This is a genomic window from Haemophilus influenzae (genome assembly GCF_001457655.1).
In the GTDB taxonomy this organism is placed as follows: Bacteria; Pseudomonadota; Gammaproteobacteria; order Enterobacterales; family Pasteurellaceae; genus Haemophilus; species Haemophilus influenzae.
Genome location: NZ_LN831035.1, coordinates 922,747 through 1,038,089 on the forward strand (window position 1 = coordinate 922,747; position 115,343 = coordinate 1,038,089).

Consider the following 115,343-nt stretch of genomic DNA (forward strand, 5'->3'; position numbering starts at 1 on the left):
ATTTCCTCAATTAAAACCAGAAGTGATGGCAGGCCATAGCTTGGGTGAGTATTCTGCCTTGGTTTGTGCTGGGGTGTTGGATTTCCAAGATGCGATTAAATTAGTGGAATTGCGCGGAAAATTAATGCAACAAGCTGTGCCTGAAGGCACTGGCGCAATGTATGCAATCATTGGTTTAGATAATGAAGCAATTATTAATGCTTGCAAACAAGCAGAGGAAGGCGAAGTCGTATCTGCGGTGAACTTTAACTCACCGGGTCAAGTAGTTATTGCGGGTGCGAAAGCTGCAGTTGAGCGTGCGGCTGCATTATGTAAAGAAGCAGGGGCGAAACGTGCATTGCCGTTAGCTGTGAGCGTACCTTCTCACTGTGCATTAATGAAACCTGCAGCCGAGCAATTAGCGGTAACACTTGAGAATATTCAAATTAATACACCAACAATATCGGTATTAAATAACGTTGATGTGAAAGCTGAAACTGAAGGCACCGAAATTCGTACCGCACTTGTTCGTCAGTTATATAGTCCAGTTCGTTGGACTGAAACAGTTGAAAAAATGGCGCAAGATGGTGTTTTAGCGCTTGTTGAAGTGGGGCCAGGTAAAGTATTAAATGGTTTAACCAAACGCATTGTGGGTGATTTACAAGCAATATCTGTAAATGATGTTGCATCATTCAATGCGGTAGAAGAATTTTTAGCGTAAGTAAAAGGAAGAAAAAATGCAAGGTAAAATTGCTTTAGTGACAGGGGCTAGCCGTGGTATCGGTCGTGCGATTGCAGAAGAACTTAGTTCAAAAGGTGCATTTGTAATTGGTACCGCAACCTCTGAAAAGGGTGCAGAGGCGATCTCGGCTTATTTAGGGGATAAAGGTAAAGGTTTAGTTTTAAACGTAACGGATAAAGAATCTATCGAAACTTTACTTGAGCAAATTAAAAATGATTTTGGCGATATTGATATTCTCGTGAATAACGCAGGTATTACTCGCGATAATTTATTGATGCGTATGAAAGATGAGGAATGGTTTGATATTATGCAAACTAACTTAACTTCTGTGTATCATCTTTCTAAAGCCATGTTACGTTCAATGATGAAAAAACGTTTTGGTCGTATCATCAATATTGGTTCAGTGGTTGGTTCAACGGGTAATCCAGGACAAACTAACTATTGTGCGGCAAAAGCGGGTGTGGTTGGTTTTTCTAAATCTTTAGCGAAAGAAGTAGCTGCACGTGGTGTTACTGTAAATGTGGTTGCACCAGGTTTTATTGCAACAGATATGACAGAAGTGCTTACGGATGAACAAAAAGCGGGGATCTTATCTAATGTTCCAGCTGGACGTTTAGGCGAAGCAAAAGACATAGCTAAAGCCGTTGCTTTCTTAGCTTCTGATGATGCAGGTTATATCACGGGTACAACGTTACACGTGAATGGTGGCTTATACTTAAGCTAAACTTTGACATTGATTTATGGGGGGGGTTCTAAGCAATAAAATCATAGCCAAAGATTTTAGATAATGCTAAAATCCCGCTCGCAATGTAACTTGGTTACGCCTTGAGCGTATGCAAAGGTACGTAACTATATTTGATGTGTGTGTTCACATTGCCTATTTTGTGGTGCGACCAGACCATAAAATAGTTGCAAGTTACTAAAAAATACATACACTAACAGCTCTTTTATGAGTTAAAACTAACAAATAGGAAAAACAAATGAGTATTGAAGAACGCGTGAAAAAAATCATCGTTGAACAATTAGGTGTTAAAGAAGAAGATGTTAAACCTGAAGCTTCTTTTGTTGAAGATTTAGGTGCAGATTCATTAGACACAGTTGAATTAGTAATGGCTTTAGAAGAAGAATTTGATATTGAAATTCCTGATGAAGAAGCTGAAAAAATTACCACTGTTCAATCTGCGATTGATTACGTGCAAAACAATCAATAATTTTAAGTTGGGCGACGTTTTAAGTCGCCTAATTTTTTTCTAATAATCCTCTTTAAAATTACCGCACTTTTTATTTTTCCCTTTCATAAACATTGATCTAAATTATCTTTTACTTAAAATCTTGGTTTAAATTTTAAAAAATTATTTAGTTATATGCCTAAAAAGAAGTATTATTTGCATAGTTTTTCATTTTTGAGGTGTTTATGCTTTACTTAGAATTTTTATTTTTACTATTAATGCTTTATATCGGTAGCCGTTACGGCGGTATCGGATTAGGTGTTGTTTCTGGTATCGGTCTTGCTATCGAGGTTTTCGTATTTCGTATGCCAGTGGGGAAAGCACCGATTGATGTTATGCTTATCATTCTTGCGGTGGTGACTTGCGCATCCGTACTTGAAGCAGCTGGCGGTTTGAAATTTATGTTACAAATTGCTGAACGCATTCTCCGTAAAAATCCAAAACGTGTCACTTTACTCGGCCCATTAGTCGTCTATTTATTAACCTTTATGCTTGGTACTGGTCACTCTGTTTACACAATTATGCCAATCATCGGCGATGTTGCATTGAAAAACAAAATTCGTCCAGAACGTCCTATGGCGGCGTCTTCTGTAGCATCACAATTAGCCATCACGTCTAGCCCACTTTCTGCAGCTGTTGTCTTCTATCTAGGTAAAATTACAGCAATGCCTGCTTTTGAGCATATTAGTTTATTAGATATTATTTGTGTAACCGTTCCTGCAACCTTAGCGGGTACGATTGCACTTTCTTTATACAGTATGCGTCGTGGTAAAGAGTTGGAACAAGATCCTGAATATCAATGTCGTTTACAAGATCCCGTATGGCGTGAACGTATTTTAAATACCACAAGCACAACATTGAATGAAACCCTTCCGCAAGGGGCAAAAAAATCTGTTTACCTATTTTTACTTGCTTTAGTTGTGATTGTTGCGATTGCGATGATTCCTGAAATTCGTACTATCGGTAGTGGAAAAGCAATTTCAATGTCACTTATCATTCAAATGATGATGCTTTGCTTTGGTGGTGTGATTTTACTCGCAACGAAAACAAATCCTCAAATCGTGCCAAATGGTGTGGTATTTAAGTCAGGTATGGTGGCAGCAATTGCGATTTATGGTATTGCGTGGATGAGCGACACTTACTTCAAATATGCAATGCCAGAATTTAAAGCTGCGATTACTGATATGGTGCAAACTTATCCTTGGACATTTGCATTGGCGTTATTTGCAGTCTCAGTTGTAATTAATAGCCAAGCCGCCACTGCTGTAATGTTATTACCTGTGGGTATAAGTTTAGGTATTCCTGCGCCAATTTTAGTTGGTTTAATGCCTGCAACTTATGCGTATTTCTTCATTCCAAATTATCCGTCAGACATTGCAACAGTAAACTTTGACGTAACGGGTACAACAAAAATTGGTAAATATTATTTTAACCACAGTTTCATGGTGCCAGGTTTAATTGGGGTTGTTGTTGCTTGCTTAGTCGGTGTTTCTGTGGCGGAATTAGTGATTCGCTAATTTACACACAAACTAAATCCTTTTAATATAAAAGCACCTTTGAATGGTGCTTTTATTTTTATGACAACCTACATCGCCTACGGCAATATAAATCAACCTTTTTCTTTGGAATCCTTACCTGATGAACTGATTCCAGAAAATCTATATCAAATTGAAACGGATAGCTCGCGTGTTTTTCAGCGTCATCAGTGCCGTCGGCTTGCTCACTTATTACTTTTCCAACTTCTAAAAATAGCAGGAAAATCCACCGCACTTTTATCTCAAATTCATCGTACCAAAAGTGGTAGACCTTATTTTCTTGATGAGCGAATAGATTTTAATATTAGCCATTCTGGTGATTGGGTGGCGGTAATATTAGATATTAGAAATGAAGAAAAAAGTGCGGTGGGAATTGATATTGAATTTCCTAAAATAAGAAATTTTTCGGCGTTGATGGAACATATTGCACCAAAAGAAGAAATTGATTGGTTTTATCATCAGCAGTCTTCTTTGAAGACTTTTTATCGTTGTTGGTGTTTACGAGAGGCTGTATTGAAATCTCAAGGATTTGGGATCGTAAAATTATCCAATGTTCGCCATTTTCCTGAACAACAACAAATTTTTTCAGATTATTGTCCGCAGGGGCAGTTGTGGTTTACTGATGAACTCTCTATTTATTTAGCCGCTTTTGTCAATCATCAAGAAAAATTACCGCACTTTTATGAATGGAGTGGGGAAAGTTTACAGATAAAAGAACTTGAAAAATATGTTCTTTATGAAGTGAATTAATTAAGAAAATCCTTGTGTAAAATCAAGGATTTTTTATTGCCTAAAAAGTCTTGTATTTTCATAGACGAGCCCCATTTATTTAGCTAAACTCTTAACAATTTTTTGACAAATGGAGAATGAAATGTCACAGAACGGTTCAGATCGCGATCCTTGGAGTAAACCAGGGCAAAGCAACGACCAGCAGACGGGAAATTCATCCAACAATAATGGATGGAATAATAACCAAAATCGTGGGAATCAAGAACAATCTCCGCCAGATATTGAGGAGATTTTTAATAATCTGCTTAAAAAATTAGGTGGTGGAAATAAAAAGAGCGGTCAAAATAATGGCAGTTCTCAAGGCAATACGCCATTTCATTTTGGCAAAGTTATTCCACTTGCTGTAGCGATTGGTGCGATTATTTGGGGCGTAAGCGGTTTTTATACTATTAAAGAGGCTGAACGCGGTGTGGTGCTTCGTTTTGGCGAGTTACATTCTATTGTTCAACCCGGTTTGAATTGGAAACCAACATTTGTAGATAAAGTATTGCCAGTAAATGTGGAGCAAGTAAAAGAGTTGCGTACACAAGGTGCAATGCTGACTCAAGATGAAAATATGGTAAAAGTGGAAATGACCGTGCAATATCGCGTGCAAGATCCTGCAAAATATCTTTTTAGCGTAACAAATGCAGATGATAGTTTGAATCAAGCGACAGATAGTGCATTACGTTATGTTATTGGGCATATGTCTATGAATGATATTTTAACCACAGGTCGCTCTGTCGTGCGTGAAAATACTTGGAAAGCTTTGAATGAAATTATCAAATCCTATGATATGGGACTTGAGGTTATTGATGTGAACTTCCAATCTGCTCGTCCACCTGAAGAAGTAAAAGATGCGTTTGATGATGCAATTAAAGCGCAGGAAGATGAACAACGTTTTATTCGTGAAGCGGAAGCCTATGCGCGTGAGAAAGAACCGATTGCACGCGGTGATGCACAACGTATTCTTGAAGAAGCAACAGCTTATAAAGATCGTATCGTGTTAGATGCAAAAGGTGAAGTGGAACGTTTGCAACGCTTGTTGCCAGAATTTAAGGCTGCACCAGATTTACTGCGTGAGCGTTTATATATTCAGACGATGGAAAAAGTGATGGCAAATACCCCAAAAGTAATGCTTGATGGCAATAATGGTAATAATTTAACTGTGTTACCGCTAGAGCAAATTATGGGCAAAAAATCGGTAACAAGTGCGCCAAGTGCGGTCAATTCTTCGCCTGCTTTTACTGCACCAGAACGTCAAAATTCTTATCAGCCTCAGCCGACTACCGTTGCGCCGATTCGTCAAGGGAGATTTAACTAATGCGTAGATTTTTATTACCTGTTATTTTCGTGATTGCGGCAGTCGTTTATTCTAGTATCGTCGTTGTAACGGAAGGTACCCGTGGCATTATGTTACGATTTAACAAAGTACAGCGTGATGCTGATAACAAAGTGGTTGTATATGAACCAGGCTTGCATTTTAAAGTGCCTTTAATTGATAGCATCAAAGTTTTAGATGCGCGTATTCGTACTTTAGATGGCTCTGCAACACGTTTTGTTACTGTTGAGAAAAAAGATTTGCTAGTGGATTCTTATGTGAAATGGAAAATCAGTGATTTTGGTCGATTCTACACATCTACTGGCGGTGGCGATTATGCTCAAGCTGCAAATTTATTAAGTCGTAAAGTAAACGACCGTTTACGTTCTGAAATTGGTTCACGCACGATTAAAGATATTGTTTCTGGTACACGTGGAGAATTAATGGAAGGGGCAAAAAAAGCTTTAAGTTCAGGACAAGACAGTACGGCAGAATTAGGTATTGAAGTGATCGATGTGCGTGTAAAACAAATTAATTTACCAGATGAAGTCTCTTCTTCGATTTACCAACGTATGCGTGCAGAACGTGATGCAGTGGCGCGTGAACATCGTTCTCAAGGGAAAGAAAAAGCAGCATTTATTCAAGCTGATGTAGATCGCAAAGTGACGTTAATTCTTGCTAATGCAAATAAAACTGCACAAGAATTACGAGGTTCAGGCGATGCAGCTGCAGCAAAATTATATTCAGATGCTTTTGCTCAAGAACCACAATTCTTTACTTTTGTGCGTAGCTTAAAAGCCTATGAAGCGAGTTTTGCAAATTCTGACAATATAATGATTTTAAAACCAGATAGTGATTTCTTCCGCTTTATGCAGGCACCGAAAAAATAGAGTTTAATTTGATAAAAACACCTTCCTCGTGAAGGTGTTTTTTATAGCCAACGTCTTACTTTTTGTTTGTAACGACGATATTCATCGCCAAATTTATTTTCCAAATAGGCTTCTTCTCGGGCTATTTGACAGTGGTTCATAACTAGTATAAAGACAATTACGCCTAACCAAGCTAAACTATTACCTAACCAAAGCGTCCAAGCAAGCAAAATTAACAGCAAACTTAAATACATTGGGTTACGGCTAAATCGAAATATGCCTGTGGAAACTAATTTTGTTGTGCCTTTAAAGTCACGAGGATTAATGGAGGTTTTACATATAAAGAATTGCATAACGCTGCTTAAAGCAATCAAAAATGAAAGGGAAATAACAAAAACAATCACTGAAAAATGGACAGAATAACTAGCAATCTTTGGCAAAAAATACATTGCTATGGCAATGAATAAACAGAGTAGTGGTGGTGGAATAAATAACATCGCTAAATCTTATTAATAAAAATGCCAGCTCTTTATAGCGCATTTAAAGTGCGGTCAAAATTTGTCTTAATTTTGCTTTAATTACTTTTATTTTGCATAAAGCGGCGATAAATTTCGCCGCTTTTGATTATTATAAATTTTATGCACTATTCTGTGATAAATTATTTGATGGTTAATTTTTTACCGTCATAGCTTATTGCTTTGACGCTAGTTAAAGCCTTACCTCCATCAGTTTCACCGCCAATCAGTAAAACTTTATTGTTGTAAGATACAGAAAAACCATAACCAATATTCATTGGTAATTCCCCAACGATGCGCCATTTACCATTATTCAACGTATAAACTTCGTTATGCCAAGCTTTGCTTAAACCTTTATGTGCGTGAAGTTTTCCTTCTTTGAATTGTTTGATTGAACCTGGAAAATTTGCGCCACCAGTGACTAAATAATGACCGTTACTATAGCCTGCAAGCGCACCAGCTAAACCATCTTGTGATTTGCCTTTTGGTGCAGGTAAGTCAGGTAAGTTTTTCCATTGCACACCTTTAGCAGTGAATTTACCTTGATGGGTTTCAGCGGTGCGAAGTCCAGGTTTAATTTCGCCATTGACAACCACGAGATCATTACCTTGAATTGTAAAGGCTGCACCAGCACGACCAGAGAATGGAATGCGTCCTTCATTGCGCCATTTATTGGTTGAGGGTTCATAGCTCAATAATTCTGTTGTAAAGAAATAATCTTCTGGACGTTGATCGAAGTAAGCTGCTGCGATTTCATCTTTTTTCGCTTGATCTTCTCCTGCCGCAACGTTGTCTTGGAAGAAGCCATTAAATATAGAGAGATTAGAGCCGCCTAAAATATAAACTTTATCTCCGTGAGATGCGCCACTTGATCCTACTAAACCACGGGGAGAACGAGTAGGAAGTTTCATCCAAGTATTATCGCTTGGGTTATAGCGATAAGCGTCATTAACGAGTTGAAGTTCGCCTTTTTCATTTTTTTGTAAACCACCGAATACATAAAGTTTTCCATCCACTGCGGCTGCAACAGGTTGATTGCGTTCGCCACCTGGAAATGTAGCAATTTCTTTCCATTGTGCTGAAGGATCTTTTAGGTCTAAGGTATAGAATTTATCGCCACCAGAACCTAATCCCACATAAACTGTGTCGCCAATTAATGCACCTGTTCCTCCTTTGATCCCCACTGGCAAATCAGGATAAGTTTGTGCGTTCGCTGAAAAAGTAAAGGTAGCAAAAAGTGCGGTACATAATGCTGTTTTAGTTAGTTTCATAATAAACCCCATTTTGAGTTGTGTTTACAGTTTTTTATTCATTAAACGGCATTGAATAGGCGTTGATAAAGTGCAGTTATTGCACCCTTTTGTATTGTAAGGTACAGCAGATGTAACTTACGAAAACGATGAAAGTGCGGTTAAAAAATTTAATCTTTTTCAACCGCACTTTTTATTATGGTATCAATAGATTTGGCACAAATGTGATGATTTGTGGGAAAATCGTGATTAATACTAATGTGACGAAAACGGGAATCAAGAACGGTAATACGCCTTTGGTTACCGTGGAAACTGACATATTACCTACACGAGCAACAACAAAGAGAGCCATTCCCATTGGTGGGGTAAGAATACCAATCATCATATTTAATGTGGTCATTACACCAAAGAAGATTAAGTCAATATTGAATTGCATTGCGATAGGAATAAGCATTGGTAATACTAAAAATTGTAATGCTAGGGCATCAATGAACATTCCAAGAAAAAGTAACAGTGCGTTAATCATTACCAATACGGTTAAAGGCGAATCGGCAACGGCAACAAACACATTAGCAACACGCATTGCGACTTGTTCACGGGCAATCATATCGCCAAAGAAAGTCACGGTCATAATCATTAAGGCGACTACGCCCGTAATTGCCATTGCTTCTATGCAACTATTAAATAAGCTTTTTAAGGTTAATTCTTTATACACAAATTTACCAATAATTACAGAGTATGCGGCTGCAACAATGGCAGATTCTGTTGGACTGAATAATCCTGAAAAAATACCACCGATAATTAATAACGGCGTTAAGATTGCCCAAAAAGATTGTTTAAAGCTGCTGCAAAGTTGTTCTCTCGTAGCTTTTGGTGTTCGTGGATAACCTCGTTTTTTGGCAATGCGATAATTCATTGCCATTAAAGCTAAAGTAATTAATACACCTGGAATAAAACCTGCAATAAAGAGTTTTGCGATAGATTCATTGGCAATTACACCGTAAATAATCATTGCAATACTTGGCGGAACTAATGGCCCAATAATACAAGAAGCAGCAGTAATTCCTCCGCAAATATCATCGTCATAACCAGCATCACGCATTGATTTGATTTCTAATTGACCTAAGCCCCCAGCATCAGCAAGTGCTGAACCTGACATACCAGAGAACAATAAACTTGCACCGATATTAACGTGTCCCATTCCTCCTGTGTAATGACCGAGTAAGGCTTTAGCGAAATTAAAAATACGTTCGGTAATCCCACCTGTATTCATTAGAATGCCCGTTAAAATATAAAACGGCACGGCAAGTAATGGGAAGCTGTCTAGGCTATAGACTAATTTTTCAGTTGCGGCATTTACGACATTCCAACGTGTCATAGAAAAATAAAGTAGAGTAGCAATAAATAAGGACCAACCTACAGGGACACCGATAAACATAATGATGAGCCAAACGAGTAAGGCGACATAGACTGAACTTGAACCGAGTTTTATATAATTGCTAATACGCAATACTTTGAACCAATCTGGCGCGAAAAATAAAATCGCAAATAAAATGACCGCACTTATGATAAAGAAAGTCGCAGGTAAATAGCTTTTCCCTGTCTTAAAGTTTAGGGTTTGCGCTTGGATAAAGCGAAACATCATTAATATTGCGATAACAGGCAGTGCTGCGAAAATCCATTTTTCAGAAATGCCTCCTAAGGCATCAATAGGGAATGATGCGCCGTTAAAAGTACGAATACCGAAATGAATAAATAAGAAAATACATACAAAGACTAATAATTGTACAAACGTATTTGTAAATTTTCTGATTTTTTCGGGCATTAGATTAGTTAAAAAATCAATAAATACGTGTTCTTGTTTTCTCACAGCAACGCTGATACCCAACATACCCACGTAAACAAATAAGAGCTTGGCGAGTTCTTCACTCCAAATTAACGGAGAATGAAAAACTTGGCGTGAAAGAATTTGAGCGATAAGAATACCGAAAATGGCAATAAATAATGTGCCACCCAGCCATTCTTCAAGCTTATTAATATATTTCATACTTCACTCCGTTTAATGAAGAATAAGGGAATGTAGTGTGCCATTACAGCACACTAAAGAGGGATTATGGATTGATTGCTTCAATTTGTTTTAAAGCTGCTTCACCTTTTTGACCAGTTTGTTTTACAAACTCAGCATAATACGGCTTCATTGATGCTTTAAATGGGACAAGATCAGGATGTGTAATTTTCACGCCTTGTTTTTCAAAGAATGTGACTAAATCTTTTTCTCCATCTACGAATAATTTAGTGTGATATTTTGCTGCATTTTCGGCAGCATCTTTTACGACTTTTTGAAGATCTTCAGGGAGTTCTTTATAAGTCTCGTTGCTTACTAAATAAAGTTGGTCATTCAAAATGTGATTAGTCATTGCTAAGAACTTTTGCACTTCATAGAATTTTTGTGCTTGCACCGCTGCTAACGGGTTTTCTTGACCATCGACGGCATTGGTTTGTAACGCAAGATAAACTTCAGAAAATGCCATTGGTGTTGGTGATGCGCCAACATATTTAGCATAGGCTAAGTTTGTTGCTGCATTTGGTACACGAAGTTTTAAGCCTTTCATATCTGCAATACTGTTGATTGCACGATTTGAAGTCGTTTGGCGAGTTCCGTTATAAGCTTGGGAAAGTAAAGTCACGCCAAGATCTTTATCCATTTTTTTAATTAAATCTTTACCAAATTCTGTATCGAATAAGGCTTTTTGTGCAACATTATAGTTGCTAATAACATAAGGTAAGGCAAATACTGCCGCTTCAGGGTAAAACAGTTGGAAGCGAGCAGATTCTGCAAAGGTGAAGTCGAGAGAACCGTCTTTTAATTGTTTTAACATTGCGCGGTCATCACCTAATTGTGAACTTGGATAAAGTGAAATTTCAATTTTACCCTGTGATTTTTCTTTGACTTCTTTGGCAAACATTTCTGCCGCTTTATATTCATTTGATGAAGTTCCAGCATTCATACCGAATTTCAAGTCATAATCAGCGGCAAGAACAGCAGAAGATACGCCTAAAGAAATGGCTGTAGCAAGGAAAAGTTTTGTCAATTTCATCATATTCGCTCCTGTGTGAACTTATGTTGGAAAGGGGAATATATTAACCCCGTAATATGAGAATCAATTTAGGCAAAAAATGTATGTTTTCTCCCCAAAAATAGGATTCGAGAGCAATTCTAAGAGTAAAAAAACAAATTTAAAATAGTTTTACGAGTTTTATTTCAAAAATGAGAAGTTGATCACATTTATGAAAAAACACTTCAAAAATATTCTTTAAAATGGCATTTCTTTTTCATATAATAAGGTTAAATGATGAAAATATAAGCATATTACAACTTATAAAAGATTGTTTTGTGTGGATTAAATTAATTTTAAAGTGATTTATTCAGATTTAAATGAGGGGTGTTATATGTCTAAATTATCTTATCAAGAAGTACTTTCTCAAATTCAATATGGTCTTATTTCTTCTTGCCAACCTGTCGATGATGGCCCAATGGATAAACCTGAAATCGTTTCTGCGATGGCTCAGGCTTCAGTTATGGGCGGAGCTTCTGGCTTACGTATTGAGGGGGTTGATAACCTTAAAGCAACCCGTCCTTTTGTGAATGTTCCGATTATCGGAATTGTAAAACGTGATTTGCCTGATAGTCCCGTGCGTATTACGCCGTTTTTACAAGATATTGAAGATCTAGCCAATGCTGGCGCGGATATTATTGCAGTAGATGGCACTAAACGCCCACGTCCTGTGGATATTGAAAGTGCGGTGAAAAAAATCCACGAAATGGGCTGTTTGGCAATGGCAGATTGTTCTAATTTAGAAGAAGGCTTGTATTGTAAAGCGCTTGGTTTTGATATTGTCGGCAGTACGATGTCGGGTTATACAGGAGGCTCAGTGCCAGAAGAACCAGATTATCAATTAGTGAAAGATTTAAAATCAGCGGGTTGTTTTGTGATGGCTGAGGGGCGTTATAACACACCAGAATTGGCAAAAGTGGCAATTGAAATTGGTGCAGATTGCGTGACTGTAGGTTCAGCCTTAACTCGTCTTGAACATATTGTGAGTTGGTTTGCTAATTCAGTGAAATCTGCAAGATAGTCGTAAGACGTGTGAGAAAAGACTTTACACTATAAGGATAAGTTATGCGTTGTTTAGCACTAGATATTGGTGGGACAAAAATTGCTGCGGCGATTGTAAAAAATGGCGAAATTGAGCAACGTCAGCAAATTCATACACCACGTGAAAATGTCGTGGAGGGAATGCACCAAGCGTTAGGCAAATTGCTTGCTGATTATGAAGGGCAGTTTGATTATGTAGCGGTAGCATCTACGGGGATTATCAATAATGGCATTTTAAGTGCATTAAATCCGAAAAACTTAGGTGGCTTGGCGGAATTTCCACTTAAAGCGAGTATTGCAAAACATACGGATAAACCGATTGGTTTATTAAATGATGCACAAGCTGCGACTTATGCGGAATATCAATTGCAAAATTCTGAACAGGTATCAAATTTTGTTTTTATTACCGTTTCAACAGGAGTTGGCGGAGGGATTGTGCTGAACCAAATTTTGCAGACAGGTTCTCGTGGTATTGCTGGGCATATTGGTCATACATTAGCTGATCCAAATGGTGCGATCTGTGGTTGTGGGCGTCGAGGTTGTGTCGAAGCGATTGCTTCAGGGCGAGCAATTGAAGCAGTTTCTTCCCAATGGGAAGATCCGTGCGATCCAAAAGAAGTGTTTGAGCGTTTTAGAAAAAATGATGAAAAAGCGACCGCACTTGTCGAGCGTTCTGCGAAAGCCATTGCTAATTTAATTGCTGATTTAGTGATTAGTTTAGATATTCAAAAAATCGCGATTGGTGGCAGTGTGGGATTAGCTGAGGGATATTTATCTTTGGTTGAAAAATATTTACAAGATTTTCCTTCGATATATTGTTGTGAAATTGAAACCGCTAAATTTGGACAAGATGCAGGTTTAATTGGCGCAGCTTATTGGGTAAAAGATGTTTTACTGGATAAGCCTGAAGGAACAATTTATGGCTAAATCGGGAAATGTGTTAAACAAAATTGGCTCACTTTACCAAAGTTTAACTAAATCAGAGAAAAAAATTGCCGATACGATTTTGCGTTCGCCTGATTTAGTCTCTCAATGCTCCCTTTCAGAAATCGCTAAACATTTGCAAGTTGGAGAAGCTACGCTCGTCCGTTTTTGTCGAACCATTGGTTTTAAAGGTTTCAGCGAGTTCAAACTAGAGCTTTCTATTGAACTTGCGACGAAAGATAATCAAGATGAAAGCATACTTGAAACAGAAATTATGCCAAGTGATGATTCGCTCACTATTGCACAAAAATTGCAAACGGCGGTTGCTAATGTAATGGAAGAAACGATTAATTTACTTGATTTAAAACAGCTTGAAGAAGTCGTTAAAGTACTTAAAAAAGCACGCCGTATTTTTTTATTTGGTGTGGGTTCATCTGGCGTAACGGCTGAAGATGCTAAAAATAAGCTAATGCGTATTGGTTTTCAAGTGGATGCTTCAGGTAATAATCATTTTATGTATATGCAGGCGGCGTTACTTACCTCTTCTGATGTGGCAATTGGTTTAAGCCATTCTGGTTATTCTGCTGAAACGGCACATACCATCAAAATCGCAAAACAAAATGGTGCAACAACAGTGGCATTGACGCATAGTTTGCGTTCCCCCGTGACAGAATATGCTGATTATGTTTTGGTAAATGGTAATAAACAAGGCAAGTTACAAGGCGATTCTATTGGCACCAAAATTGCACAGCTTTTTGTATTAGATTTAATTTATGCTTTGTTAGTGCAGGGCGAAGAAGAAATTGCCGCTCAAACTAAACAAAAAACTCTCAATGTAATTCTTGAACAACGTATAAAATAGGAGAAAACTTATGCGTGATTTAAAAGGTATTTTCAGTGCATTATTAGTGTCATTTAATGAAGATGGCACCATTAATGAAAAAGGTTTACGCCAAATTATCCGCCATAATATCGACAAAATGAAAGTTGATGGCTTATATGTGGGCGGTTCAACAGGCGAAAACTTTATGCTTTCAACGGAAGAGAAAAAAGAAATCTTCCGCATTGCAAAAGATGAAGCAAAAGATCAAATCGCACTAATTGCTCAAGTGGGCAGCGTAAACTTAAAAGAAGCGGTGGAATTAGGTAAATATGCAACAGAATTAGGCTACGACTGCTTATCTGCAGTGACGCCATTCTATTACAAATTTAGCTTCCCTGAAATTAAACATTATTACGACACCATCATTGCAGAAACGGGCAACAATATGATTGTGTACTCAATCCCGTTCTTAACTGGCGTGAATATGGGTATTGAACAATTCGGTGAACTTTACAAAAACCCGAAAGTATTAGGGGTAAAATTCACAGCAGGTGATTTCTACTTATTAGAACGTTTGAAAAAAGCTTATCCAAACCACTTAATTTGGGCAGGTTTCGATGAAATGATGCTACCGGCAGCCTCACTTGGGGTAGATGGTGCAATTGGTTCAACCTTTAACGTAAACGGCGTTCGTGCTCGTCAAATTTTTGAATTAACCAAAGCGGGTAAATTAGCCGAAGCGTTAGAAATCCAACACGTAACCAACGATTTAATTGAAGGCATTTTAGCGAACGGTTTATATTTAACCATCAAAGAATTGCTTAAATTAGAAGGGGTGGATGCAGGTTATTGCCGTGAACCAATGACATCAAAAGCAACAGAAGAACAGGTTGCAAAAGCAAAAGACTTGAAAGCGAAATTTTTGTCATAAATATTTAAATTAGAAAAAACTTACCTCCCCCTGTTTTATTCCGTTACAAACAGAATAACAAGCCAGCAAGCACTTGCCTTCCTCTGTTTATTCCGTTACAAACAGAACAACAAGTCAGCAAGCACTTGCCTTCCCCTGTTTACGGGGGAAGGTGCCCGAAGGGCGGAAGGGGGCAACTTCTATTGCTCTGTCGTAAATTATTGGAGCAAAAGAATTTCTTTTTAAAAACAAGATAGAAAATTACCGCACTTATAATGATCCTTTGGTATAGGTGGGCTAACGTCCAGCCTACGATATGAATAGGATCATCACGGTCAATAATAAAGGAAGGCTAATATGCGTTTTATTCCGTTACAAACAGAACAACAAGTCAGTTGTTGGGCTGCACAACATATCATCAATCGTATCAACGATTTTAAACCTACCGCCGAGCGTCCCTTTGTATTGGGGTTACCTACTGGTGGTACACCACTAAAAACTTATCAAGAACTGATTCGACTTCATCAAGCAGGCAAAGTGAGTTTCAAACACGTAGTGACTTTCAATATGGATGAATATGTGGCTTTACCAGAGGAACACCCTGAAAGTTACCACAGCTTTATGTATAACAATTTTTTCAATCATATCGATATTTTACCTGAAAATATCAATATTCTTAACGGCAATACCGATGACCATAATGCAGAATGCCATCGTTATGAAGAAAAAATTAAATCTTACGGCAAAATTCATCTGTTTATGGGGGGGGTTGGCGTAGATGGACATATCGCATTTAATGAACCTGCTTCTTCATTAAGTTCTCGCACCCGTATTAAAACGCTAACGCAAGATACATTAATTGCAAATTCACGCTTCTTTAATAATGATGTTACTCAAGTGCCGAAATATGCTTTAACCATTGGTGTCGGTACATTATTAGATGCAGAAGAAGTGATGATTTTAGCAACAGGACATCAAAAAGCACTGGCAGTGCAAGCTGCAGTTGAAGGCAGTATTAACCACTTATGGACAGTCAGTGCATTACAAATGCACCGTCATTTCTTGCTTGTTTGTGATGAAGCTGCTCAACAAGAGTTAAAAGTGAAAACCGTGAAATATTTTACTGAATTAGAAGGCTCGGTTGCTGGTACGGATTATCAGGATAAATAGAGATCTATTCTTCATCTTTATGTAGGGGCGAATTACATTCGCCCTATAATCACAAACAATCATAGGGCAAATTGTCCTTACGTTTAAGAGCAATATAGTTGCTATGTTAAACTGATGTTGATATTAGGAACAGAATATGAAATACGCATTAATTAATTGTGTAATTTACACAAAATATGATGTTTTACGTGATTTTGCTGTAATTATTAACGGTGAAATTATTGAAGCAGTGATCCCCCAAGCTGAATTAGAAACAGGTATCAAAACCATTGATTTACAAGGTAATAATTTAACTGCTGGTTTTATTGATCTGCAATTAAATGGCTGTGGTGGCGTGATGTTTAACGACCAAACTAGCGTTGAAACCTTGGAAATTATGCAGGAAACTAACTTAAAATCAGGTTGTACAAGTTTCCTTCCCACTTTTATTACCGCGCCCGATGAAAATATAAAAAGTGCGGTAAAAATTATGCGTGAATATTTAAACAAGCATAAAAACCAAGCACTTGGTTTACATATTGAAGGGCCTTATCTCAGCATTGAGAAAAAAGGTGTACACCGCCCCGAATATATTCGTGAAATTACGCCTGAAATGAAAGATTTCCTCTGCCAAAATGGTGATGTGATTACAAAAATGACCATTGCCGCAGAAAACCCAACCATTAACTATACGCCTGATTTTGTGAAAGCGGGCATTATTGTCTCTGTAGGCCATTCTAATGCCACTTATGAAGTGGCTAAAGCCGCATTCCACAAAGGCGCAACTTTTGCGACTCACTTACATAATGCAATGTCGCCAATTAGTTCTGGACGTGAAATGGGCGTAGTGGGTGCAGTATTAGATTCTGATGTTTACACTGGCATTATCGTCGATGGTGTGCATATCAATTACGGCAATGTTCGCATTGATAAAAAAATCAAAGGCGACAAACTTTGTATTGTGACTGACTCTATTGCAGCGGCAGGCGCACCGCCAGAACTAGAAAGTTTTACCTTTGAGGGAAAAACAATTTATATCAAAGAAGGGCGTTGCTATGATGTGAATGGCACAATTGCTGGGGCATCAATCACAATGATGGAATCTATTAAAAATGCGGTAGAATATGTTGAAATTCCTCTTGCGGAAGCCATTAGAATGAGTAACCTTTATCCTGCACGAGCAATTGGTATAGATGATCTTTTAGGTTCGGTAGAAAAAGGTAAGATAGCAAACTTAGCCGTGTTTACGCCAAATTACCAAGTAATCGGCACAGTAGTAAACGGAAAGTGGAAAGAGAATGAATAGTAAACAGAAAGTGGAAAGAGAATTAAGAGTAAACACTTAAATAGCTAATTGATTTAAAAATCTGTGATATATGTCACAGATTTTTTATTAATATTTTGTTACTTATAAAATAGCCTAAATATTTATACACTTTTAACTTAATCATTTTTTAACTTGATTTTAAGCAAAAAAAGCGAATCTTTCGATTCGCCTTGCTTTTAATAATGTATTTCTAACAAATGATTAGAAGTAAACGCGTAAACCTACACCCACTGATTTTTCTTTTTCAGTTTTTACGCCTTTACTTTTCTCAGCTGTTCTAGTTCTAGCGTAAGCACCTTCAATATAGGTTAATACTTGTTTGTGAAGTTTATGATCTACACCGAATAATACTGCTTGTTCACGTGCTTTTTTACCTTGATCTACAGAATTGCGTTCATATTTGAAGTTTCCATAGACATTAGTATCTTCCATTAATTCATATTGGAAACCTGGAGATACGAAATAGCGTTTTTCGTGTTTATCTTTATAGTTTTTAGTTTTTGCATAGCCACTATCTAGAGATACTAATAAGCCTAAATCACTAAAATGATAGCCTAAAGTTGAAAGAGCACCGTTTACTTGTTGTTTTTTACCTGAGTCATCCCCTGCTCCTATTTTAATATCTTCTCTATAATTTGTACGACCATAAGCAATACCTGCAATAATGTTGTTTGCATCATATTTTGCACCAACCTGAACACCATTGCTGATTTTTTGTGGAGAAACTTCTCCTGGCTTATTACCATTACTACTATAAGCCACACGCTCTTGTGCTAATAAATAATTAGCGCCCAATACTAAACCATCGATACCTTTAAAAGTGTAGCCAACGCTATTACCATCCTTAGGAATATATTCTTTATTCTCGAGAACACCATATTCTTTATCTTCTGCACTTGTTATGCCATCAGAAATAGTTTTCGCACGACCAAGTTTTACTTCACCGAATCCTTTATTTCCTAAAGTAACATAAGCATATTTGGTTATAATATTACCGAAGTTATCTGAACGGCTTTCATAATCTGAAACTAAACGAGTTTCTAAATAACCTTGTGCATAGAAACCATCACCGAAGTTATGAGTTGCTTTAATGTGGAAACGTGAACCTGCATTGCGTAATTCACCGTGTTGCTGTTTTTGATCTTTCCGTGTGCTATTGCTTTGTTCAGCGATAACGCTTAAACGACCACCTAATTCTACGTTAGTCCCTTCGTTGTTATAAACAACAGCTGCGTTTGCTGCTGAAGCTGCGAATGCACCAACGATTAATGCTGCAAGTGTTTTTTTCATAATTTGTATTCCTTATGGTTGTTACTATCTATGATTGAACTTTTTTCCAATAGAATTGTCTAATCACCAAACAAAATAATAGGCGAGCGACGAGCTACATCTTCGCAAAAAAAAATTTTTATGTCAATACTCCAAAATTTTAATTTTCTTGAAATCTCATCAAGATCACACTTTTTTAAATGAATTTGATTGTTTTTTGTTCTTTTTTAGGTTTAAGTATTAAATATTTTTAGGTATCGAAAAATATGATGTTATATCAGTTGTATTATTCTTCTATGTACCCCATATCTTCCAATGTCGGATTTTCTGCTCCTTTTTTTGCTAATTCATCGCAAATTTCATTTTCTCTGTGTCCTGCATGACCTTTTACCCATTGCCAATTAATTTTATGACGTTGGATGGATTCATCTAAGGCTATCCATAAATCTTGGTTTTTTACAGGCTTTCCAGAACTTGCTTTCCAATTATTTTTTTTCCAGTTAAAGATCCATTTTGTTATGCCATTTTTCATATATTGGCTATCACTATAAAGCGTGATTAAACAAGGTTCTTTTAATGTATTTAATGCTTCAATGACAGCGCGTAATTCCATTCGATTATTGGTGGTTTTGAAATAGCCTTTGGAGAGCATTTTTTCATGTTGTTTATAACGCAATACGGCACCAATTCCACCCGCCCCTGGATTACCTAAGCAAGATCCATCAGTAAAAATTTCAATCTGTTTTTGCATAACAAAAAGGTTGTTGTGTAGAATGGCAAGTATTTTAATGGAAAGAGAGAGGTTGAACAAATGATTAATCCCAATCGCCAAATTGTATTAGATACTGAAACTACAGGTATGAATCAGCTTGGCGCGCATTATGAAGGACACTGCATTATTGAAATTGGTGCAGTTGAATTAATAAATCGTCGTTACACAGGTAATAATTTCCATATTTATATTAAGCCAGATCGCCCTGTTGATCCTGATGCGATTAAAGTTCATGGTATTACTGATGAAATGTTAGCGGATAAACCAGAATTCAAAGACGTAGCCCAAGATTTTTTGGATTATATTAATGGTGCGGAATTGCTTATTCACAATGCCCCCTTTGACGTTGGATTTATGGATTATGAATTTCGTAAACTTAACCTTAATGTGAAAACTGACGATATTTGTTTGGTGACAGATACGCTACAAATGGCGCGTCAGATGTATCTTGGAAAACGCAATAATTTGGATGCACTTTGTGAGCGTTTAGGTATTGATAATAGCAAACGTACTTTGCACGGTGCGTTACTGGATGCCGAGATCTTGGCGGATGTTTATTTGATGATGACGGGAGGGCAAACAAATTTATTCGATGAAGAATCTGTTGAGTCTGAAGTTATCCATGTTATGCAAGAAAAAACGGCGGAAGAAATAAAAAGTGCGGTAGATTTTTCGCACAATTTGAAATTACTTCAACCTACTAATGATGAGTTACAAGCACATTTAGAATTCTTAAAGATGATGAATAAAAAAAGTGGAAATAATTGCCTTTGGGATAAACGCTTTGGCAATAATAATGTGCATTAATCGTGTGGAATTTAAGCAGGTAAGTAAAATTTAATAAAAAAAGATTGACGAGATTTGTGTTCATCATTAAGATACGCACCACTTAGCGGAGTGGTAGTTCAGCTGGTTAGAATACCTGCCTGTCACGCAGGGGGTCGCGGGTTCGAGTCCCGTCCATTCCGCCAATTTAAAATTAATATCTTATCTCGGAGTGGTAGTTCAGCTGGTTAGAATACCTGCCTGTCACGCAGGGGGTCGCGGGTTCGAGTCCCGTCCATTCCGCCAATTAAGATAAATAAAGATAGCACCTAAGGGTGCTTTTTTTGTATCTGAAATTTATTCATCCTTGACAAAAATAAAGTAAACTTTTAATATTTGAAGAACTAGGGAGCGGCTACTCCCTAGTATGTCGTGTTATTAGTAAGCGGTCTGGCTCACTAATAATAGTAGTACGACAAGGATAATGAGTTTAATCATTTTCTTATCCTCTTCAAACGTTGCGAAAAAGCGCAACACTCGCTTTCAAGCTGGATTCTTGAAAGCGAGATTATTATAACGTTAAGTTGTAGATAAATAAACAGTATTTAGAAAGCCATAGGATTGTATCCTGTGGCTTTTTCTTTTCTTTATGAAATGATTTTTTACCAATCCTTTAACTTCCGATATAATAGCCGCCATTTTTGACAAAATAAGAGATTTTTTATGGCAACTCCAGTCGTCGCCCTTGTTGGTCGCCCGAATGTGGGAAAATCCACATTATTTAATCGCCTTACTCGTACGAGAGATGCGTTAGTCGCTGATTTTCCAGGTTTAACTCGTGATAGAAAATATGGTCACGCACATATTGCTGGCTATGATTTTATTGTTATTGATACTGGCGGTATTGATGGAACGGAAGAGGGGGTAGAAGAAAAAATGGCGGAGCAATCTTTGCTTGCTATTGATGAAGCGGATATTGTTCTTTTCCTTGTGGATGCTAGAGCTGGTTTAACGGCAGCAGATATTGGTATTGCTAATTATTTACGCCAACGTCAAAACAAAATTACTGTGGTGGTGGCAAATAAAACCGATGGTATTGATGCGGATTCTCATTGTGCTGAATTTTATCAGTTAGGTTTAGGAGAAATTGAGCAAATTGCAGCCTCACAAGGTCGTGGTGTTACTCAATTAATGGAACAAGTACTTGCGCCTTTTGCGGAAAAAATGGAAAACGCCGATGAAAATGACCGCACTTCTGAGGAAGAACAAGACGAATGGGAACAAGAATTCGATTTTGATTCAGAAGAAGATACGGCATTAATTGATGATGCGTTAGACGAAGAACTTGAAGAAGAACAAGATAAAAATATCAAAATAGCCATTGTAGGTCGTCCAAATGTGGGTAAATCTACTTTAACCAATCGTATTTTAGGCGAAGATCGTGTAGTGGTTTTTGATATGCCAGGTACGACACGTGACAGTATTTATATTCCAATGGAGCGTGATGGACAGCAATATACCTTGATTGATACGGCTGGTGTGCGTAAGCGTGGTAAAGTGCATTTGGCAGTGGAAAAATTCTCTGTGATTAAAACCTTGCAAGCGATTCAAGATGCTAATGTTGTATTGCTGACTATTGACGCGAGAGAGAATATTTCTGATCAGGATTTATCTTTGCTCGGCTTTATTTTAAATGCAGGGCGTTCTTTGGTGATCGTCGTGAATAAATGGGATGGTTTAGATCAAGATGTGAAAGATCGTGTGAAATCTGAGCTTGATCGTCGTTTAGATTTTATTGATTTTGCTCGGGTGCATTTTATTTCAGCCTTGCACGGAAGTGGTGTAGGTAATCTTTTTGATTCGATTAAAGAAGCCTATGCTTGTGCCACTCAAAAAATGACGACTTCGCTTTTAACTCGTATTTTGCAAATGGCAACGGATGAGCACCAACCGCCGATGATTGGCGGTCGTCGCATTAAATTAAAATATGCTCACCCAGGTGGTTATAATCCGCCGATTATAGTAGTTCACGGTAACCAAATGGATAAACTACCAGATTCTTATAAACGTTATTTATCTAATTATTATCGTAAGAGCTTAAAAATTATTGGTTCACCGATTCGTCTGCTTTTCCAAGAAGGCTCAAACCCATTTGCAGGACGCAAAAATAAACTCACTCCGAATCAATTGCGTAAACGTAAACGTTTGATGAAGTTTATTAAGAAAGCAAAACGTTAAACGCAAGATAAATAAAACTTAGACAGATTTAACCGCACTTTTAAAACTCTTTTTGGAGAACTAAAGTGCGGTTATTTTTTTATTGTTTTGCAGAAGAAAGGTATGGCGATATTTTAAGTGCGTTGTAATAAAAATGATGAAACCGATTAAACCTAATGCTGCGCCTGTATAACCAATTTCATTTAATCCTAAATAGGTTGTCGCAAGGTTTCCAAATAATGCGCCTGCGCCAATTCCTGCATTGAAAATGCCCGAGTAAATAGCTGTGGCAACATCGGTTGCATCTGGCGCAAGTTTTAGTACGCGCATTTGTAGAGATAGTCCGATACAAGAAATGCCAATCCCCCAAATAAACACAAGGCTGAACATTGCTATTATTGCTTCAGTTGAAAATAACAGGAGCAATAGAGAGAACATCAATAAACTCATCGAAACAACAATAAATTTTGTGGGAGCAAATCGGTATAATCTGTTAAATAATAGGCTTGCTGCAATGCCTGAGAAACCAAAAACTAATAATACAGCCGTGGCAAAATTTGGATCTAAATGCCCTACATCAATCATAAATGGTTCGATATAGGTATAAGCAGTAAAGTGTGCTGAAATGACGATTGCCGTTGTTACATAAAGCCAAAGTAATAATGGGCGTTTCGCAAGCAAGGGTAAACTTGCAATAGAGCCAGCATTTTTACTGGGTAAATTTGGCAATAATCGAATAATTAAAAACATGATGGATAATGCCAGTACCGCAATAATGCCAAAAGTGACTCGCCAACCGACGAGCTGTCCGACGATTCTCCCAATCGGTAAGCCTAAGATGGTGGCAAGTGCGGTGCCAATAGCGAGCATTCCTAATGCTTGAGTTTTCTTGTGTTTAGGTGCGATGCGCATTACAAGTGAGGCGGTAATTGACCAAAACACTGAATGGGCTAATGCAATGCACATTCGAGCGAGAAGTAATATCCAGAAATTCCATGCAATGACCGATAAAATATGCCCAACAATAAATATAATGAAAAGTTTAATAAGCAGACTTTTACGTTCCATATTGCCAGTGGCAAGCATGGCTGGTAAAGACATAATTAGCACTGTCCACGCATAAACTGTCATCATTAAACCAGTATCAGCGGTTTGCATATTAAAACTTTGTGCAATATCGCTTAACATTGCAACGGGTACAAATTCTGTAGTATTAAAAATAAATCCTGCGCAAGCCATAATAAGCACGCGCCATGATTGGATTTTTGCAGCTTTTAAATATAACGACATTAACGTAACTTTTCTTTAATCGCATCAATTAATTGATGGCGGAATTTCTTCGTAAAATTAATTTTGTATTGTGGAGAATTGCAGTTACCAAAAAAATTGATTGGTAGTGTCAAATTTTGATAGCGTTGATCCGTAGAATTTAAATTAATATCCACATTGCATTCCATTCGATTTAAATCAATGATGCCTTTTCCTTGCCCCAAAAGTGCGGGCGTTTTTAATTCGATTTTTTCAGCAATGAGTTGATTTTGTTGGAGAAATAATTGTAAGTAAAATTGTTCAAAGCGAGTGTTTAATTCTTTGTTTTGTAACAAATCATTGTTGTAATTAATCGGGAAATGTTGCGCTACCATATCCAATAGATTCACACCAAGAATTTCGCCATTTTGCGCTAAAAAATTTAATTTTCCTTGAATAAGCGCGGAAGATGAAAAGCTGAAATCAAGATCAAAATCGGCGTGTCCACTTAACATTTCTGGCAAATTTAATAGTGCGAATAAGCGTTGAACAGGGAAATATTTACCCGAAAAATTTACCGCACTTTGATTGTCTATTTGTTGATATTTCAATACGGCTAAACAATCGTTATCGCATTGTGGTTTTATATAAGTCACTATTTGTTGGTGGGCTGTGTGAGTTTCAATATAACCGATAGGCTGATTATTTAGGTTTGCATCTACAAATTGAAGTGGGGCTGATTCTGATGTTGAGAAGTCTAAATTCGCTTTATGGAAAGAAAAATGGAAAGTTTTTGTTTTTCCATAAATAGGCTTATTAAATTCAATGCGAATATGGTTTTCGCCATTTAATATTACTTTTTTTGATAAAAGCTGTTTTAACGAAAAAGGCGAAACCTCTATCGATACATTGGCAGGATTTTGTGTGTTTTGAGTTAATTTGAGCTGTTGAATATTCAGTGAATGAAGTGCTGCGTTTCCATACAAAAGAGGCAAAAAACTAAATTTAGCTTCAATTTTTTGAGCTGAAAATTGCGTAGTTTTTAGATTTTCAAGGGAAAGTGCGGGAGAAAATAATGATAAATTGATTGACTGAACGGCAATGTTTTGTTGTGCCAGTTGTTCATTAATAGCACTTTGCACGCGGTAAAGTTGAATATATAAAAAAGAAAAGATCGCCAAGAAGACGATCCCTATGATAAGTGCGAACTTTTTCATCGATTATTCCTTGTCTTCGTCAATACGACTGGCTACTGCACTTTGTTGATTTTTATATTTTGCATCTTTGCGGCTGCTGTATGGTCGTTTTGCTTCGCCACTTAATACTTCAAAACTTAACGCACCAATTACCATATTTGGGCGTAATGCTAATGGTAATTTCCCTGAATTATAAAATTCCAGCACGATTTTTCCTTCCCAACCTGGATCAATACGGTGTGCGGTGACATGTACCATTAAGCCTAAACGGGCTAAAGAAGAACGGCCATCTAACCAACCGATAATATTGGCTGGCAATTTCACGGATTCAAGCGTGGTTGCTAAGGCTAAAGTACCAGGATGTAAGAAAAATGCTTCCCCCTCTGGAATAAGAATTTCATCGCTCATTACTGATTCAAGCTGGGCGGATACTTCTTCTTTCGGGCCACTTAAATCAATGAAAGGTGCAGAGTGTTCACGAAATACACGGAAAGAATTACCTAAGCGAACATCAATTGTCGCACCATTGATTTTGTCATTATTTGGACGTGGTGTTAAAGAAATAATGCCATCATCGAGATAGCGTTCAATATCAGTATCGCAAAGACGCATAAGATTTCCTATTTTTGATTCAATAAATGAAGGATTTGAGCTTTTAACATATTGATTGCAATACGGTTTTTACCACCACGAGGAATGACAATATCCGCATATTGTTTAGATGGCTCAATAAATTGTAAGAACATTGGACGCACGGTTGCACGATATTGATCAATCACTGATTGTAGAGAGCGACCACGTTCTTCCATATCACGTTGTAAACGGCGGATGAAACAAATATCAAGTGGTGTGTCTACGAATACAGAAATATCGGCTAATTGGCGTACTCTTTCGTCTGTGAGCAATAAAATCCCTTCTAAAATTACGATTCGTTTTGGTGTGAAATGCGTTGTTTCGTTGGTGCGAGTATGTTCTACATAGCTATAAACAGGCACATCTACTGCACTGCCATTTTTTAGATTTTTTAAATGTTGGATAAGTAAATCGCGATCCATAGAGTTTGGATGATCGTAATTCGTTTTTACCCGCTCAGTCATTTCTAAATGACTTTGATCTTTATAGTAACTGTCTTCAGTAATGATACCAATTTCTTGGCAGCCTAGTTCATTACAGAGCTCTTTGTGAACAGTGGAAGCGATAGAACTTTTGCCTGATGCAGATGCACCTGTGATGGCGATGATGATACAAGAGGGATTTGACATAATCGTGTTTCGATGTAAGGAAAATTCACGCAATTATAAAGAAAAGTGCGGTGAATTTCACGTTTATTTTTTCACTTGAATTTTAAAAACTGTGAACTTCATCACGGTATTTTCTTATTGAAGAAAGAGTAGTACTGCGTATAAAAAAAGTGCGGTAAAATTTCACCGCACTTTTGTGATTAAAATTAAGGGGAAGGATTTTCCCTTTTCTTATTTCTGTTACTAAATCGCCCAACCGCCTGCATAGAATGCAACAAGTACGATTGCAATAATCACAGTACCTACATTTAAGCGTTTAATATCGCCACTCACGATTCTTCCAATTACTAATGCCGCAAAACCTAACATAATACCTGTTACGATGTTAGCGGTAAGTACGATAAACACTGCGCAGATTAATCCGCTCATCGCACCAACGAAATCATCGAAATCTAATTTGCTTACATTGCTTAACATTAATAAACCAACATACATTAATGCTGGAGCAGTTGCGTAGCCTGGCACTAAGAAAGCTAATGGTTGGAAGAAAAGCATTAATAGGAATAACACACCAACAACGATAGCAGTAATACCTGTTTTACCGCCTGCTGCTGTCCCTGCTGCTGACTCAATATAAACGGCAGCTGGTGCTGTACCGAATAAGCCTGAGAATAAGCTACTGATTGAGTCTGAAGTTAAGGCTTTACCGCCATTGATAATTTGACCATCTTTATCAAGCAAGTCTGCTTGACCTGCAACTGCGCGAATAGTGCCCGTTGCATCAAATACGGCAGTCATCACCAAAGCAAATACCACAGGCAAGATTGCGGGTTGTAGTGCGCCCATAAAGTCTAATTGTAAGAAGAGAGAATTTTCACCAAAGGTTGGCATTTTGAAAATCTCTCCGCCAAATTTTACATTTGGATCAAAAATTAAACCTACGATAGTAATAGCGATAATTACCCATAAAATGCCGCCTTTAATTTTCATTTTTTCAAGACCAATAATTAACGCTAAGCCAATCAAGGACATCATGACTGGGAATGAAGTGAAATCGCCTAATTTTACTGGTAAGCCAGCTTGGTTGCTGACGACTAAACCAACACCGTTTGCGGCAATTAAAAGTAAAAAGAGTCCGATACCAATGCCTGCTCCGTGAGCGATATTGGATGGTAAATTACGCAAGATCCATGCACGGATACCTGTGGTAGAAATTAAGGTAAACACAACCCCCATTAAGAATACTGCGCCTAGCGCAACGGGAATGGCGACCTTTTGACCAATCACTAAGCTAAATGCTGTAAAAGCAGTAAGAGAAATTGCACAACCAATTGCCATTGGTGCATTTGCCCATAAGCCGATTAAGATAGAGCCTAATCCTGCAACTAAACAGGTGGCAATAAAGACAGATTCCGCAGGAAAACCTGCAGCACCCAGCATATTGGGTACCACGATGACAGAATAAACCATTGCTAAGAACGTGGTTAAACCCGCGATAATTTCTTGACGAACAGTTGAACCACGTTGTTTGAGTTCAAATGTTTTTTCTAAAGTTGGCATAGTGTTCCTTGAAGTTAAGTAAAAAATTGGAAGTAATAAGGTGCGCTATTTTACATCATAAAAATGAGAAGTAAACGTTTGCGTGAGTTTTATTTAGGATAAAGTGCGGTCAAAATTATGAATAGTTATGAAATAATCTATTTGCTGATTTTCTCTACAAATGAGACTGCGAGTCAGCAGAAAAACTGCTATACTTGTCACGTTTTTTAACTTGATAAAATGAAGGAAACAAAATGGCTGATTTTAATCAAATTTTAACGCCAGGCGATGTAGATGCTGGCATTATCAATGTAGTAAATGAAATTCCAGAAGGTAGCTGCCATAAAATCGAATGGAACCGTAAAGTTGCGGCATTCCAGTTAGATCGTGTTGAGCCAGCAATTTTTGCAAAACCAACTAACTATGGTTTCATTCCACAAACTTTAGATGAAGATGGCGATGAGTTAGATGTGTTATTAATCACTCGCCAACCATTAGCAACAGGTGTATTCCTTGAGGCTAAAGTAATTGGTGTCATGAAATTTGTTGATGATGGCGAAGTGGATGATAAAATCGTTTGTGTTCCTGCAGATGATCGTGATACAGGAAATGCCTACAATTCATTAGCAGATTTACCGGCAAACTTAATTAAACAAATTGAGTTCCATTTCAATAACTATAAAGCGCTTAAGAAACCTGGCTCAACGAAAGTGACCCATTGGGGCGATGTAGAAGAAGCGAAAGAAGTGATTCGTGAGTCTATTAAACGTTGGAATGAGCGTTAATTAAAGACGTTTGATTGTAAAAGTCCCTGATTCTTTGAGTCGGGGATTTTTTATATGAGTTTCAGAGATTTAGATAATAAAAAAACACCTTTCGGTGCTTACTTTATTTTTAAAGTGGTGGGTCGTGAAGGATTCGAACCTTCGACCAACGGATTAAAAGTCCGCTGCTCTACCGACTGAGCTAACGACCCAATTAGATGATTTTAAAATAAATTTTCAAATCTTTTGATTGGTGTTTAAATGGTGCCCGAAGCCAGACTTGAACTGGCACGCCTCGAAAGGCGAGGGATTTTAAATCCCTTGTGTCTACCGATTCCACCACTCGGGCAAATTGGAGCGGGAAACGAGGCTCGAACTCGCGACCCCGACCTTGGCAAGGTCGTGCTCTACCAACTGAGCTATTCCCGCATTTATCACTAATCAGCACTGCTACGTGACAACGGGGCGTATTTTACGGATTTATATATTGCTGTCAAACGAAAAAAATAAAAAATATTTTATTTGATTAAAAATAACTCAAATATAGATGGTTATCATAAAAAATAACTGTGTTTTATTTAAATTTATAATTGAATATTATCTAGCAAGCTTCCTTTTGCTACTTGTAAATATTGGATCATTGACCATATAGTTAAAATAGCGGCGATATAAAGTAAGATAATTGCTGCTATTTCCATATAGTTGTTATAACGCCATAATAATCCGCCTAGTGCTAACATTTGCGCTGTGGTTTTCCATTTTCCCCACCAAGAGACTGCGACTTTGCTACGTTCCCCAAGCTCTGCCATCCATTCACGTAATGCGGAGATGATAATTTCACGAGAAATCATAATAATGGCAGGAATGGTTATCCAAAATGTATGTTGATGTTCGACAATTAAAACTAGTGCAGCCACTACCATTACTTTATCAGCAACAGGATCAAGAAATGCACCAAAGCGCGTGGTCTGTTTCCATTTACGAGCTAGATAGCCATCTAGCCAGTCAGTGACACCTGCAATAAAAAAAATCAGTGTTGTGATGAAAGGAGATGATTCAATGGGTAAATAAAATGCAATCACGAAAAAAGGAATCAAAATGACTCGAAAGATCGTTAGGAAAATTGGGATATTGAATTTCATAGAAATGAACCGCTCTTGGTGTTAGAGATATGCCTATTCTAAAGTATCTAAGAATATAAAAAAAGCCACATTATGTGGCTTTCTTGTAAATAATTACGGATTAAAGTTTATCAGCGTTTTGTTTTAAGTATTTTGCAACACCTTCAGGGTTATCTTTCATCCCTTCTTTACCTTTTTCCCATTGAGCAGGGCAAACTTCACCGTGATCTTCATGGAATTGTAATGCATCAACCATACGTAACATTTCATCGATATTACGACCTAATGGAAGATCGTTTACTACTTGGTGACGAACAACGCCATTTTTGTCGATTAAGAATGAAGCGCGTAATGCAACGCCTGCTTCTGGATGTTCAATACCGTATGCTTGAGCAATTTCGTGTTTTACGTCTGCCGCTAATGCATATTTAACTTGACCGATACCACCATTTTCAGTTGGGGTGTTACGCCATGCATTGTGAGTGAATTGAGAGTCGATAGAAACACCAACTACTTCTACGCCACGTTTTTTGAATTCTTCATAACGGTGGTCAAATGCGATTAACTCAGAAGGGCAAACAAAGGTAAAGTCTAATGGGTAGAAAAAGATTACTGCAGCTTTTCCAGCAATGTGTTTTTTAAAGTTGAAGTTATCAACGATTTCGCCATTGCTTAATACAGCAGATGAAGTAAAATCTGGTGCTTGACGGGTTACTAATACCATAGTCATAATTCCTATATAAAGTTAAGTTAAAGTTTTGCCACACAAAATAGCGGTGCGATTCTATTTGAAACGCCGACATTTTATACTCGATTTTATCTATTAAAGCAATTAATCTTATCTAAAATAAGGTGGAAATATGCAACAACACAATCTCTCAACAACATTTGTCCATGCAGGGCGTCAAAAACGTTTTTCACAAGGATCGGTAAACCCTGTTTTACAGCGAGCTTCTTCATTACTATTTGACAGTATTGAAGATAAAAAACACGCTACTCAACGTAGAGCAAAAGGCGAATTATTTTATGGCAGAAGAGGGACGCTAACACATTTTGCTTTACAAGATTTAATGTGCGAAATGGAGGGGGGGGCAGGTTGTTATCTTTATCCTTGTGGTACAGCAGCAGTAACTAATTCGATTCTTTCTTTTGTTAAAACTGGCGACCATGTGTTAATGAGTGGTGCAGCTTACGAGCCAACCCAATATTTCTGTAATATTGTGCTGAAAAAAATGCAGATCGATATAACTTATTACGATCCTCTTATTGGTGCGGATATTGCAACGCTTATTCAACCGAATACAAAAGTACTTTTCTTAGAAGCACCGAGTTCTATTACAATGGAAATTCCCGATATTCCGACTATTGTGAAGGCTGCAAGAAAGGTGAACCCTAATATTGTGATTATGATTGATAATACTTGGTCGGCAGGTGTTCTATTTAAAGCGTTAGAGCATGATATTGATATTTCTATTCAGGCGGGTACGAAATATTTAGTGGGTCATTCAGATATTATGATTGGTACTGCCGTTGCGAATGCGCGAACTTGGGATCAACTTAGAGAACATTCCTATTTAATGGGGCAAATGGTTGATGCAGATTCTGCTTATACGACTGCTCGTGGTATCCGTACATTGGGGGTACGATTAAAACAACATCAGGAAAGCAGTATTAAAGTGGCAAAATGGTTGAGTGAGCAACCAGAAGTAAAAACTGTGTACCATCCAGCTTTACCAAGTTGCCCTGGTCATGAATTCTTTTTACGTGATTTTAGTGGAAGCAGTGGTTTATTTTCTTTTGAATTAACCCAGCGATTAACTTCAGAGCAAGTATCAAAATTTATGGATCATTTTCAACTGTTCGCTATGGCTTATTCATGGGGAGGATTTGAGTCTCTAATTCTTTGTAATCAACCAGAAGAAATTGCACATATTCGTCCAAATATTAAACGTAATCTTACAGGTTCATTAATTCGTGTGCATATTGGTTTTGAAAATGTGGATGAACTAATTGCAGATTTGAAAGCTGGTTTTGAGCGAATTGCTTAAAAGTGCGGATAAAAAAATGCCTGTTTTACACAGGCATTTTTTATAGGATTATTTTTGTTCTGAAACTAAACCAATTTGGGTACCGTCAGCAAAATGAATTGAAGTCCCAATAATATCGACTTGAATACTTTTTCCAAATTGTAATGCAGGAAGATTTGCTACATAGAACGGCTGATTATTTTCTTTGTAAATAGTGAGCTATTGTGCTTCTGAAATTGTTTTATCGCTTAAATTTCATTGTTTATTCCTATTGAAGTGGTTAAATAATAGTTCAGTGGCGTTAATTATAGATCATATAGTTTGGTATGATGGTCTTTTCTTTTGAAAGTTCATAGAAGTTGTTTTATCATATTTTTCGTTTTCCTTAATCAACAGAGAAATACAATGAAACATATTCATATCTTAGGTATTTGTGGCACATTTATGGGCGGTGTGGCGATGATTGCTAAACAAATGGGCTATCACGTAACGGGTTCCGATACTAATGTTTACCCTCCAATGAACACTTTTTTAGAAGAGCAAGGTATCGAGATTATTCCAAATTATGATGTTGCACAATTACAACCTGCGCCTGATATGGTAATTGTTGGTAATGCGATGAAACGTGGTAATCCTTGCGTAGAATATGTGTTGGAAAATAATTTGAAATATACATCTGGCCCTCAATGGTTACATGATCATTTATTGCGAGATCGTTGGGTATTGGCGATTTCAGGTACGCATGGAAAAACAACCACAACAGGTATGCTAACGTGGATCTTAGAACAAAATGGCTTAAAACCAGGTTTTTTAATCGGAGGAATTGCGGGTAATTTTGGCATTTCAGCTCGTTTAGGAGATAGCCCTTATTTTGTTATTGAAGCTGATGAATATGATACAGCTTTCTTTGATAAACGTTCGAAATTTGTCCATTACAATCCTCGTACACTTATCGTAAATAACATTAGTTTTGACCATGCAGATATTTTTGATGATCTCAAAGCGATCCAACGCCAATTTCATCATATGATTCGAACTATCCCAGCCAGTGGCTTGGTATTAAGTTCGGCGAGTGAACAAAGTGCAAAAGAAACTTTGGCATTGGGATGTTGGTCTCAACAGCAATTTTTAGGCAAAGATAACGAGTGGTTTGCTGAACGTATTACAAATGATGCTTCACATTTTGCTGTCTTCCATCATGGAGAAAAAGTGGCAGAAGTAAAATGGAATGTAGTGGGACAACATAATATGCATAATGCGTTAATGGCGATCGCTGCGGCTCATCATACTGGCGTTGCTATTGAAGATGCGTGCAAAGCGTTGGGATCTTTTGTGAATGCTAAACGTCGTTTAGAAGTGAAAGGTGAAGTTAATGGCATTACGGTTTATGATGATTTTGCTCATCATCCAGAAGCTATTCTTGCTACGCTAACCGCTTTACGAGATAAAGTTGGTGGTGGTGTTCGTATTCTTGCAGTGCTTGAACCTCGTTCTAACACAATGAAAATGGGTGTTCACAAAGATGACATCGCGCCTGCACTTGGTCGAGCTGATGCCGTGTTTATGCTTCAACCTGAACAACTTTCTTGGGAAGTGGCAGATATTGCAAACCAATGTGTACAACCTGCTTATTGGAATGCAAATTTAGATCGATTAGTGGATATGATTGTTGCAGAGGCTCAACCTACGGATCATATTTTAGTGATGTCTAACGGCAGTTTTGGTGGCATTCATCAAAAAATTCTTGATAAGCTAAAACTGAAATAATAAAAGTGCGGTTAATTTAGAACCTGTTTCTAAATTGACTGTACTTTTTATTTCTGACTTTTAGGCTATATTTATTTTTAATTTGTAATTCATAAAAAGGAACATTTATACAATGGCTGATCCACATATTAAATCACCGATGGATTTTTTAGATTATCTGACTGTTATTATTTACCGAACTGGTTTTGTGATAGCGGCGTTGGCTGTTCTTACAGTGAGTTGGTATCCAGATTTATCACTCACATTTATATTAATTGCGGCAACCTGTTGTGCCTCTTCGTTACACATTTACTTAAAATCTTTTCGATTGCTTTTTCAATTTGCTACTTGGATAGGATTACTTTTTTATATTAATCATTATCCTGCGTTGGCTCTTGGCGGTGCGTTACTTACTTTAGGTGGCTTGTGTTTTAAAGAATATTTTTGTTTCCGCGTGCCTTTGCTAAATTTACAGCCGATATTTGTGGCTTGCTTGTGGTTTTCGTGGGTGTTAAATAATCTTATTGCACTACGCATTTTTTCTATTATTTCTGGCGTATTACTTTTAGTTTTAGCGATACAAAAATGGCGAATGCCTTTGCATTTTGATATTGGAGATAAAACTAAATATCAAATTTAGCAAAGAAAATGACCGCACTTTTATGTGCGGTCATTGTTTTTAGAAAGATTTATTTAGCTAAACATTCCATGTAGCTATCTGCAGTAGATTGCAAGAATGTTGCATAAGAATTTTTACCTAAAGTAACTTTATCGCCAATTGGGTCGAGTTGTCCTACATTGACTTTAGTATTTTTCGCTAAAGACTCAATCACTTTTGGCGTAAATTGAGGCTCTGCGAATAAGCAATTTACTTTATGTTCATCAATTTCTTCTTTAATGTGCGCTAAAGTTTTTGCACCCGGTGCCACTAATGGATTGATGGTAAAGTAACCCGTTTGTTTTAAACCATAAGCATCGTTGAAATAACCATAAGCATCGTGGAAAACGTAGAAACCTTTATCTTTAACATTTGCAAGTTGTGCCGTAATTTTTTCACTTTGTTCTGCCAAAGTGCGGTTAAAATCTGAAAGATTTTGTGCAATTAACGCTTTTTTATCTGGGAATTGTGCAGTTAATTTATCCGCTACTTTTTGTGCAACAATTTTGCTGATAGCTGGAGAATACCAAACGTGCCAGTTTGTTGTTAAACCCTCGTGATGATCGTGATCATGATGTTCGTGATCGTGTTTATGCTCGTGTTTATGATCATGGTCGTGGTCGTGTTTATGATCATGTTTGTGTTCGTGCTTATGGTCATGATCGCCATCTTCATGGAAATGCTCGTGGTGAGCTTTACTTAATAAAGGTTTTACATCCGCAAGATCGGCAATGGTAATCACTTTTTTACGTTCAATTTGGCTAATTGGTTTGTCTAAGAATGAATCAATGTCTTCACCAATCCATACAACTAAATCTGCAGATTTTACTTTTTGAATATCAGATAATTTCAAATTGTAATCATGCGGAGAGGCGCCTGCAGGAACAAGGACTTGTGTACCAGTTACGCCATCTGCAATAGATGAAACAATAAAGCCTAAAGGTTTTACTGATGCTAATACATCGGCATTCGCCATCATTGGCGCACTTAAAAGTGCGGCAGAAACGGCACTAATTTTTAAAAGTTTTTTCATATTTATGTTTCCTTACTTGTTGGTAGTAATTCTCAAAGGGAAAAAAGAGTACGCCTTTTTATATAAATTGCAACGATTTTATAGTAAAAAGAGGGAAAATTTTTCATTTTCAAAGTCAATAGGTTTCATTCAATAAAAAATGCACATTTATGGTCAATGTGCATTTTCAAGAGGTGATTAAGATTTTTTCTTTAGTAATTTATCTATTACACGAGAAACGGCAAAAAAACCAAAGGTTGCCGTAATCATCGTGGCTGCACCAAATCCGTTTGCGCAATTCATTGTGGCAGAAGTAGAACAGCCTTCAGTCATTTGTGGGAATATTAAAGGTTGTGTTGAAAATACCGCATCGATACTAAATTTGCGCTTTGGATTTTGGCTAAAATTGTAATCCTTGCGTAAAACTGACCGCACTTTGGCGAGCAGCGGATCCTGAATAGTTTTACTGAGATCGGCAATTTGAATTTGGGTTGGATCAGTTTGACCGCCAGCACCGCCAATAGTAATCACATTAATTTTGTTACGTTTACAATAAGCAATCAGCGACGCTTTAGTTTTCACATTGTCAATGGCATCAATGACGTAGTCATAGCCTCGGTTGAGATAATCCGATTGATTCTCTGGCGAGATAAAATCATCAATAATATTGACGGTACATTCTGGGTTAATTAATTTTACTCGCTCTGACATGACTTCAGTTTTTAATTTGCCGATTGTGCCGCTCATCGCAGGAAGTTGGCGATTGATATTTGTGACGCAAATATCATCCATATCAATTAATGTGAGTTCGCAAATACCTGAACGTGCTAAGGCCTCCACGACCCAAGAACCCACGCCACCAATGCCTATTACGCAAATATGCGCTTGGCGTAAGCGCGCTAAGCCATCAGGCGTATAAAGTCGCCCAATGCCACCAAAGCGTTGTTCGTAATTATCTATTCTAGCCATTACCGTAATACCCATACTCTACCGTAGTGTTTTGAAAGCCCTGCAATATGTCCTGCTCTAGCACCGATACCACGATATAAGTCAAAGTGATGACCTTTCACTGCACCGCCTACATCAAGTGCAACCATTAAGTGTAATTTGTGTGTGCCAATCCAGTTTCCGTTATTATCAATGTCGGGTACTTCGACTAAAAGCACAGAACCAGACGGGATAATATTGCGATCTGATGCCACTGAAGCCATTGCTACAAGAGGAACGCCCGCAGAGCCTTTCACTTTGCCACTTGGATCATTTTTAAAGAATACATAAGCTTCATTGCGTTCTAACAAGCTTTGTACACGAGAGGGATTACGATTACCCCATTCTCGAATTGCTTGAATAGACATTTTTTCTTTTGGAATTTCGCCATCTTCTACTAATAAACGCCCGATAGCCGTGTAAGGGTAACCATTTTGTCCTGCGTAAGCAAAATAGTTAAGATTACCATCGCCAAAATCTACATAGCCACTGCCTTGTACACCAAGTAAAAAGTTTTCTAACATTGAATCGCTATATGCTAACTCTAATCTTTTTCCCGTTAATGCGCCCGCATAAATTTGTGCTCGACTTAGACGTTTTTTTACAGGCATACGATAAATTGGATTTTTAAATTGACCTTGTGGGGTATGACGAGCATAAAGTATAGGCGAATAATAGCCTGTCATCAGTACATTTTGATACCCATCAAATCCACGCATAATTTGCGGATGGATATTAAATTGAGTGAGTTCATTAATATTTGCCCCAGAAAGAACCCAATTTGTAATCTTTTCATAATTGTCGTAAAAATTGGTGGAAAGTTTACTCGAATAATTTTTTATATTGGAAAGCTGTGTTAAAAAATCGCCTTGATTTATTACCGCACTTTGGTTTTCTATGTTGGATACAGGCACAAGCGCTGCTTGCTGATAAGTTCGATTGGTATATTTTGCACCGAATTGTTGAGGATCACTACCATTTAAGGTGGTGGGAATCTGAATGTTTTTTATGTTAGAGGTACAAGACACCAAAAGTGCGGTAATAATTGAGATAGAAAAAGTTTTGAACCAAAATGGTTTACACACCGACATTTTCAATCCTAAAGTAAGCAGAAATAAGGTCGCATACGCTATCAAAATTTACAGAAAACAACCAGTGTTATTTAGTGAAATTGCTTAATAAAACTACACATTGAACATTTTATTAACAAACAATTGATAAAGTTTTGTTTAATTCTTGCAATTAAATTTTAAGCGAGTATAGTACGCCTCATCAGACGCGGGGTGGAGCAGCTTGGTAGCTCGTCGGGCTCATAACCCGAAGGCCGTCGGTTCAAATCCGGCCCCCGCAACCAGCAAATTTTGAAGCCCTGATTTAGAAAATCAGGGCTTTTCTTTTTACAGTTTAACTCGCTATGATGATCTCAATTAGATCATCTTTTTCTATGCTATAATCCCTCAAAATTTTCAAAATCGGTACCTAAATGAAACAATTATTTGCAACGACTTCTCGTGGCTTTGAAGAATTATTAAAAGTTGAACTCACTGAACTTGGTGCGCAAGAGGCAAAAGTGGTTCAAGGTGGCGTTCATTATCAAGCAGATGACGAAACTTTATACCGCACTTTACTTTGGTCACGCCTTGCTTCACGCATTTTATTTCCTTTGATTGAAACTAAAATTTACAGTGATTTGGATCTTTATGCGGCTGTTTCAGGCTTTAATTGGTTAGGGCTATTTGATGAAAGAGTTACATTCTTTGTCGATTTTAATGGAACCAACCAAGAAATTCGTCATACTCAATTTGGTGCGATGCGCGTTAAAGATGGAATTGTCGATTACTTTGAACGTCAAGGTAAAGCTCGTCCCGATGTAGATAAAATTCAGCCGGACGTGCGTATCCATGCTTATTTGAATCGTGAAAATTTAGTGATTTCTTTAGATTTAAGTGGGGAAGCATTACATTTACGAGGCTATCGTGAAGATGCAGGTCAAGCTCCTTTACGTGAAACTCTAGCTGCGGCAATTGTTCTGCGTTCAGGTTGGCAAGTGGGTTCTCCATTAGTAGATCCAATGTGTGGCTCTGGCACGCTTTTAATTGAGGCGGCACAAATGGAAGCCAAAATTGCACCGCAACTTTATCGTTTACATTGGGGATTTGATTTTTGGAAAGCGCATAATCAATCGGCTTGGGAAAAAGTAAAAAATGAAGCGATTGAATTAGCAGAAGAAAAACAACGTGAAATTCAACCGCACTTTTATGGATTTGACCTCGATCACCGCGTATTAAAAAAGGCGCAAAAGAATGCACAAAATGCAGGTGTTTCACATTTAATTAAATGGCAGCAAGGTGATGTTGCAGCGTTGAAAAATCCTCGTTTAAATGAAGTCGGTACGGTTATCTGTAATCCACCTTATGGGGAACGCTTAGGCACAACCCCAGCATTGATCGCGCTCTATTCTGTATTTGGGCAAAGACTTAAAAAAGAATTTTGTGGTTGGAATGTTTCTGTTTTTAGTAGCGAATCCACATTACTTGATTGTTTGAGAATGCGTGCCAGCCGACAGTTTAAAGCCAAAAATGGCCCATTAGATTGTGTGCAGAAGAATTATCAAGTTTCAGAACGAAAATCTGACGAAATTACCGCTGAAAATGAACTAGAATTTAACCGCACTTCGGAGGTTGCAACCGATTTTGCTAATCGATTACAAAAAAATATTAAGAAAATTAGTAAATGGGCAAAGCAACAAGGATTAGACGCTTATCGTTTATATGATGCCGATTTGCCAGAATATAATTTAGCCGTTGATCGTTATGCAGATTACATTGTTGTGCAAGAATATGCAGCACCGAAAAATATTGATGAAAATAAAGCGCGTCAGCGTTTGTTAGATGCGGTTACTGCAACTTTGCACGTTACAGGTGTAGAAACGAATAAGTTGATCCTCAAAGTTCGTCAGAAACAAAAAGGTACTAACCAATATGAGAAATTAGCCAATAAAGGCGAATACTTTTATGTGAATGAATATGGCGCGCAGCTTTGGGTAAATTTGACAGATTATTTAGACACGGGCTTATTTTTAGATCACCGTTTAACAAGAAAAATGATTGGAGCGTTGGCAAAAGGTAAAGATTTCTTAAATTTATTTGCTTATACTGGTTCTGCAACTGTTCATGCGGCACTTGGTGGCGCTAAATCGACAACGACCGTTGATATGTCCAATACTTATCTTAATTGGGCGGAGCAAAATCTTATTTTGAATGATATTGAAGGTAAACAACATAAATTAATTCAAGCAGATTGCCTTCAATGGTTAGAAAAATGTGATCGTCAATTTGATTTGATATTTGTGGATCCACCGACGTTTTCAAATTCTAAACGTATGGAAGACAGTTGGGATGTGCAACGAGATCATGTGAAATTAATGCGCAATCTAAAACGAGTTTTGTCGAATAATGGCACAATTGTTTTCTCGAATAATAAACGTGGATTCAAAATGAATTTAGTTGCGTTGGAAGAATTAGGTTTAAGTGCGGTAGAAATTTCGCATAAAACCTTACCGTTAGATTTTGAACGTAATAAACAAATTCATAATTGTTGGATGATTCAACATATATAATGATTTGCCAAGTTGTAAAAATAGTCGAAAAAATAGTGAATTTTAAACAAACTGAATAAAAAACTATCGCTCAAACATTTTTTTTCAAAAAGTGCTAGACAAGGTTTTATGAAATCATTAATATACGCCCCCGCAACGACGACGCAGTAACGCGTTCGTAGCTCAGTTGGATAGAGCGTTGGCCTCCGGAGCCAAAGGTCGCAAGTTCGAATCTTGTCGAGCGCGCCAGGTCAGTGCAATAACAACTTTTAATGGTGGCTATAGCTCAGTTGGTAGAGCCCTGGATTGTGATTCCAGTTGTCGTGGGTTCGAATCCCATTAGCCACCCCATCTTATCTTTATAAGATCTGACGGCGAGTAGCGCAGCTTGGTAGCGCAACTGGTTTGGGACCAGTGGGTCGTAGGTTCAAATCCTATCTCGCCGACCACTTTATTTTGCTCTTTAACAATATATCAGACAATCTGTGTGGGCACTTGTTGATTGACTTGTTTTAAAACTATTTTTAATTTTGAAGTCTTAATAGGTGCTTAACTGAAAATTCATCATTACTTTTTTAAGTAGTGTTTCTATTTATAGCTAAGTAGTTTATTGAGCGATTGAACTTGAATTGAAGAGTTTGATCATGGCTCAGATTGAACGCTGGCGGCAGGCTTAACACATGCAAGTCGAACGGTAGCAGGAGGAAGCTTGCTTTCTTGCTGACGAGTGGCGGACGGGTGAGTAATGCTTGGGAATCTGGCTTATGGAGGGGGATAACGACGGGAAACTGTCGCTAATACCGCGTAGTGTCGAGAGACGAAAGTGCGGGACTGTAAAGCCGCATGCCATAGGATGAGCCCAAGTGGGATTAGGTAGTTGGTGGGGTAAATGCCTACCAAGCCTGCGATCTCTAGCTGGTCTGAGAGGATGACCAGCCACACTGGAACTGAGACACGGTCCAGACTCCTACGGGAGGCAGCAGTGGGGAATATTGCGCAATGGGGGGAACCCTGACGCAGCCATGCCGCGTGAATGAAGAAGGCCTTCGGGTTGTAAAGTTCTTTCGGTATTGAGGAAGGTTGATGTGTTAATAGCACATCAAATTGACGTTAAATACAGAAGAAGCACCGGCTAACTCCGTGCCAGCAGCCGCGGTAATACGGAGGGTGCGAGCGTTAATCGGAATAACTGGGCGTAAAGGGCACGCAGGCGGTTATTTAAGTGAGGTGTGAAAGCCCCGGGCTTAACCTGGGAATTGCATTTCAGACTGGGTAACTAGAGTACTTTAGGGAGGGGTAGAATTCCACGTGTAGCGGTGAAATGCGTAGAGATGTGGAGGAATACCGAAGGCGAAGGCAGCCCCTTGGGAATGTACTGACGCTCATGTGCGAAAGCGTGGGGAGCAAACAGGATTAGATACCCTGGTAGTCCACGCTGTAAACGCTGTCGATTTGGGGGTTGGGGTTTAACTCTGGCGCCCGTAGCTAACGTGATAAATCGACCGCCTGGGGAGTACGGCCGCAAGGTTAAAACTCAAATGAATTGACGGGGGCCCGCACAAGCGGTGGAGCATGTGGTTTAATTCGATGCAACGCGAAGAACCTTACCTACTCTTGACATCCTAAGAAGAGCTCAGAGATGAGCTTGTGCCTTCGGGAACTTAGAGACAGGTGCTGCATGGCTGTCGTCAGCTCGTGTTGTGAAATGTTGGGTTAAGTCCCGCAACGAGCGCAACCCTTATCCTTTGTTGCCAGCGACTTGGTCGGGAACTCAAAGGAGACTGCCAGTGATAAACTGGAGGAAGGTGGGGATGACGTCAAGTCATCATGGCCCTTACGAGTAGGGCTACACACGTGCTACAATGGCGTATACAGAGGGAAGCGAAGCTGCGAGGTGGAGCGAATCTCATAAAGTACGTCTAAGTCCGGATTGGAGTCTGCAACTCGACTCCATGAAGTCGGAATCGCTAGTAATCGCGAATCAGAATGTCGCGGTGAATACGTTCCCGGGCCTTGTACACACCGCCCGTCACACCATGGGAGTGGGTTGTACCAGAAGTAGATAGCTTAACCTTTTGGAGGGCGTTTACCACGGTATGATTCATGACTGGGGTGAAGTCGTAACAAGGTAACCGTAGGGGAACCTGCGGTTGGATCACCTCCTTACTGAAGACGAGAGACAGCGAGTGCTCACACAGATTGGCTGATAGTTGTAGACAAGATTAAAAACGAAGCGAAAGCAACGTTGAAAAATAAACGTTAAAAGATAAAAAGAAAATAGAGTATCTTTAATTGATGTCCCCATCGTCTAGAGGCCTAGGACATCGCCCTTTCACGGCGGTAACCGGGGTTCGAATCCCCGTGGGGACGCCAATTAAAGATAACTTTATTAGATTGTCTTACTGTTCTTTAAAAAATTGGAAACAAGCTGAAAACAAGAGATTTTCGAGAGAAAGTCTGAGTAGGCAAGACAGGAAAGTGAAAGAGAGAACTGAAAAGGAAACTCTAAAAACAAACCTGTTTTGTAAAAAAATCTTGATTGAACAAAAGCAATCAAGTGTTTAGTTGAATAAAAATACGCATCAAATTGACCGCACTTTGAAGTGAAAACGTAAAGTGATTGAAAACATTTGAGGTTGTATAGTTAAGTGACTAAGCGTACAAGGTGGATGCCTTGGCAATCAGAGGCGAAGAAGGACGTGCTAATCTGCGAAAAGCTTGGATGAGTCGATAAGAGGCGTTTAATCCAAGATATCCGAATGGGGAAACCCAGTAGATGAAGAATCTACTATCAACAAGTGAATTCATAGCTTGTTGAGGCAAACCGGGAGAACTGAAACATCTAAGTACCCCGAGGAAAAGAAATCAACCGAGATTTCGTCAGTAGCGGCGAGCGAAAGCGAAAGAGCCAGTAAGTGATAGCAGTATAGTGAGGAGAATGTGTTGGGAAGCACAATCAAAGAGGGTGATAATCCCGTATCTAAAAACCATATTGTGGTACTAAGCTAACGAGAAGTAGGGCGGGACACGTGATATCCTGTTTGAAGAAGGGGGGCCCATCCTCCAAGGCTAAATACTCCTGATTGACCGATAGTGAACCAGTACTGTGAAGGAAAGGCGAAAAGAACCCCGGTGAGGGGAGTGAAATAGAACCTGAAACCTTGTACGTACAAGCAGTGGGAGCCCCATCACTTAATCCGATTGGAAGGTGATGAAAAGCAACCGCACTTAAACAATGGTAAGAGGAGCGAAGCGAGTCAAACCACCCAAAAGAAGCAGTGGGATTAAGTGATGGGGTGACTGCGTACCTTTTGTATAATGGGTCAGCGACTTATATTTTGTAGCGAGGTTAACCGAATAGGGGAGCCGAAGGGAAACCGAGTCTTAACTGGGCGAATAGTTGCAAGGTATAGACCCGAAACCCGGTGATCTAGCCATGGGCAGGTTGAAGGTTGGGTAACACTAACTGGAGGACCGAACCGACTAATGTTGAAAAATTAGCGGATGACTTGTGGCTGGGGGTGAAAGGCCAATCAAACCGGGAGATAGCTGGTTCTCCCCGAAATCTATTTAGGTAGAGCCTTGAGGTGACACCTTTGGGGGTAGAGCACTGTTTCGGCTAGGGGTCCATCCCGGATTACCAACCCGATGCAAACTACGAATACCAAAGAGTGATACTCAGGAGACACACGGCGGGTGCTAACGTCCGTCGTGGAGAGGGAAACAACCCAGACCGCCAGCTAAGGTCCCCAAGTCTATATTAAGTGGGAAACGAAGTGGGAAGGCTTAGACAGCTAGGATGTTGGCTTAGAAGCAGCCATCATTTAAAGAAAGCGTAATAGCTCACTAGTCGAGTCGGCCTGCGCGGAAGATGTAACGGGGCTGAAATATAGCACCGAAGCTGCGGCATCAGGCGTATCACTAATACGCCTTACGATTAACAACATGGAATGGCGCGAAGCGACATGAAAGGTTGTTCAAGCAACCCGAACGTTGAGTCGGGGTATTTTTGAAGTAAGGATTATTAGTGATACGCCTGTTGGGTAGGGGAGCGTTGTGTAAGCGGAAGAAGGTTCATCGAGAGGTGGGCTGGACGTATCACAAGTGCGAATGCTGACATAAGTAACGATAAAACGGGTGAAAAACCCGTTCGCCGGAAGACCAAGGGTTCCTGTCCAACGTTAATCGGGGCAGGGTGAGTCGGCTCCTAAGGCGAGGCTGAAAAGCGTAGTCGATGGGAAACAGGTTAATATTCCTGTACTTGGTAAAGCTGCGATGTGGGGACGGAGTAGGTTAGGTTATCGCACTGTTGGATATGTGCGTTTAAGTTGGTAGGTGGGAAGTTTAGGCAAATCCGGACTTCCTTAACACAGAGAGATGATGACGAGGCTCTACGGAGCTGAAGTAACTGATACCACACTTCCAGGAAAAGCCACTAAGCGAAAGGCTTTACTAAACCGTACTGAAAACCGACACAGGTGGTCAGGTAGAGAATACTCAGGCGCTTGAGAGAACTCGGGTGAAGGAACTAGGCAAAATAGCACCGTAACTTCGGGAGAAGGTGCGCCGGCGTAGATTGTAGTCCCTAGCGGGCGAAGGTTGAACCGGTCGAAGATACCAGCTGGCTGCAACTGTTTATTAAAAACACAGCACTCTGCAAACACGAAAGTGGACGTATAGGGTGTGATGCCTGCCCGGTGCTGGAAGGTTAATTGATGGTGTCATCGCAAGAGAAGCACCTGATCGAAGCCCCAGTAAACGGCGGCCGTAACTATAACGGTCCTAAGGTAGCGAAATTCCTTGTCGGGTAAGTTCCGACCTGCACGAATGGCATAATGATGGCCAGGCTGTCTCCACCCGAGACTCAGTGAAATTGAAATCGCCGTGAAGATGCGGTGTACCCGCGGCTAGACGGAAAGACCCCGTGAACCTTTACTATAGCTTGACACTGAACATTGAATTTTGATGTGTAGGATAGGTGGGAGCCTTTGAAGCAGTGACGCCAGTCATTGTGGAGGCGACCTTGAAATACCACCCTTTAACGTTTGATGTTCTAACGAAGATGACGAAACGTGGTCTCGGACAGTGTCTGGTGGGTAGTTTGACTGGGGCGGTCTCCTCCCAAAGCGTAACGGAGGAGCACGAAGGTTTGCTAATCACGGTCGGACATCGTGAGGTTAGTGCAATGGTATAAGCAAGCTTAACTGCGAGACAGACAAGTCGAGCAGGTACGAAAGTAGGTCATAGTGATCCGGTGGTTCTGAATGGAAGGGCCATCGCTCAACGGATAAAAGGTACTCCGGGGATAACAGGCTGATACCGCCCAAGAGTTCATATCGACGGCGGTGTTTGGCACCTCGATGTCGGCTCATCACATCCTGGGGCTGAAGTAGGTCCCAAGGGTATGGCTGTTCGCCATTTAAAGTGGTACGCGAGCTGGGTTTAGAACGTCGTGAGACAGTTCGGTCCCTATCTGCCGTGGGCGTTGGATGATTGATTGGGGCTGCTCCTAGTACGAGAGGACCGGAGTGGACGCATCACTGGTGTTCCAGTTGTCTCGCCAGAGGCATTGCTGGGTAGCTAAATGCGGAAGAGATAAGTGCTGAAAGCATCTAAGCACGAAACTTGCCAAGAGATGAGTCATCCCTGACTTTAAGTCAGTAAGGGTTGTTGTAGACTACGACGTAGATAGGTCAGGTGTGTAAGTGTAGTGATACATTGAGCTAACAGATACTAATTGCCCGAGAGGCTTAACTATACAACGCTCAAGTGTTTTTGGGAGCTAAGTGAAGTAAGAGATGAAAAGCGAAGCAAATAAAAGTAGAGCGGAAACCGAAGTAAAAGACTAAACAAAGAAAAGTAAATATAGAAGACTTAATAGAGAGAAAATTGAGTTCAGCTTGTGACCAATAAGAACGAGTGAAAGGTAGAGGAAAGACTGAGTAACGAGAGATAAAAGAGACGAGAGATAAAAGAGAAAAGACGAGTTATCAAAGAATTATCCCGGCGGCGATAGTGCGGTGGAACCACCTGAGACCATACCGAACTCAGAAGTGAAACGCTGTAATGCCGATGGTAGTGTGGGGTTTCCCCATGTGAGAGTAGGGCACCGCCGGGTTACCAAATAAAAATCTAAATATAAATCTATCTAAGACAGATAAAATTAAATTAAGTAAAAACAGAATTAAAATTAAAAAAATTAGATAAAGAAAAAATAACCCCAGTTGAAAAACTAGGGTTTTTGTTTTTTCCTAAAAATCAGAATATTTGAATTCTTTGTAAGGTTGTTGTATTGCTGTAAAAAATTTCTCTAGATTAACCATACTTTGATAGATAAATGTAATTATTCCTAAATCTATAAATATATTCTAATATTTTTAAAGTAATTAATAACCTATATGTATTTTGTTCGTACTCTTTACTATTTAGGACATTGCTATAAATTTATAACAGGATACATTGTAATTATGTTATAAAGGTACATTGCTTTTATATGAAAAGTTATATCAAATTATTAATAACTTGTTACATAATACTGGAGCTTTAACTTTCTTCTTAATAGTTTATTCTAATGATATTCTTATATTAGAAAAGTTAGTAAGACATAAGGTGTCGTTTTGAATAGTGATATTTGTGAAAACTAATGATATTAATCGGAAAGAAAGAAAAACAAGAATAAATATGCGTTGGCTTTGTTGTTAGACTAGACATTAAATTATATTTAAATTTTTAGGTGAGTTTAGTTTCTATTATGAATAGTAATAGGGTAAAGATAAAATATAATTTTAATACTCATCTATAATTTCAGATATTGTATTTATTTTGGATTTATTATTTAAATTTGCTCTTCAAAGAATACTAAAATTAGTATAGGGGATTATACCTATTATCTCTACATTCTTTAATGATGTATTTATCTTAATATATCTCCTATATTAAGATAAATTTTCTGTAAATTTTTTTCAAAAAAGTATATTTATGATTAATCTTGTATAATGGACATTATAGTTAGGTTTTGCTTAATTATAGTTATGATAAAGCCCGATTAGATTCAATCGGGCTATTTATTCTAAAATTTCTGAGATAGGCTAAATTTGATATTTCTACCTGTTCCAGAAGCCAATTCGCCTAGATAAGGGTTGTATGCTCGATTGAATAAATTATCCACTGTAATCTTAATATTCATACCTTTAATTTTTGCAGGGCTCCAAGAAAGGAATAGGTTATGTAGGCTATATCCTCTTGAAGCTGGCAATGACCAATATTTTGCTTCAGGGTCACCAGATAATGGTGATCGATCTTGTCTTCTTACAAACTCAGCACGCCAGCCAGCTGTAAAATTATATTTGGGAATATTAAAACCTAAAGCAGTAGTTGCTTTTCTAGGGGGTATTTCTGCAATCCATGTTGAGGTTTTACCCCATGGGTTTCTTGGTGAGGTGTCACGTTTTCCTTTTACATAAGAATATGTTATCTCACCAAATAAATAAGTAGATTGGTAATAAGCTTCTAACTCTGCACCTTGAATAACATAACCTGGCAAATTACGATAATTTCCAATGATTTTAGGACAAACATGATTGGTATCTGCAGCATTGCCTACACAATTAACTCCTCTGGTTTTAAATATTTCATTCTTGCCGCGATTGTAAAAATAAGTAGTTCTAAATTGAAAAACATCATTTTCCTGAAATAGATGATTGAGAGTAATAATTCCACCCACTCTCGTTTGATTAATCATTTCTTTTTCTAAATTTAAAGAGGTTGCTGTTACAGGCCCAGAAGATTGCTTATATTGCGTCTCATATTGTTCATCAATAACAGGTGCACGCCAAGTTCTACTAAAATTTGTAAATAAACTTAAATAATGGTTTACATCATACTTAAGACCTAAATAATAAGACCAGCCATTATAATTTTTCTGACTATAATTCTGCCCCACAGATATATCATTATATTGTGGTGCAAAATTTTTCTGCCCTATATTATTGATATGGTCATAACGCACTCCTGTGCTAAAAATTATATTCTTCCATGTTATTTGATCTTGTAAATAAAGTGCCTGTGTATATTGACGTCCAGAAGGCATATAATAAGGTTGAAAATAGCCATAATTATAGTCCTCTTTTTTCACTTTACTTTTATCGTACATTAAAGTATTTCTTGTGTTTTTTAACCATTGCAAACCAAATAGTAGTTCATGCCGAGTACTTTTGATATTAAAAGTACTTGTGTTATTTATATCAAAAGTAAGATCTGAATAAGTTATCCAGCTTTGATTACCGAGTGTACCCAGAAATACAGGAGGGGCTTTTTCGGGGCGAGTATCATTTTGTGTGGTTTTACTGTAGCTGAACTGAGTAGATAAGTTAATCCATGGGTTATTTTCAGGTAGATAGTTGTATTTTAATGTGTAATTTTTATCTTTTTGATCTCGATAAACCAGTTTACGTTTCCAAGCAATATCAGCACCATAACGCATTATATCACCCGAACTTGGTTTAGGTAGGATATCTCTTTTTGCTGCGAAAGGCTCCCAGCCTTTATGAATACCATAAACACTCGATAATGTGAGTAAATGCTCGGGTGAAATTTGCCAATTTACTTTTATTAATCCGGTTTTTTGATTATTTTTTGAAAAAAGAATTTTGCTATTATCGGGTCTTTTATAATCGCCAGCATTTCTTACAGAACCAAATAATAATAAATCAATATTTTTTTGTTCATTTTGTAAAACTAGTGCAGTACTATAAGTTTTTTGGTTATTATTGCTATTATTTCCATACTTTAAAAAACCACCTATTTTCTGGTTTTCTTGCAAGAAATCCCTAGCAGCCTTAGTTTCAAATTTTACTGTTCCAGCAAAACCACCATTACCATATTGAGGAGAATAATTTCCTTTGTCTACTGTTACTCTTCTTAATAATTCAGGCTCAATAAAAATAGAACCCTGTTGGTATTTTTCAAAACTTTTTGTAGCCCCATCTAACTGCACTCTAACATCTTCAGCGTCACCCATTCCATTAATATTTAATGTTTGCCCACCAGGACGAAATCCGCCAGCCATATTCACACCTGGTAAGATATTAATTAAGTTTGCTGCATTATCAGCTTGTTGTTGTTCGATATTTTTCTGTTTTAATACTGAACGACCAGGTAGTTTATTACTATCATCATTAGTGTTCACAATAATAGGTAATAACTCCTCTCTATTAGAATTAGAAGAATTTTGTTTTGCGGTTACATTTAGTTGAATACCTACAAGGGTAACTAATAAAAAGATACGTTTATTAATTAAAATATTCATATATACCCTTAAATCTTAATGATAATTATTTATATTTATTCTAAGTTTAACGATGATAAAAGCAAGATATTTTTACTTATATAAATTAATTGTAAGATGCAGATTTTTTATAGCCAAATACAACACTCTTTTCAAACAACAAGTCATCGAATTTTATATTCAAAATGGTAAAAATTATTCACTCATCAGTAAACATTTTCAACTTGACAGTAGAACATTGCGACATTGGATTAACCAGTTTAATCATAGTAGAATCAATTGGTTAGCTGTGTTGGGTAAGAAGCGAAATTACTCACTTAAATTTAAACTTAACGTGATACAAACGGTTAAAAACGGGCAATTTTTGTAGAAACTTCCTGTTTATACTTTTAGTTCTTCACTTTTTCTCACATTTTCGACAGCTTGATCAGTCTCAACACGTTGCATAAAAGCCGAAAGTTGTGTTAAGTGGCTGAAATCTATACCCACTGCTCGACACCAATTGAGCATAATGTAAAGATAGGCATCTGCAACGGAAATATCTTCTCCAAAATAAATGTGACTTTCTAAATGCTCATTTGCGACTGCAAGTTGATCTAAAATTTGCTCTACTGCTTGTTGGCGAATAGTGTGTGCAAGTGTTTCGTTATCTTTTGCATAGTTTGGCAAACGGAACAGAGGCACAAATGATTTATGCACATCGGAATTAAAAAATGCTAACCAGCGAGCTGCTTTGGCTTTATCACGTACGGTTTTGCTACCAAATAATTTTGAATTAGGATAAAGTTCATCTAAATAGTGCAAAATCGCTTGGTTCTGCGAAAGAACTAAATCGCCATCAACTAATACAGGTACTGCCCCGCGTGGATTCAATGATAAAAATTCAGGTGATTTAATTAACTCACGAGTGACAGGTTCAAATTCATAATCAGCATTTTCACGTATTTTTACCCACTCTAATGCCACATGTGGAACAAATGAACACGCACCAATTAAACCATATAATTTCATAAAATACTCCTGTTGGTTTATGATCTATTGATGGAATTATACTGTTTTATACGTGGAATATCTAACTTATTAAAATTGCTTCTTACTATTGTTTAATCGTAAAGTGAACTAATATTATAACAATTTAGATACTTTGATATGTTTTTTAGAGTAATGCTCTGGATATTGATGTCAATTGAAAGATAAATTTTCTATGTTATAGATATAATTTTATAATAGAATAAAGTTCCTAATTGGCTTGAATGCCAAAAAATTTAAAACAGTTATTGTAAGGCTTTGATAATAAAAAAGCGTGGAAATTTTAAAATCCACGCTTTTTTATCTTCTAGAAGGATTATTTTCCGATAACGTCTAATCCGCCCATATATGGACGTAGCTCTTCTGGCACGGTAATTGAACCATCGGCATTTTGATAGTTTTCAAGTACAGCCACTAAAGTACGACCAACCGCTAAGCCTGAACCATTTAATGTGTGCACTAAGCGAGTTTTCTTATCGCCTTTTGCTTTACAGCGAGCTTGCATACGGCGAGCTTGGAAATCCCACATATTTGAGCAAGAAGAAATTTCTCGATAAGTATTTTGTGCAGGCAGCCAAACTTCTAAATCGTAAGTTTTGCAAGAACCAAAGCCCATATCGCCTGTGCAAAGTAAAACTTTACGGTATGGTAAATTTAATAATTGCAATACTTTTTCCGCATGACCTGTTAATTCTTCAAGTGCTTCCATTGATTTATCTGGATCAACGATTTGTACCATTTCTACTTTATCAAATTGGTGCATACGAATTAAACCACGAGTATCACGACCGTAAGAGCCAGCTTCAGAACGGAAACATGGCGTATGTGCGGTCATTTTTATTGGTAATTCTGCTTCATCAATAATTACATCACGCACTAAATTAGTGACGGGCACTTCTGCGGTTGGAATTAATGCGTAAGGTTGTTCGCCTTCTAAGGCTAAAGTATGGAATAAATCTTCCCCGAATTTTGGTAATTGCCCTGTACCATAAAGTGTTGCGTGATTTACTAAATAAGGCACATAGGTTTCTAAATAGCCGTGTTGTTCAGTATGAAGATCTAACATGAATTGTGCCAATGCGCGGTGCATTTTAGCGATTTGACCTTTCATTACGGCAAAACGCGCACCAGCTAATTTAGCCCCAGCAGCAAAATCTAAGCCATTTGCTTCTTCACCCAAAGTGATATGATCTTTCACTTCAAAATCAAATGTATGCGGTGTACCCCAACGTAAGATTTCTTTATTTTCTGTGTCATCTTTGCCTAATGGCACTTCGTCTGCGGGTAGATTTGGAATACTTAATGCAATTTGATTGATTTCTGCAAGTACCGCATCTAATTGTGCTTTTGCTTCAGTCAATTGATTGCCCATATCATCCATTTCTGCCAATAATGGTGCGATATCTTCACCACGCACTTTAGCAGCACCAATGGCTTTGGAACGAGCATTACGTTCCGCTTGTAAGTTTTCGGTAGTGACTTGTAAGTTTTTGCGCTGATCTTCTAACGCGGTGAGTTTTTCCGTATCAAGCATAAAGTTGCGTTTTACTTTTAATTTTTCTGCGACTTCTGCTAAATTATTACGGAGTAAATTTGGATCGATCATAGAATTTCCTTACTTTTTTCGTTGAAATGAAAACAATCTTATTCTAGCGTGCTTTCTTCAAATAAACCAGTTTAAAAGCCAACGTATAAAAATAAAGAAAAATTGACCGCACTTTGTATTAGAATCCACGCCCCATTTAGTTAGTGGTGATGCTGATGCCGTTGATATGGTAAAAATTGAGCGTAAGGCGACAGATTCTGCGTATCATGAATTTACAAAAATTCTTACTTCATCCGCTCAATTAGTGGCTTTTTTAAATCAATCTGATTTTGTGAAAGCGAGAGCTAAAGTTGAAAATGAAACTGTTCAGCAAATTGCCTCACATTTTAAGTTTTCTCAAGAAAATAATCTTAATCAATTAATTCTATCCTCTTTTGATCGTAAAGAAGAGGATCAACTTTTTGTGGAATACATTCGTTATGTGAATAATCAAGCGCGCCAAACATTAAATAATGAATTGATTACAAAATGGAAATCGTTATTTGAAAAAAGAAAAATTACGGATTAAAGATGAGCTTTATGAATACCTCAAGAAAAAATCACAAGAATAGTAGAAAGCCGACAAATGTCGGCTTTTTTGTTGCACTGTTTTTAGTGTTACACCACAGGTTTTTGTCGATAAAACAATAAGCCTGGTAAAGCTAATCCAAATACTATTGCGCCTAGGATAAAACTGGTATTAATAAAGGAGCTAATCATCTGTTCAAATAAAGCATCAGAAAAGCCAAAATGATGAATTTGTACCATTGAAATCATTGCTTTATAAGCATGAACACCGGGGATCATGGGGATAATTGCGGCAACGGTGAAGGCTTTGGGATGGGCTAAATAACGATGGGAAAGATGCACGCCTAAAAATCCAATCACACAAGTGGCAAAGAATGTAGCAAATACAATAGGCATATTAATATGCAGTAATAATGTGCGTGTAACATGCCCAAGTGCGGCTAAAATTGCACAATATTTTAAGGCTTTGGGCGGCACATTAAATACTAAAGCAAAGCCCACCGCTGGAATCGCAGCACATAGCATATCATCGAGTAATTTCAAGATAAATATTGTGATGTCTGATAACATTTTAATGCCCCCAAGTTGTAATATGTAATAGGCTTAAAGCGAATACAATACCAAGACATGCGCCAAAAGTGAGAACAGTCGCAATCGTCCAACGGCCTAATCCCATATTCACATAACCTTTTAATATATCCGCCAAAGAATTAATCAGAGGAAACCCTGGCACAAGTAATAACACACTAGACGCTAAAGCAATTTGAGGATCGTTACCTAAGTTATATTTTAAGCTCACGCCAGAAATCAGAGAGGCGACGAAAGAGGTGATGGAAAAGACGATAAGGGGATTATAGTGCCGTTTAGAAAATTCTTGTCGCACAAACATGGCAATGGCGGCTGCCACAAAGGTAATGCTACAAATTATCCAGTCTCCGCCAGATAAATGGGCGAATGCTGCACAAGATAAGCCAATCATGAATACAACTAACCATCGGTTATATTTAAGCGGTTTTAATTGATCCAGTTTTCTTTGTACGATCTCTAACTCATACAAATGATGCTCAACGGCAATCACAATGCGTTGAACATCAGTAACCATTTGCATATTAATGCCTTTATCTGTATTTTTTCGTGCGGTAGTAATGCAATGATTATCTGATAAGGTCGTCAGCACAACTGCATTTGCCGTAAGCGCACATTCTACACTTTCTACGCCAAGTGCTACGCCTAAACGCTGTGCCATTTGCACCACCACGGTACTTTCTGCCCCATGTTGTAACAAGAGCAGTGCCGTTTGTACGCACACGCGAGTCACCGCCCGTTGATATTCGTGTTCCATATCTTTCTTCTCTATCAAAATATACCTAGAAAGAATTATAAAAATCTTTTCTAAAAAATGCGCAAAAAAAGAACCGCACTTATGATCCAAGTCAAAAGTGCGGTTCAATTTGGCGGAGTTTTTTATGATTAAAGTTTGACGACTTTCGCCTGTTTTATCATATTATCGCCCACTTCAAGAATAGTGATTAGCAAACCATCAATTTCGCAAATCGTGCCTTCATCGGGTATTTCCTCTAAGTGTTCTAAGATTAAACCATTAAAAGTACGAGCATCTTCTGTATCTAATTCCCAGTTAAACATTTTGTTGAGATCGCGTAGATTAGCGGAGCCATCGATAATCATTGAACCATCAGACTGTTGAATTACTTCTTTGTCAATGCTTGGGGCGGTGGAAGTGGTAAAATCCCCAACAATTTCTTCCAAAATATCTTCCAACGTCACAAGCCCTTTAATATCGCCGTATTCATCTACAACTAAGCCAATTCGCTCTTTATTTGTACGGAAATTTGCAAGTTGCGTTTTTAATGGCGTGCTTTCAGGAATGAAATACACTTCATCTGCGGCACGAATTAAGGTTTCTTTGGTAAATTCATTTTTTTCAAGCAGTAAGCGGAATGCTTCACGCACGCGCAAAATGCCAAGCACTTGTTCATCAAGGCTGCCTTTGTAAAGCACCACGCGGTTATGTGCAGCATGATTGAGCTGGCGCATAATAGCTCGCCAATCATCATCAATATTTATACCGCCGATTTCGTTGCGGGGAACCATAATGTCATCAACAGTGACTGTCTCCATATCCAAAATAGACAGCAACATTTGTGGATGTTGTTCATTTGGTGTTGCTTCGCCTGCTTCTGACACAATACTACGCAGTTCTTCACTACTAATTACTTGTTTTTGCATATCAAGTTTTAACCCTACTATTTGCATCAAGGATTTAGTAAAAATATTCATTAACCAAACGAGCGGATAAAAGATTTTAAGCAATGAAGTTAAAATATGACTTGAAAAAAAACTCACTTTTTCTGCGTGCATTGCAGCCACCGTTTTGGGGAATATTTCAGAAAATACAAGCATTACGAAAGTGAGCAAACCCGTTGCAATCGCCACGCCAGCATCGCCATATAAACGCATACCAATTACTGTTGCAATTGCAGATGCGCTGATATTCACAAGGTTATTAAAAATAAGAATAAAACTTAACAAAGTATCTGGCTTTTCTAGCAGTTTTTCCGCTTTTTTCGCGCCTTTATTGCCTTGTTCAGATAGAAAACGAAGACGATATTTATTGAGGGAGAGTAGTCCAGTTTCAGAACCAGAAAAATAGGCTGATAAAACTAAACAGATAATAAGAATAATAAATAAAGTACTAAGGGGAATGCTATCCAAGGGAAAATCCTTTTGTTCGTTAATCAACAAAAAGTGCGGTCATTTTTCACCGCACTTTTTACCTGTTATTTGATTTTGCTAAATCAAATAGCTGCTCAAATAGCCAAGAGTGGGCAGAATAATACCTGAAATTGGCTAAATAATCATTCTTTTTCCTTATCTCCTATGCTTTCTTCATGAAATTGCCTACTCAAAAATCCATTTTCATTTGAAATGATGAAAAACGCCTAAATTTCGGTATAATCAGCACAATTTTTTAAGAAAAACAGGATTGTTAGCCATGTTTGAGAATTTATCGGATCGCCTTTCCAAAACCTTACGTAATATCACAGGAAAAGGCCGTTTAACGGAAGATAATATTAAAGAAACCTTGCGCGAAGTGCGTATGGCATTACTTGAAGCCGATGTTGCCTTGCCTGTGGTGCGTGAATTTATCGCAAAAGTAAAAGAAAGCGCGCTTGGGGAAGAAGTCAATAAAAGTTTAACGCCAGGGCAAGAGTTCTTAAAAATCGTTCAGCGTGAGCTTGAAAAAGCCATGGGCGAAGCCAATGAAAGTTTAAATCTTGCAACCCAACCACCAGCAGTTATCTTAATGGCAGGTTTACAAGGTGCGGGTAAAACCACCAGCGTGGGTAAATTGGCAAAATTCTTGCGTGAACGCCATAAAAAGAAAGTGTTAGTGGTGTCTGCTGACGTATATCGCCCTGCTGCGATTAAGCAACTTGAAACCTTGGCTCAATCCGTTGGCGTGGATTTTTTTCCATCGGATGTTAAACAAAACCCCGTTGATATTGCTAAAGAGGCACTTGCTGATGCAAAACTGAAATTCTACGATGTGTTGATTGTGGATACGGCAGGTCGCCTACACGTTGATACAGAAATGATGGACGAAATCAAGCAAGTCCATGCTGCATTAAATCCAATCGAAACCCTTTTCACTGTTGATGCGATGACTGGTCAAGATGCGGCAAATACAGCAAAAGCCTTTAATGAAGCATTGCCTCTTACAGGGGTTATTTTGACGAAAGTGGACGGTGATGCGCGCGGTGGTGCGGCGTTATCGATTCGTCAAATCACAGGTAAACCAATTAAATTCTTGGGTGTGGGTGAGAAAACGGAGGCACTTGAGCCGTTCCATCCTGATCGTGTTGCTTCCCGTATTTTGGGCATGGGCGATGTGCTTTCATTGATTGAGGATCTTGAACGTTCTGTTGATCGTGAAAAAGCGGAAAAAATGGCGCAGAAATTCAAGAAAGGCGATGATTTCACTTTAGATGATTTCCGCGAACAGCTGATCGAAATGAAAAAAATGGGTGGCATGATGTCTATGCTTGAGAAATTACCAGGTGCAAAAAATTTGCCTGAGCACGTTAAAAATCAAGTGGATGACAAAATGTTTGTCAAAATGGAAGCGATCATTAACTCCATGACCCTAAAAGAACGTGCCAACCCAGATATTATCAAAGGATCTCGCCGTCGTCGTATTGCATTAGGTTCTGGCACTCAAGTGCAAGATGTCAATAAATTACTTAAACAATTCGATGAAATGCAACGTATGATGAAGAAAATGCGTAAAGGCGGCATGGCTAAAATGATGCGTGGAATGCAAGGCTTAATGGGCGGAGGCTTAGGCGGTTTAGGCGGAATGTTTAAACGATAATTTCAGAAGATAAAAGTGCGGTTAAAAAAGAAATATTTTTACCGCACTTTTGTGTTTTATGAATTATAGCTAATTTATAAATTATTCTAATTAACGACGTTGCTGTTATGGAAACTATATTTAATTTTCTCTTTTAAGTATGTGAAAAAATTAATTAATGTTTACGATGATATTAATTTAGATAGAAAAGGAGAGCCGAACGTTAATTTTTCAGGCAATCTTTTCTATCCAGCCAAAGCCCGTTGCAAACTTTGCGTCCAAGCGGTTCTAAATGCGGCATCTTTGGCAAAAAGTTTGTATAGCTCTAATTCATCCCTATGGCGTTCGCTCATCACATCGCGCAAAATGGCTTGGAAAGCCAATTCACGGGTATGAATATCCGGGTTATTTTGATATTTCTGCTCAAAGTCTTTATGGCTGCGGATGCGCTCGGTAATATTGATAAATTTTACCCGTTGCTCATCCGGCGTTGCGCTCCAATCTTGAAACCATCTTTCGTTAAATACACGAATAATTTCATCAATCGGATCTTTTTCTTTATCTTCACCATGCGTACCGCGCGGATTGGGGTTTTGCGGGTCAAGCTCTGTTTCTTCATCATCTAATTTAATGCTGTAATTCAGCTTGGTGCGCGCCAAGCCGTAAGAGCTTAAATCCACTGCATCTAAAATTTCATCAAATTCATCCATCGGGTCTTGTACTTTTAATTTGGGTACTAAGAATTTGAGGAACCAATAGAGCTTTTCCCAAGCGATATTTTCAAAATTGATGATGGAGGCCATTTGCCCGTAAATTTTTAAAAACTGTTTTGCCTTGATTTTAAAATCAACTTTTTCATTTCGATCCAAATCCAATTCCAATTCATCATCAAAACGTTGGACAGCCACATCAATCATACTGCTTAATTGCTGTGCGTCTTTATTGGCAAAATAGCCTTCAGTAAAATCGTTGACCTCCGCTTGTTCGTACACGCCGGTTTCATCCAACCGGTCTTTCAAATCATGCAAGACATTGACATCGGTTGCCTGCGACAACGAAGTAGAAGTATAAAACGGCTCAAATGCCTGCTGAATATCTTCAACGCTGTTAAAAAAGTCCAATACAAACAAATCTTCCGTGCGTTTACTCAACTTATTCGCACTGCGATTCAAACGAGATAAAGCCTGCACGCAAAGCACGCCGGAGAGTTTCTTATCCACATACATGGCACACAATTTCGGCTGATCGAAACCGGTCAGATATTTATTGGCGACCACCAGCAAACGATATTCATCTTGATCGAAATACTCTTTGGTTTCGCTTTCTGCAAAGCCGTTCATTTCCGCTTCGGTGTATTCGACACCGTCAACCACTTTACTGCCTGAAAACGCAATCGCAATTTTAAACGGATTACCCCGCCCGGCCAGCAAATGTTTTAACGCCTGAAAATAGCGGATGGCGGTTTCAATATTTTGCGTTACCACCATTCCCTTGGCTTTGCCTTTGAGTTTTTTACGGTTGAAAACTTGGTAAATAAAATGATCCAGCATTATCTCCGCTTTAGTATCAATCGTTTGTTGCGAACGCTCCACATAGGCTTTCAGACGGCTTTGAGCCTTTTTACTATCAAACTCCGGATTATCTTCAATCGACTTAGTGATCTCATAAAAACTTTTATAGGTGGTGTAATTGGCGATTACATCCAAAATAAAGCCTTCTTCAATCGCCTGCTTCATAGAATAAAGGTGGAACGGCTTAAACTTGCCATCCGCCTGTTTTTCGCCGAATTTTTCCAAAGTGCTGTTTTTCGGTGTGGCGGTGAAAGCAAAATACGACGCATTGCCGTGCATTTTGCGGGATTGCATGGTTTGTAAAATCAAATCTTGCACATCTTCAGCATCAAGGTCTTCCGTTTTGCCGATGGCCCGGTTCATATTGTCGTGTGCCGAACCTGATTGTGAGCTGTGTGCCTCATCAATAATCACCGCAAATTGTTTGTCGCCTAAATCAGCAATGCCATCGACAATAAACGGGAATTTTTGAATCGTGGTAATAATGATTTTTTTGCCCTGCTCAAGCGATTGGCGCAACTCTGCCGAACTCAACGCCGGCGCAACAATGTTTTTAACTTCTGAAAAATCTTTGATATTGTCGCGCAGTTGCTTATCCAACAAACGACGGTCGGTTACGACAATCACCGAATCAAAAATCGGGCGGTCTGCCTCTCTACCGTTTGCCGCCTTTTCATTGCGCGGATATGCCTCAATCAACTGATACGCCAGCCAAGTAATGGAATTAGACTTGCCCGAACCGGCAGAATGTTGAATCAAATAACGTTTACCCACGCCATGTTCACTGACATCAGCAATCAAACGGCGGACCACATCTAATTGGTGATAGCGAGGGAAAAAGAGGGTACGTTTATCCAACGGATCTTTGGTTGAACCGTCTAAGCGCATAAAATGCTGAATAATGTTGGCAAGGCTTGCTTTGCCGAACACCTCTTGCCATAAATACGCCGTGCGGTGTCCATTGGGATTGGGCGGATTACCCTTACCGCAGTTGTTGCCCAAGTTAAACGGCAAGAAAAACGTAGCAGGCCCCGCCAATTTGGTGGTCATATAAGCTTCTTCCGTATCTAAGGCAAAATGCGCCAAACAACGCCCGAAATGGAACAACGTTTGGCTTAAATCACGGTTGAGGTATTGTTTTTGCGCATCAATGGCTGTCTGACCTGTCCAATGGTTTTTCAGCTCAAGGGCAATAATCGGCAAGCCATTGGCAAACAGCACCATATCCACCGTTTCATTGCTTGAGGCAGAATAAGGCACTTGACGCATACAGCTAAACAAATTCTGTTCAAAACGCTGCTTGACCTTTTCGCCGCTGCTGGCAAGCGGAACGGGGTAGAGCAAATCAAAATGGGCGCTATCAATATCCAAGCCTTTTTTCAGCAGGTGCAACACGCCGTTTTTCTTTATTTGGCGGTCTAATCGCTCCAAAATTTTACGCTGCCAGTCGTTTGGGTTGAGTTGTTGAAAACGGGCAAGTTCTGCCTCTTGGCTGGTTTGCAGGAATTGCCAAAACAGACGTGTGTCGATGGCAAACTGCGCATCAAAATCCTGTGAAAATGCCAGTTTAAAACCATGATGGCGCGGCAGGTATTCAGCCTTCGGCTCGCCCAGCTTATTTTCCATGTTTTCACGCCAAGTGCCAGTTAAGGCTTTTTCGATGGCAATTTCTAAATCTTTTTCCTTAGTTCCTGAAACCATTTTTCACCCTTTTGTGAATTTTTTAAATTTATTCATTACGCCCAAGTTGTCGCGCCGATATTCAAAATCCATCGGATTTTTTGACCGCACTTTTCACACCTATACCCGCACCTTGCCGGTCACCACATCGTTAATCAACACGCTTTTATATTCTTTCAGCTTTTCAATATGGGCTGTTTTTAATGCGATTGCTCGATCAATTTTAGAGGTTTGTTTATCTAGGTAGTCGGCAATTTTTTGCTGTTCTAAATATGGAGGAATAGGTAGTAATAATTCTGCAAAATCAGAATAGCGAAAATCTGTTGAACGCTCTCTAATTCCTTTAGCTAAGGAGCTAATAAATCCTGATAATGCAAGATTTCTTAAGTAATAAGCGTAAAAATAGACATCGATTTTTTGTTTATCATGAGGCAAACAAACGGAATAAACTGGTGTTGCTTTACCATCTGAATCAGAAATACCAATTGCCCCTGCAAAAGCATCCATAGCGTGAATAACTAAATCACCTTTTCTAATTCCTTGGTAGCCGTGTTCTTTTAGCGCATTTGTAAATCCTTCAGTTCTTCGATTAGCTCTCAGAGTTACTTGCCCATCCCTAAAACAAGTAACAATTTGGTCTTCCTCATTCACTTTTCTTTCTATTTTCTTGAAAATGAATTTTGAACGTTGCACATCCCAATGCTCCGGCACTTGCCCTATCCATTCCACGCCGGAATCTTTTAACGGCACATCAGGGTTTAAGCCTCGGGTTACGGCATTTTGAATCAGGATCTGCTTGTGCTCTTTCAACAGGGCAATCTGCTTTTCCGCCAAATCCACCGCCTGATCGATTTTAGCGGTTTTATCGTCTAGGAATTGCGCGATTTTTTGTTGTTCGGAGAGAGGTGGAATAACCAAAATACTGTCTGAAATATGCCCATAGTTAATCGTTTGTCTTACACCTGAACCTAATAATTTCATATATGCAACATCGTATCTATGTAATAAATACGAAAAGTATTTTTTATTAATTATTTGTTTTTCTTTTAAAACAATGTAACCGGCACTTACAACAACGTCTATTTCTGATAAAGCAATTCTCAAACTAATTAGGTCATAATTTAAGTTTAAAGGATTTATTAAAAACTCGCCTTTTAACACCTCTTGATATGAACGTTTTGTTGCCTCTGTTACTTTATCATCCGATTTTTCAATAACTTTACCAAAACTAATGGCTCCACAATTAAGAGACAGGCTTTGCTTATGTTTTTTTTCAACAAATAATTGTTTCAAGCGTTTTAACTCCCAATGGCTCGGTACCTCCCCTAGCCAATCCACACCTGAATCTTTGTAACGCTCGTATCGTCTCATTTGCAAAAAATCCTTAAAATATGACCGCTCTTATTGATGCAATTTGTTGTCCGTTTAACTATAAAAAAACTTGCTTATTTCATGCCAAATCTTGCTTAAAAGATAAAAATCATTATTTTTCAGCAAGTTAAGCATTGTCAATTTCCTTGCTTAGCAAGCGATAAACCTTGCTTAATCTTTTCTAAAAGCATATTTGGCATTGGGGTCACGCTGTTTTACACTTTGTCTTTCAATAATACCTTGCTGAATAAAGGCATTTAAATACGCTCGGATCGAATTCTGATTGATTTTTGTATAGTCAACTAATTCTGACAATATCGCCGTACCATTTGTAAATAGATAAAGCAAAATGGCTTTTTGGGTGTCGTTGTAGTTTGTCCATTCTTTTTCAATCTGCAGCATAGTGGCTGTAGATACCGTTTTTTCATGTGCGGTAACACGGTTGCGCAATGTTAGATAAACATTGTTGTTTTGTTCTCTATATTCAGGCTTTGCCAATAATGATTTTTCCATTGACTCATAAATACGGGAAACGCCTTCATTAAGCTGACGGACATACCCAAGATCCTCTAAAACTCGTGCTATACGTGGATTCCGAGCGAATCGTTCCGTTTTAATATTTTCAATGGTGACTTGAGCAGGGAGAGGGCCACTATTACTAATTTCAAGACGATCGTCGAAATGTTTAATATAAATAACATTACCTTGAACATTGTAAGAACGATGACAAAGCGCATTTACAACACCTTCTAACCAAGCTTCTTCAGGATATTCCGGTACTTTGATAAATTTTCCCTGATTGACATCAAGAAAGTAATAATCCCTTAAAGAGGCTCTTAAAAAATAGGTCAGCTCCTCAATTAGCTTTGGAATATTATTTTCAAAACGTTGGTCTTTTATCACATTATGCTCAGTACCGACTTTCGCTACTGTACCTTCATAACGAACATAGCGGACTGATGCTGAAGGAATGTAACGTTCCGGCATGGTAGAAAAGAGTAAAATGGCTGATTTTTTAAACTGATAACAACCTTCCTTTTTGGTTAATAAATTTCGCTTGTATAATAAATCTAAGATATTATCGGAGGTAAAATTAACTTTCTTTTTATATAGCTCTAATAATTCTTGATCTAAATCTTCTTCATTAAAATCAGGAACTATTTCATCTTCAAATAGACGGATATTTTTATCATATTCAAGATTTTTGATTTGTTCTCTGGTGAGAGGGCCTCGATTACTATCTGCTACACGTAAGAACACATTTTCATTGTCTTTGCGACAATAAATACGCTCTAAATCTTGCTCTACGTGGAATAAGAAAACTAATTTTCCATCAACCAGAATTTCTTCCAGTCCAATCCGACAAGGCGGTGCAATAAAATCGAAAACCAATTTCCGATAATCATCTAATTTATCGCCAAGGCTATTCAAGTCTTGGATTTCGCCATTATCTGCCACACCAAAAGCCAAAACTCCGCCATCAGCATTGAGCATTCCAACTAATTCTTCAGCTATTTTAGTTGGCTTGATGTCTTTTTCTCCTAGTCCTTTGCGCTCAAAATATTGGTTTTCCGGCTGCATCTCTAAATAATTTTTTGTGATAATGCCGTTAATTTTAGAAAGCGGTTCTGTCATTATTATTCCTTGCTTATTTCATGCCAAATCTTGCTTAAAAGGTAAAATTCATTATTTTTCAATGTGTTATATATTTTGAATTTCCTTACTTAAGACCTATTAAAACTTGCTTAATAGTTTGTTTTTTATTAAGCCTCTAGAATTTCACTAATCAAGCCGTCAGCCTGTTTTTCTAACGCCAAAATATCTTGGGCAACTTCTGCAAGGCTGCGTAATGGTTTGTGGCGGTAGAAGTATTTGTTGAAGCTGATTTCATAGCCGATTTTTACGCTTTCCATATTCAGCCATGCTTCGCTGATGTGCGCTTGCACTTCGGCTTTGAAATAGTCGTGGATATTTTGTTTGAGCGGTATGGATTCGCTGTCGCGCAAGTCGCTGCTCGTTTCATATAGGATATATTCGCCTGCTTTGCCGGTGGCGTAATAGCCAAAGTCTGCCAGCTCGTCGGCTTGGCATTGGTAGCGTTGGCAAAGGGCGTCCAATTCGTTTGGTTTGAGCTTGAGTGTTTTGGCAATCACTTTGGCTGAATTTTCGTCGTACCAACTTACGGCATTGAAAACGGCCTTTTTCTCTGTGGCAGAAAGGGGGATTTTTTCGGCTTTCAGACGGCATTCCACGGCTTGTTTGAATTGGTTGAAATCGTCAAATTGTTGTTCGCCGAAATGTTCGAGCAAGGTTGATGCCGTCTGAAAAAGTGCGGCGGCTTTTTCCCAGGTTTTGACGTCCAGCAGCTTGGTCTTGTTTTTGTTGTTTAAGGCTATGCCCTGCGCTTCGCACCAAGCGGTAATTTCTTGCTCGGTTTGGGCTAAAAATCCGGCGTTGTAAATTTGTTCGCCATATTGCCGATAAAGATATTGCATCGGCTCAAACAAAGCCTTGTCAAACCGTAAAGGCGAGATATTTTCGGCGGTAAATTGGGCAGAACGGCGATCCGGGCGTTCGATGGTGACTTTGTAATAGCCGAAATCTTGATTGTCAAAAATCTGCGAAGCCAGGCCGACTGCTTCATTTTGGCTGTCGGTTTCGCGCGCTTTGGCAGTGAAATCAAGATAGTTTTGGGTAATTTCGGCGATATGTTCAGGTACAAATTCGCAGTTTTTATCGCCAAGGTTTTTACGCAATTTGCGGAATAAGAGGCTGGCATCAATGAGCTGAACTTTGCCTTTGCGTGCTTCAGGTTTGTTGTTGGACAGCAACCAAATATAAGTGGTAATACCTGTGTTATAAAACAGGTTGTTAGGCAGCTGTACGATGGCTTCGAGCAAATCTTTTTCAATAATATGGCGACGAATGTTGCTTTCTCCTGAACCTGCATCGCCGGTAAACAGGCTTGAGCCGTTATGCACGGAGGCCACTCGGCTGCCGATTTTGTTGTCATTCGGCGATTTCATTTTGCTGACCATTTCCATTAGGAATAGCAGCTGTCCATCGCTGGAGCGTGGGGTAGCATCAAGGGTTTCTACATTGCCCCAGTAATCTGGTAAGGTAACTTTAAAGCGACTGTCGATAACCTCATTGCCGTCTTTGATATAGGCTTGATCTTTGCTCCAGCTTTTGCCATATGGCGGGTTGGAAAGCATAAAGTCAAAGTGATTACCTTGGAAGCTATCTGTAGCAAGGGTTGAGCCGACTTTGATGTTTTCGGGATTATCACCTTTAATCATCATGTCAGATTTACAAATGGCATAGGTTTCATCATTGGTTTCTTTACCAAACAAAAAGATGGAACGCTCGCCTTGTGATTCAGATAGCGGATATTTTTGCTCAATAAAGTTTTGCGACTCGGTCAGCATGCCACCGCTGCCGCAAGCTGGGTCGTAAATCGTAATAATGGCCGGAATTTGGTCTTTGAGCGGATCAAAGACTAAATGCGTCATCAGCTCGATCACTTCGCGTGGGGTAAAGTGTTCGCCAGCTTCTTCGTTATTTTCTTCGTTAAATTTACGAATCAGTTCTTCAAATACATAGCCCATGCCCAGATTGGTCAGCGCTGGTAATTTGTTGCCCTCAGGGTCTTGTTGTTCTTTAGGGGTAAGATTGATATAGGGCGATACAAATTTTTCCAACACGCTCAGCAAAACATTTTTATGGGACATATGGCGGATTTGTTCACGCAGCTTGAAGCAGTTGATGATTTCATGAATGTTGGTGCTGAAACCATCAAGATATTCTTCAAAATTGGCCAGCATATACTGCGGCGTATTGCTGGCGGTTTGATAGAGGGATTTTAATGTCCATTTTGAGGTGTTATAAAAAACATGACCGGTAATTTTTTTAAGGGGAAGGTCATCCAATTCGGTGAATGCCAATTCTTCTTTTTGAAAACGCATTTCTTCCAATACGGCATCTTTGCTTGGCTCAAGTAAAGTATCCAAACGACGAAGCACAAACATCGGTAAAATCACATCACGATATTTACCGCGCACATACACATCGCGCAGACAATCGTCTGCAATACTCCAAATAAAAGAAACCAGTTTGTTATGAACAGAATGCTCCATATTTGTTCCCACTTAATATTATGAAATTTTTTGGGTATTGTTGCTTATTTTTAATGGGCATTCAATTTTTTCTTTTATTAAAGGAAGCTAATTGTTATTAGTTATGATTGTAGGATCTTATAGAGAAGAAAGCGTGCGGTAAAAAAGAAATATTTTTACCGCACTTTTGTATTTTATGCTGGATTATCTATATCTTTAAATTCTACGTCAAAGCCATATTCTTTCGCCAACCATTCGCCTAATGCCTTGATGCCATAGCGTTCTGTTGCGTGATGACCTGCAGAGAAGAAATGCAATCCTTGCTCACGGGCAGAATGGATTGTTTGTTCTGACACTTCCCCTGTAATAAATGCGTCGCAGCCTTGTTCTGCAGCAAGATCAATATAACCTTGTCCGCCACCAGTGCAGATGCCAATTTTTCGGATTAAGTGCGGTCCGTTTTCAATGCAAATTAACGGTTTTCGATTTAACACTTTTTCTATTTTTTCTGCAAAGTCTTTACCTGTCATCGGTTCTTTTAATTCGCCCCAAACAGGAATACTCACAGTGCCTTTTTCTAATGGTTGTAAATTTTCAATGTCGAGCAGTTTGGCTAATTGTGCATTGTTACCTAATTCTGGGTGCACATCTAATGGCAAATGATAGCCATATAAATTAATGTCGTTCACTAAAAGGGCTTTAATTCGCTTGCCTTTCATTCCTCGGATACAAGGGGTTTCACTTTTCCAAAAATAGCCATGATGAACTAAAATAGCATCAGCATTTTGGCTGATTGCGTAATCAATTAAAGCCTGACTCGCCGTTACGCCAGTAATGATTTTTTTGATTTCTGTTTTACCTTCGACTTGTAAGCCGTTGGGTGCATAGTCATTGATTTTATCAGAAGAAAGTTTTTGATTAATGAGTTGTTCAAGTTCGAGATTATTCATAATGGATCGTTGATTGGAAAAAGTCGGGATATGGTACAAAATTCCCAAAAAAATGGCTAGTGCGAAAGGAGTGGGGGAATGCACTAGCCAAGTTTCATTACTATTAAATTACTATCTAGTATCTAAAACAGAATTCATTATATATATAAATTTATAGCGATCAAGGGGAAATAAGAAATTTTTTATTTAAAGTGCGGTTTAAATTCCTTGTGTTTTTTACCGCACTTTTCCTCTTAAATTTCCCTTGAAATCTTTCTTTTTATTCTTATATCTGTGACGTTCAATTTTTATCTTTATGAAGGAAAAAATTATGTCACAAAATCAAGAAACTCGCGGCTTCCAATCTGAAGTCAAACAACTACTCCAATTAATGATTCATTCTTTGTACTCTAACAAAGAAATTTTCTTACGTGAATTGATTTCTAATGCTTCTGATGCGGCAGATAAATTACGCTTTAAAGCACTTTCCAACCCTGCTTTATATGAAGGCGATGGCGACTTGCGTGTGCGTGTTAGCTTTGATGCGGATAAAGGCACTATCACAATTAGCGATAACGGCATTGGTATGACTCGTGAGCAAGTCATCGATCATTTGGGGACGATTGCAAAATCAGGAACAAAAGAATTTTTAACCGCACTTGGCCAAGATCAAGCAAAAAATAGCCAGCTTATTGGGCAGTTTGGTGTGGGTTTTTATTCTGCTTTTATTGTGGCAGATAAAGTGACTGTAAAAACTAGAGCGGCTGGCGAAGAGGCGGATAAAGCTGTGCTTTGGGAATCTGCGGGCGAAGGCGAATATTCTGTGGCGGATATTGAGAAAAAATCTCGTGGTACAGATGTGATTTTACATTTACGTGAAGATGAAAAAGAATTTTTAAATGAATGGCGTTTGCGTGAAATTATTGGTAAATATTCTGACCATATTGGCTTGCCAGTGGAAATGCTGACGAAAGAATACGATGATGAGGGCAAAGAGTGCGGCGAAAAATGGGAAAAAATCAATAAATCTGATGCCCTTTGGACGCGTTCTAAAAATGATGTTTCCGATGAGGAATACAAAGCGTTTTACAAACACTTAAGCCATGATTTTGTTGATCCTGTGACTTGGGCGCATAACAAAGTGGAAGGAAATCAAGCATATACTAGTTTGCTTTATGTACCAGCTAAAGCACCTTGGGATTTATTTAATCGCGAACATAAACACGGCTTAAAACTTTATGTTCAACGTGTATTTATTATGGATGATGCTGAGCAATTTATGCCGAATTATCTACGTTTTATGCGTGGTTTAATCGATAGTAATGACTTGCCATTAAATGTATCTCGTGAAATTTTACAGGATAACAAAATTACGGCTGCACTACGCAAAGCATTAACTAAGCGTTCATTACAAATGCTAGAAAAATTAGCAAAAGATGATGCAGAAAAATATCTTAAATTCTGGAAAGAGTTTGGTTTAGTCTTAAAAGAAGGCCCTGCAGAAGATTTTGCTAACAAAGAAACTATCGCAAAGTTATTGCGTTTTGCTTCGACACATAATGATGGTAGTGAGCAAACTGTCTCTTTAGAAGATTACATCTTGCGTATGAAAGAGGGGCAAAAAGCTATCTATTACATTACAGCGGATAGTTATGTTGCAGCGAAAAATAGCCCACACTTGGAATTATTCAATAAAAAAGGCATTGAGGTTTTATTACTTTCCGATCGTATTGATGAATGGATGTTAAGCTATTTAACTGAATTTGACGGTAAACAATTACAAAGTATCACGAAAGCAGATTTGGATTTAGGCGATTTAGCGGATAAAGAATCTGAAACACAAAAACAACAAGATAAAGCCTTTGGTAGTTTTATTGAGCGTGTGAAAAACTTGCTTGGCGAACGTGTGAAAACGGTGCGTTTAACTCACAATTTAACGGATACACCAGCGGTGGTTTCTACGGATAACGATCAAATGACGACCCAAATGGCGAAATTGTTTGCAGCCGCAGGGCAACCTGTACCAGAAGTAAAATACACATTTGAACTGAATCCAGAACACTATTTAGTGAAAAAAGTGGCTGATATTGCAGATGAAACTGAATTTGCTGATTGGGTGGAACTGTTGCTTGAACAAGCTATGTTAGCAGAGCGCGGATCTTTGGAAAATCCAGCTGCGTTTATTAAACGTATCAATAAGTTGTTAGGTTAATTCATTTGAGATGAAGTAGTATAAGGGTTAAAATCCTCAGTCTGATTAGATTGAGGATTTTTCTTTTTTAGGTGAAATATGATTACAGTTTACGGCATTAAAAATTGCGATACAGTGAAGAAAGCGTTGAAATGGCTGGCGGATCACAATATCGAACACAAACTTCACGACTACCGTGTTGATGGGTTAGATTTGAATTTTTTAACCCAAGCGGAAACTCAATTTGGCTGGGATGTGTTAGTGAATAAACGCAGTACAACTTGGCGTAATTTGGATGAGCAAGTTAAAAATTCCCTTGATAAAACCACCGCACTTTCCGTGTTGGCTGAGAATCCAACTTTAATTAAACGCCCAATTATTTTACAAGATGAAAAGGCATTAATTGGCTTTAATGAAAAGGAATATCAGGCTGTTTTTGCTTAAAGTGCGGTTATTTTCTTAGGAGTTTTTATGAGAGAAAAAGTGGTTTCGTTGGCACAAGATTTAATTCGTCGCCCGTCTATTAGCCCGAATGACGAAGGCTGTCAGCAAATTATTGCCGAACGTTTAGAAAAGCTAGGTTTTCAAATTGAATGGATGCCTTTTAATGACACGTTGAATTTGTGGGCAAAACACGGAACGAGCGAGCCAGTTATTGCTTTTGCAGGTCATACGGATGTTGTGCCTACTGGCGATGAAAATCAATGGTCGTCTCCGCCGTTTTCTGCGGAGATTATTGATGGCATGCTTTATGGGCGTGGTGCGGCGGATATGAAAGGCTCCCTTGCAGCAATGATTGTGGCGGCAGAAGAATACGTAAAAGCAAATCCTAATCATAAAGGCACCATTGCATTATTGATTACCTCTGATGAAGAGGCTGCCGCAAAAGATGGAACTATACGCGTGGTTGAGACGTTAATGGCGCGTGATGAAAAAATTACTTATTGTATGGTTGGAGAGCCATCGAGTGCTAAAAACTTAGGCGATGTTGTCAAAAATGGTCGCCGCGGCTCAATTACAGGAAATCTCTATATTAAAGGTATTCAAGGACACGTAGCCTATCCGCATTTAGCTGAAAACCCAATCCATAAAGCAGCCCCATTCTTGCAAGAATTAACGACTTACCAATGGGATAAAGGCAATGAATTTTTCCCGCCAACAATCCTACAAATTGCTAACATTCACGCGGGTACGGGAAGTAATAATGTAATTCCTGCTGAATTATATATTCAGTTTAATTTGCGTTATTGCACAGAAGTCACGGATGAAATCATTAAGCAAAAAGTCGCTGAAATGCTAGAAAAACACAATTTGAAATATCGTATTGAATGGAATTTATCAGGCAAACCCTTTTTAACAAAACCAGGTAAATTATTAGATTCGATAACCTCCGCTATTGAGGAAACCATAGGCATAACGCCAAAGGCTGAAACAGGTGGTGGCACGTCAGACGGTCGTTTTATTGCATTGATGGGCGCAGAAGTAGTGGAATTTGGTCCGTTAAATTCAACCATTCATAAAGTCAATGAATGTGTCAGTATAGAAGATCTTGGCAAGTGCGGTGAAATTTATCACAAAATGTTAGTGAATTTATTGGATAGCTAAAATGAAATTAACCCTAGAAATGCTTACAGGAAAGTCTCGTGAGCATTTAGTCAATTTACCCACAACTCATTCATCAAATCATTTTTTGCAAACACAAGCTATGCAAGCATTTCAAGCTTTGCAACAAAGTGCGGCAAAAAATGGCTTTAATTTACAGCCTGCGAGCAGTTTTCGTGATTTTGAACGCCAAAAACTTATTTGGAACAGTAAATTTAAGGGCGAGCGAAAAGTACACGATGATGCAGGAAAGGCATTAGATTTGAACCAATTAGATGACTGGCAAAAATGTCAGGCGATTTTACGTTGGTCTGCATTGCCGGGGGCGAGCCGTCATCATTGGGGAACGGAAGTGGATATTTTTGATCCTGATCTTTTGCCACAAGGGCAATCTTTACAACTGGAGCCTTGGGAATATGAAAAAGGCGGCTACTTCTTTGAATTGAGTGAATTTCTTGCCGAAAATTTACCGCACTTTGATTTTGCTTTGCCTTTTATGAATATGCAGTCCAATAAGAAAGTGGGGCGGGAGCCTTGGCATATCAGTTATTTGCCGTTAGCTGAATTGGCAAGCCAGCAATTTTCTCCAGAGATTTTGCAACAGGCGTGGAAAGGGGAAAATATTTTAGGCGCAGACTGTTTAATATCACATCTTGAACAAATTTTTTCCGAATATATTGTTTAAAAATAAGCCTTATCGTGAAGATAAGGCTTTATTGTTAAGCGTAAAAAAGCCCTTTTCTATGTAAATAAACAGGCAAATTATCGCCAATAGATAAATCGGGAGAAATAACGTTCTCAATCCATATTGCGTAGCCATTAATTTCAATTTGAATGGAGGTAATTTTTCCTTTAAATTCAATTTGTTTTATTTGTCCATTAAAAAGTGCGGTTGGATTTTCTGATGTTTTAAACAGGCTAAATTGTTCTGGACGAAGCAAAATCCTACCTTGATTTTGTGAGATTGATTTATTTTTTATAGGAATATTGCCTAATTGGCATTGAGCGGTATTTTCATCGAGTAGATTTGCAGGCAAAACAATACTTTCCCCCATAAATTTTGCTGTTTCAAGATGATTAGGCGACCAATAAAGGGTGCGTGGCGTATCGATTTGTAAAATTTTACCTTGCTGAATAATGGCGATTTTATCAGCGTAGCGTAAGGATTCATCACGGTCGTGAGTAACGAAAATTGCGGAAGCACCGCTTTGGCGAAGTGCTTGGAGCATCTCTTGGCGAATTTGTTGGCGAAGATGCTCGTCTAAGGCACTGAAAGGCTCGTCTAATAAAATCAGTTCTGGATTAGGGGCTAAAGCACGCGCCAATGCTACGCGTTGTTGTTGTCCGCCTGAAAGTTGATGTGGAAAGCGATCCGCCAGTTCAAAAATACCCGTTAGTTGCATTATTTGTTCAATCCGCGTTTTTTCTTCGCTATTTTTTCCTTTGCCGTTGCCTAATCCGTAAGCAATGTTGCGATAGACATTTAAGTGAGGAAAAAGTACGCCCTCTTGCACCACATAACCGAGATGACGTTGTTGCGTTGGAAGATTAAAATTCTCGCCAAAAATTAACCGCTCTTTTAGCCAAATTTCGCCAGTATTGGGGTGTTCAAATCCTGCAATGGCACGTAATAATGTAGTTTTGCCACAGCCTGAAGCACCAAGTAAAAAGAGGATTTCTCCGCGTTGTAAGCTGAATGAAATATCGTGCAGAACTTGTTGTTCATTAAAAAATTTATTGAGATTTTTAACGGTTAATAACGGATTATTTATCATTTTATTTAAACGCATATTTTTTCAATAAAAATACAGGAATACCCGAAAAAAGAACGAGCATTAACGCATAAGGGGTGGCGGCAGCATATTGCGCATCGCTGGTATGTTCCCACACAGCAATGGATAAGGTTTTAATATCATTTGATGTGAGCAAAAGCGTCGCGGTAAGCTCTTTCATTAAATTCAAAAAAACCAAAGCAAATGCGGCGGCCACACCTGGTAATATGGCTGGTAGCGTCAAGGTGCGAAAAATATAGAAAGGGCTTCGCCCAAGACTTTGTCCGACTTTTTCAATTTGATCGGAAAGTTGCTCTAAAGACGCTCTTAATGTAGTTTGTGCCATTGGCAAATAGAGCATAAAGTAGGCAATGATAATCACAAAAAAGGTTTGATATAGGTCGTTAGCGTAATGGATGGAAAAATAGACTAATGATAAGGCAATGACTAAGCCTGGCACAGCGTGTAATAGATATGGCAAGCGGTCGATCCAAATCGTTAAATAACTACGGTAACGAACAGCTGCCCAAACTAATGGCAAGGCACACATTACGGTAAGCAATGCGCCTAAGCCTGAAATGATAAATGAATTGCTGAATGCCGATAAAAATTCTGAAAAATCACCCGCACTTTCGAGTGAAGTTCCCACAATAAGCCAGTAAATTAACATAATCACAGGCACGCCAATGCTTAAAATGAATATGCTAGAGAAAAATCCGAAGGTTAAACATTGTTTTCCAAAGGAAAGTGTTTTTACGAGATAAGGACGCGTAACACCTTTTCCACTGTGGTAAAGGGTTTGTTTTCCACGAAAGAAAATTTCCCCAAAAACAATAAGTATACAAATCGCCATTAAAACGGCGGATAATAATGCAGCAGTGCTGTTGTTAAAAGACATTTCATATTCTTGGAAAATGGCAGTGGTAAAGGTTTGATAATTTAAAATTGACACTGCACCAAATTCGATCAACATATGTAAAGCAATCAGTAAGATACTACTACCAATGGCGGGTTTAAGTTGCGGGAAAATAACATACCAAAAGGTATACACAGGGCTTTTACCCAGCGAAAGGCTTACTTCTTCAAGAGAACGATCAAGTCTTTTTAGTATGGCGGAAACGGGCAAATAAGCCAAAGGAAATGAACTTAATGTCATAATACCAATTGTTCCCCAAAAACCCTCAACGCGGAATGTGAGGCTGATCCAAGTAAAACAACTTACAAAGGCGGGAATACAAAGGGGTAACGTCATCGCCACTTCAAAAAAAGCTTTACCGAAAAAGCGATAACGTTCAAGTAAAAAAGCACAAAGCGTGCCAAGTGAAATAGCACCGATAGTTACACAAACCATTAAAAGCATTGTATTGCTTAATAATTCAGCCATTCGAGGGCGAAACAATAGCTCAACACTTCGCGTTAATCCCACTTCTGTCGCACGCAAAATGACATACAGAAACGGCAAACATAACGGAAGCCCGATTAAGATGATAAGTAAAGTGAGCCAGAATGGCGGTCTGCGAGGCAAAGTTAAATCCTTTTAGGAATGTGAACCTTTCAGTTCACGCACGCAAGCGGTTAATTTTGTTAGAGAATTGTAAACGCGTGCGTGAATTTTTTCAAATACACGCACGCAATATTTGGATTATTTCAATCCAGCTTCTTCAATTAATTTGATCGCATGTTCTTTATCTTGAGCTGTTGTTGCGGACACCACTGGTGCTTCTAATTTTTCATAAGGTTCAAGATTAAATGGCGAAACCACATCAGCACGTAACGGATATTCTGCACGCGCTGCCACTAATGCCTCTTGACCTTTTTTACTCGCTAAGAAATCAACAAATTTTTGTGCTTCAGCTTGATTTTTAGAAGCTTTCAATACTGCTGCACCTGAATAGCTAACTAACGCACCTGGATCTTGGTGGCGAACAAAATAAAGACGGCTTTTTAGGTTTTCCACGCCTTTTTCTTTTGCTAGGTTATACCAATAATAGTTATTGATTAACGCAGCAGGTACTTCGCCATTTTCAACCGCTTGTAATGCCACACTATTTTTAGCGTAAAGTTTTCCGTTCTCTTTTAAACCTTTTAACCAATTAAGCGCAACTTTGTCCCCTTTCATTTTGCTTAACGCAACAACTTGCTCTAAGAACGCGCCAGAAGTTGATACATAACCGATTTTGCCTTTCCATTTTGGTGTTGCATAATCAAGCACTGATTTTTCCATATCTTTTTCAGATAATTTAGTGTGATCGTAAACCACTACGCGAGAACGGCCACTTAATGCAATCCAGTCTTTTTTCGGTGCAAGTGGTACGCCTTTTTGTGCGGTTTGTTGAATGGTTTGTTCTGAAATTGGTGCTAAAAGCCCTGCTTCAGAAAGATCGGCAAAAGTCGCTGTTTGTTCAGTATAGAAAACATCGGCTGGTGTTTTATCGCCTTCTTCTTTTAATTGACCTGCAAGTTGCTCACTTTTCCCGCTATTTAGCGTAACTTTAATGCCTGTTTCCTGTTCAAAGGCTTTTGCCACAGCCGTAGCGGCTTCTTTGTGCTGACCATTATAAACGGTAATATCAGCAAAACTATTAGCAGAAAAAGCAAGTGCTGCCGCAAGGGTAGCAAGTTTGAAATGTTTAAATTGCATTGAAAAGCTCCTTATGTTGAGTGCAAATTATTCAGTTCAGCCTGAATTGTGGCTATTCTATGCCTAATTTTATTTAAATGCAAATAGTTCTCAATTTAAATTGATATTTAGATGAAAAACAAAACGGTACATTAAACGAACCATACATAGATTATAGGTTTACAGGCTGGATATAGCCTAATCTTGTTAATACATCACAAAGTGCATTAAACAACTCAGTGCAATCATAAGTTTCATCAATCAATTTATCATTGTTATTCATATCTTGATATTCATTTTGAATTAAATAGCCTTGTAATGCTGATTTCAACTCAGCTTTAGTTGTCGGTTTTTCCATTTGAGACATCATATAAAGATGCGGTTTATTCAAATCTTCTACGTCGCCGTTATACATATTTCCAGCACCAATATACTGATTTGCGCCTTCTACCAATGTTTTTACATATTGAGTAAAGCGTTTCGGTATGTAAGTTTTGTTATCTTCAAAGGAATAAATTGAATTGAAAAAAGCATTGAAGAAATAAGAGAAAAAGGCGGAACAATTATTCCGCCTTAATTTATTTAATCTATCATTTTAATAGTTATCATTTTTATCTATAATATAAAAACCAAGTTAATTACTAGGAGATAAAAATGGCAAAAGATGAAGTAGGGCATAATTTTCTTGCACGTTTGGGTAAAACGCGTTTGCGTCCAGGCGGTAAAAAAGCGACAGATTGGTTAATTGCTAATGGCGATTTTAGCCAAGATAAAAAAGTGTTAGAGGTTGCCTGTAATATGGGGACGACTGCAATTGGATTGGCGAAACAATTTGGTTGTCATATTGAAGGTGTTGATTTAGATGAAAATGCGTTAGCAAAAGCACAAGCAAATATTGAAGCAAATGGCTTGCAAGAAAAAATTCATGTACAGCGTGCGAATGCGATGAAGTTGCCTTTCGAGGATGAAAGTTTTGATATTGTCATCAATGAAGCGATGCTCACAATGTTACCCGTGGAAGCGAAGAAAAAAGCCATTGCAGAATATTTTCGAGTGTTAAAACCCAATGGTTTATTGCTTACTCACGATGTTATGCTGGTGGGGAATGATCATCAAACTATTCTAGAAAATATGCGCAAAGCGATTAATGTGACTGTCACGCCATTAACGAAAGATGGATGGAAAGGCATATTCCAAGAAAGTGGCTTTAGATATGTTGATACTTTCTCTGGTGAGATGACATTACTTTCTCCAAAAGGAATGATTTATGATGAAGGAATTTTCGGTACGTTAAAAATCATCCGTAATGCGATGAAAGCGGAAAATCGTGAGCAATTTAAAAGAATGTTCAAAACCTTTAATGATCCTGAACATAAATTACATTTTATTGCTGTATGTAGCCAAAAATAATATAAAAACGAACCGCACTTTGATTTGCACCTTAATGAGTAAGCTTATTTGTTTAGTTTTGGGGTGCAGATCATTTATATTAATTTATTTATACGATAGTTAAATTAATATTTAATTCTCTAATGCCATTCTGTGCAGATTCAACAAGATTTTTGTCGCAAATTATGTGATCAAAATTTGTTAGTGGACAAATATGGAATGTCGCCACTTTCTCATATTTTGATGAATCTGATACTAAAATTCGTTTTATTTTTTCTAGTTCACTTGCTGTATTTGGTGGTGATTTACCAGAAATTATTCAGGATTCTACTGCTGTAACGCCACAATCGACTTATGGTGCACAAAAAGCAATGAGTGAATTACTTATTAATGACTATACAAGAAAAGGTTTTGTTGATGGTCTCTGTGTTCGCCTGCTCACAATTTGTATCCGTCCAGGAAAACCAAATAAAGCGACTTCTTCCTTTGTAAGTAGCATTATTCGAGAACCTTTACATGGTGAAACTTCAATCTGCCCAGTTGCTGAAAAAATGGCGTTCAGTTTTATCAAATTTCTAGGTAAGAAAAAGGAAGAATGGGCATTAGCCATTACGGGCTATGTCGTGAGTATTCCTATTGTCTTACCGATTTTACTTATTTTCATCAAAGCTATTCTTGATTTGGGGAAATGATGGTTCTGTAATAGATCTCATTTTTCCACTAGGGATTTTGGCATTAATTATGGGATATGTTCAAGTTCAGAATAAAACATTATAGCGATAAAAACGCAGTGCGGGAGAATAGTCTCCCGTCTTTTCTTGCAGATAAAACAATATTTGACTAACTTTCTTTTTCTCAATATTTTATCTTCATTTATCTTCTTTATTACAAATATGCAACTTGACAAATACACTGCCAAAAAAATTGTTAAACGTGCAATGAAGATCATTCATCACTCTGTAAATGTAATGGATCACGACGGTGTGATCATTGCGTCGGGAAATTCAACGCGTTTGAATCAACGGCACACAGGAGCGGTGTTGGCGTTGCGGGAAAATCGTGTGGTAGAGATTGATCAAGCGTTGGCACAAAAATGGAATTTTGAAGCGCAACCAGGGATTAATTTACCGATTCATTATTTAGGCAAAAATATTGGAGTGGTGGGGATTTCTGGTGAGCCAACTCAGGTGAAACAATATGCCGAACTAGTGAAAATGACCGCAGAACTTATTGTGGAACAACAGGCTTTACTCGAACAAGAAAGCTGGCATCGTCGTTACAAAGAAGAATTTATTTTGCAATTATTACATTGCAATTTGAATTGGAAAAAGATGGAACAGCAGGCGAAATTTTTTTCTTTTGATTTAAATAAATCTCGTGTGGTTGTATTGATTAAGTTACTTAATCCAGCCCTGGATAATTTACAGCATCTGATCAATTATTTGGAACAGTCTGAATTTGCACAGGATGTGGCAATTTTGTCCCTTGATCAGGTTGTGGTCTTAAAGACTTGGCAAAACTCCACCGTACTTTCTGCTCAAATGAAAACGCTTTTACCTGCAGATTATTCAAAACAAGATTATAAAATTGCTGTAGGCGCTTGTCTAAATCTACCGCTTTTTGAGCAGCTTCCCTTGTCTTTTCAAAGTGCGCAAAGCACGCTTTCTTATGGATTAAAACATCATCCACGCAAGGGTATTTATGTGTTTGATGAGCATCGATTGCCTGTGTTACTTGCTGGATTATCCCATTCTTGGCAAGGGAACGAATTGATAAAACCCCTTTCTCCCCTTTTCTCAGAAGAAAATGCGACACTTTATAAAACCCTTCAACAATATTTTTTATCAAATTGTGATCTTTATCTCACTGCGGAAAAATTATTTGTTCACCCGAATACTTTGCGTTATCGATTGAACAAAATAGAGCAAATAACTGGTTTATTTTTCAATAAGATAGATGATAAATTAACGCTCTATCTCGGAACGTTGTTAGAACATTGAGGTTGTATAACTTTACAAAGTTTGATGATTTTTAACCGCACTTTTTGTTTGCTCTAATAAAGCATTTCCCCTATAAAACAGAAATAATCTCCTTGGTTTTAATTTTTATAGGAGAGAAAAAATGACAACAGTCTCAGCAATAGGTGCGTTGGTGGCGTTAATCGTTGCTATCTTCCTCATTTTGAAAAAAGTCTCACCAGCTTATGGTATGTTGGTGGGAGCTTTGGTTGGAGGGTTAATTGGTGGTGCGGATTTATCGCAAACAGTGAGCCTAATGATCGGTGGCGCACAGGGTATTACTACTGCAGTTATGCGTATCTTAGCTGCTGGTGTGTTGGCAGGCGTGCTGATTGAATCGGGTGCAGCAAATTCCATCGCGGAAACCATTACTAATAAATTGGGTGAAACTCGAGCTTTACTCGCCTTGGCACTAGCGACGATGATTTTAACTGCGGTGGGTGTGTTCGTGGATGTGGCAGTGATTACTGTTTCACCAATTGCTTTAGCGTTATCGCGTCGCAGCGATTTATCGAAAGCTGCAATTTTGCTCGCCATGATTGGCGGTGGTAAAGCTGGTAATATTATGTCGCCAAACCCAAATGCCATTGCGGCAGCAGATACTTTTCATTTGCCACTCACTTCAGTGATGATGGCTGGTATAATTCCCGCGCTATTTGGTTTGATTCTCACCTACTTCTTAGCAAAACGCTTAATCAACAAAGGTTCTAAAGTGACTGACAAAGAGGTAATCGTGCTTGAAACGCAAAATTTACCTTCATTTCTGACCGCACTTGTCGCACCTTTAGTGGCAATTTTGCTATTGGCACTTCGTCCATTGTTTGATATTAAAGTTGATCCATTAATTGCATTGCCGTTAGGTGGTTTGATTGGTGCGCTTTGTATGGGCAAACTTCGCAATATAAATAGTTATGCTATCAATGGATTGAGTAAAATGACACCCGTGGCAATTATGTTACTTGGTACAGGCGCGCTTGCTGGCATCATTGCTAATTCTGGTTTAAAAGAAGTATTGATTCAAGGTTTGGAACATTCAGGTTTGCCATCATACATTCTTGCACCAATTTCAGGGGTGTTGATGTCTTTAGCGACAGCTTCTACCACGGCAGGTACTGCGGTGGCATCCAATGTGTTCAGTAGTACCTTGTTAGAACTTGGAGTTAGCAGTCTTGCTGGTGCAGCAATGATTCATGCAGGGGCGACCGTATTTGATCATATGCCACATGGTTCTTTCTTCCATGCCACAGGCGGTAGTGTGAATATGGATATCAAAGAACGTTTAAAACTTATTCCTTATGAAAGTGCGGTCGGTTTGATGATGACCATCGTTTCTACCTTAATTTTTGGCGTATTTAAATTCTAGGAGTTGTTATGAAATTTGTGATTGCACCTGATTCTTTTAAAGAAAGTTTGACCGCACTTGAAGTCGCTACCGCCATTGAAACAGGCTTCAAACGTGTATTCCCCGATGCGGACTATGTAAAATTGCCAATGGCAGATGGGGGCGAAGGTACAGTTCAATCCCTTGTGGATGCCACGCAAGGCAAGCTCATTGAATGTGAAGTCACCGCGCCTTTGGGTGACAAAGTGAAAAGTTTCTTCGGTTTATCGGGAGATGGAAAAACCGCGATTATCGAAATGGCAGCAGCTTCTGGTTTACATCTTGTTCCGCCTGAAAAACGCAATCCCTTGCTTACCACCAGTTACGGCACAGGGGAGTTGATTAAATTGGCATTAGATTTAGGCGTAGAGAGTTTCATTCTTGGCATTGGCGGTAGCGCAACCAACGATGGTGGTGTAGGAATGTTGCAAGCTCTAGGGATGCAATGTTTAGATTCGCAAGATAAGCCTATCGGTTTTGGTGGAGCAGAGCTAGCAAATATTGTGAAGATTGACGTTCAACAATTAGATCCACGTTTGCAACAAGTTCACATTGAAGTAGCGTGCGATGTGAATAATCCGCTCTGTGGTGAATGTGGTGCATCTGCCATTTTTGGACCACAAAAAGGCGCAACGCCTGAAATGGTGAAACAACTTGATGCTGCACTTTCGCATTTTGCTGAAATTGCCGAACGCGATTGCGGTAAACAAATTCGTGATCAGGCTGGCGCAGGTGCTGCTGGTGGTATGGGTGGTGGCTTGCTATTATTACCAAGCGTACAACTGAAAGCAGGCATACAAATTGTGTTAGAGCGGTTACATTTAATTGACTATGTAAAAGATGCTGATGTAGTGATTACGGGTGAAGGGCGAATAGATGCACAAAGTATTATGGGTAAAACGCCAATTGGTGTGGCACGTACGGCAAAACAGTTCAATAAGCCAGTGATCGCCATCGCAGGGTGTTTGCGTGAAGATTATGATGTGGTGTTTGATCACGGTATTGATGCGGTGTTCCCTATTATTCACCAACTTGGCGATTTATCGGATATTCTCAAACAAGGCGAACAAAATTTAATTTCTACCGCTCAAAATGTGGCGAGAGTACTGGCATTTAAATTTCATTAAGAAATAAGGCTTGTTTTAAATTCGAGCCTTATTCCATGATTATTTATTTTGTGATGTTGAATAATTTCTCGCACCAAAAATCGCAGTGCCAATGCGTACCATTGTAGAACCGCATTTTATTGCGCTCGGCATATCATCCGTCATTCCCATAGAAAGTGTATCAATTTGTTGATTGGGTAAGGCTTGTTTCAGTTGTTCAAATAGGTCTGACATTTTTCTGAACACGGCTTCTTGTTCAGCGATTTTATCGGTTGGTGCGGGTATTGCCATTAAGCCACGTAGGCATAAGTGCGGTAAATTTTCGATGTGTTTTGCTAGTGTTAGCATTTCCTCAGGTTGAATACCTGATTTACTTTCTTCATCGCTGATATTAATCTGAATTAATACATTCAATGGAGCCTTGTTGGTCGGTCGTTGTTCATTTAAACGATCTGCAATTTTTGCTCGATCAAGCGTTTGCATCCAATCAAAATGTTCTGCAACGAGACGGGTTTTATTCGATTGTAATGGGCCGATAAAATGCCATTCAAGGTTAACTCCTTGCGATTCAAAATATTGGATCTTTTCTACCCCCTCTTGCACGTAATTTTCCCCAAAAGCCGTTTGTCCCGCTTGATAAGCTGAAAGAATCTCGGAAATAGGTTTGGTCTTAGATACGGCAAGTAATTTTACGGTATTTTGATTGCGATTTTCTTCTTTACAAGCCGTTTCAATTTTTTGCTGAATTAGGTTGAGATTATGCTGGATATTCATAGGTTTTCCTTTATAAAAAAGTGCGGTTAGTTTACACGAAATTTATTGACTAAGAAAATTTCTGAAAAATTTGTCACTTTCTGTTTGACAAGCTCGGGAAATTTCGGTATTTCTTTACGCATTCATTTTTCAAGATAAAACACAATGAAAAATAACCGCACTTTATCCGTAATCATTAGCACGATTACCGCCATTATGATGACCATTATTATGATTAATGGCGCGGGTTAGTGCAGCAAAAACAAGATACAGAAAACCCGCGATTCAACTGAATAGCGGGTTTTTTTATAAATTTAAAAACACAATATCTAGGAGAACCAATTATGCGCGTACTTAAATTTGGCGGCACTTCGCTTGCAAATCCGGAACGTTTTTCCCAAGCGGCGAAATTGATCGAACAAGCTCATTTAGAAGAGCAGGCTGCAGGTGTTTTATCTGCACCAGCCAAAATAACCAACCATCTCGTCGCCCTTTCTGAAAAAGCTGCATTAAATCAATCAACCGATACGCATTTCAACGAAGCAATCGAAATTTTCTATAACATCATCAATGGCTTACATGCCGAAAATAATCAATTCGACTTAAATGGCACCAAGGCACTTATTGATGCTGAATTTGCTCAAATCAAAGGATTATTAGAAGAAATTCGTCAGGCAGGAAAAGTAGAAGATGCAGTTAAAGCGACCATTGATTGCCGTGGGGAAAAACTTTCTATTGCAATGATGAAAGCTTGGTTTGAAGCGCGTGGCTATAGCGTACATATTGTGGATCCTGTCAAACAATTATTGGCAAAAGGCGGTTATCTTGAATCTTCTGTTGAAATTGAAGAATCAACAAAACGTGTTGATGCAGCAAATATCGCAAAAGATAAAGTGGTGCTGATGGCAGGTTTTACTGCGGGTAATGAAAAAGGCGAGTTGGTATTGCTCGGTCGTAATGGCTCAGACTATTCTGCCGCCTGTTTAGCCGCTTGTTTAGGCGCAAGTGTATGCGAAATTTGGACCGATGTGGACGGCGTTTATACTTGCGATCCGCGTTTAGTGCCTGATGCACGTTTATTACCAACGCTTTCTTATCGTGAAGCGATGGAACTCTCTTATTTCGGTGCGAAAGTGATTCATCCTCGTACGATTGGGCCATTGTTGCCACAAAATATTCCTTGTGTCATTAAAAATACAGGAAATCCTTCTGCGCCAGGTTCGATTATTGATGGCAATGTGAAATCAGAAAGTTTGCAAGTTAAAGGTATCACTAACTTAGACAATTTGGCGATGTTTAATGTGTCAGGCCCCGGTATGCAAGGTATGGTAGGCATGGCATCTCGCGTATTTTCAGCCATGTCAGGCGCAGGCATTTCAGTTATTTTAATTACTCAGTCTTCGTCTGAATATAGTATTAGTTTCTGTGTGCCTGTGAAATCTGCAGAAGTAGCGAAAACCGTACTAGAAACGGAGTTTGCTAATGAATTAAATGAACATCAATTAGAATCAATTGAAGTGATTAAAGATTTATCCATTATTTCTGTTGTGGGCGATGGAATGAAGCAAGCGAAAGGCATTGCTGCTCGTTTCTTCTCGGCATTAGCGCAGGCAAACATTAGCATTGTGGCGATTGCACAAGGATCTAGCGAACGTTCAATTTCTGCGGTTGTGCCGCAAAATAAAGCCATTGAAGCGGTGAAGGCTACCCATCAGGCGCTTTTCAATAATAAAAAAGTCGTGGATATGTTTTTAGTGGGCGTTGGTGGAGTAGGCGGAGAATTAATAGAGCAGGTAAAGCGTCAAAAGGAGTATCTAGCAAAGAAGAATGTTGAAATTCGAGTTTGTGCTATTGCGAATTCCAACCGTATGTTGCTTGATGAAAATGGATTAAATTTAGAGGATTGGAAAAACGATTTAGAAAATGCGACTCAGCCATCAGATTTTGATGTATTGCTTTCTTTCATTAAATTACATCATGTGGTGAATCCAGTATTTGTAGATTGTACTTCAGCCGAATCTGTAGCAGGGCTTTATGCTCGTGCGTTAAAAGAAGGTTTCCATGTGGTTACGCCAAACAAAAAAGCGAATACACGAGAATTAGTTTATTACAATGAGTTACGCCAAAATGCCCAAGCAAGCCAGCATAAATTTTTATATGAAACCAATGTAGGTGCGGGCTTGCCAGTTATTGAAAATCTCCAAAACTTACTTGCAGCAGGTGATGAGCTTGAATATTTTGAAGGGATTTTATCTGGCTCGCTTTCCTTTATTTTTGGTAAGTTGGAAGAAGGACTTTCTCTTTCAGAAGTAACCGCACTTGCGCGTGAAAAAGGCTTTACTGAGCCAGATCCTCGAGATGATCTTTCTGGACAAGATGTAGCGCGCAAATTATTAATTCTTGCTCGTGAAGCGGGAATTGAACTTGAACTTTCAGATGTTGAAGTTGAAGGTGTATTGCCGAAAGGCTTCTCTGAAGGAAAATCTGCAGATGAGTTTATGGCAATGTTGCCACAGCTTGACAAGGAGTTTAAAACTCGCGTTGCCACAGCTAAAGCAGAAGGCAAAGTATTGCGTTATGTTGGAAAAATTAGTGAAGGAAAATGCAAAGTATCCATCGTTGCGGTAGATCTGAATAATCCACTTTATAAAGTGAAAGATGGTGAAAATGCCTTGGCATTTTATACTCGTTATTATCAACCGATTCCACTTTTATTACGTGGTTATGGCGCAGGTAATGCAGTTACTGCGGCAGGTATCTTTGCAGATATTTTAAGAACATTACAACATTAATAAGGATTTCCAATGTTAAGAATTTACGCTCCTGCATCTAGCGCGAATATTAGCGTAGGTTTCGATACTTTAGGTGCTGCGATCTCTCCTATTGATGGTTCTTTGTTAGGCGATGTGGTTCAAATAGAATCTATTTCAAGTGGTTTTGAGTTAGAAAGTGCGGGCTATTTTGTTCGTAAATTACCGAAAGAACCACAAAAAAATATTGTTTACCAAGCTTATGTGCTATTTAGCGAGCAATTAAAATTACGCGGAGCAAATGTTAAACCTTTACGTTTAACGCTCGAAAAAAATATGCCTATTGGCTCTGGTTTAGGCTCTAGTGCTTGTTCTATTGTTGCTGCATTAGTGGCATTAAATCAGTTTCATAATGAACCTTTTTCGAAAATGGAATTGCTTGAAATGATGGGAGAATTGGAAGGTCGTATTTCTGGTTCAATCCATTATGATAACGTCGCACCTTGCTATCTTGGCGGTGTGCAATTTATGGTGCAATCGCTCGGCAATATTTGTCAAAAATTGCCATTTTTTGATAATTGGTATTGGGTGTTAGCCTATCCAGGGATTGAAGTTTCTACTGCTGAAGCTCGTGCAATTTTACCGAAAAGCTATACTCGACAAAACGTGATTGCCCATGGTCGTCATTTAGGTGGCTTTGTGCATGCTTGCCATACCCATCAGGAAAATCTTGCCGCGATTATGATGAAAGATGTCATTGCCGAGCCTTATCGTGAATCTCTGTTACCTAATTTTGCTGAAGTAAAACAAGCTACTCGAGACTTAGGCGCACTTGCCACAGGTATTTCAGGCTCAGGGCCAACTATTTTCTCTATTGCCCCTGATTTACAAACTGCAATTAAACTTTCAAGTTATTTAGAAAGCCATTATTTACAAAATAATGAAGGTTTTGTGCATGTATGTAAAGTTGATAACGAAGGCACAAGAGAAATTAAATAAGTTAATTTAAATAGATGAAATCAGATTAAAAACGGATTAAATATGAATTTATACAATATCAAACACCCAGAAGAACAAGTCACTTTTTCTCAGGCTGTTCGTCAAGGTCTTGGGTGGGATCAAGGTCTATTCTTTCCAGAAGTTATTCCTAAACTTAATAACATTAATGAATTACTTGAATTGCCTCTTGTTGAGCGTAGTCAAAAAATTCTAGGTGCATTAATTGATGGCGAGTTACCACAAGCAACGTTAGATGCAATGGTAAAAAATGCGTTTACTTTCACTGCACCGTTAGAAAAAGTGGAAGATAATATTTATGCACTTGAATTATTTCACGGTCCAACGCTAGCATTTAAAGATTTTGGTGGGCGTTTTATGGCACAGGCACTTGCTGCGGTACGTGGCGATGGCAAAATTACTATTTTAACGGCAACCTCAGGCGATACTGGAGCCGCTGTAGCACATGCGTTTTATGGATTAGAAAATATTAATGTAGTTATCCTTTATCCAAAAGGCAAAATTAGCCCATTACAAGAAAAGCTATTCTGTACTTTAGGTGGGAATATTCGTACTGTTGCGATTAACGCTGATTTCGATGCGTGTCAGGCTTTGGTTAAGCAAGCCTTTGATGATGTTGAATTGCGCCAAGCTATCGGGCTGAACTCTGCAAATTCTATTAATATCAGCCGTTTATTAGCTCAAGTTTGTTATTACTTTGAGGCTGTCGCACAATTGCCAAAAGAAAAACGTGATAATGTCGTGGTTTCTGTGCCAAGTGGTAATTTTGGTAACTTAACGGCGGGATTAATTGCAAAAACCTTAGGCTTGCCGATAAAACGCTTTGTCGCCTCAACAAACGCAAATGATACTGTGCCACGTTATTTGAAATCGGGTAATTGGGATCCTAAAACGACAGTTGCAACCCTTTCTAATGCAATGGATGTAAGTCGCCCAAACAATTGGCCGAGAGTGGAAGAATTGTTTAAACGAAATGGTTGGGATTTAACTGATTTAGGTTCGGGGATGCTAAGTGATAGCGAAACAGAAGATACCTTAAAAGCGATGCAGTCGAAAGGTTATTTATGTGAACCTCACGGTGCGATAGCTTATCAGGTGTTGAAAGAGCAACTTAAAGCGAGTGAAACAGGAATCTTCTTGTGTACGGCGCATCCTGCGAAATTTAAAGAATCCGTAGAACGTATTCTTGGTATTCAGCTTCCATTACCTGAAACACTGGATAAACATAATCAGCTACCATTGCTTTCAGATGAAATGGATAATGATTTTGCACAACTACGGGCTTACTTATTGAAGTCATAAAGTGCGGTAAATTTTTATTGTGTTTTGGATAGCATCTGATTTTCAGGTGCTATTTTATTTTTAGAAAATAGGGTATAGAGATAAAAAAATAAGGATATATTAACTAATTAATTTTACATTAATAGAAAGAATAGCTATTTATCAATAAGACAGTGATTTGAAAAAGTAGTATTAAATTTAGGCAATAAAAAAATACCTTTTCGGTGATTACTTTATTTTTAAGTGGTGGGTCGTGAAGGATTCGAACCTTCGACCAACGGATTAAAAGTCCGCTGCTCTACCGACTGAGCTAACGACCCAATTAGATGATTTTAAAGTAAATTTTAAAATCTTTGGATTGGTATTTTAAATGGTGCCCGAAGCCAGACTTGAACTGGCACGCCTCGAAAGGCGAGGGATTTTAAATCCCTTGTGTCTACCGATTCCACCACTCGGGCACATAGACAACTAACATTTGCGTATTATGGAGGCGTGTCCCGGAGTCGAACCGAGCTACATGGATTTGCAATCCAGTGCATAACCGCTTTGCTAACACGCCACGAATTGGAGCGGGAAACGAGGCTCGAACTCGCGACCCCGACCTTGGCAAGGTCGTGCTCTACCAACTGAGCTATTCCCGCATTCGCTGTTAGTGGTGCGCATTTTACGGAAATTCAGATAACTGTCAATTACAGATTTAAAAAAATTGTCTAACCGTTTAAAAAAAGTTCATTTTGTTCAAATAAATCACAGAAAATGATGGAAAAATGAAATTTTATGTAATTTTCTAATTTCTACTTTTATCACTTTTTCCTTTGTGCCAAAATGCTAAACGTTTTTTAACACGTAAAGTGCGGTCAATTTTTTCATTATTTTTAGAGGATGTTATGACACAACAATATGCTATTGATACTTTATTAGCTCAAGCTGGCAATCGCAGTGATGAGCGTACGGGCGCGGTTTCTGCACCAATTTTTCTTTCTACGGCTTATGGTCATTGTGGTATCGGTGAAAGTACGGGATTTGATTACACACGTACCAAAAATCCAACTCGCACAGTATTAGAAGAAACGATAGCTAAATTAGAGAATGGAGATCGTGGTTTTGCGTTTTCTTCTGGTATGGCTGCAATTCAAGTTTTGATGACGCTTTTTACCGCCCCAGATGAATGGATTGTTTCTAGCGATGTGTATGGTGGTACTTATCGATTATTAGATTTTTCTTATAAAAATAACAATAGTGTAAAACCTGTTTATGTTAATACAGCATCTGCTTCAGCAATTGAGGCTGCCATTAACCCAAATACGAAAGCGATTTTTATTGAAACCCCATCGAATCCTTTAATGGAAGAATGTGATGTGGTTGAAATTGCAAAACTTGCGAAAAAACATAACTTAATGTTGATCGTGGATAATACGTTTTTAACGCCTGTGCTTTCTCGTCCATTAGATTTAGGTGCGGATGTGGTAATTCACAGCGGAACTAAATATATTGCTGGGCATAATGATGCACTTGTTGGTTTAATTGTTGCGAAAGGGCAAGAACTTTGTGATCGCATTGCTTATATTCAAAATGGTGCAGGGGCGGTGCTTTCTCCTTTTGATTCTTGGCTGACTATTCGTGGTATGAAGACCCTTTCTTTGCGTATGAAACGCCATCAAGAAAATGCACAAGCTATTGCGGAATTTTTAAAAGCTCAACCACAAGTGGAATCGGTGCTTTATCCGAATAAAGGTGGGATGTTGTCTTTCCGTTTGCAAGATGAAGCTTGGGTTAATACATTTTTAAAATCCATCAAATTGATTACTTTTGCAGAAAGTCTAGGCGGCACAGAAAGTTTTATTACTTATCCTGCCACTCAAACTCATATGGATATTCCAGAATCCGAGCGTGTAGCTCGTGGGATTACTAATACCTTGTTGCGTTTTTCAGTCGGTATTGAAGATGTAGAAGATATTAAAGCGGACTTATTACAAGCTTTTGCAAACTTAAAATAATTGGAGCAAACCATGAAAATTGCAATCTATAGCACTAAAAGTTATGACAGAAAATATATTGAGCTCATTAACGCGAAATATAATTTCGATTTAGAATTTTTTGATTTTATGTTGAACGAGAGCACTGTGCGTTTGGCAGAACATTGCGAAGTAGTATGCATTTTCGTGAATGATAATGGTAGCCGAAAAGTATTAGAAAAATTAGCCGCACTTGGTGTGAAAATTGTGGCTTTGCGTTGTTCTGGCTTCAATAATGTTGATTTAAAAGCAGCTCAAGACTTAGGCATCCAAGTTGTCCGCGTTCCAGCTTATTCGCCTGAAGCGGTGGCGGAACATACCATCGGTTTGATGATGACACTGAATCGTCGAATTCATCGTGCTTATCAGCGTACCCGAGAAGCGAATTTCTCTCTTGAGGGGTTAATTGGTTTCAATATGTACGGACGCACAGTCGGCGTAATCGGAACAGGAAAAATCGGGATCGCAGTGATGCGAATTTTGAAAGGTTTTGGCATGAATATCTTGGCGTACGATCCTTTTAAAAATCCAGTGGTGGAAGAACTGGGGGGACAATATGTTGAATTAGATGAGCTTTATGCTAAATCTCATGTGATTACACTTCATTGCCCAGCAACGCCAGAAAACTATCATTTATTAAATCGCGAGGCTTTTGCAAAAATGAAAGATGGCGTGATGATCGTTAATACGAGTCGCGGTTCTTTGATTGATACTCAAGCTGCAATTGATGCGTTAAAACAGCGTAAAATCGGTGCGTTAGGTATGGATGTTTACGAGAATGAACGAGATTTGTTCTTTGAAGATAAGTCTAACGAAGTGATTCAAGATGATATTTTCCGCCGTTTATCTTCTTGCCATAATGTATTGCTAACAGGTCACCAAGCGTTTTTAACGGAAGAGGCACTAACCAATATTGCGGATGTGACTTTATCAAACATTTATAAATTGAAATCGGGTAAAGTGTGTGAAAATATTGTTTTGCCGTCTTAGTTTTTGGCAATTAAAACGATTAGTTTACATTTTTTAAAACGGTGTTATTCTGCACCGCACTTGTAAGTTTAAAAAAAGCCCTTATATAGGGATTCCATTCACAAAATAAGGAAAACAAAATGAGCGAAGTATTACACATTAATGACGCAGATTTTGAAAGTGTTGTAGTTAATTCAGATATCCCCGTTTTATTAGACTTTTGGGCACCTTGGTGTGGTCCTTGCAAAATGATTGCTCCAGTGTTAGATGAACTTGCACCTGAATTTGCAGGTAAAGTTAAAATCGTGAAAATGAATGTGGATGACAACCAAGCAACGCCAGCACAATTTGGTGTTCGTAGTATCCCAACATTATTATTGATTAAAAATGGTCAAGTTGTAGCAACTCAAGTTGGTGCATTAGCAAAAACTCAATTGGCTAACTTCATTAACCAACATATTTAATCGTTGTTTAAAGCTATAAGTAACTTTAGCGCATTGATAAGATTGCCCCTTAATGGGGCAATTTTTTTGTCTTAAGATTTCACTTTCTAATAACGAACTTAATTCTCCCGCACTTGGCGTAGAAAATTCGAGCATTAAAATATCAGGCAATGCCGATGCAAATAAATTCACTAATGATGTATAAGACCCGCACAATAATACGCTTTCATCTTTGCTCCAGTTGCCATGGCATACATGTAATTAGGGGAGAGTTCCACGCTACACGCCAGCTACGATCTAATGGCATATCGGTCATGCGCATAAAGCAAGAAACATTGCTACGCATACCTAAGCCATTCCAGCTATCGGCTTCAAAAGTTAAGCCATTGAATACTGCAATTTAATTCAAAATAATTTCAGTAATGTGACGTGGATCAAGAAAAAATCTGGCAAGCATTTTCCCATGTAAGTTTTTTAATCAATTCAGCAGGTTCATTTCTTAAGGTGCAAAGGGCTTTAAAACTTTCCACAATACGTTCTGGTCGATTAGGTTGGCCTTGAAAACCAAATACAGGCATATCTGGACTGTCTGTTTCCAACACTAAGGCATCAAGCGGCAACTTCGCGATTGCTTGACGAGTTTTATTGGCTCGTTCATAAGTGATAGTGCCGCCAACTCCGATTTTATAGCCTAAATCAACAAAGTGTTTTGCTTGATCGTAACTTCCTGAAAAACCGTGTACCACGCCAAGTTTAGATAATGGAATACGTTTTAAAAAAGTAAAAATTTGATCATGGGTTTTTCGACTGTGAATATTGACGGGTAAATTAAATTGCTTTGCCAAATAAAGTTGGCTTTCAAAAAAATGACATTGCTTTGCCCAAAGTTCATCGGTGAGCAAATCAGGAATCGCGCGTTCTAAACCAATTTCTGCCACCGCTGAGCAATTTGCATCACGATTTTTTAAGGCTTGTTCTAACAGAATCAAATCATTTTCGGCGTGTTCTTGAATATAAAGAGGATGGAGCCCAAGCCCATAGCACAAATTATCAGGAAAAAGTGCGGTCATATTTTGGATTGTTTTAAAATCAGCTTCTTTCACCGCCACAACCAGTATTTTTTGCACATCGGCTTGCTTAGCATTATCAATAAGTTGTGACAACGGTTCCCCAGTAAATTGTTGGAGATAATCAAGATGCGTGTGAGTGTCGAAGAAGTGCATAAATATCTTTATCTAAATTCTATAAAAAATCCCCTGATTATCGCTAATCAGGGGATTCATCGCTCAATGGCGTTTAAAAACTCATCTTTCGATGATGATCGCTCTAAGGCGTTACGCTCGGAAGTCTATACTGTATTCTATCTACTTGTCAAGTAATGAGCTTGCATTGATTGCTTTTATGATAGCTCTTTGAACTTTTGTTACAACATCCCTTGGCAAATATTGAGTAATTTTAGTTCCTTTATCATAAATATGATACAGACGGAGACGACTTACTGATTGAATTAATTCAGATTTAATCCAGCGAGTCCTTTTATCATAAAAGCTTGTTGCTTTTATTAATTCTGAATCTATTTCAATATGATAGCCATTTTTTATACCATCTAAATTAATTGTAGATGAAATTGGTGCAACTAAAATAAGCCCGTTCAGTTTCGCATTCAAAACAACAACTAAACGTTTTTTAACCATTTCAGGTGGAATATGTCCATCAACGTGACAGGTATGCGAAAATTGACCATAATCACATTCTAGAATTTCTCCAACTTTAGGGCGATGTTGTTTTATGCTCATTTGTTACTCAATAGAAACCAATGTAATCACTACATCTTCAGTAGGAACATCTTGATGAAAGCCTTTGTTGCCTGTTTTCACTTTTTTGATTTTATCAACAACATCCATCCCTTCAACCACTTCACCAAATACCGCATAGCCCCATTCTTGAACGACTTCTCGACCAAACATTTCTTTTGAACGATAATTTAAGAAATCATTGTCTGCCACGTTAATGAAAAATTGTGCGGTCGCTGAATGTGGATCTGACGTGCGTGCCATTGCAATGGTTCCACGTTTGTTGCTTAAACGATTGTTCGCTTCATTTTGGATTGGTGCTTTGGTTGCTTTTTCATGCATACCGCTTTCCATACCGCCACCTTGAATCATAAAGCCATCAATAACACGATGAAAAATTGTGTTATTATAAAAACCTTCTTTGCAGTAATTTAAGAAATTTTCTGCTGTAACTGGAGCTTTATCAAAATCCAATTTAATTTTAATGTCGCCAAAATTTGTGTGTAATGTAACCATTTTGTTTTCCCTCTAAAAAATTAAGGGTCGTATTATTCCACAATCGAGGTAAAAGTGCTATAAAAGTGCGGTTTGTTTTTATTTCATTTTACGAGCTTAAAAATGCTAAAAATTTTCAATACCTTAACGAGAGAAAAAGAAATCTTTAAACCTATCCACGAAAATAAAGTGGGAATGTATGTTTGTGGCGTCACTGTTTATGATTTGTGCCATATCGGTCATGGACGCACTTTTGTGTGTTTTGATGTGATTGCCCGTTATTTACGTTCTTTGGGTTACGATTTAACTTATGTGCGCAATATTACGGACGTAGATGACAAAATCATCAAACGTGCATTAGAAAACAAAGAAACCTGCGATCAGCTAGTGGATCGTATGGTGCAGGAAATGTATAAAGATTTTGATGCACTTAATGTATTACGCCCTGATTTTGAGCCTCGCGCAACCCATCATATTCCTGAAATTATTGAAATTGTGGAAAAATTGATTAAACGTGGACATGCTTATGTTGCAGATAATGGCGATGTGATGTTTGATGTAGAAAGCTTCAAAGAATACGGCAAATTATCCCGTCAAGATCTTGAGCAATTACAAGCTGGTGCACGTATTGAAATCAATGAAATCAAGAAAAATCCAATGGATTTCGTGCTTTGGAAAATGTCGAAAGAAAACGAACCAAGTTGGGCTTCCCCTTGGGGTGCAGGTCGTCCTGGCTGGCATATTGAATGTTCGGCTATGAACTGCAAACAGCTTGGCGAACATTTTGATATTCACGGTGGTGGCTCTGATTTAATGTTCCCACACCACGAAAATGAAATTGCACAATCTTGCTGTGCGCATGGTGGCCAATATGTGAATTATTGGATCCATTCTGGCATGATTATGGTGGATAAAGAAAAAATGTCGAAATCTCTCGGCAATTTCTTCACAATTCGTGATGTATTAAACCATTACAATGCAGAAGCTGTACGTTATTTCTTATTAACGGCACATTATCGTAGCCAGCTAAATTACAGCGAAGAAAACTTGAATTTAGCGCAAGGTGCGTTGGAACGTTTATACACGGCTTTACGTGGAACGGATCAAAGTGCGGTTGTTTTTGGCGGAGAAAATTTTGTGGAAACCTTCCGTGAAGCAATGGACGATGATTTTAATACGCCAAATGCACTTTCTGTTTTATTCGAAATGGCGCGTGAAATTAACAAGTTAAAAACAGAGGATGCTGAGAAAGCCAATGGACTTGCCGCGCGTTTGCGTGAATTGGGGGCGATTTTAGGATTACTTCAACAAGATCCAGAAAAATTCTTACAAGCAGGTTCTGACGATGATGAAGTGGCAAAAATTGAAGCACTGATTAAACAACGCAATGAGGCCCGCGCTGCTAAAGATTGGGCTACTGCTGATGCTGCGCGTAATGAGCTTATCGCTATGGGCATCGTATTAGAAGATGGGCCGAATGGAACAACTTGGCGTAAGCAATAAATTTAAACGTTAAATTAATTTCATTAAAAAGACTAAGTTCAGAATGTAATAGAACTTAGTCTTTTTATTTTTTCATCATTTCTTAATATAAGATTTCAAGGTTTGCTCGGTTTCAACCTGTTGCCAAAATTGTGTAATAAGTGCGGTCATTTTTTCTCTCTTATTCATTAAAACGGATCAAACCTTCTTGTTGTGTTGTCGCGATTAATTGACCATCTTGCGAGAAAATTTGCCCGCGAGCTAAGCCTCGCCCTCCAAAAGCATTATTGCTTTCAATTGCGTGCAAATGCCAGTGATTTAAATCAAACGGACGATGGAACCAAATACTATGATCAATGGTTGCCACTTTCATTCCTTTTTGTAAAAAGCCTTTTTCGTGCGGATGAAGTGCGGTCAAAATACAGTGAAAATGTGGGGTAGTGACAATATTTGCATAAGGAAAAAGAAAAAATTTGGTGGGAAAAAATTGGCTGGAGCCCCTGTTTGTGGGGCTTTAGCGTTTTTAGGGGGAAAGTTTATGCAAAAATGGAAAATGGTGGGGATTGGGGGAAAATGGTCGAAAATTGGGTTTTATTTTGCATAAAAGTTGGCGGTGAATTGTTAGGTTTTAAACATTTTTAAAATTTTAAAGTTCGTTTTAAAGTGGGTTTAAATTCAGCTTTAAAATCGGGGTGGAAATTGCAGGAAGATGAAATAGAGGTGGTGTATTTAAGTGAGGTTTTTTATGGTTGTTTTGGTAAAAGCTAGGAGAAAAGGCGGTTTCAGTGGCAGAAATCGCCTTTTTTGTTGATTTTTGGGGCGATTTTGGTGCGTTTAGATGAAATCTAGCGGTTTGTTGTGTGTGATTATGGGTAGAATTTGCGAAAATGCGCCATTATTTGGCGGTATTTGAAAGGAACACAGGCTTCCTTGCCTTTGTGCTTAATATTAAGAAAGCGCTTGTAATGCGGTTTCTGTGGATGTTACCGACATTGATGTCGGTAACATATTAAAAATTGCGGTAGCCTAATACAACTTGACCAATCACAAGCAGGCTGTCTGCCTCTTCTGCTGTGAGTTTTATCGGGCGGTATGCGTTATTGTCGCTGATTAACTCTACCCCGCTAAATGTACGTTGAATGCGTTTTATCAGCATTGATCCTTGATTGTTTAAAACAAAGATTTTGCCATCAATTAAAGTTTTACTGGCATGATTGACGATAATGTCCTCGCCGTCTTTTAGCGTGTCGTCCATGCTATCGCCGCATACTTTATACTTTCCGCAGTCTTCCGCTTTTAACCCTCTAGCACGGAGCCATTCGCGCTCTATCTTGGTCTTTTTTACCTCTAGGTAATCGCTGTTTATGCCACCATAACCAGCCGTTACGATAACATCACGACAATCATCAATCCATTCAAACCCTTCGTCATCGGCAACGCTACGCGAATTCTCGCTTTCGCGCAGGGTAATTCTATTGGAATTTTCATCTAGTGTTGCATTGGTCTCTCCAGTCAATAAATAGTTAGGCGAAACCTCTAACTCTTCAGCAAGGGTAATAATCATTGAAGCTACAGGTTCAGTTTGATTTGTTTCCCAATTCTGCAATGCAGATAGTGAAAGTCCCAGCTTTTCCGCCATAGCATTTCTTGAAACTTTTTTAAACTCTCTTAACTCTCTAATCCGATTTCCTATGGATGAGTTGTTTTTAAACTTAACTCTCATAACTTTAAAAAACTCCTATGAAAAATTTAACTTTTTTAAAGTTGAATTAAAAGTTATTTATTTCAAATAGATAGATTAAATAACTATTAATCCAATGGTTAATTTTTAATCGATTAACTTTAAAATAAACTTTTAAAAGTTGTATTAGTTGTTTTTATGGTTTAATATCCTCATCAGATTAACAAATGAGGTTATCTAATGAGGACATTAATGGAAGCTAAAAAAACAGCTATTGATTGGCATCGAGAAGACATCAAAGCTGCACTAGCAAAAAAAGGTTGGTCATTGCGCCAACTCTCTTTAAAGCATGGTTATAGCAACGGTAGCACATTAAAAAACGCACTAGACCGTCCTTGGCTCAAAGGTGAACGTATCATAGCTGAAGCTATTGGCGTTCCTGCCGAAGTTATTTGGGCATCACGTTATGAGCAACGTAACCATAAAAAATACGCTGATAGATAGTTTTGAGGTTATTTATGAGAAACGACAACCTAAAAACACACTACTCAGCCAAGGAACTACTTGATTTAAGTTTATCCTGTTTACCTAATTCGGTGCAAGGAATTATTTATCAAGCTAAGAAGAATGGTTGGGTAACTCAAAAAAGAGTTGGCAAAGGTGGTGGAAAAGAATATGCCTTGGCATCTTTACCGCAAGAAATTCAAACTGAGATTCGCACTAAATTCGCGATGGAGATTATCAATGCTAAACCTAAAGCACTCCCTGTAGTAAAAGCTGACGACTTAAAACAGCTCACCACGGCGCAACGCAAAGCGGCAGATGCGCGGATGGCGTTAGTGTTGTATGTGAATGAATTAGAAGCGGCGTTAGGCTCGCGCAATCAGGCGATGAAATGCCTACTTGAGCAAGCCAAGCAAGGGGAATTAAGCGATACACAAATGGCGTGGATTGCCTTGGCGAATAATAAACAAGGCAATGGGCGCGTATTGGGACATCGCACGCTGTATAAGTGGGTATTGGCATATCACCAATGTGAGACAGCGGAACAACGTTTGATGGTGTTAGCCCCCGGCAAGCGCAAGCGGGTTGAACCAGAAAATGTGTGGTATTTGCCTTGGTTTATGGGGTGCTATCGACAAACGTCAGGGCTGACTTTTGCAGATGCCTATCGAATGTTTGAGGCAGAATATGTGGGACGTTATGGCGATGATCCGACTTTTATGTCGATGTTACCAAGCCCCGATCAAGTTCGTACCGCCTTTGGCAAATTGCCCGTGCATATTCGCGAATTAGGGCGTTTAACTGGCTCAAAATATAAGAATTTGTTGCCTTATGTGGAACGTAAATGGGACTTGTTTAAAGCTAACGATATTTGGATTGGCGACGGACATTCTTTGAAATTGAAAGTCGCCCACCCTATCCACGGCAGTCCGTTTACGCCAGAACTGACAATGATTGTGGACGGCGCAAGCCGAAAAATCGTGGGTTGGTCGCTGGCATTATCAGAAAGCGGTTTTGCAGTGTTAGATGCCTTGCGACATGCCATTAGCCGACACGGTGTACCCTGTATTTATTACTCGGACAACGGTGGCGGTGAAAAGAACAAAATGCTGGATGCAGACGTCACGGGGATTTTACCGCGCTTTGGCATTCACCACGCCACAGGGATTGCAGGCAATCCGCAAGGGCGCGGGATTATTGAGCGGCTTAACCGCACCGTGGGAAAACGCATTGCACAGATGTTTCCCACTTATTACGGCAGCAGTGCGGATCAGGATACCACGCGGCGAATGTTGCAATCTATGGTCTCTCTTGCCGGCGCCAAACAAGGGGCAAAATTAACGCCAAAACAACGCAAGGCAAAAGCAATGTTGCCTACGTGGGATGAATTAATGAAAGCCATTGAACAAGTGATCGATTGGTATAACAACGAACATGTGCATAGTGAAATCAATTGCACACCAGCAGAGAAATATCGCCGAGTGACGCAAGACGATTTGATTGTGATGCTTTCTGAACCGGAATTACGCGATATAGAACGACCGCACTTTATTCGCAAAACGCAGCGTGGTTTGGTGCAGTGGAATAATCACCAATATTTCCATTTGGATTTATTGAATCACCAAGGCAGTGAAGTGGTGGTGGCGGTGGATATTCACAATGCAGATTTTGTGCAAGTGCGGACGAAATCCGGACAGTTTATTTGCAATGCAAAATTTGAAGGGCACGCCCGCGAAGCATTCTCGGTTTCAATGGTGGAACAACAACGCCAAAAACGCGCAGACAGCAAATTGAAACGGATTCAACGCAATGTTGATGAAACCTTGGCTGAACTTAATCCGGTGATCACGATTGAGTATCAGCCAGATTTTGCAGTGTTAGTGCCAAAAGTGAAGCAAAAAATCCCAGCCAAGCCGATTTTCCATAACTTAACGGAGAAAGAAGAATGGGAAGCGGAACAGGCAAAGTTGGTGAATGAATAAGGAGAACAAGATGAAGAATTTTATTGAAAAAGAACGTAAAGCGCGCAGCAAAAGACGATTTAAACGCGCTAAAACGTTGATTAAAAGAGATTGGTCGAAAATAAACGATTTCCCAGTTTGGATTTTAACCCCTAGTGGCGTTGCCCCAAATTTAGCATCGCAATCAACGGCTCTAGATATGAATCAAGGTACGCCTTCATATCCGTCGCAACAAAATCAGGCACATCAGTGCTTTGTAACAAAAGACGAAGCTGATCGTGCGAATCGCCCTGAAATTGAAGCAGCGCAAGTTGATCCTGCTCGGCAAGTTGAACAATTAGCGAGCGAATTAAAATCTGTTGTACAGCAAGCCGACCGTTTAGGGCAGAAAGTTGTTGCTGTAAGTCTTCGAGTTGAGTTTGCGACATAAGGTTCTCCTTGGTTTAGGTAGGTTTAAAACAGAATTATAACGAGGTTAAAAATGAAAAACAAAGAACTGCAACGGTTTATGACCAATAGCGGCATGACACAAAAGCAGATTGCGCAAGCGTTAGCGGTATCAGTGGGGACAATTAGTCTTTATTTGAAAGGACAATACGCAGGCGATGTGCAACGCCTTGATGACAAGGTGGCGGAGTATTTGGCACGCCAAGATCAGAAAATTTTAAATGCGCGTTACAACAAGCAATTTGTGCCAACGTTTCTCGCACGTAAAGGGATGGAAGCGATGGAATATGCGCATACGGAAGGCGAGATGGTAGTGATTTATGGTGCGGCAGGGTTAGGCAAAACCCAGTTGTTAAAAGAATATGTGCGTACGCACCCTTCTGCAATGTTGATTGAAACCGATCCAAGTTATACCACCAAAGTCTTATTACGCAAGATTGCGGAGGCTTGTGGTGTGGTTGTGCAAGGCGTAAACAATGACTTTTTCGAGAAGATAGTGGAGCGTTTGGAAAATTCAGAACGGTTATTAGTGATTGACGAAGCGGAGTTGCTTTCTACACGTTCTTTAGAGTTTGTTCGACGATTACGAGATAAAACCAATATTGGCGTGGTGCTTGCTGGTATGCCGCGTTTAATGGTGAATTTGTGCGGTAAAAACAACGAACTGGCACAGTTATATAGCCGTGTAACTCGACCGTTTGATTTAGGCAATGCCCTTCCAGAGAAAGATTTAGCGTTATTAACGGAAACAGCACTCGGCACGGCTGAATTTAATGCGCCTTTTATTAAGTTTAGTAAGGGCAATGCACGTCGATTAAGTAACCTCATTAAAGGTGTGGTGCGATTGGCTGAAATTAATGAGTGTGAAATCACTTATGAAATGGTTGAAGAATACAGCAAAGTATTGATTGGCTAAGGAGACCAAAATGTTACAACCCAATACAACTAAACAATTAAACAAAAACAATGCCGTGATGTTGGCTTATTTAGAACAAGTAGAAAAAGCCGTGAGACGCTTAAATGAAATGGGGCTTACGGTGATTAATGTGCACTTTGAGAAGATAAGACCGACTGTGCGTGTGATGAATAATGCAGTAACAGAACAGTTAGAGAAAGACCAATTGGCTTATGTGTATCACGTGGGGCGTGATGTGGGTCGATACCAAGAAGCGCAATTTACGGTGGAAGGTATCCGAGTGGTTTGGCGAAAATATTTGAACTAGGAGGATGAATGGCAACGCGTCGGCAAATTTATGCAGTCTATCGTGGCGAAGAGAATTTGGGTGACGGGACTGCGGAAGAATTAGCAAAGAAACTCAATGTGAGCGAAAAAACGATTTACAGCTCGGCAACAGTCGCCCGATGTAAACGTGATAAAGGTAAGCGACTTGTGGTGATTAAGTTAGATAAAGAGGAACTCTAAATGAAGGTGATGATTGAGGGGAAAGAATACTGGCGTGATGCAAGAGGAAATTTAACGCCAGCTGAGTTGGTGAAAGACATCGACAAAGCACGTGATGTGCTCGTGCGTGAATGGGTGGAAAAAGGCGTGTCCTTAAATAAGGAGATGCGCAATTTTAAAGATGGCATTTTCGGCGATATTCAGGCGTTTATTGAACTTTCAGCTGAAAAATACAATGCAAAAGTGGGCGGTAGTAAAGGCAATATCACGCTTTATAGCTACGACGGCAAATACAAAATCCAACGTGCGATTAACGACCACTTGCAATTTGATGAACGTATTCAGGCGGCAAAAGTGTTGATTGATGAGTGCTTGAATGAATGGAGCGAAGGCTCTCGCCCTGAACTAAAAGCGTTAATTGAACGTGCGTTTAATGTGGACAAGGAAGGTAATTTAAATACTTCTCGCATTTTAGGTTTGCGACGGGTAGATATTCAAGATGAACGTTGGCAAAACGCGATGCAGGCGATTAGTGAAAGCGTACAAGTGGTGAGTAGTAAGGCTTATGTGCGACTTTATGAGCGTGTGGGCGAAAGCGATCAGTATGTGCCGATTGCGTTAGATGTAGCGGGGGCGTAGATGAGTGAGTCTGGCATCGTTGTAATTTGTCTTTTTGCACTATATGCGTGGTTAGCATATTTGATGTTTAAGAATTTATAAAACTTATTTAAATGCCCTTTAAATCTCCCCATCCCCCTCTTTACAAAGAGGGGGATGGGATGAGGGGCATTCATAATAGGTTTTAACAACAAAGGAGCAAATATGAGACCTGAATTTAGATATTTTAAATGCGCATTAAGCGTTGAGCCTATTAAATCATTAGATGAGCAATGGCGAAAAGATAGAGAGCTCAGAGATAAAAAACTTGACGCTATTTTTGACACTATCCCATTTTATGAATGCTGGAGAGGAAGTGAAAGTAATATATTTGGAATTGTTTGTAGTTTAGATAGCGATGAATTTGCCAAAATAAAAGAGGATAAGACCTATAAATTTGAAATAGTTGAAAATGAGAAAGTTGTCATCACTGGCAATGGCAGAACAAAAGCCGGTAAGGCATTTAACGATAAAATCCAAAGCGTTAGAGATATTTTAAATCAATACCCAAGCTTTAATGATTTTATGCTACGAAAATTAAAACTTAATTGCTGGGTGCTTGGCGCACGCACTGGTTATGTATCTGTATGCGGTGTTGCAAGTGACTACTTTATCGTTTCAATACCAGTTAAATCAGAGGGCTTTGGTGGGGATGGCTTCCCGGCAATTCCGGAATGTTTAACAGAAATAAAACAAAGTGAATTTTTAATGTTACAGGGGAAATAGATAATGAGTGAACAAATTTACGAATTTAAGAATGTAACCGATATTTTAGTGCTTGATGAAAAACAGTTTGAACGATTCTTAGCAGATTTCAAAGAATGGTTCCATTTTCAAAAACAAGCGAGAACCGAAGCCGAAAAGCTTAGAGAACTTGGATTGAATATTACTCTAGCAGATGTGATTCGTTGGAAAGATGATGACATGATTGGAGTGGGGAAAATTACGATTGATGTGCAAAAGGCACGAGATTATTAAAACCCATTTACAGCCCATTCAAATCTCCCCTAGCCCCTCTTTACAAAAGAGGGGGATAAGTGAGATGAAGTGGGCTGAGTAATGTGTTTTATTAACTAAAGGAGCAACAATGTTAAAAGAAAGCGATTTACTTGAAGATCATGATTATGTATCAAATAACGTAAAAATATATAAAGGCAATTTAGTAAGCTGGAGACGTATTTTTAAAGTTAATCGTGCTAATGAAAGTGTAACATATTGTGAAATGAAATGGCTTAAAGATGGTTTAAAAGCGACATTGAAAACTATATCAATCAAAGCATTTTTAAAATGGGCTGTTGCTGATGTAACTAAGGAGACGAAAGAATGAAACTATGCCGTTGCCCTATTTGCCACAGTGATATCCATTTGGATGCGTTGTTGGAAGATGATGCGGGGCGTGAGATGTTGGGGTTAATATCCAACTTAGGTGGTCGCAATGCCCGTGCGTTGGTAAGTTATATTGGTCTGTTTCGCCCTGAAAAATCGGCACTATCTAATGGGCGGGAGTTGAGATTAATGAAAGATGTGTTGGAGATGTATCAACCCAGTCCGCTACTCGCCCATGCATTGAATGAAACGGTGCAAGCGGTGATGAAAAACCGTCGGGAAACTCGCAATATTCAGGTGTTATCGAATCATAACTATTTGAAGAAAGTGTATGAAGGGGCGAAACCCTTGTTTGCGGTAGTGCGTAATGAAGGCAAAGCTGAAATGCAAAGCGTTGCGGCACAAGAAGAGGATAAACGTATGGCAGCCATTCAATATATTGAACGTTATGCCTCCATTGGGCAGTTGCAATTTGTGGAAAATATGCCTGAGTTTGCGGTTTGGAAAGCCTGGAAAGCGGAACAGGAGAAAGGCTATGTTGCGTAAAAATTTAATCGCTCGAATCCATATTGGGAAAAGCCAATTAGGTCTTGATGATGAAACCTATCGTCAATTATTGGTAAGCACAACGGGGAAAACAAGTTGTACTGAAATGACGGAAAGTGAATTGCAACAGGTGTTAAATGTTATGGTGCAAAAGGGGTTTAAATCCAGTCGTCATTTTTGGGGAAATCGTGCGGCACCACGTGAAGATAAGAAAATTTATTTGGCAAAAATTACCGCACTTTTAGCAAAACATGGTTTACCGAAAGAATATGCAGATGGTATTGCGAAACGTTCGTTTAAAGTGGATTTTGTGCATTGGTTACAGCCGTGGCAGTTGAAAAAGGTGGTGCAGATGTTGGCAGTGTATGATCGGAATAAAAAAGCATTGTAAGATGAAATTATCAGGTGTAAATTGAAGGCTCTTTGGAGCCTTTTTTATTTCCTATGATAAAGTTTCTATCTAAATTATTTCAACGTTTCACTTCTAATTCTAAGCCTAAACCTGAGGTTATAACAGAATACGAGCTACATAACTCTACAACTAATCTAGAATTACCTCGCTTCACTGTATCTATTGAAATAGATAACCGCCCTAAACCTGAAGATCCTCAAGAAAAACGCCGTTTCAAAGAAGCCTTTGAACAAATTACACATGACATTAAATTTATCAATATTGATAAAGATGATGTTTATGAGTTACTTTGGACGCATCGTATTGGAGGATTTTATCAGCTAGGAAAAGCTCTTAAAACTCGTGATATTTTAATGAATTGGTCGTGGTTTGATGAATGGTTAGAGCGATTTCAAAGTATATCTATATATCCATATATGTGGAATCGTTGGTTTGTTAAGGGGAAACTTTATCCTACCGACTTAGATGAAGCGACTAAGAAGTTAACAGTTAAAAATATGAAAGATATTCTAGGGCGAAAGGGGTATCAAGAATATCCTAAACTTCGTGCTGAATTAGAAGTGTTTTTCAAACAGAATATCGCTTATGAAGATTTACAGCCCGAGCTAAGGGATAGAATGATAGAAAAGGGCTGGAAGGAGAATGATGAGTATCAAGAGTTGAAAATAGAGCTTCTATGTCATTCAGTTATTATGAGATCTTACGCCTTAAGAGATTTTGAACGATATACTCCAGAATATTTATCATCTTTGGATGATAAATTTATAAAAAAGCCTAAACTATCCTTTGTCGGTGATGATGAGGAAGAGAGAATTGTTCAATCATTCATAATCTCTCCAATTAAAAATAATCAGGTTATTCAAATTCCCCCTTTTTTTCCTGGAGGAAGAGCTAATATTCGATACTTTTATCGCGAAAATCATAACGTATAACAATTTTTCAAAAAAATTTCTGCAAAATACCGCCTTTTTAAAATTTCCGTGTGAGAATTGCGTAAAACAATTTACGGAGGTGTTTATGGTTGAATCTTTGGAAGATGTGGCTGAATTACTGCCTGAAACGGTGCAGCAGATGGTGGATTTGGTGGGCTTTGCTGCGGTGGAGAAAATTATTACAAATTTTGGTGGGGCTACCTTTCGATTTACTGATGGGGTGCATTATTTTCCTAAGCTTAAAGCATTAATTGGTTTGGAAAGTGCGGTGAAATTACGAGAGGTTTTTCGTGGGGAGTGGCTGTATATTCCTCGTTGTCAAACGGCATTGCGTGTGTTGCGTAATTATCGTTTTAAAGCCGATTATGATTATCTTACCCAGCATTTAAATAAATCAGGGCGTATGGCTATGCTTGAGCTTTGTCCGAAATATCAACTTTCTGATCGGAGTGGTTGGGAGATTTTGGCACAGGTGCGCCATCCTGAAGAACCCCATAATCTTGCCTTGTTTTAGTGCTGAAACCGCTCCTCTCTTCTCTTTACTCCGATTTTAAGACAATACCCTTAATCTCAATAGATTAAGGGTATTTTTTATGTCTACTTTAACTTTTCTAGATATTTTTAACCGCTTAATTGGGCATGAGGGCGGTTATGTTAATGACCCTCGCGACCCAGGCGGGGAAACCAATTGGGGGATTACTAAACGCACAGCTCAGGCAAATGGTTATCAAGGCAGTATGCGAGCAATGACGCGTGATCAGGCTTTTAAAATCTACTACTCCGCCTTTTGGTTACGTTATCAATGCGACAAGATGCCCGAAGCGGTGGCTTTCCAGTTTTTTGATGCAGCGGTAAATCATGGATTAGGCAATGCAAGCCGTATGTTGCAACGTGCGGTTGGTGTGTTAGATGACGGCATTATCGGTAAATACTCTCTTGAGGCCATCAATCGCAATCCAATCTCTGACACGTTGATGGTGTTAAACGGCGAACGCCTTAATTTTTACACCCGATTAAAGAACTTTGACCGATACGGCAAAGGCTGGGTGAATCGTGTGGCACAAAACTTAAGATATGGAGCACAAGACAATGAAGTTTAAGTTTTCAGACATTTTAACATGGGTTTTTGATTGGTTCGGCTTGAGAGGAAAACAAACCAAATATCGACCTCACTTTTATAGCAAAAATGCGTGGAGTTATGTCGGCAACGGCAAGATGACACCGGCAATTGAATTAATGTTGAGACTTTGTTCATGAAAAAGTTTTTTGAACTCTTCACCAATGACAACGGGCGCGCCAGCACCACAGGTTTTATTCAGTTTTTCGGCTTTTTGGTGATGGCGGGTGTGCTGATTTATGCGGTCTATCTTGACCGTTCTACGGTGACAGATTTGTTCTTTTATTTTGCTTGTTTTTGTGGTGGTTCTGCCGCAACCAAAGGGGCGGTGATGGCTTTTCAAGCCAAACAAACCAAGCCAGAAGAACAGATTACCAGTGAAACCTATGTGGAGCCAGAACAAACGGATAGACCAAGGGGGATTTGATGAGTATGCAGATTATTTTAGCGGGACTTGGGATTTTCGTGCTATTGGGTGCGTATGTGATGTTTAAGCTGAAACATGCACACCGTGAGATTGAGCAGTTATTAAAAACCAATGCCCAGTTGCAAACGCAAAAAGCCGTGGCTGAAACTCAAGTAAAACATTTTGAAGTGAGAAAGAAAAATGAAGAAAACACTCGTAACACTAGCCGTGATGATGTCATTAACCGCCTGCAGCAATCAGGCGATCTCCGTGATTAATCCAAGTTGTAGTGGATTTGGCATTATCACTGCCAGCCGACAAGATAGCACGGAAACCTTGCGGCAAATTGCGGTACATAATGCGACTTATCGTGAGATTTGTGCCGAAAGTAAGGAGTCAAAATGATTGACGATAAAGTGTTTATTGGGATTGGCACAACGTTGATTATGACATTAGTCGGCTGGGCGTGGAAATCGGTAAACGATAAAGTGGCTGAAAATGAGCATGCGATTAAAGCCTTAGAAAAGCAAATGCAACAGGATTTTCAGAGTAAAGAGCTTGCTGAAGTAAAAAATAAACACTTTGAAAGCATTTTGAAAGAGGTGCGCGATCAGTTGAAAGAAATCAATCAGAAGTTAGATAAAAAGGTGGATAAATAATGTCAGCAAGAGAGCGAAAACGATTAGAGCAATTGGCAGAAAAACAAGAAATTAATGCCAAATTAGATGAGATTCTGGCTTTAAGCCGACAAGCGAACCATAAAATCGACCGTTTAGACGGTCGAGTGGATGATATTGATACTCGCTTGGCAAAGGTAGAAGAAAGTTTGGCGAAATTAGGTGTGCGTGCTGCGGTTATTGGCGGGTTAAGTGGCTTGGTCGTCTCTGTTGGGTTTGAGCTGATTAAAGCAAAATTCGGGGGTTAAGATGGCGCATGATGATAAAACCAAAGTAAGCGTGCGTCGTTATTATGTGTTTGATTGCTTAACACTGGAAATTGCCGCTGAAAAAGCAGGGGTATCTTACAACACGGCACGCCGCTGGAAACGTGAAGCCGAAGCCAAAGGCGATAATTGGGATAAAGTGCGTGATGCAAATACGATGGCTAGTGGCAAAGTAGAAGATGTGGCGCGCGGCATGCTGACTGCGTTTGTGCTTTATTTTGAAAACACAATGGATGAGATTAAGCGCGCGGAAGCATTGCCTGTGAGTGAAAAAGCGAAGTTGATTCAGGGGCTGGGCGATAGCTATTCGAAAATGGTGGCAAGCAGTAAGCGATTATTGCCTGAAGTGTCGGAAATGGCGACGGCAATAAAGACCATCACGATGTTTGGAGATTATATACAAGCCAATAAGCCTGAGTTGATTAATGAGTTTGCGGACTTATTGGAAGGGTTTGGGGAGTTGTTGAATAAGGAATTTAAGGCGTGATAGTTACCGTGGGTAGGTATACCCACGGCTAATTATAGTCATAGTGGTTCCCCTTTGGGGAACGCTAACCTACCCCATCGGGGTGCATTATGCGTAAACCAGGGTATACCTACCCTGGGTAAACAGCGGAGATATATGAAAAATAAAGAATTATTAGCAGAATTAAAAGCCTATTCGGACAGCTTGCGACAAAAGGTCGAGGCAAAGTTTGAGGGGTGGGACGATTCTCTTGCTGCCATTAGTGAGCGACGCAAAAAGGTGCTAGATCCTGTTTCGGGCTATGACTTTTTTGTGTCGAATTACTTTCCGCATTATGTGCGTTCTCGCTCTCGTTCGCAGTTGCATAACTATCTTTTTGAGCAGTTGCCACAAGTATTACAACAGCCATCATCAGTGCATTTAGCCATTGCTGCGCCACGTGGTGAAGCTAAATCGACCTTGGTTTCCCAGCTCTTTACACTTTACTGTCTTGTGACACAGAAAAAACGCTATGCGTTGATTGTGATGGATAGTATCGACCAAGCCTATCCAATGTTGGAAGCCATTAAAGTAGAGTTGGAATTTAACCAACGTTTGCGCATTGATTTCCCTGAAATAGCAGGACAAGGGCGTGTTTGGCAAGCGGCAACCATTATCACGAAAGCTAACCAGAAAGTGCAGGTAGCGGGCTCTGGCAAGAAATTGCGTGGTTTACGCCACGGTGCTTATCGACCTGATTTAGTGGTGCTTGACGATATTGAAAATGACGAACAAGTGCGTAGCCCTGAACAGCGTGACAAATTACACGATTGGTTGAAGAAAACCGTCCTTCCGTTAGGGGCGGCTGGAGATAAGTTAGATGTAGTGTATATCGGGACTATTCTCCATTACGACAGTGTTTTAAACCGCACTTTATCGAGTAAAGCGTGGAAGACAGCCAAGTTTAAAGCCTTAATTCGTCAGCCTGATGATATGAGCCTATGGGATAAGTGGGAAGACTTCTACTTAAACGAAGGCGAAGCGGTAGCTGATGCTTTCTATACGCAAAATCAAGCGGCAATGGATAAAGGTGCGGTAGTAAGCTGGGCTGCTCGCCCGATTTTAACCTTGATGAAGATTCGCGCTCGTGATGGGCATGCCACCTTTGATTCTGAATATCAAAATGACCCGTTAAGCAGTGATGATGCGATGTTTGCCAATAGTTTGACTTATTGGACGGAATTGCCAGCAAATTTAATTTATTTCGGTGCGCTTGACCCATCCTTAGGAAAAGCAGGGGCAAGCAGAGACCCCTCTGCCATTTTAGTGGGCGGCTATCACCGAGAAACAGGCAAGTTATATGTGGTGGAAGCGCAAGTGAAAAAACGTCTGCCTGATTTAATTATTGAAGATGTGATCCGTATGCAGAAGCAATACCACTGTCAGCGTTGGTTTGTTGAAACGGTGCAATTCCAAGAGTTTTTAAAAGATGAATTAGTGAAACGCTCTGCGCAACGTGGCATTCCTGTTCCAGCGACGGCGACGAAGCCAAATACAGACAAAATGTTGCGTATTGAGAGCCTACAACCCCACATGGCGAATAGTTTAATTTTGTTGCATAGCTCGCAAACTACACTGATTTCCCAGTTACGCCATTTCCCGAAAGCAGACCATGATGATGGCCCAGATGCGCTAGAAATGTTGTGGCGTAATGCAGTGGGCAGCTCGGCAGCGATTGAGTGGATTGGGTTAAATCAACTGAATGAGATTGAATCAGATGAATACGAAGATGAAGACGATCTTTATTCAATATGGAAACATTAAAGGCGGATTAAATGGGATTTATTGATAAGGTTAAAAACCTTTTAAAAGGTAATGAAACAGAGCCAACACAAACCGATGATGCAGAAGTAACTGCAACGGGGCGTGTATTAGATGATCACCCCTCTGCAAAAATTACGCCTTCAAAATTAAAGCAGATTTTAGAGGATGCCGAAAACGGCGATATTCAGGCGCAGCATCAACTTTTCATGGATATTGAAGAGCAAGATAGCAGCATTGCCGCCAATATGATGACACGTAAGCGTTCAGTTTTAACGCTAGATTGGCGTATTGTTGAACCACGTAATGCAACCCCTGCAGAAGAAAAATTGCAAGCAGAAATTGATGAGTTATTTTATCAATATCCCAATCTTGAAGACTTGTTTATCGATTTAATGGATGCCGTGGGACACGGTTTTTCGGCGTTGGAAATTCAATGGGCGCAGGTGGATGGCAAATGGGTTCCAAAAGGCTTTAGACCTTGTCCGCAGTCTTGGTTTAAATTGGATAAAGACGATAGTTTATTATTACGCACGCCAGCGAATCAAATGGGCGAGCCTTTACGTCCTTTTGGCTGGGTGGTACATCGCCATAAATCTCGTTCGACACAGTTAGCTCGTGATGGCTTATATCGCACATTGGCATGGCTTTATATGTATAAGCATTATTCTGTGCGTGATTTTGCCGAGTTTTTAGAGCTTTATGGTATGCCGATTCGCATTGGTAAATATGGTGCTGGCGCCACTAATGCGGAGAAACGCACTTTACTGCGTGCGTTGGCTGAAATTGGGCATAACGCGGCAGGCATTATGCCTGAATCGATGCAGATTGAACTGCATAATGTCGCTAATGCAGGTGCTGCATCGGGTAATAATCCATTTTTACAAATGGTTGATTGGTGCGAGAAATCTATCGCTCGGTTGATTTTGGGGCAAACCTTAACATCGGGGGCGGATGGTAAAAGCTCCACCAATGCGTTAGGTAATGTGCATAATGAAGTGCGTCGTGATTTGATGATTAGCGATGCGAAACAGATTGCGCAAACCATTACTCAACAAATCATTTTGCCGTATTTGCAAATTAATGTTGATCCGAATATTGCGCCACATCGTATCCCTTATTTTGAGTTTGACACAAAAGAATATGAAGATTTATCGGTCTTTGCAGAAGCCATTCCTAAACTTACCGGCATTGGCGTGCAGATTTCTGAAAGTTGGGTGCGGGATAAATTAGGGATTCCTGAACCGCAGGAAGGCGAGTTGATTTTAAGCATACCGCAAGGCGAGAAAACGGACGAAAAAACGACCGCACTTTCTGCCGTATTTAACCATGGCAAAGACTGTTCTTGCGGCTGTCGTGCTGCTGCGTTGTCGGCGCAGAATGGTAAAAAGGACGAACAAGATGAACTGGACGGTTTGATTGATGATGCACTGGCAAATGCGGATTTTAATCAACAACTTGATCCTATGATGAAACAAATTGTAGGCGTGATCATGGCAAGTGAAAGCTATGATGAAGCACAGGAAAAACTGATCGCACTTTATCCTGATTTAACCAGTGAAAGCCATCAAGCCTATTTGGCAAGTGCGGTATTTTTAGCTGATTTATTAGGAGCAGCCAATGCCGAGCGTACCTAAGTTTGCCATTGGCGTAGAACTCAAACAAGCCATTGAGTTTTTGCGCCAAAAGAAAATGCTTGCCAGCAAGGTGTTAGTAAAAGAAATGCAGGATAGCGCATTGGCACGTGCCACGACGATTGCGCGCTTAACAAGTCTTGATATGACAAAGGATATTTACCAATCTTTAGAAACCGCTATGCGTGAGGGCAAAGGCTTTCACGCTTGGAAAAAAGAACTGGTGAGTGAATTTGAACGCAAAGGTTGGATTTTTGGGAAAGATCCATCTATTCGTGGTATTGATGGGCATTTACTGGCAGATCCAAAAACAGGGGAATATTTTGGCACGCCGCGTCGGTTAAATACGATTTATCGTGTCAATATGCAGTCAGCTTATTCGGCTGCGCGTTATCAACGCTTGCGTGATAACGTGGATAATCGCCCTTATTGGCAATATTCCGCCGTGGGTGATGCGCGTACTCGCCCTGCCCATTTAGCATTGAGCGGTAAGGTGTATCGTTATGATGATCCGTTTTGGGCAACCTTCTACCCGCCCAATGGGTTTAATTGTCGCTGTACGGTGATTGCATTAGGCGATAGAGATTTGAAACGCCGTGGGATTGATAAGCCTGACGATAGTTCTGAATTTTTGGTGGAAGTAGAACGCCCTGCGGATAAGCAAGGTAATCGTGAAAAGACGGTAGGGTTTAAATTACCTGATGGCACGGTACGTGTGACAGATAAAGGCTTTGATTACAATGTAGGGCGATTAAACTACAAGCCTAATTTGGATCTTTATCCTGAAAAACTGGCACATGCGTTTGCCACGGTTGAAATGAAAGGTGGGGAGTTTAAGCACGATTTTGAATTGTTGGCAAAGCATGTGGCGGAGATGAAACAAACGCTCAGCCCAGATGGAAAAAAACTCACTGCTGAGCAGATGTTACAGGTGCGTGATAGCCTAACCAAAAACTTTAAATTTGCAGCAGGTGTCTTGAGTGCGGAAAGTAAGGATTTATTGAAAAGCAAAACTGGCACAGTGTGGCTTTCTGATGATACTTTAATTAAGCAATTTAATAGTCGTGATGGGCAAGATTTTGGGATTGATGAATATGCGGATTTGCCGGATATTGTCAATTCACCGGATAAAATTATTGTAGATGAATTCGGCTACCAATTTTATAAAGATGTAAATGGTAAGAAATTGTTAGCTGTATTGAAAGTTTTAAGTCGAGAAAACGAAATTTTTGTGCAATCGTTCAGATTGGTGAGTGATAAGCAATGGAAAAAGGCATTTAAAGAATAAGCCACTAGGCGGGGCTCGAACCCACCGCACACAGTCCCGAGTCTATTTCACCTCTTCGCCCGCGATCTTCGAGATTCATCGCTTTTCTAGTGGCTTTGGTGAATATACCCCTTTAAAATTTAAAAATCAACGATTATGATAGACATTGAAATCAATAATGCGCAAGAAGTTACCGCCTTGCTTGAACGATTAGCGCAAGCTACAGCACATCGTGCGCCTTTAATGCGTAGCATTGCAGGCACAATGGAATCGGCTGTCACGCAGAACTTTGAAGTGGGTGGTCGTCCTGAGTGGAAGAAATTAAAGCTTCGCCAAGGTACGCCTTTGGTGGATACTGAAAACTTGATGGAGAGCATCACTTCTGAATATAATAACAATGAAGCCATTGTAGGGACGAATGAGCCTTACGCAGCTATCCATCAATTCGGGGGTAAAGCTGGACGAGGTCGTAAAGTAGAGATTCCGGCACGTCCTTTTTTGGCTTTAACACCTCAAGATGAGGCAGATATTTTGGAAGATATACAAGACTACTTCCAACGCTTAATTAAATAAATCAGAAAATCGCCCTAAATCGCACGTAGGGCGATTTTTTACTTTTAGGGTATAAGATTTCATCTTTAAATTTTTAAAACAATTTAAAACGGTTTTAAAGCGTTTTAAAATGGGTTTGGGTTGTTTTCAATCATTCAATCTTTCACGTCTTTAATGTGAGGCTTGTTCCTCATTGTCTAAAATTTCAAATTATTTGGTTGCGCTGAAGCCAGTCATCTCTTGTTATCTTGTTCAATTCGATATTCTGCCATCCTAGATTGAGTTTTTAAGGATGGTTTCAGATGAAATTAACAGTTGCCGCTTGTAGTTTTGAAATTAACAAGGCGAAGTATGGTCGTATCCAACTTTTACCTTATGGCAAATTTCGTGCCGCAGACGGCAGACCAACCGATGTGGAGGCATGGTATGTAACAGATACAAATGGCGCGGATGTGGTGGCGTTGGCAAATAATCAACGCAATCCCCTTCCTATTGACTATGAACACCAAATTATTCACTCCCTAAAAAACGGCAAAGAAGCACCGAGTGCGGGCTGGATGGAATATTTCTATTTTACCCCACAAGGGATTTTTGCTGATGTGCGTTGGACTGATAAAGCCGCGGACTATATCAAAAATGGCGAATATCGTTATATCTCGGCTGTGTTTGCTTACGACACAGAGGGCTATGTTCGCAAGATCTTTCATGCTGCATTAACCAATACGCCTGCTTTAGATGGTATGGAGGAAGCAATGGTGGCAGCCAGCGTGAATTTGTTACAAGAGGACAATCCAATGAATAAAAAATTATTGGCAGCATTATGCGCACTGTTTGCTTTAAAAGCAGATGCAAGTGAAGCTGATATTACGGAGAAAGTGACCGCACTTTCGGCAGCTAAAGGCGATAGCGCTGTGGACGTGTTAGATGTTTACGCAAAATTAGCTGAAAAAGAACAATCAGTGGCAGCGTTATCCACACAAGTGGGCAACCCTGATCCTGCTAAATTTGTGCCAGTCGAACAGGTAGCCGCATTACAGGCTGATTTTAATGCGCTTAAAACATCTGTAGAAGCAGACAAGAAAGCGGCATTAATCACAGCAGCATTATCGCAAGGTAAACTGGCTCCTGCATTAAAAGATTGGGCGCAAAGTTTATCTGTTGAGGCATTAAGTGCTTACTTAGAAAAAGCACCTGCAATGGCCGCATTAAGTGGTGAGCCACAAGCAAAAGGCGATCCAGAGCAGAAAGTGGTGGCGTTAAGTGCTGCAGAGAGTGCCGCAGCAAAAGCGTTAGGCTTAAGCGAAAAAGATTATATGGCAACCTATAAGGAGCAAAAATAATGGATAAATTCAAAAAATCGGAACTTTTAAAAGCCCTTGATGAAGCCTTTAAAAAAGACTTTGCGAGCGGTTTAAACGTGATTAATCCTCAATGGTCAGAAATTGCTATGAAAATTGCAAGTTCTACCGAAACCAATACTTACGGTTGGTTAGGGCATTTCCCAAAATTGCAAGAATGGGTGGGTAAACGTCGTTTACGCAAAATGCAAGCGCAAGGTATGCAAGTATCGAATAAGTTGTTTGAAAGCACTGTTGCTATCCCTCGCACCAATATTGAAGACGACCAGGTCGGCTTATTTAGTCCGATGGTAAAACAAATGGGACAAAGTGCGGCGGAATTACCTGATGATTTAGTATTTGGCTTAATTAAACAAGGTAAAAGCACCCTTTGCTATGACGGGCAGAATTTCTTTGATGACGATCATCCTGTTTTTGCGGAAGTCGATGGCACAGGAAATCAAACCACGCAAAGTAATATTACCAAAGGCAGTGCAGCAGGAAAACCAGCGTTTTATTTGTTGGATACGACGAATGCCGTGAAGCCATTTATTTGGCAAGAACGCTTAACCCCTGAAATTGAGACGAAATTTGATCCGTCTAAATCCGATACGGTATTTATGGAAGATACCTATATTTGGGGCGTGCGTGCGCGTGGTAATGCAGGTTTTGCATTCTGGCAACTTGCTCATCGTGTGGAAGACAGCGAATTAACTGAAGATGTCTTAATGGGCGTGTTGGCAAAAATGAAATCCTTAAAAGGCGATGGCGGCAAGTTGTTAAATATTCGTCCGAATATCTTATTAGTGCCACCTGCACTTGAATATACAGCAAAACGTTTAGTGGAAGCCGATATTATCAACGGTACCAGCAATGTGTTGAAAGGGACGCTTAAAGTGATGGTGTCTTCACAGATTGTGGAGTAATCCGTCTCTTTCCTTGCCTTCCCTCGCTTGCGAGGGAAAGCAAGAAATGACTAGGAGGAAGTTATGGCAAAGAAACAGCAAAACAAGAAAGACGATGAAGTGAAAACCGACACGTCCGAAAATACTGCAGAAACTGACCGCACTTTAGATAAGCCGGATGACGCGCCCAAAGGCAGTGATGTGATTCATCCTATTGCCTATGCAGTGACGTTACGTGCAATTCATCCGCAAGCCTCTTATGGTCGCTGCGGCTATCGTTTTAACAAAGAAAGTGCGGTGGAAATTCCAGTTGAAAACTTGACGGGTGAGCAAGTCATTATGCTTGCTGAAGATCCCTGGTTAGAACTTATTCCCATCTGCGATAAATAAGGATGAGTGATGCATTACGCCAGTGCAGAAGATTTTGTGTTACGTGTAGGGGAAGTGCAAGCCATTGAACTGACCGACCGTGATTTGACTGGGCAAGTTAATGACAATTTGCTTGATGTTGCATTGTCTGATAGCTCAAGCCAAATTGATGGTTATTTGGCAGCACGTTATACCCTCCCTCTTGTGAGTGTGCCACAAAACTTGGTGCGACTTTGTTGTGATTTGGCACGTTATCGTTTAGCGAGTATGTCTCATGTGACGATTCCAGAAGAAATCATTACACGCTATAAATTAAGTTTAAAAGAACTTGAGGATATCAGTGTGGGTAAGATTTCACTGGGGTTGCCGCCTACAGAGAATAATGATGCCAACGAACACGACAATGGTGTGATTTTTACTAATCCGAAAAACAGGATTTTTGCGCGTGATCACTCAAATTGAAAATGCCCTTGTAGAACGCCTACAGCGTGGCTTAGGGCGTTTAGTCAATACCGTTAAAAGCTACGGTGGCGAGCTCGATGATGAAAGTCTTGGGACATCACGTTTGCCGATGTGTTTAGTCACTTTTGGGGGCGCACGTATCGAACGTATGGGCACTAATTTGAAGCGTCATCAATCCACAGCAAACTTTGTCATTATCGTGGCAGTAAATAGCTTGCGTAGCAATATTGCGGCACGACAAGGCGGAGCGGATAAACGAGAGGTGGGCGTTAATCAGTTGATTACAGCCGTACGCCGTTTGTTAGATGCGCAAACCTTAGGGCAATTAGTCAAGCCATTGAAACCGACCAGGGTGCGTACGCTCTTTAATAATGCCACTTTTAAAGGTGGGGCGATAACAGCTTATGCGATTGAGTATGACGCAGTCTATGAGGATTTAAGCCCGTTAGAAGATGGACGTTATCCTGAAATGACACAGGATAGCAAAAATCCTGATTATTTGTTTACGCATTATCATGGTGAGCTATCGCCACCAGAGCCGATGTTAGAACGTATTGGTAACAACATTTATGACCCAATAAGCGGTGCCAAAGTGCCGTTTGAGGTGGAGACACAAAATGAAAGTGAAAGCAGCAATAGGCATTAAGGTGCCGATGGAACATCAGCCTTATACCTATATTGAACAAGTACCGGTAGAGGTAGAGCCGTCGATTTATTATCAACGTCGTATTAATGATGGCGATTTGATTGTAATCACAGAAACACGTTCACGCAAAGAACAGGAGAAAGACAATGGATGAAACGAATATTGATTTTGATAATATCCCGACGAGTCTTCGTAAACCGGGTGTTTATACAGAATACAACTCACGCAATGCAGTGAGTACTTTGCCAACAAATGAGCAAAATGTCTTAATTGTGGCACCGATGTTAAATGCAACAAAAGCATTTAGCGCACCGACACCGATTTATTCAGATGTAGATGCGAAAAATACATTTGGTGCTGGGTCTTGGGC

The 115,343-nt window shown here is 39.1% G+C and carries 104 protein-coding genes, 14 tRNA genes, 3 rRNA genes, 3 pseudogenes and 1 other annotated feature (2 of these 125 only partly in view); of the genes and pseudogenes, 80 read left to right on the forward strand and 44 right to left on the reverse strand.

Annotation, left to right across the window (positions count from 1 at the left end):
- The 7 genes from fabD to hflC form a co-directional block, all read left to right on the forward strand.
- Positions 1 to 700 carry the 3' portion of an ACP S-malonyltransferase gene (fabD, locus tag AT683_RS04645; protein WP_011271906.1) on the forward strand. Its footprint begins 239 nt before the window's first position, so only the last 700 of its 939 coding nucleotides appear in the window; the start codon falls outside the window, past its left edge; the stop codon is at positions 698 to 700.
- 16 nt (positions 701 to 716) lie between these two features.
- Complete coding sequence (fabG, locus tag AT683_RS04650) at positions 717 to 1,445, forward strand: 3-oxoacyl-ACP reductase FabG (RefSeq protein WP_011271905.1); 729 nt, start codon at positions 717 to 719, stop codon at positions 1,443 to 1,445.
- Between the two features lie 256 nt (positions 1,446 to 1,701).
- Positions 1,702 to 1,932 (forward strand): acyl carrier protein, encoded by a 231-nt coding sequence (gene acpP / locus AT683_RS04655; RefSeq protein WP_005544465.1) that lies wholly within the window; start codon positions 1,702 to 1,704, stop codon positions 1,930 to 1,932.
- Positions 1,933 to 2,135: 203 nt separating this feature from the next.
- Positions 2,136 to 3,467, forward strand: a complete 1,332-nt coding sequence (locus AT683_RS04660; protein ID WP_005665397.1) for an anaerobic C4-dicarboxylate transporter — start codon at positions 2,136 to 2,138, stop codon at positions 3,465 to 3,467.
- 60 nt (positions 3,468 to 3,527) lie between these two features.
- Positions 3,528 to 4,235 (forward strand): 4'-phosphopantetheinyl transferase family protein, encoded by a 708-nt coding sequence (locus AT683_RS04665; protein WP_038440889.1) that lies wholly within the window; start codon positions 3,528 to 3,530, stop codon positions 4,233 to 4,235.
- Between the two features lie 121 nt (positions 4,236 to 4,356).
- Positions 4,357 to 5,577 carry an FtsH protease activity modulator HflK gene (gene hflK / locus AT683_RS04670; protein ID WP_038440891.1) on the forward strand — a complete coding sequence of 407 codons (1,221 nt, stop codon included), beginning with the start codon at positions 4,357 to 4,359 and terminating at the stop codon, positions 5,575 to 5,577.
- Positions 5,577 to 6,464, forward strand: a complete 888-nt coding sequence (gene hflC / locus AT683_RS04675) for a protease modulator HflC (protein ID WP_005660876.1) — start codon at positions 5,577 to 5,579, stop codon at positions 6,462 to 6,464. The genes hflK and hflC overlap by 1 nt, the downstream gene beginning before the upstream one ends.
- 41 nt (positions 6,465 to 6,505) lie before the next feature.
- Here hflC and AT683_RS04680 read toward each other — a convergent pair whose 3' ends face one another.
- The 4 genes from AT683_RS04680 to siaP all read right to left on the reverse strand — a co-directional run bounded on the left by AT683_RS04680 (position 6,506) and on the right by siaP (position 11,309).
- Positions 6,506 to 6,940, reverse strand: coding sequence for a methyltransferase family protein (locus AT683_RS04680; RefSeq protein WP_005660878.1), 435 nt, complete (start codon positions 6,938 to 6,940; stop codon positions 6,506 to 6,508).
- A 161-nt stretch (positions 6,941 to 7,101) separates the two neighbouring features.
- The gene (locus AT683_RS04685) at positions 7,102 to 8,229 is read right to left on the reverse strand and encodes an N-acetylneuraminate epimerase (RefSeq protein ID WP_038440894.1); all 1,128 of its coding nucleotides are present in this window, start codon (positions 8,227 to 8,229) and stop codon (positions 7,102 to 7,104) included.
- A gap of 175 nt (positions 8,230 to 8,404) precedes the next feature.
- On the reverse strand, positions 8,405 to 10,255 hold the full coding sequence (gene siaT / locus AT683_RS04690) for a sialic acid TRAP transporter substrate-binding protein SiaT (RefSeq protein ID WP_005654416.1): 1,851 nt from the start codon (positions 10,253 to 10,255) through the stop codon (positions 8,405 to 8,407).
- A 64-nt stretch (positions 10,256 to 10,319) separates the two neighbouring features.
- A complete protein-coding gene (gene siaP, locus AT683_RS04695; protein WP_005691499.1) occupies positions 10,320 to 11,309 on the reverse strand; it encodes a sialic acid TRAP transporter substrate-binding protein SiaP in 990 nt (329 codons plus the stop codon).
- Positions 11,310 to 11,658: 349 nt separating this feature from the next.
- Here siaP and AT683_RS04700 point away from each other — a divergent pair, with 349 nt between their 5' ends.
- The 6 genes from AT683_RS04700 to nagA all read left to right on the forward strand — a co-directional run bounded on the left by AT683_RS04700 (position 11,659) and on the right by nagA (position 17,477).
- Positions 11,659 to 12,345: a putative N-acetylmannosamine-6-phosphate 2-epimerase gene (locus tag AT683_RS04700; protein ID WP_032824330.1), complete on the forward strand. Its 687-nt coding sequence runs from the start codon at positions 11,659 to 11,661 to the stop codon at positions 12,343 to 12,345.
- 44 nt (positions 12,346 to 12,389) lie between these two features.
- A complete protein-coding gene (locus tag AT683_RS04705; protein ID WP_005668146.1) occupies positions 12,390 to 13,292 on the forward strand; it encodes an N-acetylmannosamine kinase in 903 nt (300 codons plus the stop codon).
- The gene (locus tag AT683_RS04710; RefSeq protein ID WP_005654433.1) at positions 13,285 to 14,151 is read left to right on the forward strand and encodes a MurR/RpiR family transcriptional regulator; all 867 of its coding nucleotides are present in this window, start codon (positions 13,285 to 13,287) and stop codon (positions 14,149 to 14,151) included. Before AT683_RS04705 ends, AT683_RS04710 begins: the two co-directional genes overlap by 8 nt.
- Before the next feature lie 10 nt (positions 14,152 to 14,161).
- Positions 14,162 to 15,043 (forward strand): N-acetylneuraminate lyase, encoded by an 882-nt coding sequence (nanA, locus tag AT683_RS04715; RefSeq protein ID WP_038440896.1) that lies wholly within the window; start codon positions 14,162 to 14,164, stop codon positions 15,041 to 15,043.
- A gap of 336 nt (positions 15,044 to 15,379) precedes the next feature.
- Complete coding sequence (nagB, locus tag AT683_RS04720) at positions 15,380 to 16,192, forward strand: glucosamine-6-phosphate deaminase (RefSeq protein ID WP_038440898.1); 813 nt, start codon at positions 15,380 to 15,382, stop codon at positions 16,190 to 16,192.
- Between the two features lie 136 nt (positions 16,193 to 16,328).
- Positions 16,329 to 17,477 carry an N-acetylglucosamine-6-phosphate deacetylase gene (gene nagA, locus AT683_RS04725; protein WP_038440900.1) on the forward strand — a complete coding sequence of 383 codons (1,149 nt, stop codon included), beginning with the start codon at positions 16,329 to 16,331 and terminating at the stop codon, positions 17,475 to 17,477.
- 222 nt (positions 17,478 to 17,699) lie between these two features.
- Here nagA and AT683_RS04730 read toward each other — a convergent pair whose 3' ends face one another.
- Both AT683_RS04730 and rnhA read right to left on the reverse strand, forming a co-directional pair.
- A complete protein-coding gene (locus AT683_RS04730) occupies positions 17,700 to 18,788 on the reverse strand; it encodes a porin (protein WP_058222193.1) in 1,089 nt (362 codons plus the stop codon).
- A gap of 265 nt (positions 18,789 to 19,053) precedes the next feature.
- Positions 19,054 to 19,518 carry a ribonuclease HI gene (rnhA, locus tag AT683_RS04735; RefSeq protein WP_005687959.1) on the reverse strand — a complete coding sequence of 155 codons (465 nt, stop codon included), beginning with the start codon at positions 19,516 to 19,518 and terminating at the stop codon, positions 19,054 to 19,056.
- 60 nt (positions 19,519 to 19,578) lie between these two features.
- Between rnhA and dnaQ the strand changes: the two genes are divergently transcribed.
- The 4 genes from dnaQ (at position 19,579) to der (ending at position 22,542) form a co-directional block, all read left to right on the forward strand.
- Positions 19,579 to 20,346: a DNA polymerase III subunit epsilon gene (gene dnaQ, locus AT683_RS04740; protein ID WP_038440904.1), complete on the forward strand. Its 768-nt coding sequence runs from the start codon at positions 19,579 to 19,581 to the stop codon at positions 20,344 to 20,346.
- 87 nt (positions 20,347 to 20,433) lie between these two features.
- A tRNA-Asp gene (locus tag AT683_RS04745) sits at positions 20,434 to 20,510 on the forward strand.
- A gap of 23 nt (positions 20,511 to 20,533) precedes the next feature.
- Positions 20,534 to 20,610: transfer RNA gene (locus tag AT683_RS04750), tRNA-Asp, on the forward strand.
- A gap of 417 nt (positions 20,611 to 21,027) precedes the next feature.
- Complete coding sequence (der, locus tag AT683_RS04755) at positions 21,028 to 22,542, forward strand: ribosome biogenesis GTPase Der (protein WP_005694423.1); 1,515 nt, start codon at positions 21,028 to 21,030, stop codon at positions 22,540 to 22,542.
- 60 nt (positions 22,543 to 22,602) lie between these two features.
- Here the strand turns inward: der and AT683_RS04760 are convergent, their stop codons facing one another.
- The 5 genes from AT683_RS04760 to AT683_RS04780 form a co-directional block, all read right to left on the reverse strand.
- On the reverse strand, positions 22,603 to 23,811 hold the full coding sequence (locus tag AT683_RS04760) for a sugar transporter (protein ID WP_038440907.1): 1,209 nt from the start codon (positions 23,809 to 23,811) through the stop codon (positions 22,603 to 22,605).
- Positions 23,811 to 24,986, reverse strand: coding sequence for a hypothetical protein (locus tag AT683_RS04765; RefSeq protein WP_038440909.1), 1,176 nt, complete (start codon positions 24,984 to 24,986; stop codon positions 23,811 to 23,813). The genes AT683_RS04760 and AT683_RS04765 overlap by 1 nt, the downstream gene beginning before the upstream one ends.
- 3 nt (positions 24,987 to 24,989) lie before the next feature.
- A complete protein-coding gene (dcd, locus tag AT683_RS04770; protein ID WP_005649599.1) occupies positions 24,990 to 25,577 on the reverse strand; it encodes a dCTP deaminase in 588 nt (195 codons plus the stop codon).
- A gap of 8 nt (positions 25,578 to 25,585) precedes the next feature.
- On the reverse strand, positions 25,586 to 26,227 hold the full coding sequence (gene udk, locus AT683_RS04775) for a uridine kinase (protein ID WP_005654445.1): 642 nt from the start codon (positions 26,225 to 26,227) through the stop codon (positions 25,586 to 25,588).
- A 222-nt stretch (positions 26,228 to 26,449) separates the two neighbouring features.
- Entirely contained in the window at positions 26,450 to 27,766 is a 1,317-nt protein-coding gene (locus tag AT683_RS04780) for an NCS2 family permease (RefSeq protein WP_005694416.1), read from the reverse strand.
- Between the two features lie 233 nt (positions 27,767 to 27,999).
- Between AT683_RS04780 and AT683_RS04785 the strand changes: the two genes are divergently transcribed.
- Positions 28,000 to 28,530, forward strand: coding sequence for an inorganic diphosphatase (locus tag AT683_RS04785; RefSeq protein WP_005630160.1), 531 nt, complete (start codon positions 28,000 to 28,002; stop codon positions 28,528 to 28,530).
- A 115-nt stretch (positions 28,531 to 28,645) separates the two neighbouring features.
- On the opposite strand, the gene AT683_RS04790 is transcribed toward AT683_RS04785, so the two are convergent.
- From AT683_RS04790 to AT683_RS04810, 5 genes are all read right to left on the reverse strand, one after another.
- Positions 28,646 to 28,721, reverse strand: a tRNA-Lys gene (locus AT683_RS04790).
- 50 nt (positions 28,722 to 28,771) lie between these two features.
- Positions 28,772 to 28,858 (reverse strand) — tRNA-Leu (locus AT683_RS04795).
- A 4-nt stretch (positions 28,859 to 28,862) separates the two neighbouring features.
- Positions 28,863 to 28,938: transfer RNA gene (locus tag AT683_RS04800), tRNA-Gly, on the reverse strand.
- A gap of 155 nt (positions 28,939 to 29,093) precedes the next feature.
- Positions 29,094 to 29,651: a CDP-diacylglycerol--glycerol-3-phosphate 3-phosphatidyltransferase gene (pgsA, locus tag AT683_RS04805; protein ID WP_005649617.1), complete on the reverse strand. Its 558-nt coding sequence runs from the start codon at positions 29,649 to 29,651 to the stop codon at positions 29,094 to 29,096.
- Between the two features lie 100 nt (positions 29,652 to 29,751).
- Complete coding sequence (locus AT683_RS04810) at positions 29,752 to 30,354, reverse strand: peroxiredoxin C (protein ID WP_005649619.1); 603 nt, start codon at positions 30,352 to 30,354, stop codon at positions 29,752 to 29,754.
- Between the two features lie 136 nt (positions 30,355 to 30,490).
- On the opposite strand from AT683_RS04810, the gene metC reads away from it, so the two are divergent.
- From metC to AT683_RS04825, 3 genes are all read left to right on the forward strand, one after another.
- Entirely contained in the window at positions 30,491 to 31,678 is a 1,188-nt protein-coding gene (gene metC / locus AT683_RS04815; protein WP_011271894.1) for a cystathionine beta-lyase, read from the forward strand.
- A 384-nt stretch (positions 31,679 to 32,062) separates the two neighbouring features.
- Complete coding sequence (mpl, locus tag AT683_RS04820; protein ID WP_038440912.1) at positions 32,063 to 33,424, forward strand: UDP-N-acetylmuramate:L-alanyl-gamma-D-glutamyl-meso-diaminopimelate ligase; 1,362 nt, start codon at positions 32,063 to 32,065, stop codon at positions 33,422 to 33,424.
- A 112-nt stretch (positions 33,425 to 33,536) separates the two neighbouring features.
- Entirely contained in the window at positions 33,537 to 34,043 is a 507-nt protein-coding gene (locus AT683_RS04825) for a DUF2301 domain-containing membrane protein (protein ID WP_005653606.1), read from the forward strand.
- 49 nt (positions 34,044 to 34,092) lie between these two features.
- On the opposite strand, the gene znuA is transcribed toward AT683_RS04825, so the two are convergent.
- From znuA to mltA, 3 genes are all read right to left on the reverse strand, one after another.
- Entirely contained in the window at positions 34,093 to 35,094 is a 1,002-nt protein-coding gene (znuA, locus tag AT683_RS04830) for a zinc ABC transporter substrate-binding protein ZnuA (protein WP_020910008.1), read from the reverse strand.
- Positions 35,095 to 35,271: 177 nt separating this feature from the next.
- On the reverse strand, positions 35,272 to 36,042 hold the full coding sequence (gene tcdA / locus AT683_RS04835) for a tRNA cyclic N6-threonylcarbamoyladenosine(37) synthase TcdA (protein ID WP_005668509.1): 771 nt from the start codon (positions 36,040 to 36,042) through the stop codon (positions 35,272 to 35,274).
- On the reverse strand, positions 36,042 to 37,151 hold the full coding sequence (gene mltA, locus AT683_RS04840; protein WP_011271891.1) for a murein transglycosylase A: 1,110 nt from the start codon (positions 37,149 to 37,151) through the stop codon (positions 36,042 to 36,044). The genes tcdA and mltA overlap by 1 nt, the downstream gene beginning before the upstream one ends.
- Before the next feature lie 186 nt (positions 37,152 to 37,337).
- Here mltA and AT683_RS04845 point away from each other — a divergent pair.
- The 9 genes from AT683_RS04845 to rrf all read left to right on the forward strand — a co-directional run bounded on the left by AT683_RS04845 (position 37,338) and on the right by rrf (position 45,776).
- A tRNA-Met gene (locus tag AT683_RS04845) sits at positions 37,338 to 37,414 on the forward strand.
- 129 nt (positions 37,415 to 37,543) lie between these two features.
- Positions 37,544 to 39,679 (forward strand): bifunctional 23S rRNA (guanine(2069)-N(7))-methyltransferase RlmK/23S rRNA (guanine(2445)-N(2))-methyltransferase RlmL, encoded by a 2,136-nt coding sequence (gene rlmKL / locus AT683_RS04850; protein WP_011271890.1) that lies wholly within the window; start codon positions 37,544 to 37,546, stop codon positions 39,677 to 39,679.
- Between the two features lie 151 nt (positions 39,680 to 39,830).
- A tRNA-Arg gene (locus AT683_RS04855) sits at positions 39,831 to 39,907 on the forward strand.
- A 26-nt stretch (positions 39,908 to 39,933) separates the two neighbouring features.
- Positions 39,934 to 40,009, forward strand: a tRNA-His gene (locus AT683_RS04860).
- 21 nt (positions 40,010 to 40,030) lie between these two features.
- Positions 40,031 to 40,107: transfer RNA gene (locus tag AT683_RS04865), tRNA-Pro, on the forward strand.
- A gap of 177 nt (positions 40,108 to 40,284) precedes the next feature.
- Positions 40,285 to 41,824: ribosomal RNA gene (locus AT683_RS04870) — 16S ribosomal RNA — on the forward strand.
- A 131-nt stretch (positions 41,825 to 41,955) separates the two neighbouring features.
- Positions 41,956 to 42,031 (forward strand) — tRNA-Glu (locus AT683_RS04875).
- 269 nt (positions 42,032 to 42,300) lie between these two features.
- Positions 42,301 to 45,416 (forward strand): 23S ribosomal RNA (locus AT683_RS04880).
- A 244-nt stretch (positions 45,417 to 45,660) separates the two neighbouring features.
- Positions 45,661 to 45,776 (forward strand): 5S ribosomal RNA (gene rrf, locus AT683_RS04885).
- The 16S, 23S and 5S rRNA genes sit together here with 4 tRNA genes alongside, the layout of an rRNA operon.
- A gap of 951 nt (positions 45,777 to 46,727) precedes the next feature.
- Here rrf and AT683_RS04890 read toward each other — a convergent pair.
- Complete coding sequence (locus AT683_RS04890; protein WP_011271889.1) at positions 46,728 to 48,965, reverse strand: TonB-dependent hemoglobin/transferrin/lactoferrin family receptor; 2,238 nt, start codon at positions 48,963 to 48,965, stop codon at positions 46,728 to 46,730.
- Between the two features lie 109 nt (positions 48,966 to 49,074).
- Between AT683_RS04890 and AT683_RS04895 the strand changes: the two are divergent.
- Positions 49,075 to 49,308 (forward strand): annotated as a pseudogene (locus AT683_RS04895) (helix-turn-helix domain-containing protein); the annotation flags it as partial.
- A 17-nt stretch (positions 49,309 to 49,325) separates the two neighbouring features.
- Here the strand turns inward: AT683_RS04895 and AT683_RS04900 are convergent.
- Positions 49,326 to 49,955 (reverse strand): glutathione S-transferase family protein, encoded by a 630-nt coding sequence (locus AT683_RS04900; RefSeq protein WP_005654237.1) that lies wholly within the window; start codon positions 49,953 to 49,955, stop codon positions 49,326 to 49,328.
- A gap of 334 nt (positions 49,956 to 50,289) precedes the next feature.
- On the reverse strand, positions 50,290 to 51,579 hold the full coding sequence (gene serS / locus AT683_RS04905) for a serine--tRNA ligase (RefSeq protein ID WP_011271887.1): 1,290 nt from the start codon (positions 51,577 to 51,579) through the stop codon (positions 50,290 to 50,292).
- A gap of 166 nt (positions 51,580 to 51,745) precedes the next feature.
- Here serS and AT683_RS04910 point away from each other — a divergent pair, with 166 nt between their 5' ends.
- The gene (locus AT683_RS04910; protein WP_011271886.1) at positions 51,746 to 52,087 is read left to right on the forward strand and encodes a hypothetical protein; all 342 of its coding nucleotides are present in this window, start codon (positions 51,746 to 51,748) and stop codon (positions 52,085 to 52,087) included.
- 89 nt (positions 52,088 to 52,176) lie between these two features.
- Here the strand turns inward: AT683_RS04910 and AT683_RS04915 are convergent, their stop codons facing one another.
- The 3 genes from AT683_RS04915 to AT683_RS04925 form a co-directional block, all read right to left on the reverse strand.
- Positions 52,177 to 52,656: a threonine/serine exporter family protein gene (locus AT683_RS04915; protein WP_011271885.1), complete on the reverse strand. Its 480-nt coding sequence runs from the start codon at positions 52,654 to 52,656 to the stop codon at positions 52,177 to 52,179.
- A 1-nt stretch (position 52,657) separates the two neighbouring features.
- The gene (locus AT683_RS04920; protein ID WP_013525480.1) at positions 52,658 to 53,428 is read right to left on the reverse strand and encodes a threonine/serine exporter family protein; all 771 of its coding nucleotides are present in this window, start codon (positions 53,426 to 53,428) and stop codon (positions 52,658 to 52,660) included.
- Positions 53,429 to 53,556: 128 nt separating this feature from the next.
- Positions 53,557 to 54,819 (reverse strand): HlyC/CorC family transporter, encoded by a 1,263-nt coding sequence (locus AT683_RS04925; protein ID WP_032828395.1) that lies wholly within the window; start codon positions 54,817 to 54,819, stop codon positions 53,557 to 53,559.
- A 280-nt stretch (positions 54,820 to 55,099) separates the two neighbouring features.
- Between AT683_RS04925 and ffh the strand changes: the two genes are divergently transcribed.
- On the forward strand, positions 55,100 to 56,479 hold the full coding sequence (ffh, locus tag AT683_RS04930) for a signal recognition particle protein (protein ID WP_011271882.1): 1,380 nt from the start codon (positions 55,100 to 55,102) through the stop codon (positions 56,477 to 56,479).
- Positions 56,480 to 56,703: 224 nt separating this feature from the next.
- Here the strand turns inward: ffh and AT683_RS04935 are convergent, their stop codons facing one another.
- The 5 genes from AT683_RS04935 to AT683_RS04955 form a co-directional block, all read right to left on the reverse strand.
- Positions 56,704 to 59,730 (reverse strand): type I restriction endonuclease subunit R, encoded by a 3,027-nt coding sequence (locus AT683_RS04935; RefSeq protein ID WP_011271881.1) that lies wholly within the window; start codon positions 59,728 to 59,730, stop codon positions 56,704 to 56,706.
- Positions 59,731 to 59,829: 99 nt separating this feature from the next.
- A complete protein-coding gene (locus AT683_RS04940) occupies positions 59,830 to 61,080 on the reverse strand; it encodes a restriction endonuclease subunit S (RefSeq protein ID WP_011271880.1) in 1,251 nt (416 codons plus the stop codon).
- A 171-nt stretch (positions 61,081 to 61,251) separates the two neighbouring features.
- Positions 61,252 to 62,715, reverse strand: a complete 1,464-nt coding sequence (locus tag AT683_RS04945) for an ATP-binding protein (RefSeq protein ID WP_005687643.1) — start codon at positions 62,713 to 62,715, stop codon at positions 61,252 to 61,254.
- A 128-nt stretch (positions 62,716 to 62,843) separates the two neighbouring features.
- The gene (locus AT683_RS04950) at positions 62,844 to 65,216 is read right to left on the reverse strand and encodes a type I restriction-modification system subunit M (protein WP_011271878.1); all 2,373 of its coding nucleotides are present in this window, start codon (positions 65,214 to 65,216) and stop codon (positions 62,844 to 62,846) included.
- Positions 65,217 to 65,389: 173 nt separating this feature from the next.
- Positions 65,390 to 66,145: a Nif3-like dinuclear metal center hexameric protein gene (locus AT683_RS04955; RefSeq protein ID WP_038440928.1), complete on the reverse strand. Its 756-nt coding sequence runs from the start codon at positions 66,143 to 66,145 to the stop codon at positions 65,390 to 65,392.
- A 310-nt stretch (positions 66,146 to 66,455) separates the two neighbouring features.
- Between AT683_RS04955 and htpG the strand changes: the two genes are divergently transcribed.
- The 4 genes from htpG (at position 66,456) to AT683_RS04975 (ending at position 70,602) form a co-directional block, all read left to right on the forward strand.
- Entirely contained in the window at positions 66,456 to 68,336 is a 1,881-nt protein-coding gene (gene htpG, locus AT683_RS04960; protein ID WP_005687637.1) for a molecular chaperone HtpG, read from the forward strand.
- A 78-nt stretch (positions 68,337 to 68,414) separates the two neighbouring features.
- On the forward strand, positions 68,415 to 68,759 hold the full coding sequence (locus tag AT683_RS04965; RefSeq protein WP_005687634.1) for an ArsC family reductase: 345 nt from the start codon (positions 68,415 to 68,417) through the stop codon (positions 68,757 to 68,759).
- Between the two features lie 27 nt (positions 68,760 to 68,786).
- The gene (gene dapE, locus AT683_RS04970) at positions 68,787 to 69,920 is read left to right on the forward strand and encodes a succinyl-diaminopimelate desuccinylase (protein ID WP_038440930.1); all 1,134 of its coding nucleotides are present in this window, start codon (positions 68,787 to 68,789) and stop codon (positions 69,918 to 69,920) included.
- A 1-nt stretch (position 69,921) separates the two neighbouring features.
- A complete protein-coding gene (locus AT683_RS04975) occupies positions 69,922 to 70,602 on the forward strand; it encodes a M15 family metallopeptidase (protein ID WP_005687632.1) in 681 nt (226 codons plus the stop codon).
- 34 nt (positions 70,603 to 70,636) lie between these two features.
- Here AT683_RS04975 and fbpC read toward each other — a convergent pair whose 3' ends face one another.
- From fbpC to AT683_RS04995, 4 genes and pseudogenes are all read right to left on the reverse strand, one after another.
- A complete protein-coding gene (gene fbpC / locus AT683_RS04980) occupies positions 70,637 to 71,707 on the reverse strand; it encodes a heme ABC transporter ATP-binding protein FbpC (protein WP_032821670.1) in 1,071 nt (356 codons plus the stop codon).
- Positions 71,694 to 73,214: an ABC transporter permease gene (locus AT683_RS04985; RefSeq protein WP_005687630.1), complete on the reverse strand. Its 1,521-nt coding sequence runs from the start codon at positions 73,212 to 73,214 to the stop codon at positions 71,694 to 71,696. The genes fbpC and AT683_RS04985 overlap by 14 nt, the downstream gene beginning before the upstream one ends.
- 117 nt (positions 73,215 to 73,331) lie before the next feature.
- Positions 73,332 to 74,330, reverse strand: coding sequence for an iron ABC transporter substrate-binding protein (locus tag AT683_RS04990; protein ID WP_005667903.1), 999 nt, complete (start codon positions 74,328 to 74,330; stop codon positions 73,332 to 73,334).
- Positions 74,331 to 74,481: 151 nt separating this feature from the next.
- A pseudogene (locus AT683_RS04995) lies at positions 74,482 to 74,826 on the reverse strand (class I SAM-dependent methyltransferase); the annotation flags it as partial.
- Positions 74,827 to 74,963: 137 nt separating this feature from the next.
- Here AT683_RS04995 and AT683_RS05000 point away from each other — a divergent pair.
- The 5 genes from AT683_RS05000 (at position 74,964) to AT683_RS05020 (ending at position 80,224) form a co-directional block, all read left to right on the forward strand.
- Positions 74,964 to 75,719, forward strand: coding sequence for a class I SAM-dependent methyltransferase (locus AT683_RS05000; protein ID WP_005667899.1), 756 nt, complete (start codon positions 74,964 to 74,966; stop codon positions 75,717 to 75,719).
- Positions 75,720 to 75,967: 248 nt separating this feature from the next.
- Complete coding sequence (locus AT683_RS10045) at positions 75,968 to 76,390, forward strand: GntT/GntP/DsdX family permease (protein ID WP_080317072.1); 423 nt, start codon at positions 75,968 to 75,970, stop codon at positions 76,388 to 76,390.
- Positions 76,391 to 76,591: 201 nt separating this feature from the next.
- Positions 76,592 to 77,698, forward strand: coding sequence for a PucR family transcriptional regulator (locus tag AT683_RS05010; RefSeq protein ID WP_011271873.1), 1,107 nt, complete (start codon positions 76,592 to 76,594; stop codon positions 77,696 to 77,698).
- Between the two features lie 121 nt (positions 77,699 to 77,819).
- Positions 77,820 to 79,079 (forward strand): GntP family permease, encoded by a 1,260-nt coding sequence (locus tag AT683_RS05015; protein ID WP_005658366.1) that lies wholly within the window; start codon positions 77,820 to 77,822, stop codon positions 79,077 to 79,079.
- A gap of 8 nt (positions 79,080 to 79,087) precedes the next feature.
- Positions 79,088 to 80,224: a glycerate kinase gene (locus AT683_RS05020; protein ID WP_038440936.1), complete on the forward strand. Its 1,137-nt coding sequence runs from the start codon at positions 79,088 to 79,090 to the stop codon at positions 80,222 to 80,224.
- A gap of 39 nt (positions 80,225 to 80,263) precedes the next feature.
- Here AT683_RS05020 and AT683_RS05025 read toward each other — a convergent pair whose 3' ends face one another.
- Positions 80,264 to 80,977, reverse strand: a complete 714-nt coding sequence (locus tag AT683_RS05025; protein WP_011271871.1) for a YggS family pyridoxal phosphate-dependent enzyme — start codon at positions 80,975 to 80,977, stop codon at positions 80,264 to 80,266.
- A 172-nt stretch (positions 80,978 to 81,149) separates the two neighbouring features.
- Positions 81,150 to 81,267 (forward strand) — a sequence feature (Thr leader region).
- 33 nt (positions 81,268 to 81,300) lie between these two features.
- On the opposite strand from AT683_RS05025, the gene thrA reads away from it, so the two are divergent.
- From thrA to thrC, 3 genes are read left to right on the forward strand one after another with little or no spacing between them, the layout of a single operon-like run.
- Positions 81,301 to 83,748: a bifunctional aspartate kinase/homoserine dehydrogenase I gene (thrA, locus tag AT683_RS05030; RefSeq protein ID WP_011271870.1), complete on the forward strand. Its 2,448-nt coding sequence runs from the start codon at positions 81,301 to 81,303 to the stop codon at positions 83,746 to 83,748.
- A 12-nt stretch (positions 83,749 to 83,760) separates the two neighbouring features.
- A complete protein-coding gene (gene thrB, locus AT683_RS05035) occupies positions 83,761 to 84,705 on the forward strand; it encodes a homoserine kinase (RefSeq protein ID WP_011271869.1) in 945 nt (314 codons plus the stop codon).
- Between the two features lie 42 nt (positions 84,706 to 84,747).
- Positions 84,748 to 86,025, forward strand: a complete 1,278-nt coding sequence (gene thrC, locus AT683_RS05040; protein WP_011271868.1) for a threonine synthase — start codon at positions 84,748 to 84,750, stop codon at positions 86,023 to 86,025.
- 223 nt (positions 86,026 to 86,248) lie between these two features.
- Here the strand turns inward: thrC and AT683_RS05045 are convergent.
- The 4 genes from AT683_RS05045 to AT683_RS05060 all read right to left on the reverse strand — a co-directional run bounded on the left by AT683_RS05045 (position 86,249) and on the right by AT683_RS05060 (position 86,645).
- Positions 86,249 to 86,324: transfer RNA gene (locus AT683_RS05045), tRNA-Lys, on the reverse strand.
- 51 nt (positions 86,325 to 86,375) lie between these two features.
- A tRNA-Leu gene (locus AT683_RS05050) sits at positions 86,376 to 86,462 on the reverse strand.
- A 27-nt stretch (positions 86,463 to 86,489) separates the two neighbouring features.
- Positions 86,490 to 86,563: transfer RNA gene (locus AT683_RS05055), tRNA-Cys, on the reverse strand.
- A gap of 6 nt (positions 86,564 to 86,569) precedes the next feature.
- Positions 86,570 to 86,645, reverse strand: a tRNA-Gly gene (locus AT683_RS05060).
- Positions 86,646 to 86,891: 246 nt separating this feature from the next.
- Here AT683_RS05060 and AT683_RS05065 point away from each other — a divergent pair.
- The 3 genes from AT683_RS05065 (at position 86,892) to trxA (ending at position 89,452) form a co-directional block, all read left to right on the forward strand.
- The gene (locus AT683_RS05065; protein WP_005661154.1) at positions 86,892 to 88,001 is read left to right on the forward strand and encodes a methionine biosynthesis PLP-dependent protein; all 1,110 of its coding nucleotides are present in this window, start codon (positions 86,892 to 86,894) and stop codon (positions 87,999 to 88,001) included.
- Positions 88,002 to 88,013: 12 nt separating this feature from the next.
- Positions 88,014 to 89,009, forward strand: a complete 996-nt coding sequence (locus AT683_RS05070; RefSeq protein WP_005661152.1) for a 2-hydroxyacid dehydrogenase — start codon at positions 88,014 to 88,016, stop codon at positions 89,007 to 89,009.
- A gap of 119 nt (positions 89,010 to 89,128) precedes the next feature.
- Positions 89,129 to 89,452: a thioredoxin gene (gene trxA / locus AT683_RS05075; RefSeq protein WP_005689970.1), complete on the forward strand. Its 324-nt coding sequence runs from the start codon at positions 89,129 to 89,131 to the stop codon at positions 89,450 to 89,452.
- 413 nt (positions 89,453 to 89,865) lie between these two features.
- On the opposite strand, the gene AT683_RS05080 is transcribed toward trxA, so the two are convergent.
- The 3 genes from AT683_RS05080 to AT683_RS05090 all read right to left on the reverse strand — a co-directional run bounded on the left by AT683_RS05080 (position 89,866) and on the right by AT683_RS05090 (position 91,740).
- On the reverse strand, positions 89,866 to 90,654 hold the full coding sequence (locus AT683_RS05080) for a TatD family hydrolase (RefSeq protein ID WP_038440942.1): 789 nt from the start codon (positions 90,652 to 90,654) through the stop codon (positions 89,866 to 89,868).
- 141 nt (positions 90,655 to 90,795) lie between these two features.
- Positions 90,796 to 91,227: a type II toxin-antitoxin system PemK/MazF family toxin gene (locus tag AT683_RS05085; RefSeq protein WP_011271820.1), complete on the reverse strand. Its 432-nt coding sequence runs from the start codon at positions 91,225 to 91,227 to the stop codon at positions 90,796 to 90,798.
- 3 nt (positions 91,228 to 91,230) lie between these two features.
- Positions 91,231 to 91,740: a peptidylprolyl isomerase gene (locus AT683_RS05090; protein ID WP_011271819.1), complete on the reverse strand. Its 510-nt coding sequence runs from the start codon at positions 91,738 to 91,740 to the stop codon at positions 91,231 to 91,233.
- A gap of 102 nt (positions 91,741 to 91,842) precedes the next feature.
- Between AT683_RS05090 and cysS the strand changes: the two genes are divergently transcribed.
- Positions 91,843 to 93,222, forward strand: a complete 1,380-nt coding sequence (gene cysS, locus AT683_RS05095; protein WP_011271818.1) for a cysteine--tRNA ligase — start codon at positions 91,843 to 91,845, stop codon at positions 93,220 to 93,222.
- 160 nt (positions 93,223 to 93,382) lie between these two features.
- Here the strand turns inward: cysS and AT683_RS05100 are convergent.
- A pseudogene (locus tag AT683_RS05100) lies at positions 93,383 to 93,631 on the reverse strand (acyl-CoA thioesterase II); the annotation flags it as partial.
- 579 nt (positions 93,632 to 94,210) lie between these two features.
- The gene (locus tag AT683_RS05105; RefSeq protein WP_005659422.1) at positions 94,211 to 94,924 is read right to left on the reverse strand and encodes an XRE family transcriptional regulator; all 714 of its coding nucleotides are present in this window, start codon (positions 94,922 to 94,924) and stop codon (positions 94,211 to 94,213) included.
- A gap of 198 nt (positions 94,925 to 95,122) precedes the next feature.
- Here AT683_RS05105 and AT683_RS05110 point away from each other — a divergent pair, with 198 nt between their 5' ends.
- The 31 genes from AT683_RS05110 to AT683_RS05260 form a co-directional block, all read left to right on the forward strand.
- Positions 95,123 to 95,386, forward strand: coding sequence for a helix-turn-helix domain-containing protein (locus tag AT683_RS05110; protein WP_032827525.1), 264 nt, complete (start codon positions 95,123 to 95,125; stop codon positions 95,384 to 95,386).
- Between the two features lie 14 nt (positions 95,387 to 95,400).
- Entirely contained in the window at positions 95,401 to 97,368 is a 1,968-nt protein-coding gene (locus tag AT683_RS05115; RefSeq protein WP_058222194.1) for a DNA-binding protein, read from the forward strand.
- A gap of 10 nt (positions 97,369 to 97,378) precedes the next feature.
- The gene (locus AT683_RS05120) at positions 97,379 to 97,777 is read left to right on the forward strand and encodes a hypothetical protein (protein WP_050845922.1); all 399 of its coding nucleotides are present in this window, start codon (positions 97,379 to 97,381) and stop codon (positions 97,775 to 97,777) included.
- Positions 97,778 to 97,828: 51 nt separating this feature from the next.
- Positions 97,829 to 98,710 carry an AAA family ATPase gene (locus tag AT683_RS05125; protein WP_005641538.1) on the forward strand — a complete coding sequence of 294 codons (882 nt, stop codon included), beginning with the start codon at positions 97,829 to 97,831 and terminating at the stop codon, positions 98,708 to 98,710.
- A 10-nt stretch (positions 98,711 to 98,720) separates the two neighbouring features.
- A complete protein-coding gene (locus tag AT683_RS05130; protein WP_050845923.1) occupies positions 98,721 to 99,017 on the forward strand; it encodes a hypothetical protein in 297 nt (98 codons plus the stop codon).
- 8 nt (positions 99,018 to 99,025) lie between these two features.
- The gene (locus AT683_RS05135; RefSeq protein ID WP_005647090.1) at positions 99,026 to 99,217 is read left to right on the forward strand and encodes an HTH domain-containing protein; all 192 of its coding nucleotides are present in this window, start codon (positions 99,026 to 99,028) and stop codon (positions 99,215 to 99,217) included.
- A complete protein-coding gene (locus tag AT683_RS05140; protein WP_032823840.1) occupies positions 99,218 to 99,835 on the forward strand; it encodes a DUF3164 family protein in 618 nt (205 codons plus the stop codon).
- Positions 99,836 to 100,018: 183 nt separating this feature from the next.
- Positions 100,019 to 100,579, forward strand: coding sequence for a DUF5420 family protein (locus AT683_RS05145; protein ID WP_042611660.1), 561 nt, complete (start codon positions 100,019 to 100,021; stop codon positions 100,577 to 100,579).
- 3 nt (positions 100,580 to 100,582) lie between these two features.
- Positions 100,583 to 100,831, forward strand: a complete 249-nt coding sequence (locus AT683_RS05150) for a hypothetical protein (protein ID WP_042611659.1) — start codon at positions 100,583 to 100,585, stop codon at positions 100,829 to 100,831.
- A gap of 109 nt (positions 100,832 to 100,940) precedes the next feature.
- Positions 100,941 to 101,180 carry a hypothetical protein gene (locus tag AT683_RS05155; protein ID WP_042611658.1) on the forward strand — a complete coding sequence of 80 codons (240 nt, stop codon included), beginning with the start codon at positions 100,941 to 100,943 and terminating at the stop codon, positions 101,178 to 101,180.
- Complete coding sequence (locus AT683_RS05160) at positions 101,177 to 101,725, forward strand: hypothetical protein (protein WP_050845924.1); 549 nt, start codon at positions 101,177 to 101,179, stop codon at positions 101,723 to 101,725. Before AT683_RS05155 ends, AT683_RS05160 begins: the two co-directional genes overlap by 4 nt.
- Positions 101,715 to 102,116, forward strand: coding sequence for a gp16 family protein (locus AT683_RS05165; protein ID WP_042611657.1), 402 nt, complete (start codon positions 101,715 to 101,717; stop codon positions 102,114 to 102,116). Before AT683_RS05160 ends, AT683_RS05165 begins: the two co-directional genes overlap by 11 nt.
- 32 nt (positions 102,117 to 102,148) lie before the next feature.
- Positions 102,149 to 103,069 (forward strand): hypothetical protein, encoded by a 921-nt coding sequence (locus tag AT683_RS05170; RefSeq protein ID WP_227990539.1) that lies wholly within the window; start codon positions 102,149 to 102,151, stop codon positions 103,067 to 103,069.
- An 85-nt stretch (positions 103,070 to 103,154) separates the two neighbouring features.
- Positions 103,155 to 103,583 carry a Mor transcription activator family protein gene (locus AT683_RS05175; protein ID WP_042611655.1) on the forward strand — a complete coding sequence of 143 codons (429 nt, stop codon included), beginning with the start codon at positions 103,155 to 103,157 and terminating at the stop codon, positions 103,581 to 103,583.
- 79 nt (positions 103,584 to 103,662) lie between these two features.
- Entirely contained in the window at positions 103,663 to 104,169 is a 507-nt protein-coding gene (locus tag AT683_RS05180) for a glycoside hydrolase family 108 protein (protein WP_050845925.1), read from the forward strand.
- A 153-nt stretch (positions 104,170 to 104,322) separates the two neighbouring features.
- The gene (locus AT683_RS05185) at positions 104,323 to 104,613 is read left to right on the forward strand and encodes a DUF2644 domain-containing protein (protein WP_050845926.1); all 291 of its coding nucleotides are present in this window, start codon (positions 104,323 to 104,325) and stop codon (positions 104,611 to 104,613) included.
- Positions 104,613 to 104,870 carry a DUF2681 domain-containing protein gene (locus AT683_RS05190; RefSeq protein WP_050845927.1) on the forward strand — a complete coding sequence of 86 codons (258 nt, stop codon included), beginning with the start codon at positions 104,613 to 104,615 and terminating at the stop codon, positions 104,868 to 104,870. The genes AT683_RS05185 and AT683_RS05190 overlap by 1 nt, the downstream gene beginning before the upstream one ends.
- A 123-nt stretch (positions 104,871 to 104,993) precedes the next feature.
- A complete protein-coding gene (locus tag AT683_RS05195) occupies positions 104,994 to 105,251 on the forward strand; it encodes a hypothetical protein (protein WP_006995442.1) in 258 nt (85 codons plus the stop codon).
- Positions 105,251 to 105,517, forward strand: a complete 267-nt coding sequence (locus AT683_RS05200) for a hypothetical protein (RefSeq protein ID WP_006995441.1) — start codon at positions 105,251 to 105,253, stop codon at positions 105,515 to 105,517. The genes AT683_RS05195 and AT683_RS05200 overlap by 1 nt, the downstream gene beginning before the upstream one ends.
- Position 105,518: 1 nt before the next feature.
- Complete coding sequence (locus tag AT683_RS05205; RefSeq protein WP_050845928.1) at positions 105,519 to 106,022, forward strand: DUF1804 family protein; 504 nt, start codon at positions 105,519 to 105,521, stop codon at positions 106,020 to 106,022.
- Positions 106,023 to 106,157: 135 nt separating this feature from the next.
- Positions 106,158 to 107,804: a phage terminase large subunit gene (gene terL, locus AT683_RS05210; RefSeq protein ID WP_050845929.1), complete on the forward strand. Its 1,647-nt coding sequence runs from the start codon at positions 106,158 to 106,160 to the stop codon at positions 107,802 to 107,804.
- 11 nt (positions 107,805 to 107,815) lie between these two features.
- Positions 107,816 to 109,438: a DUF935 domain-containing protein gene (locus tag AT683_RS05215; RefSeq protein ID WP_050845930.1), complete on the forward strand. Its 1,623-nt coding sequence runs from the start codon at positions 107,816 to 107,818 to the stop codon at positions 109,436 to 109,438.
- Entirely contained in the window at positions 109,422 to 110,723 is a 1,302-nt protein-coding gene (locus AT683_RS05220; protein WP_058222195.1) for a phage minor head protein, read from the forward strand. The genes AT683_RS05215 and AT683_RS05220 overlap by 17 nt, the downstream gene beginning before the upstream one ends.
- Positions 110,724 to 110,858: 135 nt before the next feature.
- A complete protein-coding gene (locus AT683_RS05225; RefSeq protein ID WP_005688555.1) occupies positions 110,859 to 111,275 on the forward strand; it encodes a phage virion morphogenesis protein in 417 nt (138 codons plus the stop codon).
- 281 nt (positions 111,276 to 111,556) lie between these two features.
- Positions 111,557 to 112,594, forward strand: coding sequence for a phage protease (locus AT683_RS05230; RefSeq protein ID WP_050845932.1), 1,038 nt, complete (start codon positions 111,557 to 111,559; stop codon positions 112,592 to 112,594).
- Positions 112,594 to 113,517, forward strand: coding sequence for a Mu-like prophage major head subunit gpT family protein (locus AT683_RS05235; RefSeq protein ID WP_040034140.1), 924 nt, complete (start codon positions 112,594 to 112,596; stop codon positions 113,515 to 113,517). Before AT683_RS05230 ends, AT683_RS05235 begins: the two co-directional genes overlap by 1 nt.
- A 63-nt stretch (positions 113,518 to 113,580) precedes the next feature.
- The gene (locus AT683_RS05240; protein WP_050845933.1) at positions 113,581 to 113,886 is read left to right on the forward strand and encodes a hypothetical protein; all 306 of its coding nucleotides are present in this window, start codon (positions 113,581 to 113,583) and stop codon (positions 113,884 to 113,886) included.
- 9 nt (positions 113,887 to 113,895) lie between these two features.
- Complete coding sequence (locus tag AT683_RS05245; protein WP_050845934.1) at positions 113,896 to 114,327, forward strand: gp436 family protein; 432 nt, start codon at positions 113,896 to 113,898, stop codon at positions 114,325 to 114,327.
- The gene (locus tag AT683_RS05250; protein WP_050845935.1) at positions 114,311 to 114,973 is read left to right on the forward strand and encodes a DUF1834 family protein; all 663 of its coding nucleotides are present in this window, start codon (positions 114,311 to 114,313) and stop codon (positions 114,971 to 114,973) included. Before AT683_RS05245 ends, AT683_RS05250 begins: the two co-directional genes overlap by 17 nt.
- Positions 114,945 to 115,127 carry a DUF2635 domain-containing protein gene (locus AT683_RS05255; protein WP_006995430.1) on the forward strand — a complete coding sequence of 61 codons (183 nt, stop codon included), beginning with the start codon at positions 114,945 to 114,947 and terminating at the stop codon, positions 115,125 to 115,127. The genes AT683_RS05250 and AT683_RS05255 overlap by 29 nt, the downstream gene beginning before the upstream one ends.
- Positions 115,120 to 115,343, forward strand: partial view of a phage tail sheath subtilisin-like domain-containing protein gene (locus AT683_RS05260; protein ID WP_050845936.1) — the start only. Its footprint extends 1,192 nt past the window's final position; only the first 224 of its 1,416 coding nucleotides appear in the window; its start codon is at positions 115,120 to 115,122; its stop codon lies off the right edge, out of view. The genes AT683_RS05255 and AT683_RS05260 overlap by 8 nt, the downstream gene beginning before the upstream one ends.

Coding starts and splice junctions, on each gene's coding strand:
- fabG (WP_011271905.1), top strand. CDS start 717: ATGCAAGGTAAAATTGCTTTAGTGACAGGGGCTAGCCGTGGTATCGGT.
- acpP (WP_005544465.1), top strand. CDS start 1,702: ATGAGTATTGAAGAACGCGTGAAAAAAATCATCGTTGAACAATTAGGT.
- AT683_RS04660 (WP_005665397.1), top strand. CDS start 2,136: ATGCTTTACTTAGAATTTTTATTTTTACTATTAATGCTTTATATCGGT.
- AT683_RS04665 (WP_038440889.1), top strand. CDS start 3,528: ATGACAACCTACATCGCCTACGGCAATATAAATCAACCTTTTTCTTTG.
- hflK (WP_038440891.1), top strand. CDS start 4,357: ATGTCACAGAACGGTTCAGATCGCGATCCTTGGAGTAAACCAGGGCAA.
- hflC (WP_005660876.1), top strand. CDS start 5,577: ATGCGTAGATTTTTATTACCTGTTATTTTCGTGATTGCGGCAGTCGTT.
- AT683_RS04680 (WP_005660878.1), bottom strand. CDS start 6,940: ATGTTATTTATTCCACCACCACTACTCTGTTTATTCATTGCCATAGCA.
- AT683_RS04685 (WP_038440894.1), bottom strand. CDS start 8,229: ATGAAACTAACTAAAACAGCATTATGTACCGCACTTTTTGCTACCTTT.
- siaT (WP_005654416.1), bottom strand. CDS start 10,255: ATGAAATATATTAATAAGCTTGAAGAATGGCTGGGTGGCACATTATTT.
- siaP (WP_005691499.1), bottom strand. CDS start 11,309: ATGATGAAATTGACAAAACTTTTCCTTGCTACAGCCATTTCTTTAGGC.
- AT683_RS04700 (WP_032824330.1), top strand. CDS start 11,659: ATGTCTAAATTATCTTATCAAGAAGTACTTTCTCAAATTCAATATGGT.
- AT683_RS04705 (WP_005668146.1), top strand. CDS start 12,390: ATGCGTTGTTTAGCACTAGATATTGGTGGGACAAAAATTGCTGCGGCG.
- AT683_RS04710 (WP_005654433.1), top strand. CDS start 13,285: ATGGCTAAATCGGGAAATGTGTTAAACAAAATTGGCTCACTTTACCAA.
- nanA (WP_038440896.1), top strand. CDS start 14,162: ATGCGTGATTTAAAAGGTATTTTCAGTGCATTATTAGTGTCATTTAAT.
- nagB (WP_038440898.1), top strand. CDS start 15,380: ATGCGTTTTATTCCGTTACAAACAGAACAACAAGTCAGTTGTTGGGCT.
- nagA (WP_038440900.1), top strand. CDS start 16,329: ATGAAATACGCATTAATTAATTGTGTAATTTACACAAAATATGATGTT.
- AT683_RS04730 (WP_058222193.1), bottom strand. CDS start 18,788: ATGAAAAAAACACTTGCAGCATTAATCGTTGGTGCATTCGCAGCTTCA.
- rnhA (WP_005687959.1), bottom strand. CDS start 19,518: ATGCAAAAACAGATTGAAATTTTTACTGATGGATCTTGCTTAGGTAAT.
- dnaQ (WP_038440904.1), top strand. CDS start 19,579: ATGATTAATCCCAATCGCCAAATTGTATTAGATACTGAAACTACAGGT.
- der (WP_005694423.1), top strand. CDS start 21,028: ATGGCAACTCCAGTCGTCGCCCTTGTTGGTCGCCCGAATGTGGGAAAA.
- AT683_RS04760 (WP_038440907.1), bottom strand. CDS start 23,811: ATGTCGTTATATTTAAAAGCTGCAAAAATCCAATCATGGCGCGTGCTT.
- AT683_RS04765 (WP_038440909.1), bottom strand. CDS start 24,986: ATGAAAAAGTTCGCACTTATCATAGGGATCGTCTTCTTGGCGATCTTT.
- dcd (WP_005649599.1), bottom strand. CDS start 25,577: ATGCGTCTTTGCGATACTGATATTGAACGCTATCTCGATGATGGCATT.
- udk (WP_005654445.1), bottom strand. CDS start 26,227: ATGTCAAATCCCTCTTGTATCATCATCGCCATCACAGGTGCATCTGCA.
- AT683_RS04780 (WP_005694416.1), bottom strand. CDS start 27,766: ATGCCAACTTTAGAAAAAACATTTGAACTCAAACAACGTGGTTCAACT.
- AT683_RS04785 (WP_005630160.1), top strand. CDS start 28,000: ATGGCTGATTTTAATCAAATTTTAACGCCAGGCGATGTAGATGCTGGC.
- pgsA (WP_005649617.1), bottom strand. CDS start 29,651: ATGAAATTCAATATCCCAATTTTCCTAACGATCTTTCGAGTCATTTTG.
- AT683_RS04810 (WP_005649619.1), bottom strand. CDS start 30,354: ATGGTATTAGTAACCCGTCAAGCACCAGATTTTACTTCATCTGCTGTA.
- metC (WP_011271894.1), top strand. CDS start 30,491: ATGCAACAACACAATCTCTCAACAACATTTGTCCATGCAGGGCGTCAA.
- mpl (WP_038440912.1), top strand. CDS start 32,063: ATGAAACATATTCATATCTTAGGTATTTGTGGCACATTTATGGGCGGT.
- AT683_RS04825 (WP_005653606.1), top strand. CDS start 33,537: ATGGCTGATCCACATATTAAATCACCGATGGATTTTTTAGATTATCTG.
- znuA (WP_020910008.1), bottom strand. CDS start 35,094: ATGAAAAAACTTTTAAAAATTAGTGCCGTTTCTGCCGCACTTTTAAGT.
- tcdA (WP_005668509.1), bottom strand. CDS start 36,042: ATGGCTAGAATAGATAATTACGAACAACGCTTTGGTGGCATTGGGCGA.
- mltA (WP_011271891.1), bottom strand. CDS start 37,151: ATGTCGGTGTGTAAACCATTTTGGTTCAAAACTTTTTCTATCTCAATT.
- rlmKL (WP_011271890.1), top strand. CDS start 37,544: ATGAAACAATTATTTGCAACGACTTCTCGTGGCTTTGAAGAATTATTA.
- AT683_RS04890 (WP_011271889.1), bottom strand. CDS start 48,965: ATGAATATTTTAATTAATAAACGTATCTTTTTATTAGTTACCCTTGTA.
- AT683_RS04900 (WP_005654237.1), bottom strand. CDS start 49,955: ATGAAATTATATGGTTTAATTGGTGCGTGTTCATTTGTTCCACATGTG.
- serS (WP_011271887.1), bottom strand. CDS start 51,579: ATGATCGATCCAAATTTACTCCGTAATAATTTAGCAGAAGTCGCAGAA.
- AT683_RS04910 (WP_011271886.1), top strand. CDS start 51,746: ATGGTAAAAATTGAGCGTAAGGCGACAGATTCTGCGTATCATGAATTT.
- AT683_RS04915 (WP_011271885.1), bottom strand. CDS start 52,656: ATGTTATCAGACATCACAATATTTATCTTGAAATTACTCGATGATATG.
- AT683_RS04920 (WP_013525480.1), bottom strand. CDS start 53,428: ATGGAACACGAATATCAACGGGCGGTGACTCGCGTGTGCGTACAAACG.
- ffh (WP_011271882.1), top strand. CDS start 55,100: ATGTTTGAGAATTTATCGGATCGCCTTTCCAAAACCTTACGTAATATC.
- AT683_RS04935 (WP_011271881.1), bottom strand. CDS start 59,730: ATGGTTTCAGGAACTAAGGAAAAAGATTTAGAAATTGCCATCGAAAAA.
- AT683_RS04940 (WP_011271880.1), bottom strand. CDS start 61,080: ATGAGACGATACGAGCGTTACAAAGATTCAGGTGTGGATTGGCTAGGG.
- AT683_RS04945 (WP_005687643.1), bottom strand. CDS start 62,715: ATGACAGAACCGCTTTCTAAAATTAACGGCATTATCACAAAAAATTAT.
- AT683_RS04950 (WP_011271878.1), bottom strand. CDS start 65,216: ATGGAGCATTCTGTTCATAACAAACTGGTTTCTTTTATTTGGAGTATT.
- AT683_RS04955 (WP_038440928.1), bottom strand. CDS start 66,145: ATGAATAATCTCGAACTTGAACAACTCATTAATCAAAAACTTTCTTCT.
- htpG (WP_005687637.1), top strand. CDS start 66,456: ATGTCACAAAATCAAGAAACTCGCGGCTTCCAATCTGAAGTCAAACAA.
- AT683_RS04965 (WP_005687634.1), top strand. CDS start 68,415: ATGATTACAGTTTACGGCATTAAAAATTGCGATACAGTGAAGAAAGCG.
- dapE (WP_038440930.1), top strand. CDS start 68,787: ATGAGAGAAAAAGTGGTTTCGTTGGCACAAGATTTAATTCGTCGCCCG.
- AT683_RS04975 (WP_005687632.1), top strand. CDS start 69,922: ATGAAATTAACCCTAGAAATGCTTACAGGAAAGTCTCGTGAGCATTTA.
- fbpC (WP_032821670.1), bottom strand. CDS start 71,707: ATGCGTTTAAATAAAATGATAAATAATCCGTTATTAACCGTTAAAAAT.
- AT683_RS04990 (WP_005667903.1), bottom strand. CDS start 74,330: ATGCAATTTAAACATTTCAAACTTGCTACCCTTGCGGCAGCACTTGCT.
- AT683_RS05000 (WP_005667899.1), top strand. CDS start 74,964: ATGGCAAAAGATGAAGTAGGGCATAATTTTCTTGCACGTTTGGGTAAA.
- AT683_RS05010 (WP_011271873.1), top strand. CDS start 76,592: ATGCAACTTGACAAATACACTGCCAAAAAAATTGTTAAACGTGCAATG.
- AT683_RS05015 (WP_005658366.1), top strand. CDS start 77,820: ATGACAACAGTCTCAGCAATAGGTGCGTTGGTGGCGTTAATCGTTGCT.
- AT683_RS05020 (WP_038440936.1), top strand. CDS start 79,088: ATGAAATTTGTGATTGCACCTGATTCTTTTAAAGAAAGTTTGACCGCA.
- AT683_RS05025 (WP_011271871.1), bottom strand. CDS start 80,977: ATGAATATCCAGCATAATCTCAACCTAATTCAGCAAAAAATTGAAACG.
- thrA (WP_011271870.1), top strand. CDS start 81,301: ATGCGCGTACTTAAATTTGGCGGCACTTCGCTTGCAAATCCGGAACGT.
- thrB (WP_011271869.1), top strand. CDS start 83,761: ATGTTAAGAATTTACGCTCCTGCATCTAGCGCGAATATTAGCGTAGGT.
- thrC (WP_011271868.1), top strand. CDS start 84,748: ATGAATTTATACAATATCAAACACCCAGAAGAACAAGTCACTTTTTCT.
- AT683_RS05065 (WP_005661154.1), top strand. CDS start 86,892: ATGACACAACAATATGCTATTGATACTTTATTAGCTCAAGCTGGCAAT.
- AT683_RS05070 (WP_005661152.1), top strand. CDS start 88,014: ATGAAAATTGCAATCTATAGCACTAAAAGTTATGACAGAAAATATATT.
- trxA (WP_005689970.1), top strand. CDS start 89,129: ATGAGCGAAGTATTACACATTAATGACGCAGATTTTGAAAGTGTTGTA.
- AT683_RS05080 (WP_038440942.1), bottom strand. CDS start 90,654: ATGCACTTCTTCGACACTCACACGCATCTTGATTATCTCCAACAATTT.
- AT683_RS05085 (WP_011271820.1), bottom strand. CDS start 91,227: ATGAGCATAAAACAACATCGCCCTAAAGTTGGAGAAATTCTAGAATGT.
- AT683_RS05090 (WP_011271819.1), bottom strand. CDS start 91,740: ATGGTTACATTACACACAAATTTTGGCGACATTAAAATTAAATTGGAT.
- cysS (WP_011271818.1), top strand. CDS start 91,843: ATGCTAAAAATTTTCAATACCTTAACGAGAGAAAAAGAAATCTTTAAA.
- AT683_RS05105 (WP_005659422.1), bottom strand. CDS start 94,924: ATGAGAGTTAAGTTTAAAAACAACTCATCCATAGGAAATCGGATTAGA.
- AT683_RS05110 (WP_032827525.1), top strand. CDS start 95,123: ATGAGGACATTAATGGAAGCTAAAAAAACAGCTATTGATTGGCATCGA.
- AT683_RS05115 (WP_058222194.1), top strand. CDS start 95,401: ATGAGAAACGACAACCTAAAAACACACTACTCAGCCAAGGAACTACTT.
- AT683_RS05120 (WP_050845922.1), top strand. CDS start 97,379: ATGAAGAATTTTATTGAAAAAGAACGTAAAGCGCGCAGCAAAAGACGA.
- AT683_RS05125 (WP_005641538.1), top strand. CDS start 97,829: ATGAAAAACAAAGAACTGCAACGGTTTATGACCAATAGCGGCATGACA.
- AT683_RS05130 (WP_050845923.1), top strand. CDS start 98,721: ATGTTACAACCCAATACAACTAAACAATTAAACAAAAACAATGCCGTG.
- AT683_RS05135 (WP_005647090.1), top strand. CDS start 99,026: ATGGCAACGCGTCGGCAAATTTATGCAGTCTATCGTGGCGAAGAGAAT.
- AT683_RS05140 (WP_032823840.1), top strand. CDS start 99,218: ATGAAGGTGATGATTGAGGGGAAAGAATACTGGCGTGATGCAAGAGGA.
- AT683_RS05145 (WP_042611660.1), top strand. CDS start 100,019: ATGAGACCTGAATTTAGATATTTTAAATGCGCATTAAGCGTTGAGCCT.
- AT683_RS05150 (WP_042611659.1), top strand. CDS start 100,583: ATGAGTGAACAAATTTACGAATTTAAGAATGTAACCGATATTTTAGTG.
- AT683_RS05155 (WP_042611658.1), top strand. CDS start 100,941: ATGTTAAAAGAAAGCGATTTACTTGAAGATCATGATTATGTATCAAAT.
- AT683_RS05160 (WP_050845924.1), top strand. CDS start 101,177: ATGAAACTATGCCGTTGCCCTATTTGCCACAGTGATATCCATTTGGAT.
- AT683_RS05165 (WP_042611657.1), top strand. CDS start 101,715: ATGTTGCGTAAAAATTTAATCGCTCGAATCCATATTGGGAAAAGCCAA.
- AT683_RS05175 (WP_042611655.1), top strand. CDS start 103,155: ATGGTTGAATCTTTGGAAGATGTGGCTGAATTACTGCCTGAAACGGTG.
- AT683_RS05180 (WP_050845925.1), top strand. CDS start 103,663: ATGTCTACTTTAACTTTTCTAGATATTTTTAACCGCTTAATTGGGCAT.
- AT683_RS05185 (WP_050845926.1), top strand. CDS start 104,323: ATGAAAAAGTTTTTTGAACTCTTCACCAATGACAACGGGCGCGCCAGC.
- AT683_RS05190 (WP_050845927.1), top strand. CDS start 104,613: ATGAGTATGCAGATTATTTTAGCGGGACTTGGGATTTTCGTGCTATTG.
- AT683_RS05195 (WP_006995442.1), top strand. CDS start 104,994: ATGATTGACGATAAAGTGTTTATTGGGATTGGCACAACGTTGATTATG.
- AT683_RS05200 (WP_006995441.1), top strand. CDS start 105,251: ATGTCAGCAAGAGAGCGAAAACGATTAGAGCAATTGGCAGAAAAACAA.
- AT683_RS05205 (WP_050845928.1), top strand. CDS start 105,519: ATGGCGCATGATGATAAAACCAAAGTAAGCGTGCGTCGTTATTATGTG.
- terL (WP_050845929.1), top strand. CDS start 106,158: ATGAAAAATAAAGAATTATTAGCAGAATTAAAAGCCTATTCGGACAGC.
- AT683_RS05215 (WP_050845930.1), top strand. CDS start 107,816: ATGGGATTTATTGATAAGGTTAAAAACCTTTTAAAAGGTAATGAAACA.
- AT683_RS05220 (WP_058222195.1), top strand. CDS start 109,422: ATGCCGAGCGTACCTAAGTTTGCCATTGGCGTAGAACTCAAACAAGCC.
- AT683_RS05225 (WP_005688555.1), top strand. CDS start 110,859: ATGATAGACATTGAAATCAATAATGCGCAAGAAGTTACCGCCTTGCTT.
- AT683_RS05230 (WP_050845932.1), top strand. CDS start 111,557: ATGAAATTAACAGTTGCCGCTTGTAGTTTTGAAATTAACAAGGCGAAG.
- AT683_RS05235 (WP_040034140.1), top strand. CDS start 112,594: ATGGATAAATTCAAAAAATCGGAACTTTTAAAAGCCCTTGATGAAGCC.
- AT683_RS05240 (WP_050845933.1), top strand. CDS start 113,581: ATGGCAAAGAAACAGCAAAACAAGAAAGACGATGAAGTGAAAACCGAC.
- AT683_RS05245 (WP_050845934.1), top strand. CDS start 113,896: ATGCATTACGCCAGTGCAGAAGATTTTGTGTTACGTGTAGGGGAAGTG.
- AT683_RS05255 (WP_006995430.1), top strand. CDS start 114,945: ATGAAAGTGAAAGCAGCAATAGGCATTAAGGTGCCGATGGAACATCAG.